General features: G+C 56.7%; 82 protein-coding genes. 39 read left to right on the top strand and 43 right to left on the bottom strand.

The features are described 5' to 3' along the window. A partial coding sequence (locus Pla52o_RS26920; RefSeq protein ID WP_197169237.1) for a hypothetical protein occupies window positions 1-203 on the top strand: 203 nt, incomplete at its 5' end. Window positions 204-374: 171 nt separating this feature from the next. On the opposite strand, the gene Pla52o_RS13960 is transcribed toward Pla52o_RS26920, so the two are convergent. From Pla52o_RS13960 to Pla52o_RS13970, 3 genes are all read right to left on the bottom strand, one after another. Further along, a complete protein-coding gene (locus Pla52o_RS13960; protein ID WP_146595257.1) occupies window positions 375-1,706 on the bottom strand; it encodes a DUF1015 domain-containing protein in 1,332 nt (443 codons plus the stop codon). Window positions 1,707-1,940: 234 nt separating this feature from the next. Then, a complete protein-coding gene (gene ahcY, locus Pla52o_RS13965) occupies window positions 1,941-3,281 on the bottom strand; it encodes an adenosylhomocysteinase (protein ID WP_146595258.1) in 1,341 nt (446 codons plus the stop codon). A gap of 215 nt (window positions 3,282-3,496) precedes the next feature. Then, a complete protein-coding gene (locus tag Pla52o_RS13970) occupies window positions 3,497-4,162 on the bottom strand; it encodes a phosphoribosylanthranilate isomerase (protein ID WP_231612328.1) in 666 nt (221 codons plus the stop codon). A 94-nt stretch (window positions 4,163-4,256) separates the two neighbouring features. Here Pla52o_RS13970 and Pla52o_RS13975 point away from each other — a divergent pair, with 94 nt between their 5' ends. Beyond that, on the top strand, window positions 4,257-4,925 hold the full coding sequence (locus Pla52o_RS13975; RefSeq protein WP_146595259.1) for a hypothetical protein: 669 nt from the start codon (window positions 4,257-4,259) through the stop codon (window positions 4,923-4,925). Window positions 4,926-5,228: 303 nt separating this feature from the next. On the opposite strand, the gene Pla52o_RS13980 is transcribed toward Pla52o_RS13975, so the two are convergent. Together Pla52o_RS13980 and Pla52o_RS13985 are read right to left on the bottom strand one after the other, a co-directional pair. Beyond that, window positions 5,229-6,566, bottom strand: a complete 1,338-nt coding sequence (locus Pla52o_RS13980; protein WP_146595260.1) for a DUF1552 domain-containing protein — start codon at window positions 6,564-6,566, stop codon at window positions 5,229-5,231. A gap of 11 nt (window positions 6,567-6,577) precedes the next feature. Continuing rightward, window positions 6,578-8,899, bottom strand: coding sequence for a DUF1588 domain-containing protein (locus tag Pla52o_RS13985; protein ID WP_146595261.1), 2,322 nt, complete (start codon window positions 8,897-8,899; stop codon window positions 6,578-6,580). Window positions 8,900-9,599: 700 nt separating this feature from the next. Here Pla52o_RS13985 and Pla52o_RS13990 point away from each other — a divergent pair. Further along, a complete protein-coding gene (locus Pla52o_RS13990; RefSeq protein WP_146595262.1) occupies window positions 9,600-9,965 on the top strand; it encodes an STAS domain-containing protein in 366 nt (121 codons plus the stop codon). 206 nt (window positions 9,966-10,171) lie between these two features. On the opposite strand, the gene Pla52o_RS13995 is transcribed toward Pla52o_RS13990, so the two are convergent. Beyond that, complete coding sequence (locus tag Pla52o_RS13995) at window positions 10,172-11,443, bottom strand: hypothetical protein (RefSeq protein ID WP_146595263.1); 1,272 nt, start codon at window positions 11,441-11,443, stop codon at window positions 10,172-10,174. Between the two features lie 26 nt (window positions 11,444-11,469). Between Pla52o_RS13995 and Pla52o_RS14000 the strand changes: the two genes are divergently transcribed. Continuing rightward, on the top strand, window positions 11,470-12,471 hold the full coding sequence (locus Pla52o_RS14000) for an extracellular solute-binding protein (RefSeq protein WP_231612329.1): 1,002 nt from the start codon (window positions 11,470-11,472) through the stop codon (window positions 12,469-12,471). An 82-nt stretch (window positions 12,472-12,553) separates the two neighbouring features. Here Pla52o_RS14000 and Pla52o_RS14005 read toward each other — a convergent pair whose 3' ends face one another. Further along, window positions 12,554-13,144: a glycosyltransferase family 2 protein gene (locus tag Pla52o_RS14005; protein WP_197169239.1), complete on the bottom strand. Its 591-nt coding sequence runs from the start codon at window positions 13,142-13,144 to the stop codon at window positions 12,554-12,556. Window positions 13,145-13,425: 281 nt separating this feature from the next. Between Pla52o_RS14005 and hisI the strand changes: the two genes are divergently transcribed. From hisI to miaA, 3 genes are all read left to right on the top strand, one after another. Continuing rightward, window positions 13,426-13,830 (top strand): phosphoribosyl-AMP cyclohydrolase, encoded by a 405-nt coding sequence (hisI, locus tag Pla52o_RS14010; protein ID WP_146595266.1) that lies wholly within the window; start codon window positions 13,426-13,428, stop codon window positions 13,828-13,830. A gap of 120 nt (window positions 13,831-13,950) precedes the next feature. Continuing rightward, on the top strand, window positions 13,951-14,415 hold the full coding sequence (locus tag Pla52o_RS14015) for a RidA family protein (RefSeq protein ID WP_146595267.1): 465 nt from the start codon (window positions 13,951-13,953) through the stop codon (window positions 14,413-14,415). 266 nt (window positions 14,416-14,681) lie between these two features. Further along, window positions 14,682-15,662, top strand: a complete 981-nt coding sequence (gene miaA, locus Pla52o_RS14020; RefSeq protein WP_146595268.1) for a tRNA (adenosine(37)-N6)-dimethylallyltransferase MiaA — start codon at window positions 14,682-14,684, stop codon at window positions 15,660-15,662. Between the two features lie 39 nt (window positions 15,663-15,701). On the opposite strand, the gene Pla52o_RS14025 is transcribed toward miaA, so the two are convergent. After that, complete coding sequence (locus tag Pla52o_RS14025; RefSeq protein ID WP_146595269.1) at window positions 15,702-17,672, bottom strand: RecQ family ATP-dependent DNA helicase; 1,971 nt, start codon at window positions 17,670-17,672, stop codon at window positions 15,702-15,704. Between the two features lie 547 nt (window positions 17,673-18,219). On the opposite strand from Pla52o_RS14025, the gene Pla52o_RS14030 reads away from it, so the two are divergent. Together Pla52o_RS14030 and Pla52o_RS14035 are read left to right on the top strand one after the other, a co-directional pair. After that, complete coding sequence (locus tag Pla52o_RS14030) at window positions 18,220-19,338, top strand: exonuclease domain-containing protein (RefSeq protein ID WP_146595270.1); 1,119 nt, start codon at window positions 18,220-18,222, stop codon at window positions 19,336-19,338. Between the two features lie 95 nt (window positions 19,339-19,433). Further along, window positions 19,434-20,009 carry a pyroglutamyl-peptidase I gene (locus tag Pla52o_RS14035; protein ID WP_146595271.1) on the top strand — a complete coding sequence of 192 codons (576 nt, stop codon included), beginning with the start codon at window positions 19,434-19,436 and terminating at the stop codon, window positions 20,007-20,009. A gap of 167 nt (window positions 20,010-20,176) precedes the next feature. Here the strand turns inward: Pla52o_RS14035 and Pla52o_RS14040 are convergent, their stop codons facing one another. Next, the gene (locus Pla52o_RS14040) at window positions 20,177-23,713 is read right to left on the bottom strand and encodes a type II secretion system protein GspD (RefSeq protein WP_231612330.1); all 3,537 of its coding nucleotides are present in this window, start codon (window positions 23,711-23,713) and stop codon (window positions 20,177-20,179) included. A gap of 544 nt (window positions 23,714-24,257) precedes the next feature. Next, on the bottom strand, window positions 24,258-26,486 hold the full coding sequence (locus tag Pla52o_RS14045) for a preprotein translocase subunit SecA (protein WP_231612331.1): 2,229 nt from the start codon (window positions 26,484-26,486) through the stop codon (window positions 24,258-24,260). Window positions 26,487-26,737: 251 nt separating this feature from the next. Here Pla52o_RS14045 and Pla52o_RS14050 point away from each other — a divergent pair, with 251 nt between their 5' ends. Continuing rightward, a complete protein-coding gene (locus Pla52o_RS14050; protein ID WP_146595272.1) occupies window positions 26,738-28,282 on the top strand; it encodes a BBP7 family outer membrane beta-barrel protein in 1,545 nt (514 codons plus the stop codon). 170 nt (window positions 28,283-28,452) lie between these two features. Continuing rightward, on the top strand, window positions 28,453-29,388 hold the full coding sequence (locus tag Pla52o_RS14055; protein ID WP_146595273.1) for an aldo/keto reductase: 936 nt from the start codon (window positions 28,453-28,455) through the stop codon (window positions 29,386-29,388). A 48-nt stretch (window positions 29,389-29,436) separates the two neighbouring features. On the opposite strand, the gene Pla52o_RS14060 is transcribed toward Pla52o_RS14055, so the two are convergent. The 3 genes from Pla52o_RS14060 to ahr all read right to left on the bottom strand — a co-directional run bounded on the left by Pla52o_RS14060 (window position 29,437) and on the right by ahr (window position 34,759). After that, window positions 29,437-32,181: a PSD1 and planctomycete cytochrome C domain-containing protein gene (locus tag Pla52o_RS14060; RefSeq protein WP_231612332.1), complete on the bottom strand. Its 2,745-nt coding sequence runs from the start codon at window positions 32,179-32,181 to the stop codon at window positions 29,437-29,439. 365 nt (window positions 32,182-32,546) lie between these two features. After that, a complete protein-coding gene (locus tag Pla52o_RS14065) occupies window positions 32,547-33,626 on the bottom strand; it encodes an NADH:flavin oxidoreductase/NADH oxidase (RefSeq protein ID WP_146595274.1) in 1,080 nt (359 codons plus the stop codon). 128 nt (window positions 33,627-33,754) lie between these two features. Beyond that, complete coding sequence (gene ahr / locus Pla52o_RS14070; protein WP_146595275.1) at window positions 33,755-34,759, bottom strand: NADPH-dependent aldehyde reductase Ahr; 1,005 nt, start codon at window positions 34,757-34,759, stop codon at window positions 33,755-33,757. A 773-nt stretch (window positions 34,760-35,532) separates the two neighbouring features. Here ahr and Pla52o_RS14075 point away from each other — a divergent pair. Both Pla52o_RS14075 and Pla52o_RS14080 read left to right on the top strand, forming a co-directional pair. After that, window positions 35,533-36,639: a hypothetical protein gene (locus tag Pla52o_RS14075; protein WP_146595276.1), complete on the top strand. Its 1,107-nt coding sequence runs from the start codon at window positions 35,533-35,535 to the stop codon at window positions 36,637-36,639. A gap of 105 nt (window positions 36,640-36,744) precedes the next feature. Continuing rightward, window positions 36,745-37,353: a hypothetical protein gene (locus Pla52o_RS14080; protein ID WP_146595277.1), complete on the top strand. Its 609-nt coding sequence runs from the start codon at window positions 36,745-36,747 to the stop codon at window positions 37,351-37,353. 15 nt (window positions 37,354-37,368) lie between these two features. Here the strand turns inward: Pla52o_RS14080 and Pla52o_RS14085 are convergent, their stop codons facing one another. Further along, window positions 37,369-37,872: a hypothetical protein gene (locus Pla52o_RS14085; RefSeq protein WP_146595278.1), complete on the bottom strand. Its 504-nt coding sequence runs from the start codon at window positions 37,870-37,872 to the stop codon at window positions 37,369-37,371. 493 nt (window positions 37,873-38,365) lie between these two features. Here Pla52o_RS14085 and Pla52o_RS14090 point away from each other — a divergent pair, with 493 nt between their 5' ends. Next, the gene (locus Pla52o_RS14090; RefSeq protein ID WP_146595279.1) at window positions 38,366-39,262 is read left to right on the top strand and encodes an HDOD domain-containing protein; all 897 of its coding nucleotides are present in this window, start codon (window positions 38,366-38,368) and stop codon (window positions 39,260-39,262) included. 97 nt (window positions 39,263-39,359) lie between these two features. Here the strand turns inward: Pla52o_RS14090 and Pla52o_RS14095 are convergent, their stop codons facing one another. After that, window positions 39,360-40,802 carry a DUF6666 family protein gene (locus tag Pla52o_RS14095; RefSeq protein ID WP_146595280.1) on the bottom strand — a complete coding sequence of 481 codons (1,443 nt, stop codon included), beginning with the start codon at window positions 40,800-40,802 and terminating at the stop codon, window positions 39,360-39,362. Between the two features lie 173 nt (window positions 40,803-40,975). Then, complete coding sequence (dgt, locus tag Pla52o_RS14100) at window positions 40,976-42,118, bottom strand: dGTP triphosphohydrolase (protein WP_146595708.1); 1,143 nt, start codon at window positions 42,116-42,118, stop codon at window positions 40,976-40,978. A gap of 585 nt (window positions 42,119-42,703) precedes the next feature. Between dgt and uvrA the strand changes: the two genes are divergently transcribed. Next, window positions 42,704-45,277, top strand: a complete 2,574-nt coding sequence (gene uvrA / locus Pla52o_RS14105; RefSeq protein ID WP_146595709.1) for an excinuclease ABC subunit UvrA — start codon at window positions 42,704-42,706, stop codon at window positions 45,275-45,277. A gap of 1,043 nt (window positions 45,278-46,320) precedes the next feature. On the opposite strand, the gene Pla52o_RS14110 is transcribed toward uvrA, so the two are convergent. After that, window positions 46,321-47,337 carry an NAD(P)H-dependent flavin oxidoreductase gene (locus Pla52o_RS14110; protein ID WP_146595281.1) on the bottom strand — a complete coding sequence of 339 codons (1,017 nt, stop codon included), beginning with the start codon at window positions 47,335-47,337 and terminating at the stop codon, window positions 46,321-46,323. Between the two features lie 159 nt (window positions 47,338-47,496). On the opposite strand from Pla52o_RS14110, the gene Pla52o_RS14115 reads away from it, so the two are divergent. Then, window positions 47,497-47,682: a DUF542 domain-containing protein gene (locus tag Pla52o_RS14115; RefSeq protein ID WP_231612334.1), complete on the top strand. Its 186-nt coding sequence runs from the start codon at window positions 47,497-47,499 to the stop codon at window positions 47,680-47,682. Between the two features lie 152 nt (window positions 47,683-47,834). Further along, complete coding sequence (locus tag Pla52o_RS14120; protein WP_146595283.1) at window positions 47,835-48,254, top strand: RrF2 family transcriptional regulator; 420 nt, start codon at window positions 47,835-47,837, stop codon at window positions 48,252-48,254. A 61-nt stretch (window positions 48,255-48,315) separates the two neighbouring features. Here the strand turns inward: Pla52o_RS14120 and Pla52o_RS14125 are convergent, their stop codons facing one another. From Pla52o_RS14125 to Pla52o_RS14145, 5 genes are all read right to left on the bottom strand, one after another. Next, the gene (locus Pla52o_RS14125; RefSeq protein WP_231612335.1) at window positions 48,316-49,008 is read right to left on the bottom strand and encodes an MOSC domain-containing protein; all 693 of its coding nucleotides are present in this window, start codon (window positions 49,006-49,008) and stop codon (window positions 48,316-48,318) included. A 260-nt stretch (window positions 49,009-49,268) separates the two neighbouring features. Continuing rightward, entirely contained in the window at window positions 49,269-49,880 is a 612-nt protein-coding gene (locus Pla52o_RS14130; protein WP_231612336.1) for a c-type heme family protein, read from the bottom strand. 156 nt (window positions 49,881-50,036) lie between these two features. Continuing rightward, the gene (locus Pla52o_RS14135) at window positions 50,037-50,591 is read right to left on the bottom strand and encodes a c-type heme family protein (RefSeq protein WP_197169242.1); all 555 of its coding nucleotides are present in this window, start codon (window positions 50,589-50,591) and stop codon (window positions 50,037-50,039) included. A 168-nt stretch (window positions 50,592-50,759) separates the two neighbouring features. Beyond that, on the bottom strand, window positions 50,760-51,857 hold the full coding sequence (locus tag Pla52o_RS14140) for a tellurite resistance/C4-dicarboxylate transporter family protein (RefSeq protein ID WP_197169243.1): 1,098 nt from the start codon (window positions 51,855-51,857) through the stop codon (window positions 50,760-50,762). Beyond that, window positions 51,854-52,276: an RrF2 family transcriptional regulator gene (locus tag Pla52o_RS14145; protein WP_146595285.1), complete on the bottom strand. Its 423-nt coding sequence runs from the start codon at window positions 52,274-52,276 to the stop codon at window positions 51,854-51,856. Before Pla52o_RS14145 ends, Pla52o_RS14140 begins: the two co-directional genes overlap by 4 nt. 287 nt (window positions 52,277-52,563) lie before the next feature. Between Pla52o_RS14145 and hmpA the strand changes: the two genes are divergently transcribed. Further along, a complete protein-coding gene (gene hmpA / locus Pla52o_RS14150; protein WP_146595286.1) occupies window positions 52,564-53,811 on the top strand; it encodes an NO-inducible flavohemoprotein in 1,248 nt (415 codons plus the stop codon). A gap of 72 nt (window positions 53,812-53,883) precedes the next feature. After that, window positions 53,884-54,216, top strand: coding sequence for a cupin domain-containing protein (locus tag Pla52o_RS14155; RefSeq protein WP_146595287.1), 333 nt, complete (start codon window positions 53,884-53,886; stop codon window positions 54,214-54,216). Window positions 54,217-54,401: 185 nt separating this feature from the next. On the opposite strand, the gene Pla52o_RS14160 is transcribed toward Pla52o_RS14155, so the two are convergent. Continuing rightward, window positions 54,402-54,770, bottom strand: a complete 369-nt coding sequence (locus tag Pla52o_RS14160) for a DUF488 domain-containing protein (protein ID WP_146595288.1) — start codon at window positions 54,768-54,770, stop codon at window positions 54,402-54,404. Further along, entirely contained in the window at window positions 54,745-55,689 is a 945-nt protein-coding gene (locus Pla52o_RS14165) for a DNA-3-methyladenine glycosylase family protein (protein WP_146595289.1), read from the bottom strand. Before Pla52o_RS14165 ends, Pla52o_RS14160 begins: the two co-directional genes overlap by 26 nt. Before the next feature lie 310 nt (window positions 55,690-55,999). Here Pla52o_RS14165 and Pla52o_RS14170 point away from each other — a divergent pair, with 310 nt between their 5' ends. Beyond that, window positions 56,000-56,365 (top strand): carboxymuconolactone decarboxylase family protein, encoded by a 366-nt coding sequence (locus Pla52o_RS14170; RefSeq protein WP_146595290.1) that lies wholly within the window; start codon window positions 56,000-56,002, stop codon window positions 56,363-56,365. Between the two features lie 121 nt (window positions 56,366-56,486). Beyond that, the gene (locus Pla52o_RS14175; RefSeq protein ID WP_146595291.1) at window positions 56,487-57,464 is read left to right on the top strand and encodes a threonine ammonia-lyase; all 978 of its coding nucleotides are present in this window, start codon (window positions 56,487-56,489) and stop codon (window positions 57,462-57,464) included. A gap of 85 nt (window positions 57,465-57,549) precedes the next feature. Here Pla52o_RS14175 and aceE read toward each other — a convergent pair whose 3' ends face one another. Further along, on the bottom strand, window positions 57,550-60,255 hold the full coding sequence (aceE, locus tag Pla52o_RS14180) for a pyruvate dehydrogenase (acetyl-transferring), homodimeric type (protein WP_146595292.1): 2,706 nt from the start codon (window positions 60,253-60,255) through the stop codon (window positions 57,550-57,552). Between the two features lie 351 nt (window positions 60,256-60,606). Here aceE and Pla52o_RS27915 point away from each other — a divergent pair, with 351 nt between their 5' ends. The 3 genes from Pla52o_RS27915 (at window position 60,607) to Pla52o_RS14195 (ending at window position 62,623) form a co-directional block, all read left to right on the top strand. After that, window positions 60,607-60,855: a hypothetical protein gene (locus tag Pla52o_RS27915; RefSeq protein ID WP_390620879.1), complete on the top strand. Its 249-nt coding sequence runs from the start codon at window positions 60,607-60,609 to the stop codon at window positions 60,853-60,855. 26 nt (window positions 60,856-60,881) lie between these two features. Then, entirely contained in the window at window positions 60,882-61,088 is a 207-nt protein-coding gene (locus Pla52o_RS14190) for a hypothetical protein (protein WP_146595294.1), read from the top strand. Window positions 61,089-61,579: 491 nt separating this feature from the next. Continuing rightward, a complete protein-coding gene (locus Pla52o_RS14195) occupies window positions 61,580-62,623 on the top strand; it encodes an Lpg1974 family pore-forming outer membrane protein (RefSeq protein ID WP_231612337.1) in 1,044 nt (347 codons plus the stop codon). A gap of 591 nt (window positions 62,624-63,214) precedes the next feature. On the opposite strand, the gene Pla52o_RS14200 is transcribed toward Pla52o_RS14195, so the two are convergent. The 10 genes from Pla52o_RS14200 to Pla52o_RS14245 all read right to left on the bottom strand — a co-directional run bounded on the left by Pla52o_RS14200 (window position 63,215) and on the right by Pla52o_RS14245 (window position 84,714). Further along, window positions 63,215-63,934 (bottom strand): CPBP family intramembrane glutamic endopeptidase, encoded by a 720-nt coding sequence (locus Pla52o_RS14200; RefSeq protein ID WP_231612338.1) that lies wholly within the window; start codon window positions 63,932-63,934, stop codon window positions 63,215-63,217. A 43-nt stretch (window positions 63,935-63,977) separates the two neighbouring features. Next, window positions 63,978-64,964: an ABC transporter ATP-binding protein gene (locus Pla52o_RS14205; protein WP_146595296.1), complete on the bottom strand. Its 987-nt coding sequence runs from the start codon at window positions 64,962-64,964 to the stop codon at window positions 63,978-63,980. Continuing rightward, a complete protein-coding gene (locus Pla52o_RS14210; RefSeq protein ID WP_146595297.1) occupies window positions 64,961-65,980 on the bottom strand; it encodes an ABC transporter ATP-binding protein in 1,020 nt (339 codons plus the stop codon). Before Pla52o_RS14210 ends, Pla52o_RS14205 begins: the two co-directional genes overlap by 4 nt. A gap of 112 nt (window positions 65,981-66,092) precedes the next feature. After that, window positions 66,093-67,334 carry an ABC transporter permease gene (locus Pla52o_RS14215; protein ID WP_146595298.1) on the bottom strand — a complete coding sequence of 414 codons (1,242 nt, stop codon included), beginning with the start codon at window positions 67,332-67,334 and terminating at the stop codon, window positions 66,093-66,095. Next, on the bottom strand, window positions 67,331-68,260 hold the full coding sequence (locus tag Pla52o_RS14220; RefSeq protein ID WP_146595299.1) for an ABC transporter permease: 930 nt from the start codon (window positions 68,258-68,260) through the stop codon (window positions 67,331-67,333). Before Pla52o_RS14220 ends, Pla52o_RS14215 begins: the two co-directional genes overlap by 4 nt. A 158-nt stretch (window positions 68,261-68,418) precedes the next feature. Further along, window positions 68,419-70,380: a peptide ABC transporter substrate-binding protein gene (locus tag Pla52o_RS14225; RefSeq protein ID WP_146595300.1), complete on the bottom strand. Its 1,962-nt coding sequence runs from the start codon at window positions 70,378-70,380 to the stop codon at window positions 68,419-68,421. A gap of 227 nt (window positions 70,381-70,607) precedes the next feature. After that, the gene (locus Pla52o_RS27705; protein WP_261343348.1) at window positions 70,608-73,730 is read right to left on the bottom strand and encodes an autotransporter family protein; all 3,123 of its coding nucleotides are present in this window, start codon (window positions 73,728-73,730) and stop codon (window positions 70,608-70,610) included. Window positions 73,731-74,087: 357 nt separating this feature from the next. Beyond that, window positions 74,088-77,159 (bottom strand): autotransporter family protein, encoded by a 3,072-nt coding sequence (locus Pla52o_RS27710; protein ID WP_261343349.1) that lies wholly within the window; start codon window positions 77,157-77,159, stop codon window positions 74,088-74,090. A gap of 294 nt (window positions 77,160-77,453) precedes the next feature. Continuing rightward, a complete protein-coding gene (locus tag Pla52o_RS14240; protein WP_146595301.1) occupies window positions 77,454-82,835 on the bottom strand; it encodes a PAS domain-containing protein in 5,382 nt (1,793 codons plus the stop codon). Window positions 82,836-83,523: 688 nt separating this feature from the next. Continuing rightward, a complete protein-coding gene (locus Pla52o_RS14245) occupies window positions 83,524-84,714 on the bottom strand; it encodes an amino acid aminotransferase (RefSeq protein WP_146595302.1) in 1,191 nt (396 codons plus the stop codon). A 140-nt stretch (window positions 84,715-84,854) separates the two neighbouring features. On the opposite strand from Pla52o_RS14245, the gene Pla52o_RS14250 reads away from it, so the two are divergent. The 3 genes from Pla52o_RS14250 to Pla52o_RS14260 all read left to right on the top strand — a co-directional run bounded on the left by Pla52o_RS14250 (window position 84,855) and on the right by Pla52o_RS14260 (window position 89,873). Further along, on the top strand, window positions 84,855-86,318 hold the full coding sequence (locus Pla52o_RS14250; protein WP_146595303.1) for a GMC family oxidoreductase: 1,464 nt from the start codon (window positions 84,855-84,857) through the stop codon (window positions 86,316-86,318). A gap of 194 nt (window positions 86,319-86,512) precedes the next feature. Then, window positions 86,513-87,997 (top strand): IMP dehydrogenase, encoded by a 1,485-nt coding sequence (gene guaB, locus Pla52o_RS14255; protein ID WP_146595304.1) that lies wholly within the window; start codon window positions 86,513-86,515, stop codon window positions 87,995-87,997. Then, complete coding sequence (locus Pla52o_RS14260; RefSeq protein WP_146595305.1) at window positions 87,972-89,873, top strand: hypothetical protein; 1,902 nt, start codon at window positions 87,972-87,974, stop codon at window positions 89,871-89,873. The genes guaB and Pla52o_RS14260 overlap by 26 nt, the downstream gene beginning before the upstream one ends. Window positions 89,874-90,323: 450 nt before the next feature. Here Pla52o_RS14260 and Pla52o_RS14265 read toward each other — a convergent pair whose 3' ends face one another. Beyond that, window positions 90,324-90,575: a hypothetical protein gene (locus Pla52o_RS14265; protein WP_146595306.1), complete on the bottom strand. Its 252-nt coding sequence runs from the start codon at window positions 90,573-90,575 to the stop codon at window positions 90,324-90,326. A 275-nt stretch (window positions 90,576-90,850) separates the two neighbouring features. Between Pla52o_RS14265 and aroH the strand changes: the two genes are divergently transcribed. The 4 genes from aroH to Pla52o_RS14285 all read left to right on the top strand — a co-directional run bounded on the left by aroH (window position 90,851) and on the right by Pla52o_RS14285 (window position 95,639). Continuing rightward, entirely contained in the window at window positions 90,851-91,279 is a 429-nt protein-coding gene (gene aroH, locus Pla52o_RS14270; protein WP_146595307.1) for a chorismate mutase, read from the top strand. Between the two features lie 129 nt (window positions 91,280-91,408). Continuing rightward, window positions 91,409-92,389, top strand: a complete 981-nt coding sequence (locus tag Pla52o_RS14275) for a hypothetical protein (protein WP_146595308.1) — start codon at window positions 91,409-91,411, stop codon at window positions 92,387-92,389. Window positions 92,390-92,665: 276 nt separating this feature from the next. Then, the gene (locus tag Pla52o_RS14280) at window positions 92,666-94,552 is read left to right on the top strand and encodes a sigma 54-interacting transcriptional regulator (RefSeq protein WP_146595309.1); all 1,887 of its coding nucleotides are present in this window, start codon (window positions 92,666-92,668) and stop codon (window positions 94,550-94,552) included. 133 nt (window positions 94,553-94,685) lie between these two features. Then, window positions 94,686-95,639 carry a hypothetical protein gene (locus tag Pla52o_RS14285; RefSeq protein WP_146595310.1) on the top strand — a complete coding sequence of 318 codons (954 nt, stop codon included), beginning with the start codon at window positions 94,686-94,688 and terminating at the stop codon, window positions 95,637-95,639. A gap of 230 nt (window positions 95,640-95,869) precedes the next feature. Here Pla52o_RS14285 and Pla52o_RS14290 read toward each other — a convergent pair whose 3' ends face one another. Next, a complete protein-coding gene (locus tag Pla52o_RS14290; RefSeq protein ID WP_197169245.1) occupies window positions 95,870-96,688 on the bottom strand; it encodes a biotin--[acetyl-CoA-carboxylase] ligase in 819 nt (272 codons plus the stop codon). Next, a complete protein-coding gene (locus Pla52o_RS14295; RefSeq protein WP_197169246.1) occupies window positions 96,685-96,951 on the bottom strand; it encodes a zinc ribbon domain-containing protein in 267 nt (88 codons plus the stop codon). Before Pla52o_RS14295 ends, Pla52o_RS14290 begins: the two co-directional genes overlap by 4 nt. A 188-nt stretch (window positions 96,952-97,139) precedes the next feature. On the opposite strand from Pla52o_RS14295, the gene moaA reads away from it, so the two are divergent. From moaA to Pla52o_RS14310, 3 genes are all read left to right on the top strand, one after another. Continuing rightward, the gene (gene moaA, locus Pla52o_RS14300; RefSeq protein ID WP_146595313.1) at window positions 97,140-98,186 is read left to right on the top strand and encodes a GTP 3',8-cyclase MoaA; all 1,047 of its coding nucleotides are present in this window, start codon (window positions 97,140-97,142) and stop codon (window positions 98,184-98,186) included. 264 nt (window positions 98,187-98,450) lie between these two features. Further along, entirely contained in the window at window positions 98,451-99,266 is an 816-nt protein-coding gene (locus Pla52o_RS14305) for an SDR family oxidoreductase (protein WP_146595314.1), read from the top strand. Between the two features lie 121 nt (window positions 99,267-99,387). Next, window positions 99,388-100,464, top strand: coding sequence for a sugar kinase (locus tag Pla52o_RS14310; RefSeq protein WP_146595315.1), 1,077 nt, complete (start codon window positions 99,388-99,390; stop codon window positions 100,462-100,464). 205 nt (window positions 100,465-100,669) lie between these two features. Here the strand turns inward: Pla52o_RS14310 and Pla52o_RS14315 are convergent, their stop codons facing one another. Further along, window positions 100,670-102,472, bottom strand: coding sequence for an AAA family ATPase (locus tag Pla52o_RS14315; protein ID WP_146595316.1), 1,803 nt, complete (start codon window positions 102,470-102,472; stop codon window positions 100,670-100,672). Between the two features lie 409 nt (window positions 102,473-102,881). Beyond that, entirely contained in the window at window positions 102,882-103,907 is a 1,026-nt protein-coding gene (locus tag Pla52o_RS14320) for a glutamine synthetase beta-grasp domain-containing protein (RefSeq protein ID WP_146595317.1), read from the bottom strand. Window positions 103,908-104,620: 713 nt separating this feature from the next. Between Pla52o_RS14320 and Pla52o_RS26925 the strand changes: the two genes are divergently transcribed. From Pla52o_RS26925 to Pla52o_RS14340, 4 genes are all read left to right on the top strand, one after another. Further along, entirely contained in the window at window positions 104,621-105,238 is a 618-nt protein-coding gene (locus Pla52o_RS26925; protein WP_197169247.1) for a hypothetical protein, read from the top strand. A gap of 117 nt (window positions 105,239-105,355) precedes the next feature. After that, window positions 105,356-105,787, top strand: coding sequence for a peptidylprolyl isomerase (locus Pla52o_RS14330; RefSeq protein WP_146595319.1), 432 nt, complete (start codon window positions 105,356-105,358; stop codon window positions 105,785-105,787). Window positions 105,788-105,800: 13 nt separating this feature from the next. Then, window positions 105,801-106,889: a hypothetical protein gene (locus Pla52o_RS14335; protein ID WP_146595320.1), complete on the top strand. Its 1,089-nt coding sequence runs from the start codon at window positions 105,801-105,803 to the stop codon at window positions 106,887-106,889. A gap of 17 nt (window positions 106,890-106,906) precedes the next feature. Continuing rightward, a complete protein-coding gene (locus Pla52o_RS14340; protein WP_146595321.1) occupies window positions 106,907-108,289 on the top strand; it encodes an MBOAT family O-acyltransferase in 1,383 nt (460 codons plus the stop codon). A gap of 90 nt (window positions 108,290-108,379) precedes the next feature. Here Pla52o_RS14340 and hrpB read toward each other — a convergent pair whose 3' ends face one another. The 3 genes from hrpB to Pla52o_RS14355 all read right to left on the bottom strand — a co-directional run bounded on the left by hrpB (window position 108,380) and on the right by Pla52o_RS14355 (window position 112,449). Beyond that, on the bottom strand, window positions 108,380-110,938 hold the full coding sequence (gene hrpB, locus Pla52o_RS14345) for an ATP-dependent helicase HrpB (RefSeq protein WP_146595322.1): 2,559 nt from the start codon (window positions 110,936-110,938) through the stop codon (window positions 108,380-108,382). 35 nt (window positions 110,939-110,973) lie between these two features. Then, window positions 110,974-111,516, bottom strand: a complete 543-nt coding sequence (locus Pla52o_RS14350) for a DinB family protein (protein ID WP_231612339.1) — start codon at window positions 111,514-111,516, stop codon at window positions 110,974-110,976. 102 nt (window positions 111,517-111,618) lie between these two features. After that, complete coding sequence (locus Pla52o_RS14355; protein WP_146595716.1) at window positions 111,619-112,449, bottom strand: sugar phosphate isomerase/epimerase family protein; 831 nt, start codon at window positions 112,447-112,449, stop codon at window positions 111,619-111,621. Between the two features lie 553 nt (window positions 112,450-113,002). Between Pla52o_RS14355 and Pla52o_RS14360 the strand changes: the two genes are divergently transcribed. Next, the gene (locus Pla52o_RS14360; protein ID WP_146595323.1) at window positions 113,003-114,970 is read left to right on the top strand and encodes a vWA domain-containing protein; all 1,968 of its coding nucleotides are present in this window, start codon (window positions 113,003-113,005) and stop codon (window positions 114,968-114,970) included. Window positions 114,971-115,343 lie beyond the last annotated feature (373 nt).

Consider the following 115,343-nt stretch of genomic DNA (forward strand, 5'->3'; position numbering starts at 1 on the left):
ATGATCGAGAGAATCGCGAATCCCAACAGATCAATCCCGAAGGCGGCAGCGAATTGCTGCAAATGCTGTTCGATCCAGACTTTGCGATGGTCGAAGTTTTTTCCCGAGTAAGGATCATCCCCCATCAAGAAGCATCGCCGGACAGTTCGATTGTGAACGTGAGCGATCGCGATTTCGCCAGGATCGAAGACTTCGCAGCGTGACAAACGCCCCATCTTGCACCTCGCCAGAGTTGAAGGAACCGTCCAATCTCCGCTAAGAGAATGGTTCCCCTGGCCCCGCCCAAAGTCAACCCCCGAAATGATGCTCTGTCCCTCAGGCTGCTACGAGGAGCATGGGAGCGAGCGTTTTCGGTTTGTGGAGAGCCCTCACAGTCAAGCTAGAGGATTGAAGGTGAGCCCGCTGAGCAACTTAGGATAGAAGTAAGTACTTTTCGCAGGCATCCGCTCCTTGTGCAAACTGATCGCTTCGACGCGCTCTAGCTTCGCGGGCATCACAAGCGCAGCGAGCGTATAAGGCTCGTCGCTGTCGCTCTCCGCTTGACTGCCTTCACCCCGCATCCCTCTCAGCACTTCGTTAACATCGTGGACATAGGTGGGCTTCGGGTGCCCTTCGCACTGGAGCAGTTCGTCGATCACCAATCGATGCAGTAGGCTGACTCCCAGACACTGCCAATCCTTACTCTGGCCCGGCGCCAGCGATTGCATCTTCTCGGCCGCACCATCATTGGCTTTACAAAGAACCCACGTATCATCTTTACAGGCGTACAAACCGATCAAGCCTTGATCGTCTGCGGATTGCATGCTGGACCAGACCGCATTGGCGCCATCGAGCCCTCCAGCGACGATTTCACAATCAAAGCAACCGGCGAGCCGAGCGGTGATTTCGGCAGAGGAAAAGCGTTCGGTGCCACGAAGCAATCGGTGGGTTGGCAAGACGATCATCCCCGGGTCGCTCATTCCGACCAGCACCGTCATTACGAAGTTCGCGGGATGGTCGCTTGGCAGAGCACCATCCTCCGCAATGATTTGATCGCGATAGTTGGCGGCCGTTTCGTAGCGATGGTGGCCATCGGCGACAAACATTGGCTTGTCTTGCATCAGCTGACTGACTCGCTGGATCACGCCGGCATCGGTCACCGGCCACAACTCATGTTTGACATCTAGATGGTCAATCGCCTCGACCGGCTCGACGCCAACGGTTGCAGCATCAAGCAGCGAAATGATCTCGTTTTGAGGATCAGGGTAGAGGCCAAAGATCTGGCTGTTGTTCTGCTTGGTGGCTTGGGTCAACTTCAAGCGATCGACCTTGGCCTTGGGGTGAGTTTCTTCGTGAGGATAAATATCACCTTCACCAAACGGTTGGATGCGAACGCGAGCCACAAAGCCACGACGAATGAACGTTTGCCCCTCGATCGCGAAGGTTTGGTGATAGACGTAGTACGCACACGTTTCGTCTTGCCTTAGCACCCCTTCGCTCTTCCACTGGGTTACAAACTTTGCCGCTCGCACGTACTTTTCGTCCTCGGCGTCGCCGGGCTCAGAGCGGTTCAAGATGATACGAACAACGTTGGCGGGATGCTTTCGGTAGAGCTGATCTTGCAACTGAGGATCGATAACGTCATAGGGCGGTGCGATCACATCCGACAGGGAACCAATATGATTCAAGTTGTAACGAACGGCTGCAAAGGGAGCGATTTGTGGCATCGTTTGATTTGCTTTAGAGGAGACAAGCCCCATTCACGCTTGACGATGATGTTAACATCCGCAGCGTAATCGTGGGCACGCAATGCGGGCAGACAAAGCCATTATCACATGAGACCCCATGTGACTGGGTCTCCATGCGATCGGACCTGAATGCGCGAAAAAAAACTCGGCCGGTGAGGGCCGAGTTCGTGATTATCCGTGACGCTTTACTGCGTAAGCGAAACGCATCAAGACCTAGTATCGGTAGTGATCCGGCTTGTAGGGCCCTTCGACTGGAACGCCCATGTATTCAGCTTGATCGGCGGTCAGGGTGGTCAGCTTGACGCCAAGTTTACCCAGGTGCAATCGCGCGACTTCTTCGTCGAGTGCTTTGGGCAACATGTAAACCTTGTTTTCGTACTCGCCATGCTTAGTCCACAATTCGATTTGGGCCAAGACTTGGTTCGTAAACGAGGTGCTCATCACGAAGCTAGGGTGACCTGTGGCGCAACCCAAGTTAACCAAACGCCCCTTGGCCAAGATCAGGATGCTGCGTCCACTGTCCTTGAACGTGTAGCGATCCACCGCGCCGATATCCGATGGCTTGATCTCATCCTTGGTAGCACGTCCGGCGGCGACTTCCGCTTCCAACCATGCGACGTCGATTTCGGTATCGAAGTGACCGATGTTACAAAGGATGGCATCTTCGGGCATCTCGACCATGTGTTGGCCGAGGATAATGTCCTTGTTGCCAGTCGTGGTGACGTAGAGGTGGCCTTCTTTGCAAGCGTCTTCCATCGTGGTGACTTCGAAACCTTCCATCGCTGCTTGCAATGCATTGATCGGATCGATTTCAGTCACGATCACGCGGCAACCATAACGTTGCAGCGAGTGGGCACAGCCCTTGCCAACGTCACCGTAGCCACAAACCACGGCAACCTTACCGGCCAACATCACGTCGGTAGCTCGCTTGACACCGTCGGCAAGCGATTCGCGGCAACCGTACAAGTTGTCAAACTTACTCTTGGTGGCCGAGTCGTTGACATTGAACGCAGGCACTTGCAGCTTGCCTGAGCGATTGAGGACTTCTAAACGGTGCACGCCAGCGGTGGTTTCTTCGCTGATGCCACGAATTTCAGTGAGCAACTCTGGGAACTTGTCGTGAACCATTGCGGTCAAGTCGCCCCCATCGTCCAAGATCATGTTGATTGGCTTGCCCGAGGGGAAATGCAAGGTTTGTTCGATGCACCAATCGAACTCTTCGTCGTTCATGCCTTTCCAGGCGTAGACAGGGACGCCGGCCGCTGCGATCGCGGCGGCGGCGTGATCTTGGGTGCTGAAAATGTTACAGCTGCTCCAGGTGACTTCGGCCCCCAGTTCGACCAACGTTTCGATCAAAACCGCGGTTTGGATGGTCATGTGCAGGCAGCCCGCGATGCGAGCTCCGGCAAGAGGCTTGGCTTGGCCATACTTTTCACGAAGCGCCATCAAACCGGGCATTTCGTTTTCAGCGAGCTGGATCTCCTTGCGGCCGAATTCCGCAAGCGTGATGTCTTTGACCTTGTAAGGAAGTCGGTTGGTTTCGACTTGTGACACTGCATACTCCAATGTTGAAAAAGGGTTGGAACGAGCGCGTCAGAGGGGTTGCGAACCGAACACAGGGACTCCCGCTGGTTCGCAATCCCCCGAACGCACTTGAGCTCTCAGGGTGTGCTGGTGCTCGATCGCACCGCAACGACGTGCGGCATGATAAACGGAAACAGACTTTTTCGCACGGGGCAAACTGGATGATTCAAATGCCCGCGCCGAAATTAGCCCCAGGCACTCCGCGTTTGAACGCAGAATTGATGAATCAAATCACTCGATTTCTGGCCTCGCGGCGCTTCGACGCCACTCGCCACATCAACGCTTTTCGCCCCCGATGCTTGGATCGCCGCGGCCACGTTTTGTGAGTGCAATCCACCCGCTAACGCCCAGCGGACGTTGGCGTGTTGCGCCGACCATCGCTCTAGGCTGTCCCAATCGAGCGATTGACCGCTGCCGCCGTGTTGCGGGCCCGCGTCGACATCGAGCAAGATTTGACAGTCCCGATCAATCCAGGGACGGGCCAATCGCTCAATTTCCTCGGGAGCCAAGGTGCCGGCGGGAAGCTTGACCGCGTGAATGAGCGGTAGCCCCAAGTTTTGATAGTCCGCGAGATCGGAAACCCGCTCGTCCCCATGCAACTGGATCGCGTCGAGGCCGACTTTCGCGACAACGTCGCCAATCCGCCCCGCCGATTCATTGACAAACACGCCGACACGGTAAAGCCCCCCCGCGTGAGCGAACGCGGACAACTCGGCCGTTGCATCCGCGGCGGGATCAAGGTAACGCACGCTGGGTGGGAAGAAGTTGAGCCCCACTGCGTCGGCCCCCGCCGAACGCACTGCATCAATGTCCGACTTGAAGCGAACTCCACAAATTTTGATTCGAAACACGACAAGCCTACCTAGAACCGGACAAATGACTGGGCCAGCCCATACCGGCTGCCCGATAGATACTACTAGGAAACTCACTTGCGTTGGAGGATGGATGTTCACAAGGAAGTATCAGCGTGTCGATGCCCGCGACCTGCTACTGGTCGCGGTTTCTTCGTTCGTCTTGGCCATTCAGTGGACGCCAGTCGCCGAGGATGCAGCTAAAACGAACACCGTTTTAAGCGATTCAGGGGCGGGGGCTCCGTTCACGAACCCGCCGCAGGCGACTCCCATCTCGGCCCAAGATTCACTCGCCCGTTGGCAGATGGAGGTTGCCGAGATTTACGCCGCGACGGATCGAGCCAAGGCAGCGAAGGAAGCAGGGCATGCAAGCAACTCCGCCGAGATTGCCCAAACCGAGATTGCCCAAATGTCGTTTGAAGCAGCGGTCCCGGCGAAGGCCTCCACTCCGCCCGCTCCGGCGCTGCAGAGAAACCCGCCCTCACCGCATCGCAATTCCATTCCTTTTCTTTCAGCGTTTTTGATCGCGGGGGCTGCTAGCATAATCTTCGCAGCATGGTGCATCTCATTTCCCGCCTCGCCAATGCCGCCAGTGGTGTCGGCCAAGTTCAGGAGTGAATCACAAGACCCCCATTCGGGCCAGACGCTCTCGATCGACGCCCCAGCGGGCTGGTTTACCGTCCGCCAGCCCATCGCGGTTCGGCTTCGCCAAGGTTGTTTTGCCAGCCTTGTCGTGATCGCAATCGCAGCGAGCGTGCTTTAACCCGGGTATTTCATAGTTCGCATTGCAGAGAGTGCCAAGCTGCGGCCGCCAATCGATCCGCCGCTGGGGCCTCAGTCCCGTTAGCATTTGGGAACGGTAGCAATTGGAAACGGGGATTAAGGGCTTATCCTAGGCTGCTAAACGTTGGCTGCTAAACGTTTGACGTTGTCAGGGAGAAACGTGGGCACACGATTTGTTCCACGTTTCGCTTCAAAGGGGCAGCCCGATAACCGCCCCAGGCAACGCCTGGGGTTATCCATGGACGAAATCAAACAACAAGCCCAATCGTCAATCGGGCCTTGATTAGACCAAGCCAGTCAACGCACCTTCACCACAATAGTCAGGGTTACCGAAGCTCTCTGCGGGGTGCCCCATCGCTTCGGCGATGCTAAGCAGCAAGCGGTTGTGTGCGACATTTTTGAACTTCATCGCCCGACCGGTATCGAACCCGAGGCCACCACCGACCAACACAAAGGGGATGTTGTTGCGGGTGTGAGAGTTGCCTTTGCCGAGCTCGTTGGTCCACACGATCGTGGTGTTATCCAAGAGCGAGCCGCTGCCATCGGGCTCGGGTGTTTCAGCGAGTCGCTTGGCCAACAACGCCACTTGCTCGCCGTACCAAGTATTGATCTTGATCAATTTTTCGTACGCCGCCTCGTTCTTGTCGGGCTCGTGCGACAACCCGTGGTGACCTTCGTCGATTCCGAGCCAACGCATCTTCGCGTTCCCGACGCTATTGGTGATTTGATAGGTGGCGACACGGGCATAGTCCGCTGCGAAGCTATTGACCAACAACTCGATTTGCATCTTAGCAATCTGCGGCATGTTGTCGTTTTCGGTGTCAACGTTGGGTGGCATATTGGGAATAGCATGCCCTACGTCGGCCTTCTTTTTCGATTGCTCCAGTTCGGTTTGCAGTTCCTTTTCGACCGAACGGACCATTGCGACATGCTCCTCGAGGATCCGTCGATCTTCGCTGCTGATCATCTTTTCGACGCGGCGAAAATCTTCGCTCAAATCATCCAACACACTCGCTAGCAGTTCACGATTTTTGCTTTGCCCGTAGAGTTTATCAAACATTTGATAAGGATCGCTGATTGGTGCAACCGGTTGATTGGGACCGGCGTAAGACATCCGGGTCCAGGTATCGGCGCGTTCGGGGACCATGACACCAAATTCAAGCGATCCAAAGCGAGTTTGCTTTGTCGGGTCCGCTTGCATTTGTTGTTTTAGATATTGGTCAATCGAAATGCCTTGGGACCAGCCGGCCGGTGTATCCGAACCACCCTGGATATCACCGGGGAACAATTCGACGCCGGTCAACAAGCAACCGATCCCACGCATGTGGCCGTCGCCATCGCCTTGGATTTTGTTGCACACGCCATGCAGCGTCATCATTTGATCCTTGAAACCAGCCAACGGCTCGAGGATCCGTTTGATGTCGTAATCGCGTCCTTCCTTGTCAGGCCAAAAGTGGTCTGGAATCACCCCGTTGGGGCTGAACAGAAAGACGATCCGTTGCTTTCGTGCGGAGGTCGCGGCCGCCCAACCTAGACTCGGCAGACTGAACAAGAAATTCGCGGCAGCGGCGCTGACGCCCAACTTGGTCAGGAACTCGCGGCGAGAAGGTGAAGCATTCATCGTAATACTGCCTAGGTTTCTGGGGTAGGATTCACAGGTTCGGTTGCCGCGGTGACGGCGATCGAAACAATCAAATCTCGGATTTTGAATCCGCTGTTTCGAAATTGCTCGGTCAATTCGGTAAGCGTGTCGGGGCCGTAAGCTCCGATCGGCTGTTTGACAAAATATTCAAAAGCGGCTTCGACGAACGCGCGGTGTGCATCCTCGCTTTGGACGAGGTAGTCTGCCAAATCGCGGGCGTTCTTGAATTGGACCGTGTTGCCTTGGCGGTCTTCATAACCGCCGCTGGCATCGATCGGTCGGTCGTTCTCCTGTTCTCTTAATCGGCCAACCGCGTCGAAGCCTTCCAGTGCAAATCCGAGCGGATTGATTTTGTCGTGGCAAACCAGGCAGTTCACCTCATTGGTTTGCAGCTCCACCCGCTCTCGAGTCGTCAATTGAGGATGCAGATCGGCGTTCAAGGGGGAAAACGCTGCATTCGGAGGCCGCAACGTTCGCCCGAACATATAGCGATACAGGAACACACCGCGGTGAATCGGGGACGTCGTTTGGAAGTAGGACAATTTGCTCATCAAGAGCGGATGATTCAACAGCCCCATTCGTGATGCGGGGTCTGCGACGCTGCGGACGAGTTGACCGGCTTGGTTCGCCGTCTCGCTCTGCGCTTGGTTTGCCGTCTCGCTCTGCTCTTGGTTTGCCGTCTCGCTCTGCTCGAGGGGCTTCCACGCATCCCCATAGAACTCCGCCAGACGCGGGGTGGTGTAAGCCCAGTCGGCTTGGAAAAGCTGGCGATAGTCGCTTGCTTCGCTCCACACGATTTCGTCGATCATGGCCGCAAACGAATTGCGTAAGTCGCTCACAAGCGCCTTGTCAAAACCGGGATAGATCTCGTTGTCCTTGCTGATTTCGTCGGTCTCAGCGACCTCGAACCAATTCAACAGAAACTCGCGTGTTTTCGCCTTGGTGCGATAATCGTTCACCATAGAGCCAGCGGTTTGTCTGATTTGAGCCTCGTGCGCGAGTTCGTTTTTGCCGACCTTCGCAACAAGCCCATCGCCGGTTGGAAGTGAATCAAACATCACTAACGCAAGCCGATTCGCTGCGCGTTGGGAGCGAGACGAATGGGAGTCAAGCAGCGGGTACAAAAAGCGTGGCGATTTCAGCGTCAGCAACATTACGCGGCGAATCGCTTCGCCGTCATCATCTGTGGCATCGAGTTGTTTATCGATATAGATTTGGCGAGTCTCGTCCGGCAGCGCGCCGCGAAACGCCGTGCTCACAATTTCTTCGAGGAAACGACGCAGCAGTGCACGATTCTCGTTCGGCTGCTTTTTGTTTTTTTGTTGGTACTGAGGCCACAGCTCCTCCGCGACCAACTTGGAAAACTCGACCGCGGATTGAGTCGTCGAATCATCCCAAATACGACTGATTTCGGTACCACGTTCATAGCCGTAGCTGCGGTCATCCGGCGGCAATTTCGCTTGCAACGAAAACGCAGCGGGGAAACTGACCGACAACCATTGCCGCTCGGGAATGATCGATTCGACGCCGCCTGGGGGAATCCAGGAGAGCGATAGCGAGGCCGGGGGTTGCTCCGTTTTGCGTTTCCGTTGAGTGAACTCCAATTTGACCGGGTAACCGCGACCGGCAGTCAATTGGATGCGTTTGCGGAACTCGGTGCGACCTGCGGATTGCACATGGTTGTCAATAAAAATCCGTTGCGGCCCGCCGAGCGACATTTTGCACGAACAGGTGCTGCGCAGCACGATTTCGTATTCGCCCGTACGATCCGGCATCAGCGTGCCGCTCCAATGGATATAGTACTCTTCGGGCTTGATCCCTTCGCCCGGTCCGTCGTGACCGAAATCAAAATCGAGCACCGGATCGGTGCGTTCGATCATCTTGGCTTCGTTCTTCCATCGCGGAGTATCGAAGTAGATGCCACGAACACCGTGTTCATCGTGGTTCCAACCGCTGCCCGACAATTTTGCAAACAGGTCCGCCAAGCTCTGACGCAATTGGTCGCCAGTCAAACGCGATAAACTAATTTTCGGAGGACGATTGCGAACGCGAGCTGCTTCGCTGTAGAAGGATTTGTAAATGTAATTTGCGACCGCGACCGCATCCTCGCCTTGACAAGACTCTGGATCATCTTCGGGCATCGTCTCCGAAATGATCTTTGCCAGCTGCCCCAGCGACGCGTCGCCCGCCAGTGCGTTTGCGTACTCAGACTCAACGCCTTGGCCTTCGCCGCCGTGGCACGATGCACATTGACTTACATAAATCGACCTCCCTCGTTCCACCTCTTCCGATTTCGCATGCAATCTTGGCATAACGAAGCCGACGATAGTGACGATCGCGATGCGGCAGTAAAGGTGAAAGTGGAACACGATGCTCAGTAATGCGTGGTTCGTGGTAGGCTCGAAATGCAATCGGGGAATTCACATCACGGTGGCATGGCAATGGCGAACTCTGTGCCCGCCAATCGATGTGCCCGCCAATCGAGCGGAGCCCCCGTCGAGCGGAGAGGCATGCGATGCGTAGGCACGTGCGGCGGGAAGGGAGGGGAGGCTCCCATTATACCAACCCGAAAAGGCCAAAACACGGTATCAACACCGTTTTTAACATGGCCAGTTTCAACAAGGCCAGCGATTTAATCCCCAGGCACAAGCGAGGGAGGGGCAGCGGGGAGGTGGGCGGATACAACGCACGGGAGAGGCGGGGGAGACAACGCCCGCCCCGCCAGCGGGAGTCCGTTTGGATTGTCCAAGAGGCCGACCCCCAAAACATCGAAAGGCGAAGGCGCTCTAAAATGCGCAAGAATCAGGCTGTCTGCTGTTTTTTCAGGCAAATCATCCCTGTCAGTGGAACGATCCGAATCGCGACTCACCAATATCCACACCGTTAGGCGGCTGCAGCGGACCATTAACCCCCATTGCATGCGTCATTCTCAGGATGCCATTTATGGTATGTAACGTGCGGTAAAGAAAGGAGTTCACGCTTCATTCACACTCCACTGGGGAACGGCAAACAATGACTGTTAGCCAGGATTATCGCCACGATTCGCCCGCTCCGGTTTCATCGGCCCAGGGAGCGCCATCACCCCCCGGTGAAGCGGAACGCAATCGCCATTGGTTAGTCGTCGCAAAACAAGAAGCGGCCCTGACGGAGGGGGAAGTGGTTGTGATCGACCTTTCCAATGTGGAAAGGATTGACAGCAATGAGTTGTCGGAATTGATTCGCTTGCAGCTCTCAGCGAGAAGCCGCGGGGGAAGTCTGATGCTCAAAAATGCCCACAAGAACTTGCAAAAAGTCTTTGCAATGACCCGCTTGGATCGGCTGATCGAGATGCGATTGCCGATGTTGACGGAGCCTGTTCCGGCACCGCCTCGGGAATAGATTCCGCTTGCTTAGAGAAACTCGGCTTGGTCAGCCCTCGCATCGTCGTTTTCAAGTCGCGTCATTGCCGTTTTTCCCAGGCAATACGAACCCGACGCGTTATCGAGGGACCGAGTCAAGTGTGAGATTCCCTCGCTGACGCGGCGGGTTATGAAAAACACGCAACCTCAAAACATTACCGAAGGTTTGCTCACCTAGCCGAGGTGTTATTTCGCGGAGACATTCACTGCATAGACGCCTGAATTCTCACTACGGCTGTCAACTCGGTCGTTAATCTGCAGCACCAACCAACTTTCGGCCTCCACGGTGATCTCGGCTTCCGAGGCGACTGAAATCGTTTTGAGCGGTTCACACGTCGGTTGATTCGTATGCGTTACCGAGACCAAGCAGACAACCAACTGGCCCAGCGGTCGACCGTTGACATACTCGATCGTGACTCCCGCTGGTTCGCTTACCCAGTCCTTCGCTCGCTTGGCAATCACACAGCGGCCAACCGCAGCGAGGTTCAAGCGACTGCCTGCGGGGATGCGGACACCGAGAGATTGCCATCCTTGGTCGGCGGCGACGTTGATCGCGAGCGGCTGTCCCTGCCAACTGGGGTCATCGACCGACAACGTCACCCTTTCGCGCGACCAATCAAAGCCGTAATCGAGTTGATGGCACATCAACCGCCAACGGGCAATCACGGCCGGCCACTCGGGCAACAATCGTTGATAGATTTGGCGTGTAAAGTTCGGCCCCGAGTCGCGTCCACTTCGAGCGGACGCGCGAAACACATCGCGGTACTCATCGTACTGTGATAACAACATCGCCGCTGCCCAGCACCAACCATAGCTTTCGACGTCCGCATTGAGATTGGCGGGGTATCGCATGACCGTCTCGAGCGTGGGGACCGCCCCGTCGTCTCGCCGTTGGCTCATCAATTTCAATCGCCCCCAATAGGGAACCGAAGATCGGTCGGCGGGAAAGCGATTGATGATTGTGGTCGCTCCAGCCCCTTGGTGAGTCGCCAATAATTCCGCGGTTCCCTCCATAAACCAGGAGGGCCCCGCGCCGCCGAATTGATCAAACGCGAGCGCGTGGACCCCTTCGTGAAGCAGCAAGTGGCGGGTGTAATAGGGGCTCGGTTGAGACATAATCCAAATGGAGTTTCCCAGCGCGTACCCCTCCTTGAAATCGGGAACTCGAGGATCGATCAATCCAGCACTCTGGAAAGACGGCTTGTTTTGCATCACAAACGCCTTCACACTCCAAGCGTCGAGCGAACGCTCGGGCAATCCCCAGAATTCTCGCCATTGCTCGACGGCGTGATCGAACGACGCGACCAATTCGTTCGCCTCGGCCTCCGATTCGATGTCCGAGGTGAGCACGATATGTTGGCCGGTCACGTTGTGAAATTCATCCGCGAGAGTCGCCGTTGCCATCCCCGAGACGATCCACCATGCCGCTAACCAGGTTTGAATTTGTGTTCCATTCATACGCACAGCTTACCGCTTTTCTCGTTTTGTGTTCAGCACTTCTCGTCGCCAGCGGATGTGTCCAGCGCGCCGAGACCGATGTCGTGGTCTATTCCGCGTTGGACGAAGAATTCGCAACGCCAATCCTCGATGCCTTCGAGCGGTCGACGGAGAGTGAAACCCGTGTGATTGGAAAATTCGATATCGAATCGACCAAGACGGTCGGGTTGGTCAATCGCATTATCGCTGAGAAAGAGGCACCGATTTGCGATTTGTTCTGGAACAACGAAATCATGCACACCCTGCGGTTACAGAAACTGGGGCTACTCGAACCGCGATCCTGGAATGTCGAAGCGGGCTGGCCAGCGGAGATGATCGCCAGCGACGGAACATGGTGTGGGTTCGCCGCTCGAGCGCGCGTGTTGATCGTCAATACCGAAATGATTCCCAACCCGAGCGATTACCCTCGCTCAGTAGCCGACCTTGCCGACAAAAAATGGAAGGGACAATGTGCGATGGCGCGGCCTTTGTTCGGTACCACCGCCACGCACTTTGCGGTGCTGCGTGAAATCCAAGGGCGCCAAGCGACGCTCGACCAACTGCAACAGATACGCGATAACGCCGTGATCTTGTCCGGCAATAAGCAGGTCGCTCAGGCCGTGTCCGCTGGAACGGTCGCTTGGGGCTTAACGGACACCGATGATGCCATCATTGAAAAAGACTTAGGCCGCTCGGTCGCAATCATTTACCCGGATCAAGCCTCCGATCAACCAGGCACGCTACGCATTCCCAATACAATTGCCGTCCTGAAGAACGCACCGCATCCGGTTGCCGCCGGCTTGCTTGCCGATTACTTGCTTCGTCCCGAAACCGAAGATCGCTTGGCGATGGGGGACAGCAGTCAAATGCCATTGTCGCGATCGAGCAAGTTCTCGCCTCGTGTTTTGCCCGAGACTCCGGTGCGTTGGATGCAGGTCAATTTTGAAACCGCAGCCGACGATTGGGAGAACTGGGCCACGCAGCTGCAAGCGTTAGGGCTGGGCCAATAACGATGGGGCCGGTAACGATAGGCACCGCATGGCGGTGCGTTGCGGTTTTCGCGGAGACAGCGGACTGAAACGCAACGCGGCCTCACATCGTCTCGAGCGACGTCGATCGCAAAACCTCGCCTTGTAAACGAAGCTGTTCCCCGGCCGGGCCGGCCAATCGCTGTAAATGGGGCCGCCGTACCATTTGCAAGCACGCGGAGGTGCCCTCTACGGGCGGGGCATCAAACTGCAGATCTGCGGACGTTCCCCAAGCTCGTAAGCGACGAAGCAGTGCCGGCGCGATCGGTTGCGGCTTGCTTTCGGCGCGAGCGGCGACGACGGAGTGATCTTCGCTCACCTTGAGCAACCGCCGCAGATCTTCGATGCGGACCATCGTATCGGATTCTTGGATGAAGACGAGTTCTCCCGTCGCACGCTCCAATCCGGTTTGACCGGCAGCTTCCATGCCCCGCGGACGTGAATGGCGAACCACACGTAGTTGAGGGTAATGGGACTGCAGTTCGGCGAGCACTTCGGAGGTCGCGTCTCGGCTGCCGTCATCGACGACCACCACTTCGCTAGGATCGTGAGTCAATTCGGCAAGGGCGGCGAGCACGAATTCGACGCGTTCTCGAATCCGGCTTTCACCGTCACGAACGGGCAGCACTACCGACATTTTTGCTGGAGTGGACATGACGCATAAAACTCCGATCCGGCGGCGATGATCAGGATGGTCGCCGCCGGAGTTTTTCCGCGAGTGAGGGACCGACATCAACGAGGCGTTGTGCAAATGTTTTCGGTCGCCGAGGGGGTAGTCGTGCAAGTGGACTTGGCATTGTCTGAATTTGCCAGTCGTTCCTGCGATGCCGGATCGACCTATAATGTGAGTCGACACGCCACGGATTTTCGACCGAGGGTCCTGTGGAACGTGTTTTTGTACCCTTTGTTCTCTCGCAAAAGCGACCATTTCCTGCCATGTCCACCGACGACTCCCCCCTTCCTAACTTCGCCCGCGGTACCGACGGCTTACTTCCTGCCATTGCTCAAGATGCCACCAACGATCGCGTGTTGATGATGGCTTGGATGAACGAAGAGGCGTGGAAGGAAACCCTGCAATCGGGTTACGCAGTCTATTACAGTCGCAGTCGTAGCCAGCTTTGGCGCAAAGGGGAAACCAGTGGCCATCGGCAACAGATCGAAGAAATACGAGTCGACTGCGACGCCGATACGATCCTGCTGAAAGTGCACCAGAAAGGGGCGGCGTGTCACGAAGGCTTCGAAAGTTGCTTCTTTCGCAAGGTCAATGCGGAGGGAACGGTCGCCATCGCCGATGAAAGGCTTGTCGACCCCGCCCAGGTCTATGGAAAGAAGTCTAGCTGAGCATCTGGCCGGGGGGCGAGTTGGAAAGCGTCTCCGAACCGGGTACGATCTTGCCTCTCACGACGCAGAATTCTCCGCAATCAATATCTCGTTATCGATCCCCACCTGGAGTTTGAACCAATGAATGCAGAAGCGAAGTTGAAAGAGTTAGGATTTGAACTACCCCCCGCTCCAAAACCCATCGGTGTTTATAAGCCGATGTTGATTGTCGGAAACTTGGCCTATTTGTCGGGGCACGGGCCAATGAAACCGAACAAAACGTTGATCACGGGCCGCTTGGGCTTGGATATGGACGTTGAGGCCGGCTACGAGGCCGCACGATTGACGGGGCTCGGAATGTTGGCCACGCTCCAATCCCAACTCGGTAGCCTCGACAAGGTCAAACGCCTCGTCAAATTGCTCGGATTGGTTCGTTGTTCAGATGGTTTCGACAAGCAACCCGCCGTGATCAACGGTTGCAGCGAACTGTTTCGCGACGTTTTCGGCGAAGAAGCCGGTGTGGCGGCACGCAGTGCGTTGGGAACCAATTCGTTGCCCGGCGGAATCGCGGTCGAGATCGAAGCGATTTTTGAAGTCGAAGTCTAACGACGAAGGTGAACCGCAGATCTCCGGGGGGTCGCGAAAGTCAGCGAGACTTTCGCCGCTTCTCCGGGGCACCTCCCGTCGCCCCCCTCTGCAGGAAAACCAACTCCGGTGGGACTTCCATTTTTGCGTGCCACGGGTTCCGTTACTCCGCATGATTCGTTGCCGCATGGACGCTTCGCCTACAATGCGAAGTGAAACACTCCGCAGGTCTTCGGACGCGCTCCGATTTCCGACGCACCCAGAAGAGGGCACCCGCCACACGCACCATGACTGAGCGGATCAATGTAAAGCCGGAAACGTTCCCTCCGCTCGTCGATCGCGCGATCATTATCACCGGTCCCACCGCGTCGGGCAAAAGTGCCGTGGCGATCGAACTGGCTCGATTGATCGGTGGCGAAATTCTTTCCCTCGATTCCATCGCGGTTTACCGAGGGATGGATATTGGCAGCGCAAAGCCGACCCGCGAAGATTGCGCCCAAATCCCCCATCATTTGATTGACCTTGTCGACCCGAACGATGAATTTAGCGTGGTCTGCTATTTGAAAGCGGCGCATGCCATCGTCGATCGACTCGAAGCCGAACGCAAACCGGCCATCTTTGTGGGCGGGACACCGATGTTTCTAAAAGGGGTGTTACGGGGCTTCGATCCGGGCCCCCCCGCCGACGAAGCGTTTCGTCACGCGGTCCAACAGGATGTCGAGCGTTTCGGAGTCGACGCGCTGCGAAAACGGCTTCGACAAGTCGATCCGCTGGCCGCTCACCGCATCGATCCGGGGGACGTGCGGCGGATGATCCGGGCGCTCGAAGTCGCTTACCAAACAGGCCAACCCCTCAGCCACCGACAACTTCAGTTCGACGAGGTGCGTGATGCATCCTCGTGTAACGTGTTTCGGCTGGGATGGGATCGCAAGGTGTTGCATGAGCGAATCAATCGCCGCGTCGAACAAATGTTCGCGCGGGGGTTTGTCGATGAGGTTCGCTCGTTGACCAAGCAATATGGCGTGTTTTCAAAGACAGCGGCACAAGCGGTTGGCTATCGAGAATTGCTGGAGTGCTTGAGCCAACATGGCGATCTCGAAACAACGAAGCAAGAGATTGCAGCTCACACGCGGCAAATGGCAAGACGGCAAGAGACGTGGTTTCGATCTTTCCGCGAGCTTCGCTCATTGCAGCTCAACGAACCGATCGACGCCTGCGCCATCGCGGCGAGCATCCAGACGCAACTGGTTGCCGCATCCCGTTCCTAGCCGGGGCCTAACTGGGCCTAACTGGGGCCTAACTGGGGCCTAATCGGGTTCTCCGCCGACTTCATTCAAGACATCCTGGAAGGGCATTTCCCGACAAACGCCGAAGTGCGGTTCACGTGTCATTCGCGATCGAAACATGGCTGGCGTCGACAAACCGCACAAAAACCTCGCTCGTTGGCGTGCCGTGACCATGCGCTGGGGATACTTGTGGACCATCTCTTGAATGATTCCGGTGGCCGAATCGCCGAGTGACCGCGGAGGAGGAACGGGGATCTCAAACGGTCCCTCGCCACGACAAAAACTACAATGGCCACAGACACTCGGCAATGTCTCTCCGAAGTGCGCAGACAATGTCTCGGCTTGGCACGAGCGTGCTTCAGCTAACCGCAGGACAGCGTCGAGACGTTGCACTTCGGCGGCTTCACGGCGGAGCATCCGGTCGGTCAATTTGCCCGCTAACCTACGCAGGTTTTTGACCTCTTTGATCCATCGATAACCGTGCGTTAGGTCACTGACATCGACATCTAACCAACCTTGTTCGGCCATGAACTCGACCGCTTTAACAATCGTTTTCCGTTCGCAATTTAAGCGATTCGCAGCCAACGTCACGTTCAATAGGAACCGCGTCCGCCCCTTGGTCAAGTGCGATAGAACTGCGGCAATAAACTCACGCTGCTCGCCATCAACCCGTTTCAAAATCGATTGCAAACTAACAAGCGGTTGAATCTTGTACTTCTCATAGCGAGCCGAAGTGGCAAGCAAATAGCCATCCAATTCCAGGTAGGTTAGCAAGGTACGAACAACCGGCATACGAACGTCCGACTCCGACGACAAGCGGTAATGCGAGACATGGAACTCCCCGCGATTGCCGCGCAATAGCTCGATCAATTGAAGCACCCCTTGGCGTGTAGGGGTGTCGCCGTAAGTGAAATTGTCGAGCACCACCCGGTCCTCCGGTACCATGATGAGTTCACAAACCGATTCCTTTCGATCTCTTCCGGCACGGCCAATTTCTTGAGCGTACGCCTCCAGCGATTTTGGGGGATTGAAATGATAGACATAGCGGATGTTTGCTTTGTCGATTCCCATCCCGAAGGCGATGGTGGCAACGACCACTCCTCGGCGGGACTTGAGAAAAGCCTGCTGGACTTCCATACGCTGGTCCATTTCAAGACCCGCGTGATAGGCGTTTGCGGCAATGCCATCGTCGCTCAATCTCGCTGCGATCTCTTCAGCGGCGCGTTGTGTGGTGACGTAAATAAGCGTCGAACCTTGGGGGCGAGACGTCAACTGAGATAGCAGGTGCGGGTATTGTTCCTCGGCGCTTAGAACGATGCTGCGGAGGTGCAGATTGGGTCGGTAAAAGGGAGTGCGAATCGCATCCTTTTTCGCGATCCCAAATGCCTTTCGTATATCGGCAAGTACCGCGGGAGTGGCGGTCGCCGTTAAAGTGAGCACTCGTTGGGCGGAAAAACGCTGAGCGATCTCGGCAAGCTTTAAATAGTCGGGACGAAAATTGTGCCCCCACTGGCTAATGCAATGAGCCTCGTCAATGGCCAGCAAGGCAATTTCGAGCGACGCCAGCGACGAGACAAAACGTTCATTAAAGAAACGTTCCGGAGCAACATAGATCAACTTGCATCGCCCCTCGCGGATGCTTCGCATCGCATCGCGGAACTCCCCAGGCGACATGCTCGAATCGAGTCGCACCGCGGCAATCCCACGGGCCCGCAGCGAGTCGCATTGGTCTTTCATCAACGCAATCAGCGGCGAGACCACCACGGTAATGCCGGAAAAAAGCAAGCTCGGCAATTGGTAGCAAAGACTCTTGCCTCCCCCGGTTGGAAAGACCGCAGCAACATTCCGGCCTTGAAGCAATCGCTCAATCACGGCCCGTTGGCCGCGTCGAAAGGAACGCAGCTTAAATTCGCTGCGCAGCAGTTCGCGTAGATCAACCGCAGCGAAGTCGGTCGACTTCGGCTGTTCGGATCCGGCTGCTTTTGATTCCATCACACTTTCCAAGTTCGATCGCTTCCGTCGCGACCATCGTACCCGAAACAATGCGTGTTGATCAGCTTGGATCTCCTAGAGAAATCTCAGCACCGCTGTGATTCAAACAACGACGTCCCTCACATCCGATCAACATTTCACCCGTTTTTGCCGCTTCGGAAACAGGGAACGAGGCCGTCAAATGGAGCGGAACATCGTTCCGTTCAATGGCAACTCGGTGTCCGAGAACGAGCATGGCCACCGGTGTGCGATACCAGGAAGTGAATCCGGCCGGAGACTCACATTGGGGAAGTGGCTTTTTGAAGGCACATTTCCGCTCCGCCGCAGGAGGCTCAGGGGGAATTTCCCCCACCGGTGCAACCGCCTAGAATGAAGAGACTCCTCCCTAGGAACAATCAAAAAACATGTCCAATCGGTAAAGAACCACCCATCGGAGAATGCCGCTTGGAAGCAAAACCAAGGGTGGCGGTGGTGGACTGATTCGACCGATTTTGACATGGGGAAGATGTTGAATCGCTCTCCTTGAAGCTATGGAAACGGGGTTCGAATGAACTTTGCCGCAAATTTCACCGCCATTGATTTTGAAACGGCGACCCACCGTTCCGATAGCGCATGTCAACTTGCCGGGGTAGTGGTTCGCGATGGCGTCGTGGTTGATTCGAAGGTTTGGTTGATTCGTCCCAAGCCGTTTTTGTTCAGTCCCGCCAATATTCAGATCCATGGCATTTCCCCCGAACAAGTCCGTGATCAACCGGACTTTGGCGAACGGTGGCCCGAGGTAGCCAAATTCCTCCGAATTCATTCTAGCGATCGCCCTGGAGCCGAGCCGGAATGCCTCGTCGCGCACAACGCGAGCTTCGACATGGGGGTTTTGATGGGTTGTTTGCATACGCATCAGATTCCCATCCCTGATATCCAGTACACATGCACCCGAGCGATTGCTCGGCAAGTTTGGCCCGAGCGGCCTCGCTTCGGACTCAAACCGCTCGCCGATTGGCTGGGCCTTCGTTTTCACCATCACGATGCGTTGGAAGATTCTCGGGTCTGCGCTCAGATCCTCTTGGCGGCGGGGATCCAAGCGGGGGTTGCCACGCTCGAAGAGCTTGAGCAATCGGTCAAACTTTCACGCGGGGTGGCTGGCGGATGGGGCAAGCGAGGTCCAGCGAAATCTCATTTCCGAAAACCGAACCCGCATCGGGCCGCCGCTTCGTCGCACGGGGGGCCCGCTCGGCTGCCCACCCTATCGCGACAAGGAAATGCCCAGCGGCGTCCTGATTCGGTGGCCATTGATTCCGCGCTGGGCACGCCAGGACGCGATCCGAACGGCGCGAGCCAAGCTCCGTCGATGGACCTGCAGCGTTTGTTCGTCCGCGCCGAATTCATCCGCCCCTTGGCAGGAAAAACCGTCGTTTTCACTGGGAAATTTGAACATCTTAGTCGCGAAGATGCCGAGTCGCTGGCCAAGCGCCTAGGCGGAACTTGCCAGTCCACCGTGACCGCAAAAACCAATCTACTCGTCGTCGGCAAAACCGATCGGAAGACCACGCACGTGGAGCGTTCGATCAGCGTGAAGGAAGAGGTGGCGCGCGATCTCCAAGCCGGCGGAGGAGCTATCCGCATCATCGGCGAACACGACTTTTTGGGCTTCGTGGTCGCGCCGTCGTAAACACCGCAAGATTTTTGCCTACTCTCTTTAGAGGTGACCTATGCTTAGGGGCGACTGCGTTTCCAATCAAAGCGATATCACCTTGGAATGAACTTGTGACCCGTGTACTGCTGACGGCATTCGAGCCCTACGAACGTTGGACCGAAAATTCGAGTTGGTTAGCGCTGATCGAACTGACTCAGTGGTACGATGGTCATGCCGATTTGACCACGCGACGCTATCCCGTCGATTTAGCGCTGATGAGCGGCCAATTGAAAAAGGATTTGCAAGACGACTACGACTTGGCAATCCATCTTGGCCAAGCTCCGGGCATTCCCCTGATCAAGCTCGAGTCGATCGGATTGAATGTTCGCGGTGATGGGACGCCGCTACTGAAAGATGCTCCCGCGGCTTACCAATCCTCGCTGCCGCTCGAACGCTGCCGCGACCGGTTGATTGAGTCGGGGATCCCCTGCGAAGTTTCGCATCATGCGGGAACTTATTTGTGCAACGCCGCCCTGTATTTAAGCCAACATTTTTCGCATTCGTTTGCCATGAAGACGCGAAGTGTCTTCATTCACTTGCCGCTCTCGCCGGCCCAGGCGGCGCGTGATTCGGATCGTTTACCGAGCATGAGCACGCCGATGGTCAGCGCCGCGTTGGCCATGATTGTCGAGACATTAAGCGAGTAGAGGCTTGTGGTGATGGCGAGTTCGATTCGACTCGCTTCGCGGATCGGACTCCCCCGTATCAAACTTGCCGCCCCACTTCGTCACGCTGCGTGAAAACAAAAAAAACGCCACCGCGATCAAGCGGTGGCGTTTCAATGAGCGAGGTTCGCTAAGGATTTGTGACCGAACTATCGGTTCGGGTCGAATCCGGTTTGGGCGATCTCTTCTTCCTCTTGGATGATGATCCGTGGGGTCACCATCAACATCAAGCTTCGTGCATCCCGACCCGTCGAAACGTTGCGGAACAGTCGGCTGACGTAAGGAATCTTGCTGAGGAATGGCACGCCACGTTCGCTTCGGCCTTCGGCCAATCGTTTGATCCCACCGAGCAGGATCGTACCACCATCGGGAACGCTCACCGTCGTGCTGACCTGAGTGAACGCGAACGTTGGCAACTGAACCGTCGTACCTTCGACGACGTCTGACGAATCATCCTCATCGGTCTCGTCATCGGAGTCAATCTTACCGTCGCCGTTGGTATCCTTGGTCGTCTTGCTGCTGCTGCTGGTTGAGCGTCGGCCTTCGAAGGTGAAGGTATCGACGTTGCCGATTTGGCTAAAGAACGGTACCAGCGTCAGACGTACAAATCGTTTGTCATCGCTGACGATCCCTTGCACGTTCAACTGAGTCCCTTCGTTAAGCACGACGATGACCGGTTGCTGTGCGACCGCAAAGTCACCGACCACCGGTGTGATACTGGTCACGAACGGTCGTTGTGAGACGTCGCTGATCGTCGCGATTTGGCCGTCGAAGAGGGTGACCTTCGGAGCTTGCATCACATTGTTACGAGTATCGCCCTGTGCGGCTTGCAAGAAGAAGAACGCCTCGATGTCGCTCAGGATCGCAAAGCCAATCGTCGAGATCGCACCCGGGTCAGGAGCACTGAATGGTGGGGCAATCCCAAAGCTGTTGTTGTCAAAGCGGATGTCCAAGTCAGGGGTCGGAGCTCCAGTGATCCCATCGAAACCGATCGTGACCGCAGGCCCCGAATTGCCCTGAGGAATCTCGCTGACGCTATTTTTGAACTGGACATCAAAGTCGACACCAATCTGCTCAAAGAACGTATCGGAGAGCGTGATGAAGCGAACTTCAATCGTGATTTGCAGGTTTTGGAGACGGCGAAGGGTCGTCAACAGATCCGAGATTTGGTCATGCACATCGCTGGTCGTGCTGATAACCAAGCTCAAGTTTTGGCGGTACTCCGCCATCGTGCTCGGTCCCCCCAGGGCTTCCCAGGTATCAGGCACCACGGTGGTTTCAATCAAACGCATCAGCGAATCGAAGTCAGCAAACGAGCTGCCCCCACGAGCACCGCTTGGGGCGGATGAATTGCCGGGGCCGAAGCCACCTTGGGAACCTCCCGGTGCAAATTGCCCCAGCATGTTCGGTGCCATTTGCGATGGCGACATCGTGGCAGCCATTCCGCGTCCCAAATCGGTTGGCGAAACGGGCATGATTTGCACATCACTTTGCGGGCTCGACATTTGGTAAGCGGCACGCAATGCCCCGGCCAAGCCATCTTCGTAGCTGCTCGTAAAGTTCGGGATCGGAGTGACCAAGTCGGTCACGCGGTAGGTCCTTGGGAAAACCTTGCTTCGTTTGGCTTCGATGCTAGTGATATTGAGTACGTCGTTCTCGATGACATACGTCAATTCCAAGTTAGCCAGAATCAAGCTCAACGCACTCTTGAGCGGAATGCTCTTTTGCAGACTCAAGTTCACGGGAGTATCAGGCGTCACACGCACGGCCGACAACGAACGGCTGTCCATGACAATCGGCACGCCGGTGACGGCGGCGAGGTCTTCGAGCACCTCGTGTAGCGGACGGTTACGATACTTGACGTTCACATCGGTTGACAACGAACGTTTGATTTCTTGTTCACGAGCACTCAATCGCTCGTCAGCCCCTTTCCCCGCCAAGCGGCGTCGCGACAGATCTTCCCAGATCCGTGCTTCGGGGAGAGCAAAGTTGCGTTCGGGGTCGATGCCAATGGACGCTCGCTCGACATCAAGCATGTTGGTGACAAAGGCGTCTTCCTTGGCGTCGCGAATCTCTTGGTTCATCAAACCGCGAACTTGCATGCGAGCGTTATGGAACATCGTGATCGCGATCGGCGAACCGGGCTTCAATTCCGAAACCTGTTTGGCAACCACTTCAGCCTCGTTGAAGCGTCGCGATTCAATCAGTTGATTGAACTCTTGCACAAGGTTAGCGATTTCGTCATCGACAGCCGCTTCACGCTGCGACTCGGTCGCCATCGTGGTACGAATGGTTTCGTTTTGAATTTCCATCTCGATCTTGGCGCGATTGGCGTCAACGTATTGCCGTTGATCCTGAAGAGCACGATCGACCATCAAGGTCAACGATCGTTTTCCAGATTCATCCAAGTCGGACGTTTCGACGCGACGCTTCAAGCGGTCAAGTTGATCCAAGGCATCCATCGGTGCGGTCGTCTTGGATTCATTTGCTTTGGCCAACTCGGAGGTCACTTCACGGTATAAGCGACGTGTTTTTTCTTGGTTTTCAAGTTGTGCTCGTTCGATTGGAGTCAACGGAGCACCGGCCTCTTTCGCCGCCGTCATTCCGCCAATTCGATTGGATTGCAGTAGCGTCAACTTGTCTTTGAGTTGGCGACGTGTTTCCAGATCAAGCGTCGATTCGTGCTTCCAAGCTTCCAAGAACTTTTCTCGAGCGCCCGCTTGGTCGCCGCTGATGAGTAAGTCCAAGCCTTCTTGATAGACTTTGTTGGCATCGTTCGCATCGCCTGGCAAGGCTTCCAAGTTCTGCACTTGGGCAATGCCGCCCGCGGGGTTGTCCCCCACGAATGAGTTGCCTGCGTTAGGAGCGCCGTCGCCGTTAAACAACATTTGAGCTACCGCCCCGGAGTCGATATCACCCGCGGAGCCATCGGCTTGCTTCACTCCCGACGCGTTGTCGATGGGTGAGGTCCCGCTGGTCAAGGCAATGCCGCTCTTGCGTGCCGAGGATTCGGCATCCAATAGCAGTTGCCACACACGGGGTTCTCCCGCGCTGAATTCACGTTCGGGCACATTGAGCGCTTGAGCCTGGCGGGCCAGCGTCAGTGCGGTCGATGTTTCGCCGCGATCGAGTGATGCACGTCCAATGGCGATCAGCCGTAGGGCCTCTTGCTTGCGTGCCGCAATGTCTGCAGGGCCGCCAATCGGCTCCGCTTTTGCGACGCTCGGCAAACGTTGGATGGGTGGGGTAGCACCTGGTCCAAGTGGGCTCGTTGAATCCGCCGCGGGGGCCAGAGTCAGACTTGGAAGGGGGCCGGTGGGTGGCATCGACAACAAGTCACGATCAAAACCGGCTGAAACCAGTTCCGCACGGAGTTGTTCGACTTGAGGAGCCATTTGAGGTGAACGCACGACCGAAGCAGCCGAGTGCCGGAACAACTCCACCGCGTTGCGGTAGTCCTTGCGGTTCATCGCCGCTCGAACGTGTTTAATCAATTGGTCGGTCGCGACACTCTGAGCCTCAGACGTGGCGACGTTGCTGGCTGCTGGTACTTTTGCACCAGGCGGCAGTGGCAGTTGCGCCGACAGGTCGGTCGACGATGCCAAGGAATAGAGGATGCCAAGACCGACCGCATAGGTGAATAAACCTATCGGGGGTCGTTGTCCCACGAGAGGACGGCGTGCCATTACGAGGCCATTTGCGTTTAAGAGGCGGTTCAACGCGACTCTCCTTCTTCGCGGTGAGACTTCAATAATACCGGTTGCGTTAAGATTGCCTGCACAACAAAACATCTCACATGAATAAACACATGGTTTTGTTGCCGGTGGTCCCAGCACGACCGCCTGTGAATCAACTTCACAGGTCTTCTAAGCATTCCGAGATCCTCTAAACGGGCCGCCAAAACAACGTGATGTTGATTTGATTGCAAATCACCTCCTGTGATTGCCGCCAAGAGTCTCCTGGTTTGCGTTGGGAATAGTCCTTGCAGAAGTACGCTGTCAACACCGATAGGCAGAGATTTCGAAAAATTGACGCTGCAGGGGGTTTAGCGACGTGATCGAGGCGGAGCGAGCGTGAACCGAACGCGCACCGAGCTCTGCCGCGGGCACACCGAGTTCTGTCGCGGGCACACCGCAATCTGCCGTAGACGCATCCACGCTGCCGCGGGCGCAACCAAGCCGGCGAGGGAACCGTGACGTCGGTCCGCACCCTAAACGGGTCGATCCAAGCCTAATCCGGCGTATCCAAATAAGGATCCTGGCCGATTTCACGCTGCATTTTCTTGCGTTCCTTCTCGTGATGCATCAGCACCATCCGATCTCGGAAATGCTTGCGTTCGACTTTTCGCTGGGCTTTTCCGAACAGTTTTGCGTAGCTATCCATCGCACCGGGGTTCGCAGCCCCTTTTGCCTTTAACTTCTCAGCGCGGCTGGGGCCCAGTCCGCCTTTGAGGATGTCATCGTCAAGCGAAAGGTATTGGCGATACGAGCCCTCATCCCCTTGTCGCCCACAACGGCCGATCAATTGGCGGTCGATTCGGGCTGCGTCATGAAGTTCGGTACAGATGACGTGCATTCCGCCCATCGCTTCGATCGCGTCGGCCAATTTGATATCCGTACCACGTCCCGCCATGTTCGTAGCGACAGTGACTTTGCCCCGCTCACCCGCTGCGGAAACGATCTCGGCTTCCATTTCAACATTGTTCGCATTGAGCACTTTGTGCTCGATGCCTAATTCGTTCAACAGTCGGGAAACGATCAAGCTTTTGTCGATCGATCGCGTGCCGATCAAGACGGGGCGTCCCTCGGCATGCACCTCTTGGACCTCTTGGACGACCGCTTCAAACTTTGCCAACATGGTGCCAAACACGCGATCGGCAAGGCGTTTACGTTTGGGCGGCCGGTTGGTGGGCACCGGAATGACTGGGGTACGATAGATTCGCCGCAATTCGCGGGCGCTCGTCGCCGCCGTCCCGGTCATTCCAGCCAAATGCGGGTAACGCAAAAACAGGTCTTGAACGGTGATGCGAGCGGCTTGTCCAGTCGGCACGCTGATTTCGATCTTTTCTTTGGCTTCAATCGCTTGATGAATCCCGTCGCGCCACTTGCGTCCCTCGGCGAGTCGCCCGGTGAACTCGTCGACAATCACGATTTCATCGACCCCTTTTTCGTTGGGTTTGACCACGTATTGGCGTTCCAAAAGGAACTCGCGATGGACCTTCACCGCGCGCTCGATGTATTCGTAAAGGTCGACCAGTCCCATCGTGCGGACCAGATCGCTTTTCGGCAGCGCGCGGACCCGTTGTCGACCACGGGCGGTCAATTCGTACTGTTTGGTGTCATCATCGATCTCGTAATGTTCATCCAATTCAAACTCGGGAGCGTGCTCGGCGGCCCATCCATACGTTTCGATAATTTGGTCTCGAACGGTGTCTTCGAGACTGCCGATAATCAGCGGGGTACGGGCTTCATCGATCAGAATGCTATCGGCTTCATCGACCAAACAGAAATGCATGCCGCGCATGACAATCTGGTCGCCGCCGCCAGAAAAACCGCCGCCGCCGTCGCCAAGCATCTCGGTTTGTAAGCGGTTCTGGGCGCGCAAAAGCAACCGGTCACGCAGAAAGTCGAAGCCAAACTCCTTGGCCGTCCCGTAGGTCACCGAGCAACCGTACGATTCGCGGCGTGATTTTTGGTCATCTTGAGTTTGAATGATGCCGACGGTCACCCCGAGTCGTTCAAACAGCGGCCGCATCCACTCGGCATCCCGTTTTGCCAAGTAATCGTTGACCGTGGCCAAGTGGGCTCCTTTGCCGGTCAAGGAGTGCAGGTAGAGCGGCAGCGAGGCGGTCAGCGTTTTGCCTTCCCCGGTTTGCATTTCGGCAACACAGCCCTCGAATAACGAGATGCCACCGATGATTTGCACGTCATAGTGACGCATCGACAGGGCACGGCGTCCCGCTTCACGGACCAACGCATAGCCTTCAGGCAGCAGCGTGGAGAGTTTCTCTCCGGCCATCGCGCGGTAACGCAGCGCCAAGGAACGTTTACGTAGCGAAAGGTCGTCCTCGGCCTTCAACATCGGTTCGAGTGCATTGATTTGGGCTAACTTACGTCGCCACCGAATCATCCGCGGGCTGACCCCTTGCCTTGAATACGGTGACAACGCCTTGTGGGTCCCACCGATGTGACGCTGACTAGTCGCAGGAGACGGATCAGGCGGCGGCCCAGGAACGCTATCAAGCAATTCCCCAGCCAATGCGTCCTCCGCAAGTTTTTCCTCCGCAACTTCGTTCTCCATCGCCTCACCTCCTTGTTTGCCTTCCATTTCCTCTCCTTGAACACCCTGACCTAAACCCAACTCGTCACCCCGCTCACCGGTTGGCTGAGGGAGGTCTTGCCCCGGCGAAGTCGTTGTATCCGGATTGGGACGCTCCGAGCGGGTATTTTGAGCAGACATTGGAAATTCTTTGCGAGTTTTTTTGATGTCAGGAGTAACGTAACGGCCGCTTCACAGCGTCATCTCGCGTGAAACATTCATTCTAACGGGTAATCCAGAGACGCTAGGTAAAGTTTGCATGCTTTACGCAGCAAGCTAGGCAAGCTGGAGCAAGTTTGCTTGGTGTTCCTATCGATCTGCATATAGCGGTGGAACGAGTCGATTGTCTTATACCAGTCAACCAGTGTTCCCGGACTGTTACGAGATTTCCTATGAAAACGAATTTGAGAGGCTTGGCCCTCACAGCCTTGTTGCTGTCAGCCTCAAATGTGAGCTTTGCTCAACAGGGTGCTTCGAGTGTTGGTGATCTTCCAGGCTACGATGAAGACGCCTATTTTGCCGACGAAATCACTTACCAACAACAGGTCAGTGGAGTCGATACGGTATCGCATGCCGACTCCGACGCGTCCTCGCAATCTTACCCAAGCGACGAGTCGCAATATGACGAAGCACAATACGAAGAAGCGGCCCCCGGCTACTCGGCGGTCGGATTCGACGAGCTACAACCGGTGGCGTTCCTCGACGGTCATCGTTTGCGTAATTTGCAAAATCGCCGCCATCAACCTGGATGCGATAGCAATTGTGGCGGCAGCTGTGGTGGTCCGCTGCAAGCCCGCCGCGGGGTGAAAAGCAACGGCGGTTGTGAAGCCGGTTGCGGCGGCAGCTGTGGTGGCAAATGTGGACGCCTTGGCGCCCTTCGCCGACTCGGACTTTCGTCCATGTTCGGTTGCAATAGCAACACGTGGGCTCAAACCGAAGCGTTGTTGTGGTTCGCCCCCGATCGCGATATGCCCGCGTTGATCTCCACCGCAGCACCAGGCGACGCCCCCTTTGGGCCCGACTCGACGACCGTCTTTGGCGATGATATCCAAGGCGAATTGTCGGGCGGTATCCGCAGCGACTTCGGTAAGTACTTCACCAAAAACTTTGGTCTCGGTGGACGTTTCTGGATTCTTGCCGAAAACCAAGATTCCTTCTTCGCCGAAAGCGACGGCAGCGACCGTAGCATTGGACGCCCGTTCTTTAATACCGGCACCGGCAGCAACGATGCAATCTTCATCGCGGCTGACAACGTCGGGGGTGCGGACTTCTCCGGAGCGATCGCAGCGGAAAGCTCTTTGGACCTGTGGGGTGCCGAAGGTTACGCTCGCATTAACCTAGGCGGTAACCGCAACAGCAAGATTGAGTTGATCGGTGGATACACTCACTTTGACATCGAAGACACCTTGCGAATGAGCAGCATCAGCTTGAACCGCAACACCGGTGACGTGACCAGCTTCAATGACTCGTTCGCCATGGAAAACCGTTTCAACGGAGGCCAAGTGGGCTTCGAAATGAGTGCGACTCGTGGCCGTTGGACCGCCCGTTCGTTGACCAAGGTGCACTTGGGTAACATGCACCAAACCGCGAACATCGCTGGCTCGTCACAATTCGGACCTGTCGGAAGCAACCCACCGGTATTGTCGGGTGGTGCTTTGGCTCTGGATAACCAAGGCTCCTACGAGCGTGACGTGTTCTCCTTCATTCCCGAAGCGAACTTCAAGCTTGGCTACCGCTTCCGTCCGAATGTTTCGCTGAGCGTTGGCTACTCGTTCCTGTACTTTGACAATGTGGCTCTGGCCGGTGACGCCGTCGATCCCTTGTTCGATGGATCGACCAACGCTACCGCTGGCCCGTTTGGTGGTCGTGCATTCAAATTTGATGACTCGAGCCTGTGGGTTCAAGGCATCGACCTAGGCGTGGTGATCAACCTGTAAGTGAAGAAATGAAGGTTGGCCCAGCGGCTCCGGTTCATCGTTTTTAGTCCGGAACACCGCGTCGGAGTCCGCTAGCAGTGTCAAACGAGGGCGTGAGGGAGAAATCCTTCACGCCCTTTTTTCGTAGACCAAGCCTTCTCGTCACCTGCCTTTCCCGCCACAATGGCCATATGAGTGAGCAAAAAACGAGCGAGCAACAACCGATTGTATTGGGGCTTTGGCCGATCGCCGGCGTGACCACGCTCGGCGTCACGCAAGCGGAAGCCCAAGCGACCATCGCGACGGCAATTGATTTGGGAATCACGGCGTTTGATACCGCGTTTAGCTACGGTTATGACGGCGAGAGTGACAAAATTCTCAAACCCTTTCTCGCCCACGATCGCGACCGTTTTGTGGTGATCGGCAAAGTCGGCCAGCGGTGGACGCCGAAACGAGAACGAGTCGTCGATGGCTCTGCCAAGACTCTCACCGCCGATGCCGAGCTTTCGCTGCGCCGGCTCGGAATCGATTCGTTCGATGTCTTGATGCTGCACTCGCCCGATCCGCAAATCGCAATCGAAACGTCCGCCGAAGCGATCGTGGCGTTACAGCGACGAGGGCTCTGTCAACGAACCGGCGTCAGCAACGTCACGCCATCGCAGTTCGCTCAATTTGCGTCGGTGGCTCGTGGTGCGGCGATCGAGTGTCCGCTGAATCTATTGCAGCAAGATTCGCTCGCTGAATTAATCCCCGAATCTCATTCCGAGGGAGGCGATGTCTACGTATTTTGGACATTGATGAAAGGCTTGCTGGCGGGCAAAATCACTCGGGAGCACACGTTTGCTCCCGGCGACAGTCGCGCGAACTACCCCGTCTTTCAAGGCGCCGCGCGCCAGCGGGCACACGCGATCGTGGATCGCTTAGAAACGCTCGGTAAACAAGTCAAGCGCACGGTTGCCCAATTGGCGATCGGTTGGGCAGTTTCGCAGCCCGGGGTCACCGCCGCACTCGTCGGAGCACGGCGTCCCGAGCAGATTCGCGAAACCTGTGCGGCCACGCGATTGCCAGCGGAAATCGCGGCTCAAATCAACGAGATCGTGGCGACCGCGGACAGCCAAAAGGGCTGACTCCCTCGGCGTTTTCGCTAGTTTCCCGAGTGCATCCTGGCAAAGCATTTAGTCCACAAACGCGAACTCGTTGCTCATCAATAGCACCTGAGCGAGTTGTTCCAGTTGATCGAGCGGCCTCACAGTCTCGCGGTTTTGAGGACCTTGAAAATCCTTGGACGAATCGGTTTCAATCCGCTGGCCATCGTCCGTAACGATGCGGATGTTCGCTCGCCAAACGAAGCTGTCAAAGGCATCCGAAGCTCTACCATTGACCACAAAATCGATCGTTTGTCCCTTTTCGATCCTGCTCGTGAGCGGGCCGAAGTCACGTTTTTCGTTGTGTCCCACCTCGCTAAAAATTTGCTTGGGACCACACCACACATCGGCTTGAACTCCGTCGCCTCGGGCTTCGGAATGCGACAACCTGCCCGTGATCGTGACGTTACCCGAGACGGGAGAGGTCCATCGGCGAACCAATCCACCATCGCTCTGACGCATCGAGTGCCCGCGATCCTTCAACAGCGATGCATAGCCCAGTGGACCGGCAAGGGGGATCGTATCGGCGGCTTGCCAGCGATTGTCTTTGAACACGGTGAACGGGACGAACTCGCCCACACGCCGCTTCGAATCCAGCGTCGTGGTGCCGTAGCTCCACTGCTCGGCGGGGTTGATGGGCGGCTCATACGCCGTGATTTCACGCTGTAAAAAGGTGACAAACGCCTCTCGCTCGGCCGCGGTGGGTTGGCGCGAAAATACCCGCTGAACCAATTCCGTCGCCAACGCCGAGTGGCGTTCCGCGTCGTTCGTTTGGCCCACCGCGTCGCGAACTTCGCGCGCGACCCGTCTGGCCAATTCAAGGGTTTGCGATCCATTGAGCAGGTACAGCGATTGTTGCGGGACCGTCGTAAAGTAGCGGTGGGGTGAATGAGCATCGGGGCTGGCGAAATCGAAGGTGCGAAAAACCGCAGGCAGATTTTGACGATCAATCATCGCGTAGATCGTCCGCCGTGCGGTCGGTTCCGACGCCGTGATCTCAACCGGTTCGCCGCCAATCGTTCGCTCTAACGATCCCGAGACGAGCAACAACGAATCACGTAGCGATTCAAAATCACGACGTCGGCGATTGGCTCGCGCTAACAGTTCGTTATCGGGATCGAGCTCGATGCTTTGCTCGCTAGCTTGAGCCGATTGGCGATAGATTCGCGACAGCACGATGCGGCGAACTGTTTTCTTGATGCTTTGATGCTTAGCGAAATCGACGGCCAACTCATCGAGGACTTCAACCACCGCGGGCGAGGGTGTCCGCACTCCGAAATCGCTCGTCGAATCGACCAACGGTTTGCCAATCAAATGCCCCCAAAGTCGGTTAACGAGCACGCGTGAGGTGAGCGGATTCTCAGGCGAGGCAATCTTGTTTGCCAATTCCAAGCGACCACTACCATCTCTAAACGGTGAATCGTCCGGTCCTCTCAAGGCCGTGAAATATTGACGCGTTGCAATCGGGCCTCGATTTCCCTGTTGGCCGCGAACCAAGATGTGGTGATCGTGTGGCTTTTCAATGTCCGCCATCATCAACGGACTAGCGCCCTCTTCACGATGCGCACTGCTGGTCAAAATCCCAAACATCGAATAGTAATCGGAGGTGGGAATCGGGTCGAACTTGTGGTCGTGACATCGGGCACACGAGACCGTCAATCCGACGAGTCCACGCGTGATCACATCGATGCGATCGTCGAGCGTATCGAGACGATTTAGATAGCGACGTCCCACCGTCAAGAAACCCATCGCGTCGAGATTACCCGCTTGATTGTCAGGATCCGTGCGATCTCCCGCCAATTGGTGCAAGATCATCTCGTGGTACGGCATGTCCGTAGCAAAGGCCCGGATCGTCCAATCGCGATAACGGTCGCTACCTTTTAAACGACGCTCCTTGCCTCCGAGCGCATAGCCCACGGTGTCGGCATAGCGTGCCACGTCCAACCAATGTCTCGCAAATCGCTCAGCGTATTCTGGTGACGCTAGCAACGAATCGACGATACGCACGTAGGCATCGGGCCGCGAAGACGTGACAAACCGTTCGATCTGAGACTCGCTCGGCGGCAATCCGGTTAGATCGAAATAAAGTCGGCGGATCAAGGTGTCTCGGCCGGAGGGTTCCGACAAACGGACGCCTCGCTCACTCGCCTTGGAAGCGGCAAAGTCATCGATCACATCGTGCGAGCGAGGGTCAAGCTGCTGTGGCCCAGGTGGCGATTGCGGAGCGACAAACGCCCAATGCGATTTTGGATCGATATCCATCGGAGACACCTTCGCCGCCCCAGCGGTGAGTGCGTCAGGATCGATCACGCGAGGATCGGGGGCTCCCATCTCAATCCATTGCCGCAGGGTTGCGATCGCCGCGTCATCCAACTTGCCCTCCGGCGGCATTTGCATATCGGAATCCGAATATTCCACCGCCTGCAGCAGCACACTCTTGGAAAGATCCGTTGGCGTGATCGCCGCACCCCGGGTCCCTCCGATCCTTAAGCCCTCACGCGAATCGAGGTACAGTTCTCCTTCCTTCGCATCGGCCTCGTGGGAATGACACTCGTAGCAATGCTGGATCAGTAAAGGGCGGACCTTGGATTCGAAAAAGGTCACCGCTTCGCTACTGAGTTTCGCTTCGCTCGACTTGTCAACTTGTTTCGCTGTGGCGTCCTCTGCAGCGTTTACCGGCGACATCGAACCGAGCAGGACGAGCGTGATGGCAACAAGCGACCGACGACGGAGAGGATGGCGCAACGAGCTAAAACCGAATCGGAAGAGCAACATTGAACCTTCGTACCGGTGCGGGGATGGCATGAGTGAGCTGACGTGTGGGTGGGGGAGGGCAGTAGCGATGCGAGCGTGGGGAGACGCTTGGGTGGCGGGAATCGCCATTATAACCCCTTCTGCCGCTTCGGAGATCCATTTTCGACACCCCGCAGCGTGATTGTGAAGTTGCAATATTGACGTTTTAACGAGGAAATCATAACCCCACGCGTAAGCGAGGGACCGAATCAATATCGATATTCCATCGCTTGCGCGTCGGGTGGTGAAATACAAGCAACTTCAAAACTCGCTCCCCCCCCCCCCCGAGGGCGAGCCCGTCGGTTGCGAGTGGATCCACTGCCTGCCTCATCGTGATGACGACGATTTTAGTTCACCGCACGCGCGTATTGCACCGGCAGGATCTCGGTTGCGACCTCCGCGCCGAGTGCCTCAGCGGCGCGATAAGGCCAGTACGGATCCCGCAGGAACTCGCGGCCCAGCATGACCATGTCGACCTGGTTCGTTTGCAAGGCCTGTTCGGCTTGCTGTGGCTCGGTAATCGACCAACTCGTCGTGGTCGGAAGATCGGCTTCGTTGCGGATTCGCCCCGCGATGGGAATCATGAACCCTGGGCCCCAGGGAACACTGTCGATGTCGGGAGTCACAAATCCATGACTGACGTCGAGCAGGTCCAGGCCGGCGGCTTTCAATTTCCGAATCAATTCGATCGACTCTTCAATCGTGACGCCCCCATCGAGCCAATCGGTTACCGAAAGTCGAACTGTCAACGGCAGACGTTCTGGCCACACTTCTCGCACCGCGGTAAATGTTTCCAACATAAATCGGATGCGGTTCTCAAAACTGCCGCCATAGGAATCATTCCGCTTATTGGACAATGGCGAGTAAAATTCGTGTGCCAAGTATCCATGCGCGAAATGGACTTCAAGATAGTTAAACTCAGCTGCCAGGGCCCGTTCGGCGGCGCGAACGAAATCGGTCTGGACCCTACGAATGTCGTCCAAATCCATCGCCTGCGGCAACTTGGTAAGCTTCGCACCAAACGCGATCGGCGACGGCGCGATCGTGTCCCAGCCTCCCTCGTCATTCGCTAGGTGTCTGTCCCCTTCCCAGGGTTTGCTTGCGCTCGCTTTGCGACCGGCATGAGCCAATTGAATTCCAGCCACCGCGCCGTGTGCTTTTAAAAAGCGAGCGATTTTGGCAAACGGTTCGACGTGACCGTCGGTGTAAATGCCGCTGTCGGCCGGGCTAATCCGTCCTTCGGGCGACACCGCAGTGGCCTCGACCATCACCAAGCCGGCGCCTCCGATGGCGCGAGATCCGAGGTGCACGAGATGCCAATCACTGGGAAAGCCGTCCTCGGATGAATATTGGCACATCGGTGAAACAGCCGTCCGATTGCGCAGCGTGACCTCTTTCAGATGCAAGGGTTCAAATAGTTTCGTCATCGAGTGTTTCGCTTTTCGTGTCGATTGGAAAATGGATGAGATCGAGAGTATCAACCGGATCCACACGATGGGGATCGATCCCTACTCTACGTGATCGACGCTCCGTGCGTCGAGAGACCGCAGCGATGTCAACGCGTCAACACCAATCGATAGCGAGGCGAGCCATTGCGGAGTTTTTCAAAGGCGTCGTTGATCTGACTCATCGGAAAGGTTTCGGTCATCGGCGCGATCTGATGGCGGGCCGCAAATTCGAGCATCTTGTGCGTCGTGACGATGCTGCCGGTGGGCGACGCTGAGAACGATTTCTGAGCCGCCAACATGGGGAAGACGGTCGCTTCGATTTTGGGAGCAGCCCCGACGGTGTGCAGCGTTCCTCGTGGCGCGAGGGCAGCGAGGTAGGCGTCCCAGGGCAGTTCAGCATCGGTGGTATTGAGAATGAAGTCGAACTTAGCGGCCTGTTTCGCCAAGGCGTCACTCTCGCTGGTCGCGACAAAATGATGGGCCCCGAGCTCGCGTGCCTCAGATTCTTTGGCGCGTGTGCGAGAAATCGCGGTGACTTCGCATCCCCATGCTTTTAAAAACATCAACGCCAAATGCCCCAACCCCCCGATACCGACAACGCCGACTCGGGCGGTAGGAGCGACATCAAATTGCACCAACGGATTGAAAACCGTTAATCCGCCACAGAACAATGGACCGGCCGAAGCGACTTCGATTCCGTCGGGAAGCTTGGTCGCCCAGCCCCAGTGACAGCGCACTTTGTCCGCGAATCCACCGTGTTGATGCGTGATCGTCCCTTGCGCCGACAGGCATAGATTATGGTCCCCCGCGAGACAATGGTCACAGTGCATGCAACTGCGACACGTCCATCCCAAGCCGACTCGATCACCGACTTGATGGCCCTGCGCATGATCGCCAATCGCGGACACGCGACCGACCACCTCATGCCCTCCGACGAACGGGTACTCGGTAAGCTTCCAGTCGTTGTCCCACATGGAAAGGTCGCTGTGGCAAATCCCACAGGATTCAACCGCAATTTCGAGGTCATCGGCGCCGAGCGGACCGGCCTCATATTCAAAGGGCTCAAACGGCCCACCCGCACGGCGAGCAGCATAGGCTTGGATGGTGGTCATGTCGGTTTGATTCCTTGATCAGAGAAGGGTCGCGTGGGAGCGTAACCCCCGGGCGAGCGCGTCACTCGGCCCCCAGGCGACCAAGTCACTCGGAGGTTGAGGTTAGGACGATTTGATCCAAACGGGCTCACAGTGGGGCATTTTGGTCACAACGGGGCATATCGTGTGCCAGTTCATCGTGTGCCGGTTGATCGACGCGTAAACCGCACCGTCGATTATCGCTGTCGAGCGCACGACGCGGTAGATCACGCGGCTTCTCCCCGTCCGCTGCGGCACGACCCAGCGCGCCCCAGCGAAACTCAGCGAGGCTCGGCGCAGTTCGGTCCATATCGCCAACACGCACCGTGCGAGCGGCCGCTTGCTCGCCCTTTCAACTCGGCGTCGCAAGGTGAGATGAGGTGACTTGGATTGCCCTCGCAGTGGTGAACCGAACATGGCGGTCACAGGACGCCCACTTGGGGTGGTACGTTGTTATCGATTGCGGAAACTTCGTCAGCCCGAAGGCTTCCGAACGCGTTATATTCCGAACGAAGCATCCCGACGGAGAGTTCGTGACACTTTTTCCACAGCGCATTGCCTTTGCAATCGCAACGACTAACGTGTGTTTTGCGGGGGTATCACCGAAATTCACTCAAGTGGCTTCATTGCGGCTGCATGGTTGGTTAGCGTAGGTGTGCCGTGGCAAGACGAGTTTTGCCGCCCTCTTTTTGGCGTTCATGCCCCCGTTTGGGCCTGAAGCCTCGATGCACTGATCACCCTCCTTCACGCGACGGATGCCGATGACCCCCGAAGATACTTACAACGTTCCCTTTCAAACGGATAACGAAGCGGTGGAAGTTTCTGGAAGCGATTCCCCAGAACCCGAATCCCATGGGACCGAATCTCAGGGAAGCGAAGTTTACGAATCGGAAAATAGCTACCAAACCGAAAACGAAAACTACGAAGACGTCGATGCCAATGAGGAGCCGGTCCCCTCGTCCGAGCCTGAAGCGGTCTACGAGGATGACAATGCGATCGAGAGTGAAGCCGATGTTGACAACCAAGATATCGTCGAAGCAAAACAGGCTTGGGAAGACGACGATCCACGATTGGCCGAATTAGCACAACCGTTTGTGGGTCAATGGAACACCCTGATCAGCACGACGAATTGGGAGAAAGGTGAAATCATTCACCAATGGCGTCTGGCGCTGATCGATTCGGGAGCTCCCTCGACGGAGTACTCCGACGAAGCCTGGGCACGTCGCGTCGGTGGCGTGACGGCGCCCCATGTGGGCCGTTTAAGACGCGTCTTTGATCGATTCGGATCGACGTACGCCACATTCCACCAGCTTTACTGGAGCCACTTTCTAGCGGCACTCGACTGGGACGATGCACCGCTATGGCTTGAAGGGGCTGTACAGGAATCGTGGAGCGTTTCGCAAATGCGTGAAAAGCGTTGGGAAGCGACCGGTGCGGTCGAGTCCCAACGTCCCACCAGCAGCCAGATTGTCGAAGTCGACACCGACGAAGACGTCGTGCTGCCGGCCCAAGGGGGCGGTCGCACCAAAGACTTTGATGAAAACGGCAGCGATGATGTCGCGACAGGCCCGCGTCACGAAGGCCCGGACTTCGGCGACGAAGAAGAATTTTCGGCCCTCGACGCCTCCAAATCCAATCCACCTGCGGCCGAAGCCAGTGTGGAAGCCAACGCCGATTCGGAGGTGCCACAATCGATTAGCCAACCGTTTGCCGGGCTACCCGAATTGCCGGACGATTTGGCCGATGCGATTGAGGCACTCAAGCTCTCGGTACTACGCCACAAGTCAGCCAAGTGGGAACAAACCGATGCGGAGACGATCGAACGCTACCTCGCGGCGATCGGTATTCTGTTGAAGTCGTAGCGTCCATCTCAATGGGCTCGGGTCAGTCGGTCTGGCCTGAGCCATTTTTTTGCAATGTCAGCGGCGAACGCGCTCTGGGTCCCTCCTGCTTTGGATTTCCATTTGATGCAAACAACGAACCTTAGTCGCGAACTGACTCTGCACACGGCCACGCCCGAAAACGAGCCCGTGTTCATCGACCTCGCTAACGACATTGCCGAGCGCAGCATGGCGGCGAGGTGTCCATTGCGGGCTCGTCGTTCGGCGGTCATCCTTTGCTTGCTGACGACATTGGTTGGTTTTATCCTCGGTGGCTGTAGCGACGATTCGGCCGCCCAAGAGATTCGAACACGGCGCGCCTGTCTCGTCGAACTCGCGTCCCAGTACCGCCTCTTCCAAGAGCAAAACGGGGCGGCTCCCGAGAACGTGGGGCAGTTCGCCGAATTCATCAACGCGAAACAGCCCCCCGTGACCGATTCGAGTGCAAAATCGGAAGCGAATATCGTTAGCGAATCGCTCATTCGTTTGGCCGATGGCGACATGATGCTGTTGTACAACGGAGTCCCCGCCTCCGACCCGGCTTTCGATCCCGAAGCGATTTTGGGGTTTGAAGCGACCGTGCCGAGTTCCGGTGGTTACGTTGTCACGGCCAACGGCGATGCCAAGCACGTCAGCGCCAAGGTCTTTGCCGAAAGCAAGAAAGTGGCGACGATCAACAAGGCGCCCTCCCTCTAAACGCGAACCCGTGCTCTAAACGCGAACGCGGGATTGGGCCATCGTCAAGATCAACGCAATGATGGTGATCTGAAGCACCGCAATCATCAATGGCGGAATGCGGCTGACCCGGCCAAGCAGTGACTGTAGCCACTTTGGCTCACGCGACTCTTGAATCGCAATCAACTCGCTGATCGAATTCTGCTGACTCAGCGAGCTGGACGAAGGCCAAGTCGCGGTATGCTCCCAACCCCGATTGGTTCTCCGCCAACCGGTCGGCGGAATCGGATTTGGACGCCTACCCTCGATCGCCGATGCCGGCGGTGAAGCGGCCAAGACCATTCTCTCGGAACGGGACTGCCCCTCCCCCTGCGTCGGCCTTGCGGCGAACGTCACCGATTCAAGCGAGTGTGCAGGAACGTCAGGCGAGTAACGCATCACCGCGATGAATGCCATCAACATCGCAACACACTTCACATTGACCCACAGCCAATGCTTCAGCAGGCGAACATCGTTTGTATTTAGTCCAAGTTTGCTCATAGGTGGATGAGCTATTTCGCACAAGTTGAACCAAGCCGTGATCGCACGCGAGTGTTTTGACTGCAAGTTGTTTCATACCAACCATTTACCGCGTTAGACCCAGCGTGGTTTGGCGGCGCGGGTTGATGCGTTTAAACCGCCCAACGTTGCCAAAAAACAACCTCGGTTGCTTGGGCACTCCATCATTCCGAATGGAGACTGCGGAGGCATTCCGAATGGAGACTGCGGAGGGAACGTCGCGGCGAGCGAGCCGATGAAGCCAATCCCTGTGCCAATCCATGTGCCAACGCCGGTGCGAACGCATGCAATGGGTTTAACGGTTGTAGGGCCAAGGGGCGATTGCCAATGGCGAGGCAACCAAAATCGTTAGCTCCCCCCCGCATTTCCTGACATAGGTTTTAGAGGCGAATCAAGCTGTCCGCCACAACCTGGCCCCCCAGGCGAGAAACCTTACGCCCCAGCCAACTGAAAAAATCCAGCCCCCCTAAGAATTATGTCGACTGTCATCAACACAACCGCTCTCGAAGATGTTTTCCACTCTGAGGTGCTGCCTGCACTTCCTCACAGTGCGATTGCCCTATTGCAGCTTTCGCAACGGAGTGATGTTGGGCCAGCGGAATTCACCAAGCCGATCGAAGCGGACCCCGGACTCATGGGCCAAGTTCTGAAGTTTGTCAACTCATCGTACTTTGGCTTCAGTCGCGAGATCATGAGCGTGCAGCAAGCGCTGACACTCGTGGGAAGCCGTGCGATCACAAACTTTGCTCTTTGGAATGCGGTATTCAGCGTCATTCCCAATCCCAAGTTTGGTCCTTTTGACCTCAAATCGCTTTGGCAAGATTCGCTTCGCCGCGCAATTTTGGCACGAAGATTGGGGCGGTCATTGAAGGTCGAAAATGCGGAAGACCTATTCGCCGGGGCACTGCTACAAGACATGGCCATTCCATTGCTATTGAAGGAATTGCCTCAACAATACCAAGCGTTGGTGGAACGACGTGCCGCCGAAGGGCGAAGATTGAGCGGACTCGAACAAGAGATGTTCGGCTGGGATCATGCCGACGCCGCGGCGTTGCTAGCCAAACGCTGGAGTTTACCCGAAGACTTTGTAACCTTGATCGCCGAGCATACCCAACTCGAACATCTACTCGGCCAAGGGAACGCCGCACGCGGTGGAGCCTGTGTCGCGTTGGCGTCGCTGCTGCCATCCTGTAGCGACGATCACTGGTGCGAAAAAGATGAATTCATTAGCGGCTATGAGCGTTTGACCGATAGCGATCAAGCCACTCTCGCAGAACTTTTCGCTGACGTTGACGAGAACACCGCGACGTTTGCCCCGCTCCTAAAACTGCCCGTGCCCAAGAAGACGTTGGCCGGGTATTTGACCGAGTAAAACGGGATCCGCAGAGACGACGTCCGGTCCACATGCATCACCCCAACCAGCTTGAACCGCACCGCCGGTTCAAGCCGCTGTGTGTGGGGATCGATCGCTATTTGCGATCGACCATAAAGGTACCGTTGTCTGCGACATCAAACATCGGACGACTGTAGCGGCCGGCTCCCAAGGATCCGCCAGGACGGTAAACCAAGCCGAGGCCGATGTTCCACGATTCTTCCTGATAGCCGATGCTGTTTGTGCCTTCGTTAGGAATCAGGTAAGTGGCTCCGGCGGAGAGTGCCAACTTTTGACGCAGCGGCAACGTCATGCTGGCACCGAGCAGCCCGTCATCGCGATCGGTCCAGCCTGCGAACGCTTCCCACGATCCTGAATTGTGAAGCAGACGGCGATAGAACAATCGGTATTGATCGGTCGATTCCATCGAGATGCTCGATGAAAAGGTCGCCCCCGTGGCATCGCGAACCGAGGTCGTGGAGGTGTCATCGCTTTGGCTGGTCATGAATTGAAAACCGTAGACGTGACAGCCATGTTCTTTCCAGCTCAGTTCGCCGCGTAGCTGCGTTAAGTCCGCTTGATAAAACCAATCGTCACGAAGGTAATCGAACACGAGTCCGTACTGCAGACCGTAATCGACGCGGCGGAACAATCCGGCGGTAATGAAGACCTGATCACGTTGCTCGTCGCTGAAACCAGCACCCGAAAGATTGCTTTGGGTCGCTCGCACGCCCAACTGCGCCGACATGTCCCAGCCAAAGAGTGGTTTGAGTGAACGGCCTTCGTTAAAGCCTTCGTAGAAGCCGAAACTTCCCGATCCGGCTCGGGCGGGCCCATTGCCGCCATCGACATTGGCAAAATTCATGGGGCCATTGAATCCTTGGACGCCGGCAAAAAAGTCAAAGCGACACCAATTGACTCGCAATAGCGGCAAGAACAACGGGTACGTTTGCACGCCACAGCAAGAATCGCAACCACCGCCACCACAGCTATCACAATAGGCCCCGCCGATCGATTCCATCCCGCAACTGGCGTCTTGATAACCCATCGCTTCCATCCCGCAGACCGGTTCGCCATGGCAACTCGAACACGCTTCCACCCCGCAACCGGGCTCGCCATACTCGGCACCACAGCCCACTTCGTAACCGTATCCCGGCTCGACTCCGCAACTCACCTCGCCACAGTCACAAACCGGCCCACAACTGCTGCAACCACCGTTGTAAAACCCAGTCTGGCGAACTTGGCTGTCCACCAGTGGTTGGGACGGCATCTCGTCGATCACATTGCCTTGAGCTGCTTGGGCCACCAACGATCGGCGCTTCGGCATCGGGTCGGCCGCTTGCTTGGATTGCCACATCACTCGCGACTGTTCCACCGAAGGGGATGACTGCCGCGATCGAAGCTGGTTCTCAGCACCGATGGCCTGCGAATTGATAGCAAGTCCATTTGCAAGCAACGCAGTCAGTGCAACTGCGATCGTCGCTGAAGACAGCAATTTCGAGGTTGATCGCAAAATTTGCGAGTTAAGTGGCGTTTTCATGACAGCTACTTTGGGAAAAGACGTGCGTAGATGGCGCGATTTGGCCGATGCAAGCATGTCGCGTGAAGCGATTGCAGAGCGCTCAGCCGATACTCCAGTTTTGTTCATCGGCACGGTAGGACCGATACGATGAGAAAACCCTGCTCAATCCGCACTATTTCCCTAACCCGTTGCTACCAATCGGCTAGCGGACCTCGAGAGGTCGCCATTGCGTATTGATGCTGTTGATCACAAAACGCGTCCGTCATCCCAGCGAGATACTCGCCAACCACCTTCTCGAGCGGATGATCGTGCAGTCGCTGGCGAAACCGCAGCGGCAATCGATCTGGGTCTCGGGTGAGGACATCAAACAGTTCGCTCAGCCGTTGAGCGGCGGAATCCCGGACCGGAATCAGGCGCGGATGTCGATAGACCGCGTCAAACAAGAACGCTTCGAGTTCACGGCGTTCGCGGCGGAGCGTTTCGCCGTGATCAACCCGCACGCCTAAGTCACAAACATCGTTGTGATTGCGGCCTTCTTGACGACGCAGCATCTCAACCGAAACGTTGACCAGTTCACTGACTTGCAAATCGATCAACTCGTGGACCAATGATTGGCGGAGTTGATGAATGGGCATCATGCCTCGTTTGCCGCGAACCAAATCAAGGGCGCGTCGCACGATGGCGAGTTCGGACAACTCGTCAATCGAAAGCAGTCCCATCTGCAAGGCGTCGTCCACGTCGTGGGCGTCATAAGCGATCGAATCGGCCGCATCGACGAGCTGGACTTCCAACAATGCCGCCCGTCCCACCGCCGCCTCGGCCTTGTGGGCCCGCACGTCTTGTCCGGCTAACGTTTCTCGCGACAGATTTAATCCGGAAAACTCAGCGTAGCGTTGTTCCAATTCGGTGACGATCACCAAGGCAAATTCGTTGTGCGAAAATCCACCGACCGCCGACATCCGCTCACACAGCACGTCTTCGCCACAATGACCAAAGGGAGGATGGCCAATGTCATGCATCAACGCTAACGCTTCGGTCAAATCCTCGTTCAATCGCAGCGCCCGGGCGATCGTGCGTGCCACCGACGCAACCTCGAAGGTGTGCGTCAACCGCGTGCGATGATAGATCCCCATCTCTCCCGTAAAAACCTGCATCTTTCCGCTTAGCCGGCGAAACGCACTGCTGTGCAAAATTCGATCGCGATCGCGAGCGAACGGACCTCGATAGGCATGAGGCGGTTCGGGATGCAGTCGCCCCTCGGTATCGGCGCTATGCATCGCGTAGCTGGCCAGCAAGAGATGCTCGCTCTGGTCGTACAACCTAAGCCCCGTCATGGCCGGGCTCCGTTGCGAATCGGATGCGACAGGAGGCGTCTGCGCTGGTTCGCAGACCGATTTCTCGTGGGCCCATTGCCAATCGGTGGGGGGCAATTGCAGACTTGCGGGGGCCGTTTGCAGACTTGCGGGGGATTGTACCATGGGGCAGAGCGATTCCAATAATGTCAAACAAGTTCTTCAATGTGTACGGCGTCCCTTGTGTTTCGTGCGTGCGTTATTCCAATCGCTCCGAATCTCAAACGCTCCGGATCTCCCCACCTCTCCCCACGTTTAAAATTCCCCGGCGAGAGGGAATTCCCGAATGACGGGAAAAGTGACAGGAAAGTAGGGGGTATGCCGAACCGCGGTGTGCCGAATTTTAGTCGTCGGGGGCATAATCGCCTACACGACAAACATCTATAGGTTCCCCGCTGGCGTTTGCCAAGCATTTATGGTCTCAAATTTTCACATCCCTGATTCCCTCTTCTTCACACGTAGATCAAAACATTTTCAACGTGCCACCCCATCGATCGAACGTCTGACGTGAAAGCCAAGTCCCCCCAATCCTCAAAACGCAAACGCACTCGCCGCCAAACCAAGCCGGTGGCAAACCGAGCGACGCCATTCGATTCGATTCGCGTTCGCGGTGCGCGCGAGCATAATCTGCAAAACATCGACGTCGACATTCCCCACCACTGCTTGACCGTGATCACAGGGGTGTCGGGCAGCGGGAAAAGCTCGCTCGCCTTCGATACGCTGTTCGCCGAAGGACAACGGCAATACATCAACAGTTTGTCCGCCTACGCGCGTCAATTTCTCGATCAAATCCCACGACCGGATGTCGATTCGATTGACGGCTTGGCACCGACGCTTGCGATTGACCAAAAGCCGGGATCGACCAGTGGACGCAGTACCGTTGCGACGATCAGCGAGATCTATGATTACTTGCGATTGTTGTACGCGCGAGTGGGAGTGCCGCACTGCGCCCATTGCAACTCGGCGATCGCGAAGCAATCACCCGACGCGATCGTCGATTCGCTCGCGGCGCTTCCCGAGGGCAGCAAGCTCGTTTTGATGGCCCCCATGGTTCGGGGCCGCCGCGGCGCTCATCGCGAGGTGTTTGAATCGATCCAGCAAGCCGGTCTGGTACGGGTGCGAGTCGACGGGGAAACGTACTTGCTCGAAGACGTTCCCACGCTGGCGCCTCGAAAAAATCATACGATCGAAGCGGTGATTGATCGGCTGGTGATTCGCGGCGAAGCCGATTCGCGATTGCGAGACAGCGTGATGTTGGCGCTGCGTCTGGGCGGCGGATTAGCGTCCTCTCTGATTCAAGGCGGTCATGCGATCCAAGGCGAGGGTGGGAACCAAGGCCAAGATGCCCCATGGACCGAGGCAATCTACAGCACCGCGATGGCCTGTGTCGAGTGTGGTGCCAGTTTCGAAGAGATTGAACCACGCACGTTTAGCTTCAACAGCCCCTACGGAGCCTGTCGCACGTGCGATGGTCTGGGGCGAATCAGCGTCGAGGATCACACCACAGAGTGTCCCGATTGTGGCGGTGCTCGACTCCGCAATGAAGCGCTTAGCGTCACCATCAATGGTCTTGGGATTCATCAACTGACCGCGCTACCGCTGGGAGACGTCTCGGCTTGGCTGAGCCAAACTCAAGCGTCGCTCTCGAAGGTGCATGCGGCAATCGCAGCCCCAATCACTTCCGAAGTGATCAAGCGATTGTCGTTTTTGCAACGCGTCGGAGTGCCTTACTTGACGCTGGATCGATCCGCGGATTCGCTCAGCGGTGGCGAGTTGCAGCGGGTCCGCTTGGCGACCAGTATCGGTAGCGGATTGGTCGGCGTGTGCTACGTGTTGGATGAACCGTCCATTGGGTTGCATCCAGCCGACCACGACCAATTGATTCGCTGCATCACCGATCTTCGCGATCAAGGCAACACCTTGGTCGTCGTCGAACATGATGAAGCGACGATGCGGTCGGCCGACGTTCTGATCGACATGGGCGAAGGGGCAGGCGAGCAAGGGGGCAAGATTATCAGCCAAGGGACGCCGGCGCAGGTCCAAGCGGATCCCAAAAGTTTGACCGGTCAATACTTGTCCGGCAGCAAACGTGTTCCCGTTCCTGCCCAGCGCCGCAAACCGGTCCCAGGGCAATGGCTCACTTTGAGCGACGTCCAGACTCACAACTTGAAAAAGGTTACCGCCACCTTCCCGCTCGGATTGTTCGTGGGAATTAGCGGGGTTTCCGGCAGCGGAAAGAGTTCGCTGATCAACGACACCCTCGCGCCGGCGGTGGCTTTGCATCTGGGCCTCAAAGCCGAAACGCCCGGACCGCATGCGGGGATCCACGGCGCCGAGCATCTCGACAAGATGATCGCGATTGATCAGTCGCCGATCGGTCGCAGCCCACGCAGTTGTCCGGCGACCTATTCCGGTGTCCTCGATGAAATCCGCAAGGTCTTTGCCACCACACGCGAGGCCAAAACGCGTGGTTTCACGGCCAGTCGATTCAGTTTCAACTCAGCGGCGGGGCGTTGCGAACGATGCAAGGGCCACGGCGTGGAACGCATCGAAATGAATTTCCTGAGTGATTTGTTTGTCACCTGCACGCGGTGTGGCGGAAAGCGTTTCAATCGACAAACCTTGCAAGTGCGTTTCAAAGGGGCGTCGGTCGCCGATGTGTTAGCGATGAGCATTGATGAGGCAACTGCGTTCTTCGAAAACGTGCCTCGAATCCATCGCCAACTGGCATCGCTGCAAGCTGTCGGACTGGGCTATCTCGGGCTGGGACAATCGAGCACCACGCTCAGCGGCGGTGAGGCACAACGCATCAAACTCGGCACTGAACTTGCCCGTGCCGCGACGGGACGCACGTTGTATTTGTTAGACGAACCCACCACCGGATTGCATTTTCAAGACATCGAGCGGTTGGTTCACGTATTGCAACAACTCGTCGATGCGGGCAATACGGTATTGGTCATTGAACATCAATTCGACCTCTTGGCGGCCTGCGATTGGATCATCGACGTGGGGCCAACCGGTGGCGTCGGAGGGGGCGAAATTGTCGCCGCCGGGACTCCCGAAACGATTGCCGATTCAAAAACGGGGGCCACCGCAAAGTACCTCGCGGCGCTGTTGGCACGCGAGGGAAAAAACAACTAGGAATGCCCAGGATTCACCTCACAGGGCATTGTGGGGACAGCGCCCATTGCTCGTGCCCTACACCTTTGTGAATTTTGTGCCCTGTTGTGGCTCGAAAACAAGCGACGATGCCATCCACCGAGTACGGCACCCGACGTCAATTTTGGTGGGCGTCAATTTTGGTGGGCGACACCCGCTCTCGATATTTTTCACCTCTCATTTTCTAACCTTCTTGTCTGGAGCCCCGTATCTGCGCTGTGCCAACGACTTGCCTTTCTGCCACAGACGCCGTCAGTCCAATCGAGGTCGTGAGCCTTTTGACAAAGCTTAGCGAGGATGGAGGGTAGGTTAAAAAATGGGAGGTTAGAAAATAGGAACGCAAGCCAAATAAATCGATCCCGCACACAAGCCAAGTAGAGTCGGTTCTGCCAGCGGTGCATTGGCGGCCGACCGGTAGGGAGCAGCCCTGCGCCGCTGGACACTCAAAGCGGCGGCCACCCCGACGTCTGCACTGTCCCCGACGTCCGTATCTTGTGCCGCCGACACGGAATCGATTGGGACGAACGATACGCATGCGATTAGGACCGCCCCGTTGGGGCTTGGCTGGATAGGGGGCTCCGTCAATCCCAGGGCGTTGCCCTGGGCTGACCCAGCGCCGGCCCGTTGGGCCTAACCGATCGTCACATCGCCGCCCCAACGGGGCAGCCCTCTGTCAGCCCAGGCCAACGGCCTGGGTTATCAACGACAATCGCCTGATAAGCCCCAACGGGGCGGCCCTAACGCTTGGTCGTCATGCGGCCAGCCAGCGTCTGACCAGCTAGGCCCGGACGTCGATGGGCCGCGTGATCAGCGGATGCGCCTGGCCGGAGAACTCAGCCCCCAGCGACTCGCCCATCGTGTTGACTCGCTGCTCGCGCGCGTCCGCACAAGATGCTCTGTCCCCAATGACTCAAGATGCTCTGTCCCCAATGACTTGTCTCGATGAGGCTAGCATCGCCAGACGGTGGACCGCGTTCTTGCGAACGCAGCTACGGCTTGAATCCCACGTCATTTTTGAAAATGCGCTAACGCGGAATACGGTTGGCCAGCTCATTCAACGCCACCAACGCCTCGTCCACGATCCGCTGCACCACCTTCGCTGCGGGTTCGGTCGAATGGATCAGCCCGCTGACTTGGCCGGCAAAGAGGGCCAGCTTCTCGAGGTCGCCCGTCATCGATTTGAGCGGCGAATCGGTGCTCAGTAGATACACCGGTCGGCCTTCTTCTTCGGCAATCGGTTCCCGTTCAAAATCCTCCGGCAAATAACCGAAGGGGCGCTCGACGAACCGCTCGGTGACTTCATTCTTGATCACGCGGACGGGAGAATGCGGTGGCCAATTAATCGCGAACGCATCGGTATGCAGCGTGTCAGTCGCGGCGGCCTCGATCACTCGCTGTTTGTGAATGTCGTGAGCAAACGACTCATCGGTCGCCAGAAAACGCGTGCCACATTGGATGCCCTGGGCCCCCAGCGACATTGCGGCAACGAGGCTGCGTCCACTGGCAAAACCGCCCGAACCCAATACGGGAATCGACACGGCATCGACGATTTGCGGCAACAACACCAACGACGATACGCTGCCATGCACATGCCCGCCCGCTTCGACTCCTTGAGCAATGATCGCATCCGCACCGGCAGCTTCGGCTTGGACGGCCGCGTCGACGTGTCCCACTTGATGGACGACGCGACAACCGTGGTCCTTGGCTCGCTTAATGGCATCGGGAACGATATCCCAAAAGTAAACCAAGGTCTCCACGCCCGCAGATAAACAAGCGTCGAGTTCGGCGTTGAACAACTCCGGATCCGTCGCTGCGGGAATCAAGTTAACTCCGAAAGGCTTGTCCGTCCTCGCGCGCACCTCGTCAATTTGTTCCAGGATTTTGGCGGGGGTTTCACGGACCATCCCCAAACATCCAAACGCGCCCGCCTCGGATACGGCAGCCGCCAGCTCCGAACGCGCAACTCCCCCCATGCCCGACTGGAGGATGGGGTAGCGACAACCGAGCAGGTCACAAATGGACGTATGAAGTGTGTGGGGCATAACGATTCTTCGCTTGGATTCAAAAAAGCCTAGTTATGGCTCAGCAGGATATCCGAACTATTTTTTGGCTAACCGGCCGAGTGGGGATAGGATGCGATCGGGATTGGACGATGATAAAACGTTCGCTCGTGTTACAATCGACACATGGACTGCGATTTGATGACAAGTATTCCCGAATGGATCATTGAGTATCCCGAGACCACCCGCGTGTTTAACGAACTGGGTCTCGATACAAGCTGCGCGGGGAAATCGTTGCAGTATGTTTGTCATCATCAGGGGTTGAGCCCTCCCATGGTTCTCGCGCGTCTGCGTCAATTGATTACGAGCGAAGACAACGACGTATAACGATTGCTGCGGAGGAAACATGATCCAAATTTATGGCGTGATCGAACATTGACCGAGCCGCCGGTTGCTCTTAGGGGTGCCGGTTGCTTCCAGTTGTTCGTAAAGTCGTCGACAGCTGCCTTCCTTTTCTTTTCTCAGTCCTTGATGCCACAATGAAGCTCACCACGCAGACCGACTATGCCTTAAGGACGTTGATGTTCTTGGCAACGCGAACGTCGCGAACGAAGGTCGCTGAGGTTGCATCGCTGTTTGGTATTTCGGTCAATCATGTCGCCAAGGTGGTCAATTTGTTGGTGCGTTTCGGTTACATCCGCAGCACCCGCGGGATCGGCGGAGGGATCGAGTTGGCGCTGCAGCCCGAGGAAATTCCGCTCGGCAAGTTGATCGAGCAAGTCGAAGGCAACATGAACCTGCTGGGGTGTGTTGGTAGCGATGATTCGTGTGCGATTCATTCTTTTTGTAAACTCCGGGGCGTGTTAGCCGAAGCAGAGCGTGTCCAGCTGGAGTATTTGAATAGCGTTACCCTCGCTGACGTCGTGCCGACATCCCGTGATTTTAGCAGCATACAATAACCGGAACCGGCCGCGCGGGCGCCGATCGGAATCAGCTCGGCCGGAATCAGCTCGGCCGGAATCAGCTCGATCGTGACTCTCCCTCCAACCGCATGTCGGCATCGGGTTCGACATGCTTCTCGACTCGGTTGGTCAGCGTCGTTTTCCAACTCGGCGACAACGTGGGGAGCGCAGCCAGACGGGCGGCTGCATCGCGATCGTGCTTGTCGTGATGCATGATCCGATTCGCCTCGGCAATCGTCCATTCGGGATGCGAGCGTTCGACAAGCGTCAACGGCATTGCTCGCTGCACAAGCCCTTCCACCAAAACTCGGAAATACCATCCCGTTCGGCCGCTCTGTTGAACCTGTAACGCGAGGTCTTTGATCTGCCATCGCCGCGCCAATTTCCAGCACGGTTGGCGTGGCTGCGAGACCTGCACCGTCGCGCTACCAACGTTCCATGTATCACCAATGCAAACCTCGGTCTCGATCAGATTTTCGACAGTGAAATTCTCACCAAAATCCCCCCAAATCAAATCGGGCTTCTGTAGCGTTCGCCGCCACTCGGGGTAATGCGCGGCCGCATAGACACAAACCGCTTTGTGCGGGCCGCCGTGATGAACTCGGTCCGCTTGACCGTCGCCCTCGAGGTTCGTGGTCCCCAGCCACAGCGGTTCGGTAACCGATTCTTTCAGAAAACCAGAGGTCCATGGCTTGGCGTCGCCAAGGGTTCGCGGCAATCCGACATTGATGGAGAGCAGGTTTGCATTCACTTTTAACCCGTCCGTTCGAATGACAAGCTCGATCCCCTCGGGATGGTAACTACCCCCGGATATCGCATCACCCGAAGCGTAAGTTTTGAAGTTGTATGTTTTTCATAACCCGACGCGTCAGCGAGGGACCGAGTCAATATCGATATTCCCTCGCTGACGCGTCGGGTTATGATTTTGATGGCGCACATCACTCAAAATTCGTCACACCTTTCGGAGAAAACGGTGACGACATTCTTGGTCGTTTGGATGCTAGATCCGGTCTAAGGGGTGATGGAAATGGGTAGCGAGATCAGTAGACCTGCGGTTCGATCTTCGGTCGAGGTCCGATGCTTCACATGGCACTTTAAACATTGAGACGCCAAGCGTATCGGACCTGCAAATCGATAACGCCCGTTTTCGACCGCTTCATAGCGTTGCTGCTTCGCCTTGAGCGCTTTGACAGCTGCCTTCTCGAAATCGTCGGTGGGTTGATGATCCACGTTGATGATATCGGTGTCGATGATCAACCATTTCAGCTCGATATTATAGCGAGTCGAGAGCTCATGAAACACGTCTTCAAGCGATGCGGAGGGAATCGCGTGAGCCTCGTCTTCGTCAAAAAAATCCCGGTGCACAATTTGTAATGTGCCGTGGATGGTTTCGTGTAAAAGGGTGGCACGAGCGCGAGCTTCCGAAAGCGATGTGGGAGGCAAGATCGCGTTTGCCTCCTGAGTGGCCGCATTCTGAGTGGTCGCCTCGGCGCTTGCCGAAGAGGCTGCGTTTGCGTTGGACGCACTTGCTTGGGACACGCTCGGTGCGTCCTCCGCATGCAACGAAAGAAGTGAGATCGCACCGACGATTAGCAACATCAAGCACGGAATGCGGTAATTCATTTCGGTTTCTTTCGGTGGGAGGCAAGACGCACGCTTACCACGTGCGTTGCAGAGGGAGGGAGGGGATTGGAGCGGTCGTGGTCCTCCGCAAGATTTTGGAGGAGAGGATCATGCGTGCAGAACACGCCGCAGAGGTTCCCTGCAGCAGGATGGCAATCAATCGATCGGAACGGTGTAGCTGATCGCCCCAATCGGTTCCCCTGGCTTGGCGTCTTCATAGTGAGCATGACACATCACACATTTCTGCATCACGACGGGCACGGGGGTCAACGCGCGCAGGTAATGTTTTCCATCCACGGTAATCACTTCATCGACGGACTTAGCGCCCGCTTTGAGCTTCTCGATGCCTTTCTTCTCAAATTCATTTTTAGCCACATTGGCTGATTCGTATGGATCGCCGGTAGCGTCGATCAACCGAATGGTCTTGTCGCTCTCATCCGAAATCTTTTGGAACAACAACACCGCCGCACTACCGGCAGCAAAGTCGTCATCGTCGTTGACATACTTGTCAGTCACCATCACGATCGTTTGCTTGAAAATGTTGTCCAACATTTGCACCGTTCGCCGTGATCGCTCGACCGACGCCTTGGTTGGCTCCGCGATCTCGGTGGCTTCCTGCGCCGACGCGCGAGGCTGATTCGAAGCATTCCAACCGCTCGCCAAAACGAGCGTCAATGTGGCAAGGCTGATGAATAGGAGGCGACGCTTCATGTTGAATTCTCCGATACCTTCTTGGCTGGCTTGGCTTACGAGAAGCTGGGCTTGGCTTACGAGAAACACCCTGACCTTAAACATGCATCAAGGGTGCATCTTTTGTAAATGCGGCTTGCGGCAGTGTCAAGTCCGACCCTCACGTCCTACGACTCGGATCCCGACACCTCACCGAGTCCTTGATTGAGTGCGGATCCACCCCATGCTTGCCGCGGCCCATGCGGCACAGGCCAGATAAGCAAACGCCATCGCCAACGGCCTCAAAAAAGGGAGTTCGAGCGTTTCTAACATCTGGTGTGTCCCCACCGAATACATCCCCAGGGGAAAGACGATGCTCCAGTAGCGCAAGTCGTACTCGAGGCGAACTCGCTTGTAAGCGTGGCGCCAAAAACCGAGCACCACCAACAACGGAATCCACCACGTCGCGGTGGCCCAGCACAATAGCGTCACCCCTTTGATGAATGGCAACAACGAAGCCAAAAACGTGGATTCGCCGGACGCGGCCAACAACGCCACGCCGGCCAACGTTGAAATCGCCATCGCGCCCATGTTGATCCAGTAGGGCGGAGACATCGAGTCAACGTCGATCGGCTCAAAACAATAGCGATAAAAAATCAACGAGATGATCCAGCCATAAAGCATGCCACCGCCCAACCATAGAACAAGCGAAAAAAACAGCCTCCAATCACCTTCGCCCGGGAACCTCATCGCCAACAACGCGCCGAGCAGCGAAACCGATTGCGTTGCCACCACCGCCAACAACCAACCTCCGTGAAGCCCCACTGCGAGTTTCGGTTTGGATGACTTGACGGTCACGCAGGCAAAGATGGTGTAGGTCAACAAGAACCATAAAAAAATGGCAAAGCACCACAATGCCATGGCGATGCCGCGCTGCTCGGCGATGAGTAAAAATTGGCTGCCCAAAACGCAGCTGGCTGCAACGGTAGAGAAAAAACCAAAGCCCCGGGTGGGTTCCGCAGCATCGATCGCAAGCTGACGCCAATAGAGCACCACGCGCAATGTGGTTAACATCACGAGGATTGCAAACGCGGCAACGTTGATGCCAAGCAAACCCACCGCCGTCCAGCCAAACAGGGAGGCATGCGAACGATACTGCCAACAGGCGAGTGAAACGATCCCCGTCGCCATCACCATCGAAAAACAGGCCGGATCAAGATCGGCGGTATGACGCTGCCAAGCAGAGCTCTTTTCAATCGGTTGCTCGGCAATCCGCTGCTCGGCATTCGGTTGCTCGGTATCCGTCACGACACCTCGCGTAACGGAATGATGGGGTTAGCCGAGTCAAGGAGTTGTTGGATGGTCACTCCCGCAAACGCGGCTTCGGTTGCTTCGTACGCGCGATCAAGTTCCGCATGGAGCGGGCACAACGAGGTGTGCGACTTCAGCCCGAGCGGGCACGATTGGATCCGCTCCAACGGCGCAACGGCATTAACGACATCGAGGATCGAGATCGTCGCAGGCTCCTGGGCGAGTTCGTAACCGCCTCCGGGACCGCTGCGCGAACGAACCAACCCCGCCGCAGCCAAGTCTTGCAAGACGCGATTGAGGTAGCGGCGAGGCACCTTGGTGGCTTCGGCCAAGACATCGGCCGAAGAGGGTTGCCCGATTCGACTGGCCAAGCAAGTGATCGCTCGCAGGGCGTACTCGGCTGTCTTGGAAAGCATGGTTGAATCTCGATTTTTCGTAAAACATAACGCGACGTGCGCCAGCGGAAGCTGGCTAGCACCCAAGTGTAAACGAGTCGGCCAAATGGTCCACAGGTTCACGCAATCGCACTGCGGCGGAGCCCCGCTGCGCAGCTCTGAATGCAATCCACTCAGCAAAATTTCAGACGGACCTAAAAGTACACCTTGACGTACACGTTTAATCCTGTACCTTTTCATGTACATATTGAGTCTAGCCTATCCGCTGGTAACCAGCAACCTTCCTTCCAAGCCAGGAATTCGCCCCCATGTTGAGCGACCAGACCATTCGCATCGTTAAAGAAATCACCCCCTTGGTGGCCGCCAACGCGGAAACGATCACGCGGCGTTTCTACACGTTGATGTTTGAGGGCGATCCCCAGGTCAAGGCTTTCTTTAACCAAGCCCATCAGCATTCCGGTGGCCAACAAAATGCTTTGGCCGGAGCGATCTGTGCCTACTTCACCCACATCGACAACCCCGCCGTGCTGATGCCAGCGGTAGAATTGATCGCTCAAAAGCACTGTTCCTTGGGCATCAAGCCAGAGCATTACCCGATTGTCGGCAAGCACTTGTTGGCCGCGATCAAGGATGTGATGGGCGAGGGAGCCACGGACGAGATCATCGATGCGGTCGCCGAAGCCTACCAATTCTTGGCGGACATCTTCATCGCCCGTGAAGGTGCGATTTACGACGAACAGCAATCCGCGCCGGGCGGTTGGAATGGTTACCGCACCTTTATCGTCGACCGCAAGGTTCCCGAGAGCGATGTCGTCACGTCGTTCTACTTGCGTCCCGAGGACCAGGGGCCGTTACCACCCTTTCTGCCTGGGCAATACATCACGGTTCACATCGACCACCCCACCACGCCGACCTCTCCTCGAAATTACAGTTTGTCGGAGCGTCCCGGAGTGGAGCATTTCCGCATCAGTGTCAAACGCGAAGAGCGACTTTCACCGGACGCCCCGGATGGCTTGATTTCGAGCCACTTGCACGATGCAATCCAACCCGGGCATCGCGTCAAAGTCGGCCCGCCGTGTGGCGAGTTTACGATTGATCCCGCAACGACCCAAAGCGGTCGACCGATCGTCTTGTTAGCTGGCGGCATCGGCGTCACGCCGCTGTTGTCGATGGCAAAGTCGATCGTCCATGCGAATCCCGATGCATCGATCTACTTTTTACAAGCGGTGCGTAACAGTCGCGTGCATGCATTTGCCGACGAAATCGAAAATCTCGCTTCGCTCAGCCCGAACATGCACACACGCGTTTTGTACGATGCACCGTTAGAGGACGACGTGGAGAACAAAAAATGCGATGACGTTGGTTTTATCACCACCAAATTATTGCGTGAGTGGACACCCTACGACGACGCGGATTTCTACTTCTGTGGTCCCAAGCCGTTCATGCAAAACGTGCATGCCTGTTTGCAAGAACTCGGCGTCGACGAAACCCGCGTTCGCTACGAGTTCTTTGGTCCCAAAGAAGAACTGCAATGCCCGATGAAGAATGTAGGATAGGCTTCCCGACGGTCATCGCTCAATTCAGCGACGTCACACTTCCAAATTTTTACGGATCGAGAGAAATAAAAAATGGCAATCCAACACGCGAAACCGGGCGAAGTGCTTGAGGTAGGACCGTTGGGTGATGCGATCGCCGCGACTAAAACTCGGGCCCTATTGAAAACCGAGAGCGTTGAAGTATTGCGATTGAATTTGCCAGCTGGCAAAACGATCGCCGAACACAAAGCTCCGGGGGAAATCACGGTCCAGTGTATCGAAGGACGCGTGACCTTCACGGCGATGGGCCAATCGCATGAGTTGACCGCCGGCAAATTGTTGTATCTGTCGGCAGCCGAACCGCATGCGGTTCAAGCACAGGAAGATTCTTCATTGTTGGTCACGATCATCTTTGGCAAACAATAGGTCGCAAACGCTGGCGCCGCTGCGCCGTGTCGCGCGACAGTCCGGTTGCCTGGATATCCCGGCAACCCGAGCCGTTGCACAGGGTCGCCGTGGGTCAGCCATGAGGTAACCGTGGCGTAACCGTGGCGCGGCGGTTTGAGACAACAAGCGGCTCACGATGGCCCCTCCGTCGACGTGAGGCGAAGCTACCGTAAACGTTGCTCGAGAAATTCTTTCAAAACCACTGCGTTGTTGTGCGCTTCGTCTTTGGCCGCGTAGAGCAATACAATCGGTTGCTGCGCGGCGGTCTCCAATAGTGATGCGATCGCTTCGGAGCTGGAGTCGAGTTCTTTTCGATATCGCTCTCGAAATTCGTCCCACTTCTCCACATCGTGATCAAACCATTTGCGCAGTGTGTCGCTGGGCGCGAGTTCTTTTAACCAATCGTCGAGTTTCAAATCTTCTTTCTTGACCCCGCGCGGCCACAAACGATCCACCAGCACCCGGCAACCGTCCTCGGTCTCAGGCGGATCATAGGCTCGTGCGATCTTAATCTTCGGCTTGTGTTTGGACATGAAATTCTCCTGGATTGTTCAACGCAAGTTTATCTAACAACAGGTGAAAGTAGATGAGCCCCGCGAACGGTTTCCATTGCTGCAACGTCCGGGCGACCGCTTCGTAGTCAAGCTTGGTCGATAGTTCCAACCAGTGGTACAAGTTGTTTCGTGCCCCCACGTCATCGCCGGGAAAAACGTGCAATCGCCCTAAACCACGTAGCAACGCGTACTCCGCCGACCAACGCCCGATGCCGCGAAGTTCACACAGCGTGGTGATGCAATCATCATCCGTTACATCTTGGAAACGGGCATAGTCCCAATGGCCGTTTCGTGTCACCGCAGCGAGGTTCAATATCGCCGTCGCTTTCTGGCGACTGAAACCAATTTGACGCAGGTCTTCGATATTCGTATCCGCGAGATCAGTCGGCCGAGGGAACGCGAACCGACGGTACGGCAACGCATCAAAGGGTTGGCCAAAACGTTGGGCAAACCGGTTCAGTAGTTGAATGCCCGAGGCCAAGGAAACCTGTTGACAAGCGATCGCGTTGCTGAGGCATTCAAAGAGGCTTGGATACCGGGGCGGCTTCATGCCTTGAAATCGCTCGGCCAACGGACCGAGCTTAGGATCGTCGGCCACAAAAAGGTAGAACGGTTTCATGTCCACGCGGATACCGAGTAAACGTTCGATCGCGGAAGTCACGCGGTTTTGCAGTTCCGGCGACCACGCGTCGCAGTGTACCGCAACGGACAAACGCGGCCTGGTTCCCGCCGCCAACTGGCTTACCTCGACAAGCAGCGGTGAATCGGAATCCGCAAAAACGCGTCGATAAACACGACCGTCCCAGTCATCGATCGCATTCTCGGGACGTCGTCGCAACGTCCAAACGGTCAAATCGAGCCGGAAGGGAGGCTGCGGTTTTAGGACAAAGGTTTTCACTTGATCATCCCGCTATGCGTCGTGTTGCACAATCCATCAAAGATGGGTCATGAAGCATAACATGAAACGCAGCTCCACCCTGAGTAAGTGGAACAACGCTCGCCGCCGGATGCGAGGCATTGTCAACGTTGGGTGACAACGTGGTTTGTGACTGGTGATTTGATATTCATGAACGATGACAAATCGATGCAATGGGAAGACGATAGGGCAATGGGGTTCGATCGATGGCGAAGGCATGTGTTTTGCATGTGCGTGTTTTAAGGTGCATCTCTCGAAGATATTTCACGACCTTCGACCCAAAGGGCGTCCCATGTCAGAAGAAGAACAGGTTTACCCACCAGCCAGCAAGCGGCATGCCAGCGAACGAAAACGCCTCGCTCGGGAACCTGCTGAGGCGTTCAAAGCGTTTAGCCGAAGCGTGTTCGCCGAGGGGGCATTGCCGGCCAAAACCAAGCAATTGATCGCGGTCGCAGTGGCACATGTGACGCAGTGCCCCTACTGCATCAAGGCGCACACCGATGGCGCAATGCAACACAATGCGACTGCCGAAGAGATCATGGAAGCGATCTGGGTGGCCGCAGAGATGCGCGCCGGTGCCGCCTATGCTCATTCGATACTGGCGCTCGAGACGATTTCGAAATCGCAGGATGCCGCCAACAAGAACCAAGGTGTATGATTGGGCCTAGAAAACGATCGTGTCGTGCCGCAAAACCCAATGTCGCTGGCGCGAATGCCGCACAAGAAACGACTTTCCGCAGCGGATGCGAGTAACGCTCCTTCACTTAAACAGAGGCCCCATGCGTCTTCCCCTACGCTACGAAGATGTGCTCGAGGCGGCCGAGCGAATCAAACCGTTCTTGCCCGAAACTCCGCTGCGAAACTACCCTGCGCTGGACCAGGCATTGGGGTGCACGGTACTGATCAAGCACGAGAATCATCAACCGACCGGCGCCTTCAAAATTCGCAATGCGCTCTCTGCGATGACTCGCTTGGACGTGGATCAGCGACGGGCTGGGGTGGTTGCCGCGACGCGTGGCAACCACGGGCTCGGCTTGGCGTACGCGGGACACCTGCTGCGGATTCCCGTGACGATTTGTGTACCGTTGAACAACAGCCCGACCAAGAATGAAGCCATTCAGAGCTGGGGCGCAGAAATCATCCGAGTCGGCGATGATTTTAGCGAGGCGATCGATTTCTCGATCGAATATGCCGACCAACATCGCTGTACCTTAATCCACTCAACCAACAACGTGGATGTACTGGCCGGAGCTGCGACGATCACCTTGGAAGCCCTGGCCCAATCACAGCGACTAAATCAGCCGATCGGATCGATCTATTTAGCGGTCGGAGGAGGTTCGCAAGCGGTCGGCGCCTTAACGGTCTTGAAAGCCCATCAATTGCCGATTCCCGTTTACGGCGTCCAAGCCGCTCAGGCCCCGACGCTCTACGATTCCTTTCACGCTGGAAAACCGCTGAAGTCGGGTCTGTCCGAAACGATTGCTGATGGCATCGCGACCAATTGCACGTTCGATTGGACGTTCGACACGCTCAACGAGGGGTTGGAAGACATGTACAAAGTCAGCGAAGCGGAAATTGCCGATGCCGTTCGGTTGCTCGTCTCCAAAACACATAACTTGGTCGAAGGCGCCGCGGCGGTAGGATTGGCGGGATTGCGGCAAACGCCCGCCGGTTGTCGCCCCAACGCGGTGATGATCGTGTTGACCGGAGGCAATATCGATTGGCAGGTGCTGCGAAAGATCGTGAACATCGACTAACGGATCTTGCGTTCGGTCCCGCAATGCTCACGGTGCTGGATTCCCATGGTCACGTTGATTGCAATCGGGCCGACGAGCAACCTCTCTACGCCCGCGCCGGATCCATGCTTTCGGCATCAATGCCGAGCGATTTGATCGCGCCCGGCAACGTAGACGAAGCGTATTGTGATGATTGCGATAATGCGTCGAGGGTCGCATACACAAGGTGTTCGGCGTCGACTTCAAAATGTCGCCGCAGCGCCTTGCGCGTATCGCTACGTCCGAATCCATCGGTGCCAAGGGTGACGTACCGGCCCGGCACCCATTCTCGAATCTGGTCGGGCACTAGTTTGACATAATCAGTCATGGCGACAAACGGTCCCTTCAAGTCGTCCAAAGCGAGTTCGAGATGACTGCGACGTGCTTCATCACCGGGATGCAATTTGTTCCACCGATTGGCTTGCTGTGCATCGCGTCTCAATCGACAGTAACTGGTCACGCTCCAAACGTCGCTGCCAACACCGAATTGTTCGGCCAGCATGCCCTGAGCGCGAAGCACCTCGGGCAACAACGAACCACTGCCGAACAATTGCGGACGTGCATCGCAACCAGGCGAATCGGCGGTTACACTTCGCAACGGATACATCCCTTTGCGAATCCCCTCTTCGGCCCCCTCCGGAATGGACGGCATCGAATAGGGTTCGTTGTAGGCGGTGAGGTAATAGAAGACCGACTCATTGTCGGTATACATCCGTCGCAGCCCATCTTGGATGATCACCGCTAATTCGTAACCGTAGCCGGGGTCGTACGATTCAAGTGACGCAACGGTCGTGGCCACCAACGGGCTGTGCCCGTCACCGTGTTGCAACCCTTCGCCTAGCAGCGTCGTGCGGCCCGCCGTCGCACCAATGAGAAACCCTTTGGTGCGGGCGTCGGCGGCGGCCCAGATGAAGTCGCCGATGCGTTGGAAACCAAACATCGAATAGAACACGTAGAAGGGGATCATCGGTGTTTGCAGATGGGCACTGCTGGTACCCGCAGCGATGAAACTTGCGATCGCACCGGCCTCGTTGATCCCTTCCTCCAAGATTTGTCCGTTGCGAGCCTCGCGGTAGTACATCAGCTGTCCCGCGTCGACGGGTTCATAGAGCTGTCCACGACTCGAGTAAATTCCGTATTTGGCGAACAACGAGTTCAATCCAAAGGTCCGCGCCTCGTCCGGAATGATCGGCACGATCAATTTGCCAATCGTTTCGTCCTGTAGTAGCATCGCTAGAATACGTTCGAGGATCATCGTTGTCGCGGCCTCGCGTTGCCCACTGGCGTGCATGAATTTGCCAAAAGCATCCAGCGTCGGGATCGTCAACCGTGGGCAATCAGTGTTCCGTGCAGGCAAAAAGCCGCCTAATTCGTTGCGACGATCTTTCAAGTATTTGATCTCGGCACTGGAGTTCGCTGGTTTATAAAATGCAGCTTGCTGTAACGCTGCATCATCCAGTGGGATATCGAATCGCGCGCGAAAGTCACGCAGTTGCGTTTCGTTCATTGCGTGTTGTTGGTGCGCAACATTGCTGGCCTCACCGGCCGTCCCTAACCCATAGCCCTTGACCGTTTTGGCGAGAATTACTGAAGGCCCTTCGTCGTATTGCACTGCGGCGTTATACGCGGCATAGACCTTTTCCGGGTCGTGCCCGCCGCGACCGAGGTGCCCAAGTTGATCGTCGGACAAATGGTCGACCATCGCTCGAAGTTGCGGCGATGTGCCAAAGAAATGCTCACGCATGTAAGCTCCCGACTCCACGGCATACTTTTGATACTCGCCATCGAGCACCTCATTCATCCGCTGCGTGAGCAATCCGTGGTCATCGGCCGCGAGTAGCGCATCCCACGCGCTGCTCCAAATCACCTTGATCACATTCCAATTCGCACCGCGAAAAACCCCTTCGAGTTCCTGGATGATTTTGCCGTTGCCGCGCACCGGGCCGTCGAGACGTTGTAGATTACAAATCACGATAAAGGTCAAATTGCTGAGCCGCTCGCGTGCGGCCATCGAGATCGCTCCCAATGTTTCCGGTTCGTCGCTTTCGCCATCGCCAATGAAACACCACACGCGCGACTTCGACGTGTCGAGAATCCCTCGATCCGACAAGTAACGCAGGAAGCGAGCCTGGTATATGGCCATCATTGGCCCCAAACCCATCGACACGGTCGGGAACTGCCAAAACGCGGGCATTAACCACGGGTGTGGGTACGACGAAAGTCCCCGCTCGCGAGGCGTTTCACGACGAAAATGTTCCAGGTCGGATTCGCTCAACCGGCCTTCCAGGAAGGCACGCGCGTAAACGCCTGGGGAAGAATGCCCTTGAAAATAGACGCTGTCGCCAGGGTGCTCACGCGTCGGAGCATGAAAGAAATGATTGAACCCCACTTCGAATAGCGTGGCCGCCGAAGCATACGACGACAAATGACCGCCAATCCCTGGATAATCGCGATTCGCTCGCAATACCATCGCCAATGCATTCCAACGGAGGAAGTGCTCAATTCGCTGTTCAAGTCGTGCATCGCCCGGATATTCCGACTGCTGCTCAACAGGAATCGTATTGACGTAGGGAGTCGTCAAGCCAAACGAACTTTGGATGCCGTGCCGTTGAGCTCGCACCTGCAACGCTTCCATCAATTTCGTGACACACGCCGAAGGGTATCGCGTCGCCACACTCTCTAACGATTCAATCCAATCGTTCAACTCCTCGGGGTTCATCGTTTCCAATACAGTTGCTGCGGAGACGGTTTGCTCGTTGGCTTCGGTTCTCATAGATCCACTACTCCATTGGCGATGGTCCTCTTGGCAGAGCAATTGCAATGCCAAAATGGCCCATAACGCTGTCTTGCGATCTTTGCCCTGCCGCTAATCACGGCACGTGAAATTCGGAATTTTGCCCACCTTCGTTGTCTCCATCTCACGCCGTTGGATTGCGAGTCCGAAGACTGAGGATGCCGCGCTACAGCCATCAGGCCAATCACGTCGCTCGCCATGCATCGGGACGGATGCAACGCATACTCCAAGGCATCGCCGAAGCGGGCGGTGACGGCGGAGGGCGATCACGTTGCACCGGTGGCCTACGACGCGAATTGTTTAGAGCAGGTGTACGGTTCTTGCACGAGGATGATTAACGGTCGTGTTCGTCAAGCATGCTCGGGGTTAGTCGATTCGCTACTGGCCCAACAACCCAAAGCGATCGAACGGCGTCCAATCAGCAAATCCCCGGTCGTGCGAAATTTGTTCGTCGCCCCCCCCCGCGAATCTTTTACACCCTGGATAAACTGCGTTGCTGAATGCCCGTGGATGGCTACGACGACATGGGCCCAGTCCCGTTGCAATCGCCCCAACAGCAAGAGCAACCGTATCCGCTGACCTAGTGCATGAGTTACGGTTGTTGATTGGAGGCATTTCCCCAGGACACCAAGATCTCGCTATCACGAACCGAGCGAGAAAGCGAAGCGGTGTTCACACCGCGGCGTGACCAGAACCTCGATCGCCACTTCATTGGTGCTGCGGCAATGAGCCAAGCGGCATGTCCCAAAGAGTTCTGCCGGACGAAATATTGGAGCCGCGTTAACCCCGCCGCGACGCTGTATGGAATCTAGGAATTCTCGGAAGGCTAAGGAGCGTGCGATTCATCAGGGCGGTTCGTCCGCCCCCGGATCGACCTTCTGCTGTGCACAATCGCACGCATTGTCAAACCAAGGTGTGCATTGGCTGTAAAACTAGGTCAATCAACCAAGCTTCGCCTGCTCAGCAAAGGAATCTGGTGTGCGCTCGTGAGGGAATCCGAAGAAGAGGCTAGAGCCATTTTCGCAAAGGATTGCTAAGAATGAACAAGCAAGGTTGCCGTCGAGATATCGTATTACCGAGCATCGCATTCTCGACCAGACGGATCGTCCCATTTGTCGTATTGGCGATCTTGGGAGGGATTGGTGGAGACGCGATGGCACAAGGGTTCCACAGCTATCCTGCCGGCGTAGCTCCTTCCTGCGATCACTCCGCTTGCGCGAGGTCCTCGGATGTTTTTTGGCCATCGTCACGCGGTGGCACTGGGGGTTGGGGCGGACAACCGGTTGGTAATCGATGGGGCTCGTTGAATCATACAGAAGCAGCGATCGGAAGCGATACGTTGCCTTCGAACTGGTTTCACGCTCCGTATTCGACATTCGATTCCGCCATCGAAAGTAGTGTTCTCCCTTCGGCGGCGTGCCATCCCCAAGCTGATTGTCAGCTTCCTGAGGTGGCCACCGACTCGGCTTGCGATTCGGCGCCGCGGAGTGGCAAATTATTAGGTGGAATGGAATTCATGTGGATGCGCGCCCACTTTGACCAGAATGTGGCGATGATTATCGACCCGCCCGTGGGCAACACACTGGTCCCCTTCGACTACAACTACGAGCTTTCACCGCGAGTTTGGTTAGGTTGGCAATCGCTTCGTGGCGGCGGGTTCCGGGCAACCTATTTTCGCTTTGATGAGCAAGCCGATTCGGAAGCGGTGACTGCGGTAACGGGATCGACTCCGGTGTTCGTGTATGTGTATGGCGCTGGCGGTAACTTATCGCGAAATGCGCAGGCACAGGTTGGTGAAACACTCACGTCGAACCATCGCTTGAAATTGCAAGCACTCGATTTGGAAGCGACTCAGCGGTTTGGATGGAATTCGCTGCAAGGCACCCTCGCGGGCGGCGTGCGAATCGCCAGTATCCAGCAATATATGCGTGGCGACGTTCGCGATGCGGGCGGGGTGCTGCAAGAAGCGGTCTCGAACGATTTGAATGTCGAAGGCGCTGGCCCTACCATCTCACTGCAACTGCGCCGCGGGCTCGGCACCAGCCGACTGGGTGTGTACGGGGGACTTCGCGGTTCGCTGCTGATGAGCGAGACCACGCAAAAGATCTACGAGATGAAGAACGTTTTCACGACCGAGCTCGAAGATGCCGCTGTGCACCGCGAAGTCATTACCGCGCTAGAAATGTCGATGGGGTTGCAGTGGAACCAAGCACGCGGCGATCATTCGCACTGGTTCGCTCGCGGAGGTTACGAAGGACAAGCATGGTTTGACGCCGGAGGCCCGGTTGATTCCTCGAGCACCATCTCGTTGGACGCCATCACGTTCGCGCTCGGGATGCAATTCTAAAACAGGAACCAACATCGCAGATGTGTCCAATCCGGATACATGCGACACAGAGCAGTCTGGTCACGGCCGCAAAGGAAAATTTGAATCGTGGGATGTTATTGTGACAGTACCTTTTGCCCGCGAATCACTGTCGGTTTGTTCTCTCGGCATGAGCAAATCGCTGCCATTCGAGTTTGGGATGGCTCCCAAAGTTCACCAGTAGCCCCAGTTCGTTAGACGGCATCACGTTCACGCTGGTCACGGCCGCATAGGAAAACTTGAATCGCAGGATGTCACGGCCAAAATACATTTGGCCCGCGAATGGCGCGAATAGACGCGAAAGAAGAAGTGAGCTCTGACGAATTCCTATTCGCGTTCATTCGCGTGATTCGCGGGCAATCTTTTATCATGGTAACCAACCGTGGCGTGGCAACTCCGTGCGGACTCGATGAGCCCATGCCATGCCATGCCATGCCGTTGCCCCTTTAGGAGTGCTTGGCGGAGGGCATCCAATAGCTCCGATGCGCCGACTCGCTTAGGGGCTGCGATCAATCTGGTCGCTATCACGCGAATGCATTCATCGCGTCCAGATAAAGAGCCGCGTTTAGAGCACTAGGCTTCGCTAGCGTCGTCCGGATCACTGCGTTTGAAGCCGGGGCTTAGCAATTGGACCGCGTCGTAGGCCGCATGGGCAGCGATGGGAACGAGTAGATTGTCGGTCCAAAGTAGCAATGCGCCAAAGTACAACCCCATCGCGGCGGCGAGCACGACGTACAGCCGCGTGATCGGATGGACCATCCCAAAGGCGATCGATGATCCGATCAGCGCGGCGCCCCATTCCACCGAACTCGGCGCCACGTCAGCGCCGCCGACATGCGCAAGCCAAGGTAGCAGCCAACCGCGAAACAACAGCTCCTCGCCCACTCCGGCGCAAAGACTGATTACGATCAGCTCGGCACGCCCGAGGCTTAACAAGGAGCGAATCACCCCCTCGTCACTGAGCCGCTCGAGCTCGCGTACTGGTTCCCAGGGGAGCCGACGGATGATCGCAATCATGATCAGCATCGGCACGGCCGCAGCACAGCCATAGGCCAGCGCCGAAGCGATGCTGCGCAAATTGTCGATTCCCGCTTCAGGAATCATCGCACGGGGGTCGGGGCCAAGGGTCCAGCCCAAGAAAAGTGCCAACAACCCAAGCGCGGATTCAAACACGACGGCTGTCAAAAACAGGTCATTGGGCGACTGGTCAAGCGTTTCTTCGTGTTCATCCATAAAGAAAGGGTACGCGGCGGGTGCGTTTTTCGGCACCCCCGTAAGCGGGAATTCCGTCAAGAATACGGTTCAATGCGGTGGTTTGGACGTCGCTTGCGTTTGGCTATGACGTCTCAGGGCAGCGAACGTGGCAAGCGGCCGAGTGGGGATGATCGCCTAGGACCGGACGTATTTCACGACACTGCGGTTCGGCAATCCAGCATCGATCGACAAACACACAGCCCGGATACTCTCGGTCCGGTGAGGGGACTTCGCCTTCGAGCACGATCCGGTCGCGTTTCGCAGCGACCACCGGATCGGGTACCGGAACCGCCGACAACAGCGCTTCGGTATAAGGATGAATCGGGGCTCGATACAGGTCGGCCGCCTCGGCAACTTCGACCATGCGTCCCAAATACATCACTCCAACGCGAGTGGCGATATGCCGCACCACGCTCAAATCGTGTGCAATGAACAAGTACGACAGCCCCAGCCGCTGTTGCAATTCCATCAACAAATTGATGATTTGAGCCTGGATCGAAACGTCCAAAGCCGAGACCGGTTCGTCACACAGGATCAGTTTAGGTTGCACCGCCAAGGCTCGAGCGATTCCGATCCGTTGCCGTTGTCCGCCACTGAATTCGTGAGGATAGCGATTGAGAAAACGCGGGTTCAGCCCGACCAATTCCATCAAGCGAATGACCTCAAGTTTTCGATCGCGTCCTTGGGCCAAATTGTGCACCACCAGCGGCTCGCCAATGATCCCGCCCACGGTCATGCGAGGGTTGAGCGACGCAAACGGGTCTTGGAAAACCATTTGTACTTGGCGGCGATAGGGCAACATCTCGCGGTCGTTCAACCCGCTGATGTTCGATCCGTTCAAGCGGATGGTTCCCGAGGTGGGCGGCACCAGCCCCACGATCGCGCGCGCGGTCGTCGATTTCCCACACCCCGACTCGCCAACCAAGCCAAGCGTTTCGCCTTCTTTGATCTGAAACGAAATGTCATCGACCGCGCGGATCACGCCCCGTTCCGGACGAAACAACGATCCCCGGCTGAACGGAAAATGAACCTTCAAATTTTGCACATCAAGCAGTGGAGTTTCGCTCACTTGGATACCTCATAATCCCGAGGGGTCGTCGTTTCCACATCGACCAAACAGGCCGCCAGTCGCCCGTCACCCGACGGCGCCAAAGGGGGATCGATCGTTTGGCACGTTTCAATGGAATAGGGGCATCGTTCGCGGAACGAACACCCCTCCGGAATGCGAGCCAAATCAGGCGGTTGCCCGGGGATCGCTTGCAGTAACTTGCTTTGCTCTTGATCAAATCGCGGCAGCGAATTCAACAATCCCAACGTGTAAGGATGCTTAGGCGAGGCGAACAAATCGTGCACCGGAGCCTTCTCCACCACGCGACCGGCGTACATCACCAACACCCGGTGGCAAACCCCAGCAACGACACCCAGGTCATGGGTGATCAACAAAATGCTGGTGCCCCGTCGCTTCTGTAGATCCGCCAACAGATCCAAAATCTGGGCCTGGATCGTCACGTCCAACGCCGTCGTCGGTTCGTCCGCGATCAACACATCGGGTTCACACGACAACGCCATGGCGATCATGACACGTTGCCGCATCCCACCACTGAATTGATGTGGATAATCTCGCAAACGTTTCGCCGGCGAGCTGATCCCGACAAGCTCGAGCATTTCGACGGCGCGGGCGCGAGCTTGTTTCTGGGTCAACCCCAGGTGCAACCGTGTGGTCTCACACAATTGTTGCTCGATCGTCATCAACGGGTTCAGCGCCGTCATCGGATCTTGAAAGATCATCGCGATCTTTCGCCCCCGGATGGTTCGCAATTGCGACTCATTCATTTTTAGCAGGTCGCGTCCTTCGTACATCGCCCTGCCGCCATCAATTCGTCCAGGCGGCTTGGGTACCAAGCCCATCAAGGCCAAGTTGGTGACGCTTTTCCCGCTACCGCTCTCGCCGACAATGCCAACCGTTTCGCCCGCCCGAATATCAAACGACACTCCCCGCACCGCGCGCACGATGCCATCATCGGTGCGAAAGCTGACTTGCAAATTGTCCACCTCGAGGATCGGCGCATCGTTAGGTTTGGGCATCAGGATCTAAGCTCGGTTGGAAAAGGGGGGGCTGACCCTCTCCGTGGAAACGGGAATATCATAAAAATGGATTGTTTTCTAAAGGGCTAGCCCGCCCCTTTTTGGACCCTACCTAGTCTCGGTTCTTCATCCGAGGATCGAGGGCGTCACGCAGTCCGTCACCGAGAAAGTTCAAGGCAAACAAGGTGGACGCCAGGGCCAGGCCGGGGAAGACCACGACCCACCAGAATAACTTCACACTCGAAAGCGCCTCGACGCCATCGTTGAGCAGCAATCCCCAGGAAACATCCGGTGGCGCAACGCCCAGGCCGAGAAAGGACAGAAAGGCTTCGAACAACATCACCGAGGGAATCGTGAGCGTCAGATACACGATCACGATGCCCAGCACGTTGGGCACCAGATGTCGAAAGATAATCCGTGGCGGCGACGCGCCCACGGTTCTTGCCGATTCAACAAATTGTTCGTGCCGAAGCGACAACACTTGACCGCGCACGACGCGCGACATCGTCAACCAATAAATCGCTCCGATAATGATATAGAAGATCGTGATCTGGTCGATGCCGATCCCGTCTAATTGCTTCTTGACACTGTCTTCGCCTAAAAAGGTGACCAGGAAAATGACGACAAAAATGAACGGGATCGAATACATCATGTCGACGATCCGCATCATCACCGCGTCGACCCAGCCGCCAAAGTAGCCGGCGATCGCGCCGTAACTGACCCCGATCAACAGACTCACTAGCGTCGCCACAATCCCCACGATCAACGACACCCGAGCGCCCCAAAAGACGCGAGCCAATAAATCGCGGCCGAGGATATCGGTGCCGAACAAACTGGGAATCGCATAATCGCCGAACACGGCCACTCGCACGCGAGTCAATTGCCAAGAAACGGGCCCCAACTCGTTCCAAAGCTGGTTGAAGGGATGCTCGACTTTGTAGCGTTCGGCGATCGCGTCCGTGAGTTTCGCGCGTTCAGCAAGATCGGTCGTTTCATCACGCTCTAATTGCAATCCGGAAATTTCGGCATTAAACGCCGCCAACTCGCTCGTCAATTTCCGCTCGGCAAACTTCAACCCTTCGCGGCTGCCCATCACGACGGCGCCAGTGTTGGGCGACAAGAACCGGCGATCATTCAGGTCCTTGTCGATCGGACTTTGCAGCGGCAACAACGGTGTCAGCAATGCCAGAATCGCTAACACAATTAAAAATGCCATCGATGCCATCGCGGTGCGATTACGGCGCAGCCGGTTCCAGGCGTCTTGCCATAGCGAAACGCCTCGGATCTCTTTGGATTCGTCGAGCAGTTTTTCCAACAACTCGCGATCTAGCTCTTTTTTGTTTGCGCTACTCATTGCAACTTCACCCGTGGATCAATGATGGAGTAGGAAATGTCCACTAGCGAATTCATGACGAACAAGATGACGGTGTAAGTGAGAACCATCCCCATCGCGAGCGTGTAGTCACGCTGGGTCGCGGCGTAAATGAAGTGGCTGCCCATGCCGGGTAAGGCAAAGATTTTTTCCAGTACCAACGAACCCGTAAGCACGCTGGCGGTGGCAGGACCGAGATAGGACACCACCGGCAACATCGCGCCGGGCAAGACATGGCGTGTGATCACGGTGTGGCGTGGCAAGCCTTTGGCAAACGCGGTTCGCACGTGATCCCGCGTCAAAACTTCTAACATCCCGGCACGCGTCAAACGTGCGATGTAGGCGGCAACCGGTGCCCCCAAACACAACGCGGGCAAGGCGACTTGTCGTAACGTTCCCCAGCCGCCCGCCGGAAAGATTTGGATCCCGAACACGAACAACAAAATCGCCAGACTAGCGAGCACGAAGTTCGGAATCGCGATCCCCAGCACCGCCGCCGCCATCATGCCCAAATCCGCAAACGAACCGCGATAGACCGCCGAAACCACCCCCGCAGACACGCCCAGAATGATCGCGAATACCAAGGCAAAAATCGCCAACGATGCGGAAACGGGAAACCCCTCCGCTAGAACTTGATTGACACTGTAGTCTTCCAAGCGGATACACCAACCCAGGTCAAAACGGGTCACAATCCCGACCAAGTAGTCAACATATTGCTCCAACGGTGGCGCATCCAAGTTGTAACGCGCCTTGAGTTGACGCTCGATCGCCGGCGGCACATTGCGTTCACTGCTGAACGGGTTGCCCGGCACGCTCCGCATCAACACAAACGAAACGCTGTAGACAATCCACAACGTGACCAGCATCCAGCAAAATCGCTTGATGATGTAACTAAGTAAATCTCGCATGCAAATCCTTTGTGGACGCTAACCTGTTCGTTTGAGCTTGGCGGGACCACGCCCGAGGGAGAGCCGCCGAGTTCGCTCCTGCGGCGACATCCGCCTGAAATGAAAAAGTAATGAAGTAAAAAAGTGACGCAGGGCTGGTTTACCAACCCCACCCAACATCACTGTCGGTACTCCAATAGCTTCAACGGATGCAAATCTTGGGCACTGGGGAAGAACCCTTTTACATTGGGTTTGACCATGTTGATCGACGTGTAAAAGTAGATCGGGATCACCGGCATCTCGTCGACCCAAATCTGTTCGGCTTGACGCAGCAAATCCATGCGTTTTGCGGGTTCGCTTTCGCGTGCGGCATCGGCAATCAATTGGTCGAATTGCTTGTTGCTCCAATTCGTGTTGTTCTGGGGCCCGTCGGTAACCCACATGTCCAAGAACGTATTGGGATCGGGATAATCGGCGATCCAACCGGCCCGCGCGATGTCGTAATCCTTCTGCTGAGTCTTGTCGAGAAAGCTACCCCATTCCATATTTTGCAGTTCGACTTTGACATTCAAATTATTCAAGAGCTGTTGCTGGATCACCTCGGCGATCGCGCGATGCCCTTCACTGGTGTTGTACAGCAATGTCATTTTGGGAATGCCACGTCCTCCCGGGAAACCCGCATCGGTCAGGAGTTGTTTCGCTTCTTCGATGTTCGCTTTGATGCCATCAGCACTCTCATACAGAGCGAGCCCAGGCGGCACGATCGTGTAGGCGGGGATTTGGCCCGACTTGGTGACTTGTTCGACAATCTGTTCGCGGTTGATCGCCTTGGCCAACGCACGGCGAATCCGCACATCATCCAACGGTTTACGAGCGACGTTCAAACGATAGAAATAGACCGACAATTGCGGCGCGGTAATGTAATCTTCGCGGCTTTGTAACTCTTCGAGCAACGCCGTCGGCGGGCTGGTGACCCACTGGACTTGCCCCGTTTCATACATGTTCAGCGCCGTGTTTTGGCCTTCCATCGAGAGGAAATCGACGGTCTTGAACCCCTTCGAGTTGACCGTGTGGTAGTCCTCGTTTTGGATCAATCGCAAGCGATCCCGTAATCGGCGAAACCCCAGTTTGTAAGGCCCATTGGTGACGATATTCTCGGCCTTCGTCCACATCGGCGAACCGTAGGTTTCGACACACTTTCGGTTTACGGGAAACAAGGTGTAATGCCCAGCCAAATTAGGAAAATACGGAACCGCGTCCTTCAAATGGACGATGAAGGTGCGGTCATCGGGCGTTTCCAAACCGCCCAGCTTTCCGAACGCCACCATCACCGCGTGACAACGTACCGTCTCGGCGCTCGCCACCGACGAATTCGGGTCGACCGCAAAGGTTTGTGATTGCACGTCGGCGTCCCAGTGCACCTCGCCGTTGGCGTCCTCTTTCGCCACATCGACCTTGTAGACCCATTGTTGTTGCCAATCCAGCATCGCTTCCTCGCGATCACTCTCGCTCACCGTCTCCGCGAAGGTAGGCTCGGGAGGTTTGACAATTTCACGCAAGGTCCCGTACCGCATCGTGCCGCGAGGGAAATTTTGTTGGCTCGATTCGCTGGGCGTGTCGAGCGGGCGATCCCAAAGCTCGACTTCGACACGGTCGCCAACCTCGACCACGCCGCTGGCGTATTGCTCGGCGTAGGGGACCGCAAACAATTGGAAACTGTACTCGCTAGCGGTCTCCGGATGCAGCACCCGGTGCCAGCTCCAAGCGAAATCGTGACTGGTGACCGGCGTGCCATCGGTCCAGAATGAATCATCGCGAAGATGAAAGGTATAGGTCCGGCCATCGTCCGAAACGTCATACGATTCGGCCACTCCAGGATGAGGGGTCATCGCCTGTAATCCCGTCACCGGATCAGGGTCGCCCTCGGGCATCATCGCCAAAAGTCCCTCGAATAGCTCGAAAATGATTCGGCCCTCGATGTTGCCGGTCGCCCGCGCAGGATCGATCGTTTTGGGATCGCTCCCGTTTTGCAGGCTAAAATCAGCGGGAGCGGTGGCATCAAATCGCGACGCCCAGGCGACCGCAACGATCACCACCAGACCAGCAACTACGAGAAATGCACGTCGGACTTCGGGAGGCACGCGGGGAATCTCCAGTTAAATGGGAACCATCAATGGCCCGATTCTAACCCAGAACCCCGTTTCAATGGGACAGCGGTTTTTTAAAGGATTTTTTGAAGGTGTTTCCCCAGGGGCATGCCGGCTGGGGTGGAAGATAGGGCCGGTTCCTACCGGCCGTCCCCCCCAATGCTTCACCGATCACGTCGTACACCCAACGCCTGCGGCCGGTGGGAACCGGTCCCTTGCCTCTACCAAATGTAGCTGAGTGTTCCCGAGCCGACGTGGAAGACTTGGCGGTCGTTGAACTGCGTGTTGTAATCGGCTCGCAATTCCCAGCGGTCACTCGGACGCGCTGCGAAACCGCCACCAACGATCGCCCAGTCGCGGCCTAGGTCCAGACCGTTGGCTGTGAAGCCCGCACCGCCGACGCCGGCGAATTGGGCGTTGACGACCGACGTGGTGTCCAAGAACTCGTGCATCCAACTGCCACGAATCTCCGGTGTGATCGCCCAGCCACGAGCCGATGTCCATGGCTGCCACTGCAAACGGCTGCCCAAGTTGCTGCGCAGCGAATGCGTGTCAATTCCCGCCATCGCCAAATTCATCGACCCCGCGCCGGTTTCAGTGAACCCGTTCTGACGAGCGTAAACGTATTGCAGCCCTGCGAACGGTTGCCATTGGTGTGAACGAGTCAATTGCAGATTCAAGCCGCGTTCGCCGTATGCGAATCCTTGCCAGCCGTCCGAGTCGCCGTTTGCGGCACGAGTCAATCCGCCGACTTGGATCGTGCGGTCGCTATCAAAATTGTCGAACTGAAAACCGCCCATTGCGATTCCGTAATGACGACCCGAGGTGTGAGTCAGATAGCTGCCAAAGTTGCCGCCGTCGGTGCGGACGGTTTGGTTGATATTATCGGCGCTGACCGATGAACCGACGTAACCGCCGAAGAAGCCAAGGCGGACATGGTCGCCGAGATCACGCTCGATTCCGAACGTGGTGCCGCCCAAACCGTAATCAATTCCTGCGGCGTTGCCATCGGATTCGGCCGATCCGCCCAGACCGTAACCGGTCATCCAGCCTCGCCAGTGGTAAGCAGCACGGCAGGTCGGCGCGATCAGCACGTCACAAGGCGTTTGCGAAGCCTCGACATAACTGACCAAGGCGACACCGGAACCCGAGCTTGTGGCCGCCGCGCGACTTGGGGACGGCATGGCACTAGCGAAACCTCTGCTGTTGGATCCACCACCGGTGAACAACCCCGAACGCAATTGGCCGCCGATCGTGCCGATCAACTGGCTTGTGCCTTGGATCGTCACTTGAGACTGGCTACCGTAGAGATCACCGCTCAGTTGGCTCAGTCCACTTTGCACTTGAGCTGTGCTGAGCATGCTAAACGCATCGAGCACGCTGCCGAAATCGCCGCTCGCACCGCGGGAGTTTTGGTCGATGTAGGCTCCCACGGATTGACGATTCCCCGAGCCGCCCACCGAGGCAAAATTGGTGCTGTTGTCGACCAGTGTAAAGAACGCCGAGTACGAATCGTAACCTAGTTCGGCATCAAAGAAGGCGAGGTCATCGGTGATCGAATCGAACACGCCACTCACGCCACTGTGGGTTTGCAGGAACGTGTACTTGGCTCCTTCGGTGTAGGTGCCTGCGGCCCCTTGCACCGAGACATCGCCGCCGTGGATGGTGGCGGTGTCGGCGATGATCAAGTCGTTGTCGACTCCGGCGACGGGGCTGGCCGCCGGTTTGATTTCGACTACGGTACTGCTGCCGGAATTGAAGGTGGCGTTGCCCCCGACGGTCAGCGTTCCGATCGAGTTGCCGGCGGCGAAGGTGCCATTGTTGACGACATTGCCGGTGATGGTTCCGCTGCCGCCCAGTTCAGCATTTGCGCCGACAATGGTGTGGCCCGCGATTGAGCCGTTGACGACTAGTCGTCCGGCGTTGATCGAAGTGGTACCGGTGTAAGTATTGGTAGCCGAGAGAATGAGTTCGCCGCTTCCGGTCTTCTGCAGCGATCCTGTGCCGCCGATCTCGTCGGCCAGAGTCTTTGATCCGGTGCTGACTTCGATCCCTGCAGTGACGCCGGTGTGCAGGTACATCCCCGCACCGATGGTTTGGCCGTTGGCGCCATTGCCAAGGGAACCTGTCCCACCGGTTCCGGCGGTCAAGCTACTGCCTGAGAGCGAGCTGTCGACGATCGAGAGGCTTCCCCCCTCGCGCACGAAGATGGCACCGCCCATCGCATCGCCGGCGTCACCGCCACTGAAGATTCCCCCACCATCGCCTCCGCCAAACCCGCCACTGCCCGGAGTGTTTCCTCCGCCGCCTCCGCCGAAGTCACCGCCGTCGCCGGCGTTGTCTGCATCAACACCAGCACCGCCACCGCCAGCAAATTCACCGCCATTTCCTCCTGACGATTCGGTGCCTCCACCTCCGCCGCCACCGTAGCTGCCGCCGCTGCCGGCGGGAGCCCCGCCGAATACACCGGATCCGCCGCCACCGCCATAAACGCCCCCATTTCCTCCAGCCGCAAAGCCCCCACCCCCCCCACCGCCGGGATTGCCTGCCGCCCCCTTGTTGTTTACGGTGCCGCCTGCGGCGCCACCATCGCCATCGCCACCGGTGTTGTCAGCAGTGGATGCGCCGTCTCCAATTCCACCGCCACCGCCACCCCCCCCAGCGCTAGCGCTTGCATCGCCTCCATTGCCTGTGACACCACCGCCGCCACCACCGCCTTGGTCGGCTGCACTACCTCCATTTCCATCAAATCCTCCTCCACCGCCACCACCTTGATCGCTTGAAACCCCACCGTTTCCCGCGTATCCACCACCCCCGCCGCCGCCACCTGCAGCATTTGTGTTTGAATTTCCTCCGTCACCGCCTTTGGCGGCATTGCTGTCAAGCGTGACACCACGAATCACGACGTTGGCACCGGAGTTGACGAACAACGCGCCACCGGCCCCGGCGCCACCACCACCACCGCCCATTCCAACGCCGCCGTCACCGCCGTCGGCGAGCCCTTGTTTCAGCGTGACATTTTCGATCGTGACGTCGCCATCGGCAACAAAGAACAAGCGTGCGGTGCTCTGCCCCGAGATCGTGTTTCCGGCGCCATGAATCGTGATCGTTTGATCGGTCCCCACGATCATCGGCAGGTTCGACGCCAGCGCGATAGGATCCAAGCCATTTGCAAAGGTGATCGAGTGCGTGCCAGCACCGGCGGCATTCAAGCTTTCGATCGCCGCTCGCAGCGATCCGGCACCGGTATCGTTGTGATTGATGACGCTAAAATCAGCGGCCATGGCGACAGGGCCACCCAAAATGGCCAAGAAGAGAGCAAGACGGGCAGTTCGTTTTTTCATCGCGCGAAAGTCGGTCGATCAAGGAGATACGAGGGACCGTTTACTCCCCCCTTCGCCGCATCCGTGCGACGATTCCCAGGGTGGTCTATCACGTATTCGTCCTGCGTCGCGTCGGAAATCGCTGATGACTGTGAATCTCAAGCACGCGACCGAGTGCCCTCATAGCGAGATTAATCGTCGCAAGGTAAGGCACTCCGTAGAATCAATTTGACAACCATCACAAATTACCGAGTCCAATGCGATGAATCCCTGAGTGGAAGGAGGGCCGGTTCCTACCGGCCCTCCCCCCCCCAACGCTTCACCGATTACGTCGTGCAACCAACCCCCGCGGCCGGTGGGAACCGGCCACGCTTGGCTTTACCAAGCGTAGCTGAGCGTTCCCGAGCCGACGTGGAAGACTTGCCGGTCGTTGAACTGGGTGTTGTAATCGGCTCGCAATTCCCAGCGGTCACTCGGACGTGCCGCGAAACCGCCACCGACGATCGCCCAGTCACGGCCCAGGTCCAATCCGTTAGCACTAAAGCCCGCACCGCCGACACCGGCGAATTGGGCGTTGACGACCGACGTGGTGTCCAAGAACTCGTGCATCCAACTGCCACGAATCTCCGGTGTGATCGCCCAGCCACGAGCCGATGTCCATGGCTGCCACTGCAAACGGCTGCCCAAGTTGCTGCGCAGCGAATGTGTATCGATGCCCGCCATCGCCAAGTTCATCGATCCGGCGCCCGTTTCAGTAAACCCGTTTTGACGAGCGTAGACGTATTGCAGCCCAGCGAACGGTTGCCACTGGTGCGAACGAGTCAATTGCAAATTCAAGCCGCGTTCGCCATAGGCAAAGCCTTGCCATCCGTCCGCGTCGCCGCTTGCGGTACGAGTCAATCCGCCGACCTGGATCGTACGATCGCTGTCAAAATCGTCGAACTGCAAACCGCCCAGTGCGATCCCGTAATGACGACCCGAGGTGTGAGTGAGATAGCTGCCAAAGTTGCCGCCGTTGGCGCGCACGGTTTGGTTCATGTTGTCGGCGCTGACCGACGAACCGACGTAACCGCCGAAGAAGCCAAGGCGAGCGTTGTCGCCGAGATCGCGCTGGATTCCAAACGTGGTTCCGCCCAATCCGTAACCGATCCCCGCAGCGTTGCCATCGGACTCGGCCGAGCCGCCCAGTCCGTAACCGGTTACCCAGCCGCGCCAGTGATAGGCGGCACGGCAGGTCGGCGAGATCAGCACATCACAAGGCGTTTGCGAAGCCTCGACATAACTGACCAAGGCAACGCCGGAGTCCGAAGCGGATGCGGCGGGACTTGTTGACGGCGTGGCACTGGCGAAGCCGCCTCCGCTGGCTCCACCACCGCTGAATAGACCCGCACGCAATTGGCCGCCGATCGTACCGATCAACTGGCTTGTGCCTTGGATCATCACCTGCGATCCGCTGCCGTAAACATCGCCGCTCAGTTGGCCCAGTCCACTTTGCACTTGGGCCGTCGTCAGCATGCTAAACGCATCGAGCACGCTGGCGAAGTCACCGCTGGCGCCAGTGGAGTTTTGGTCGATGTAGGCTCCCACGGATTGACGATTCCCCGAGCCGCCCACCGACGCATAGTCGGTGCTGTTAGCGACCAGGGTAAAGAACGCCGAGTACGAATCGTAGCCCAGTTCGGCATCAAAGAAGGCGAGGTCATCGTTGATCGAATCGAACACACCGGCGAGGCCACTGTGGGTTTGCAGGAACGTGTACTTAGCTCCGCCGGTGTAGGTCCCCGCAGCTCCTTGCACTGAGACATCGCCTCCATTGATGGTAGCCGTGTCGGCGGTGATCAAGTCGTTATCGGTGCCGGCGACCGGCGTGGCCGCCGCTTGGATCTCGACCACGGTGCTGCTGCCGGAATTGAAGGTGGCATCGCCCCCAATGGTCATCGTTCCGATCGAGTTGCCGGCGGCGAAGATGCCGTTGTTGACGACGTTACCGTGGATGGTTCCACTGCCGCCCAATTCGCCCCCGCTGTTCACGATGGCATTGCCGGCGAGCGATCCGTTGACGGCCAGCCGACCGGCATCGATGGTGGTCTCTCCGGTGTGGGTGCTTGCGCCGCTGAGCGTCAGTATGCCGGAGCCCGTTTTCGTCAGACTCCCTGTTCCTGAGATGACACCGGAGTAAGTGCCATCGCTGACTTGATTGAATTGGACGCTGGCGTTATTGGTCACGTCGCCGGGCAAGGAGGCCGAGTTGACTTGCAAGTTGCCGCCCGAAACCGTCGTGCCCCCGGTGTAAGTATTAGCTGCGGAGAGAACGAGTTCGCCAGCGCCGGTTTTCTCGAGCGACCCGCTGCCGCCGATCTCGTCATTCATGCTCGTCGATCCGGTGCTGATTTCGTAGCCCGCGGTCACCCCGGTGTGCAGGTACATGCCCGCTCCGATCGTTTCCCCGTCGGCTCCACGTCTACTCGCATTGCTTCCTGCGCCACCGCTTCCGGCGGTCAGCGTATTGTCGGAAAAACTGCTATCGACGATCGAGAGCGAACCGCCGCTGCGGACGAAGATCGCGCCGCCCATGGCATCGCCCGCATCGCCGCCGTAATAGGTTGCCCCTCCATCGCCGCCACCGAAGCCGCCGCTTCCGGGGGCACTGTCGCCGCCCGTGCCACTGCCTTTACCGGCGCCGCCGCCAAAATCGCCGCCGTTGCCACTGACCGCCATGATGTTCGCGCCGTTTCCGCCGCCGCCCCCAAACTCACCGCCATTGGCCCCAGCGGCACCGCTATCGCCACCCGCTCCTCCGCCATCGACACCAGCGGCGCCGCCGGTGGTGGTGCTGCTGCTGCCGCCCTCGGCTTCGAATCCACCTCCGCCACCGCCGCCATAGTCGGTCGTGCTGCCACCATCGCCGTGGAATCCACCCCCACCACCGCCACCTCGAGGAGAGAGGCTTCCTACTCCGCCATCGCCTCCCTTGGCGGCATTGCTATCGAGCGTGACGCCGCGAACAACGACGTTGGCACCGGAGTTGACGAACAAGGCCCCGCCGGCCCCCGCGCCGCCGCCGCCGCCAGCCATTCCATCACCCCCCTTGCCGCCCGCGGCGAGGCCATCTTTGAGCGTGATATTTTCGATCGTAACATCCCCAGCGGCGACAAAGAACAACCGCGAGGTTTCGTTCCCCGAGACCGTATTGCCAGCGCCATTGATCGTGATCGTTTGCCCGCTCCCCTCAATCCTCGGCAGATTCGATGCCAACTCAATCGGATCCAACCCGCCTGAAAAGGTGATCGAGTGGTTGCCGGCACCGGCGGCGTTCACTTGTTCGATCGCCCAACGCAGCGAATTGGTACCGGAGTCATTGGGATTGTTGACACTAAAGTCGGCGGCCATGGCAGCAGGCGCGCCCAAAATGGCCATTAGGAGAGCAAGACGAGCAGTTCGTTTTTTCATCACACGCACTTCGAGTAATCAAGTGAGCCCGAGGGGCGTGCAGTTCCCCTCGCCGCATCCGTGCGACAAGCCTCAGGTGATCTGCAACGCTCCAACGATTTCGTGTTGGAGATCACCGCAACCGGGATTACCAACACGTGACCGATGGCCTCGTAAAGAGAGTTGATCGTCAGACCATTCGTCGCGCGACAGAATCAAACGGACAGCCTGTATAAACCGAATCCCTCTCCCCCTTCGTGGCTATAACGACTTGCCCAGCCGCAAACGTTGCCGACGGTTGACGCGTCAATGGAGCTACGGGGCGACCTCTCCCGAGGGAGCGCCGAGCAGCTCCCTGACGATGGCTTGCAACTGCGCGATTTGCACCGGTTTGCTGATGTAGTCATCCATCCCGGCCTGGAGACAACGATCGCGATCGCCTGCGAGCGAGTTCGCGGTCAAGGCCACAATCGGAATCCTGCGGGACAGCGGTACGGCTTGTTCGCGTTTGCGGATTTCACGCGTCGCGGAAAAACCATCCATCTTGGGCATTTGACAATCCATCAAAATCAGATCGTAGTGATGTTCGCCGATCGCCTCGATGGCCTCCTCACCATTGGTGACGACTTCACAGGTGCAACCAAAATGTTTCAGCAATTCGCTGATGTAAAATTGGTTGGTGAGATTGTCTTCGGCCACCAAGATATGGGCCGAGAACGCAGGCGAGTGAAGCGGCGCCCCCTGCGCCGTGCGCGGTGACCCTGCGGGGGAAGTGAGGTGGATATTTTCTTGTAGGATCTCGACGGGAATTTCGAACCAGAACGTGGACCCTTGGCCGTGCCGGCTGCGGACGCCCATTTCGCCCTCCATCAACTGAACCAACTGCATACAGATCGACAGCCCCAGTCCCGTCCCGCCGAATTGCCGGGTGGTTGAACTGTCGACTTGTGAAAAGGCTTTGAACAGACGGTTCATGCGGTCCTCGGGAATCCCGAGCCCGGTGTCGGTAACCGAAACTCGAATTCGAGCCGTTGTCCCCGTCCGTGAAACCTGTTCGCCCCGCAAGGTGATTCCGCCCCGGGTGGTGAACTTCAATGCGTTGCTCAGCAAATTCGCCAAGATTTGACACAAGCGGTGATCGTCACACCTAACGATGGCGTCGAGCTCGGGTGAGAGCAGGCAATCCAACCCCAACCCTTTGCCCGCGATCAGCGGAGCGTTGGCAGCGACGACGTCTTCCACAATTTTAGCCAACTTACATTCACGCGGCTCCAATTCCAGTTTGCCCGCTTCGATTTTAGAGAGGTCGAGAATGTCGTCGATCAGCGCCAATAATCGCTGTCCGCTCTTGTAGCCCGCTTCGACGAATTGTTGTTGTCGCCCCGTCAACGTCGTTGTACGCAACAATTCGTTCATGCCCAAAATGCCGTTCAATGGCGTGCGCAACTCGTGACTCATCGTTGCCAAGAAATCGCTTTTAGCACGACTTGCCTCCTCCGCGTGCACGACGGCGCTTCGCAGCGCGGCTTCGGATTGCTTGACGCTGGTCACGTTCTCATGGGCCATCAGGATATGTACTTCGCCCTTGACGTAAATCCGTCTCATGCGGAGCTGGAACCAACGTTGCTCTCGAGAGGAATGACAGGTGTATTGGAAACTCCATGAATCCCGTTTTCCTGCTTCGATCTCGCGCACCGCCGCCAGGACTTTTCTCGCATCTTCATTCCCCTGGTCGATCGCAGCAGCGCAAATCTCGAAGTAGTTTTTGCCTTCGCTAACCCCTTGAACTTCCGTGCAACTTGTCTTCGCAAATCGCTTCCAAGCTTGATTCGTCGCGACGATTTCTCCGCGTGAGTCGAGCACCGCGATGTGGGCGGACAACGCGTCGAGTGTGACCCGGTTGAAGGCTTCACTATCGATCAGCGATTGTTTCGCAAAGGTATGCTCGATCGCAAGACGCGATAGTTCCGTGGCCCATTCCAAGCATTCGCGTTCACGCACACTCGGTTTCCGCGGCTGGTCGGTGTAAACGCTTAAGGTCCCCAGCAACTCGTCATTGACGCTGAGGATCGGCATGGACCAACACGAGCGAATGCAGGCTTGTCGAGCCTGATCTGCCCAAGCGTGACACGGCGATTCGCTTTGCATGTCGTGGACGATCACTTGTCGCTTCGTGAACGCCGCCCGGCAAAATGGCGATCCGTGTGCTTGCACCTCTGAATCGTCGATGGCTTGTAAGTAGTCCTGGGACAAATGCAGCGCAGCACGATTTGACAGGGAGGTTTTGGAGCGGTCGGTCAGCATCAGGTTGCACATCAGTGCCGTGTCTTCGGCGACCACACTCGAGACGATTTTTTTGAGACAAGCGTCGAGGGACTCGTCCGCCGCCAACATCCTCAACAGCTGGCTCTGATGGTTTTCACGCAACTCGCGAAGCTTACGATCGGTGATATCCGAGACCAAGCCTTCGATTGCCTCGACTCGCCCCTGTTCATCATAAATGCCTCGCGCTTGCTCCCAAACCCACTTCATTTGGCCGTCGGGAGTTCGGATGCGATACTCGTGTTGGATCGGTTGGCGTGCTTGCAACTTGGAGGCAAATACGGCGGCGACCTGCGCTAAATCGTCGGGATGGACTAAGCTTGGATATAGAAAATGCCCCTGCGTCAATTCCTCGGGCGAGATGCCAAACAGATCACGACATCCTTCGCTGACAAATTCCATCGTCCAATCGGCATCGTCGCGGCAGCGATAGGCCATGCCTTGAAGATTGGCTAACAGCGTTTGATGGCGTCGACTGCTTTCCAACAGTTCGGCCGTTCTTTTTTCCACGCGTGATTCGAGTTCTTCATTGAGTCGGTGCAGTTTTTCTTCGGCTCGCTTGGCTTCCGAAATGTCACGACATGTTCCAATCGCATAGACGGGTTGCCCTTGGTCATCATTCGATGCCCGCCAAAACTCTTCCACCCATTTCTCGGTTCCATTTTCGAGTAAAATCCGATGTTCGATCTTACACGACGCTCCCGAGTCAAGCGATTGGACCAGCGCATCATTGACACGTTTGCGATCCTCGGGATGAACGAGTTTGAGAAAGTTCGCATGCGTCGGTGCAAATGATTCCGGCTGCTTGCCAAAAATCGCGTACGTTTCGTCCGACCAAAAGACCGTCATCGTCCTCAAGTCGGTCTCCCAGCTGCCGATTTTCGCGACCGCTTGCGCCTCCGAAAGTCTTGCTTGTTTGACCTCGAGTTGTTCAATCAACTGACGCTGTTTCCCGCGAATATCTCGCAGGTCTTGCTCCACTTTTTTCTGGACATGAATGTCAAGCGTCGAGCCCGCCATTCGATACGGCTTTCCGGTCTCGTCACGCAGCGCATCGCCCCGAGCGTTAAACCAACGATAGTGACCGGACTTGGTGCGCAAGCGGAACTCGGTGTCATACGGTTTGTTCCCGTTAAAGTGCGCTTCGATCGCGGACTTGAATTGATCCTTATCGTCGGGATGTAGGGCGCTGGCAAAGGAAGAAAAAACGTGAGGAAATTCATCGTCGGAATAACCAAGCAACTGTTTGAAGCGTGGCGAGTAATAAAGCTCGCCAGTTTGAATATCCCAATCCCAGATGCCTGCGCTGGAACCATCGACCGCCAACTTGAAACGCTCCTCGCTATTTCGCAAGGCAACGATATTCTGCTCTTGTTCGGTAATGTCTTGGATCACCCCCAGTCGGCGAATGGCGTTGCCGGTTTCGTCAAGGACCATCTCTCCACGCTCACGCACGAGGCGAATTTCGCCGTTTGGACGCTGAATTCGAAACTCATGTTCGGCGTACGGTTGGTCCGAATCGGTCCGTGATAACGATGCCAACACTCTCTCACGGTCCTGGACATGAACGCGTCCCATCAAACATTCCAGCGAACCGCTGCATTGCTCCGACGCGATGCCAAAGAGCTCGAAGGTTTGAGCAGACCCCTGGAACGTTCCTAGGCGAAGATCAATATCCCAGCAGCCCATGTTGGCGATACGTTCGGCATTGGACAACAAAACCTCGCGTTCCCGCAGCTCGTCCGTGGCGTTCATCCATTGCGTCAGGTCTCGCGAGATGCCTGACAATCCAGTGATCTTCCCTTGCGGGTCGCGCAGCGCTCGCACATTCGTGCTGAGCGTCACCACGCTGCCATCCTTGCGGAACACCCCACATTTATAATTGAGTTGCTCTGTTCCCGTTTCGACCAACGTGATGAACGTTGTCAATGTTTCATCGAAGCTTTCGGGAGTCACAAATTCCAAAAACGACTTGCCGATTAATTCATACGAATCCCAGCCGTAAATCGCCTTGGCGGCCTGATTGATAAACGTGATCCGGCTTTCCGCATCAATGGTCCAAATCAGATCGTGAGAGGATTCCACCAGATCTCGGTAACGACGTTCCCCCGACTCGACCGCCGCTTCGGATTCTTTACGTGCGGTGATATCACGCGAGATACTCAGCACCCCTACAACGTCTCCCTCCTGATCGACCAAGCGAGTCACATTGGCGTCGATCCAGACCCGCGTTCCGTCTTTGCGCCAATCGCGAAATTCACCCTTCCAATCCTGGCCGGACAATCGTTCTTGGATTTGTTGAGTGATCCAGTCGCGTTTCGGCTCCGGATACCGATGGGCTAACGGTTGCCCCAGCATTTCCTCGGCGGTCCAGCCGAACAAACGCGTCGCTCCGATGTTCCAGTACGTAACGCGCCCCGCCACGTCGGTCACAATCGCTGCGTCTTGGACCTGGGAGAGCAAGAGAGAATCACGATCGAGAACTTGCTTTGCTTCTCGCCGTTCCAGAGAGTTGCGTAGCATTCCCGAAAGCGTCTTGAGCCATTCGCGTTCTTCGGCCAAGAAAAACGTCTCAGCCGCGTCCACAACCTCTGCCGCGTCCACAACCTCTGCCGCATCCCTAGCTGTCACGACCGTGGGAGGCTCTAAATAGACGATATCGACGCAGACGTGTCGGCCACCCCCAGTATTAAAACGGGCTGTTTGGCGGTAACGCGTCAGCATAAATCCAGCGCTGACATATTCCCGGTCATCGAGCGTTACGCGCGCTGCGGCGATTTCAGGGAATTGCCACGCTGCAGGAAGTGAATCCACCAATCGTTGCATCAACGTTGGCAGAGGCTGGTCGTCTTGTTGCAACAAGCTGGAAGCGTGATGCAGGGTGGCTAGCTCGTTGACGCGTTCCCTGAGAGCTTGCTTCTGCTTGTGTTGTTGTTGCTCCAGCGCTGGACGCTGCGCTCGCAATCGATGGCTGCTAAGCGCCTCTCGCACGGCATTGCCGAGGCGTTGAAGGTCGGCTTGGACGAGGAAGTCATCAGCGCCGCTTTTCATCGCGGCGACGGCTTTCTCCTCACCGCCGGTGGTGGAGACAAAAATAAAGGGGACCCAGTGCTCACGCGACTGCATCAAATCGAGCGTCTCGAGCTCGCGGAATTGCGACGAAGCGAAATCAGCGAGAATGAGATCGGGCGATGAACTCAACGCCGCCTGATAATCGGACTTTGTCACCACATGAGTGCATTGCACCCTCAACTCCGTCCGCGTCAGTGCTTGAATCAGCAACTCAGCATCTTGATGCGACTCTTTGACAATGAGCACCTTCAGGCGGTGGTCGCCCTGAGATGCTGTCGGTAATTTTGCCGTTCGATCCGTCATTGCATTCTTAAAGCGTCACCAGCCCCGGAGGCCCTTTCGACTCTTGCAGAGGAAAGGACTCTAAAGACGACAAACGTCATGTCGCCGCTAAGCAATCTCGACACGTTAGGAATATCGACCCCGTGGTCTTGAAAAGCCAGCAAGCGGCAAATCGGACTGGGATCATCAACGATGGCTGATGCAAATGGGATCGAAGCCTAAGCGGCTCAGTCTAGTTGGGAAAGGGACTCCGCTGCAGAGCCCACCGGGGAGGGGTGCAAGGCATTTGCCAAGCGAAGGACCTTCAGCTTGATAGGCCCCATCCACTCGAGGGTGCCTGCCACTCGAGGGTGCCTGCTACTCGAGGGTGCCTGCTACTCGAGGGTAACTGGAAAGCCATCGGCAATCCGAGGCGGGTACGATGAACGCGGGTACGACGAACGCGGGTACGACGAACCGCCAGTGCGTGCTCCATCGTCTGGCGACGGTGGAGCGACATCCATGATAAAAATGCGTTAACCGGGATGACTCGCACGAGAGCGAGGCGCCCGGTAACGCACCGTGGTGAAGCATTTTCGGGTAGCGAGCTTCGCCAGCAGGGGGTGCATCGCATTGGACGCCAACCCTCCACGCTCTGGTGAGCGTAGCTACGAAACGCAAATACCGTAATTTGCTGCCTCTAAATGCTTCACCGCGTTGCCGGTAACGGCTACAGCACCGACGCAACCGATTGGCATAGCGAGTCCATTTTGGCTTCACTCATGCCCGCGACATTGATGCGGCCGCTGCCGACGATGTAGATGCCGTGCTTGTTCTTCAGCTCGTCGACTTGCATGGGGGTTAAACCGCTAAAGGAGAACATCCCCTTTTGCTTGAGCAAGAACGAGAAATCGTGACCTGCACCGGTCGTCTTCATCGTCTCGACGAATTGCTGGCGCAGAGCATCGATCCGCTGGCGCATCTCGTCGACTTCCTGCTTCCAAAGCGTCGTCAGCTCAGCGTCTTGCAAGACCGTGGCGACGATCGCCCCGCCGTGACGCGGTGGGTTGCTGTAGTTGGTACGCACAATCGTCTTCAACTGACTTTGTGCCGCTTTCATCGTTTCCGAGTCCGCAGCGACCAAGCAAACCGAGCCGACGCGTTCGCTGTACAGTCCAAAGTTCTTGCTGAACGAATTGCACACAATGGCTTCGTCGACCGCTTCCAAAATGGTTTGCAGTCCCGCTTTGTCTTGCTCGATGCCATCACCAAAGCCTTGGTAGGCAAAATCGATCAGAGGAATCAGTTGACGCTCGGCAACCGTCTTCGCGATCGCTTTCCAGTCTTCGGGGGTGGGGTCGACGCCCGTCGGGTTGTGGCAGCACGCATGCAGCAACACCGCGTCACCCGGCTTTGTTTTCTGATTCAAGTCTTCGAGCATCCCAGCAAGGTCGAATGAGGTGCGATCGCTTCCCAGGTAGCGATAGGTTTCGCTTGCCAGTCCCGCAGCGGCAAAGATAGCCGGGTGGTTTGCCCACGTCGGTGATGGCATCCAGATTCGCGCTGGCGAAAGTTGAGCGACGATGAAATCGGCTGCGACACGCAGCGCACCGGTGCCGCCGGGGGTCTGCAGAATGGCAATGCGGCCCGCGTCAATCGAGTCGCCAAACACCAACGAGCGGACTTGTTCGCGATAGTCCGGCAAGCCATCGATCGACAGGTAACCCTTGGTCGCCTCGGTCTCGATCAAACGTCGTTCAGCTTCCTTGACGCACTTCAAAATCGGCGTCTGGCCCGATGCGTCCTTGTAAACCCCGACGCTGAGGTTCATCTTGCTAGGATTCTTGTCCGCCAAAAAAGCTTCGGTCAGCCCCAGAATGGAGTCTGGCGGAGCGGTCGGAATTCCAATGAATCGGTGCACGGCGTTAGATTTTGCGGACGCATTCATAGCAGCATTGGGATTGAATAGGGGCGGTATAAGGAATCGATCTCGCAAATCGTAATCAACAAACGAATCATCGCCTATTGCCAACTGGCTCAAATTTGGATGCTCCTGTTTCTATGCTTCCCAGTGACATCATTATTATCGGTGCCGGATCGGCGGGCTGTACTCTCGCCCACCTGTTGAGCGATCAGCACGGATTTTCGGTCACGCTGATTGAGCCGGCGACGATTGAGACGCCCCAAACCTTCCTAGCGCCCGAAATCGATCGGACTCGGCCCGCTCGCTGGTTGAAATTGCTGGCCGGCCCCAATGATTGGGACTACGCCACGGTGGCATCCAAGTCGCTCGCCGGCCGAGCGCTGAATTGCCCCCGGGGCCGAGGCATGGGCGGCAGCAGCCGGATCAATGCGATGATCTGGTTTCCGCCGACGCACGACGATTTCAAGCGATTTTCGGCGGCCGCCGCCGACGCTCGCTGGTCGACCGAATCGCTGCGTTCCGCTTACCAATCCGCCGAGCGTTTGGTGCAACCTGAACCCGCACGCTGGATTAGCGAACCGGCACAGCGGTTTCTACGGGCGGCCAGCCCGTTGGGCCATGCGATGGCCTACCCCAGGATGAATCGCGATGGACGCCGCTGGACCCCCGCCGCACTGCTACTGAATTCACCCGGCGTGCAAACGATCCGAGCCACCGTCGATCGGATTCGGTTTCGCGATAACCGAGCGATCGGGGTCGAGCTCGCCGATGGAACGCAAATTTCCGCAAGCAAACAAGTCATCTTGTCGGCTGGCAGTATCGCGAGTCCCACGATTTTGATGCGAAGCGGAATTGGGCCTCGCGATGGCTTGCGAGATGCCGGAGTCAAAGCGTGGCTGGACGCCCCCGACGTCGGCCAGCATCTGCAAGATCATCTCGTGATGCCCGTCATCTTTTCGATCGATGCCGGGACTCGCTTTGATTTGAATGTTTCGCCCCGAGACCTCGCGCGATTTGAAGTTCTCGGCCAAGGTCCGCTGACGTCCAATATCGCCGAAGCGGGTGGCTTGTTTGCCAACGATGCCATTCAAATTCATGTCACTCCGACGCACTACCTCCGCTTTCCGCAGCCCAATGCCGCATCGGCCATGACGATCGCGGTCAATGCAACCCAACCAACATCCCGTGGTCACGTCGCGATCCGATCGCGGAATGCGAGCGACCCGCCGCAAATCGATCCCAATTACCTGGCCGATCGTGAAGACGTCGAAACGACCATCGCCGGGGTGAAATTGGCGCGAGCGATTGCCATGCAGCTCCCCCTACAAAACTGGATCGGGCCAGAACTGCTTCCTGGATCCAAACGGACGAGCGACGAGGGAATCGTCAAATCGATCTCGCGATACGCTCAAACGCTTTATCACCCCGTCGGGACTTGTGGACTCGGACGCGTCGTCGACGCGAACCTGTCGGTGATCGGTACCGAGCGGCTCTCGGTGGTCGATGCTTCGGTGTTCCCCGAGGTGACGGTGGGCAACCCCAATGCGATGGTAATGACGCTTGCGACGTTGTTCGCAAACCAAATTGCGACATCACCGTAGCCGTCGAGGCGGATCGGCAGCGGAAAACAGCGGACTTTGGCTGGTGAATCGCAACCATTGCGCAGCGGTTCGGGAGGTTTCAGACACCCTATCTAGCAGGCCCTACACCAAATCCGCTTGGTGCGGCATAATCAGGGGTTTTCCCCAACAGGTCGCATGCCCTGCCTGAACGCTCTAGGTAATCGGTAAAACAGATGACGGAAGACAAAATTGGCAAACTCGGCGTCACCTTCGACGACGTCCTCTTGCTGCCACGCTACAGCGAGGTTGTCCCCAGCGAAGTGGATGTGACAAGTCGGCTGACCAACCGAATCTCGCTTCAGATCCCTCTCCTTTCCTCGCCCATGGATACGGTCACCGAAGCCGAAATGGCGATCGCGCTCGCAAAAGAAGGCGGGATGGGGATCATCCACAAGAATCTGTCTCCGCGTGCCCAAACCCAGCAAGTGCTGAAAGTAAAGCGTTCGGCCAATGGTATCATTGTTGACCCCGTGACCCTCCCCCCCGAAGAGAAGGTCAGTCGGGCGGCGGAATTGATGGACCAGGCCAATGTCTCGGGAATCCCCATCGTTTACGCCGATCGCAAGCTTGCGGGCATCTTGACGCGACGCGACCTCCGTTTCCTAGAGAACCCAAACCTCCCCGTTTCGGAAGTTATGACGCATGAGAACTTAGTGACGGCTGTAGGGAATGTAACGCTTGAGGAAGCTGAGCGAATTTTAACGGCAAAAAGAGTCGAGAAACTTCTCCTGGTTGACGAAGATAGAAGACTGACGGGGTTAATAACGATTCGTGACATCGACATGATGAAGCGATATCCGCGTGCTTGCAAAGATCCGCTCGGCAGATTGCGGGTCGGAGCGGCGATCGGAGTCGGTGATTTTGATCGAGCCGAGAGTTTGATTCGACAAGGCGTTGATTTGCTAGTAGTCGATTCGGCTCACGGGCACAGTCAGAACGTGATGGAAACCGTCCGAGAAATTAAGAACCAACGTGATTGGGACATCGAGATCGTGGCCGGGAATGTGGCCACCCCCGAAGCGACTCGCGATTTGATCGAAGCGGGTGCCGATGCGGTGAAAGTCGGCATCGGCCCAGGTTCGATCTGCACAACGCGGGTCATCAGCGGAGTCGGAGTCCCTCAGATCACAGCGATTTTGGACGCAGTCAAGATCGCCGAAGAGAGAAACATACCTGTCATCGCGGACGGCGGCATTCGCTTCAGCGGTGACATTACGAAGGCCATCGCGGCTGGTGCGAGCACGGTAATGATCGGAAGTCTGTTCGCAGGCCTGACCGAGAGTCCGGGCAAGATGATCCTGTACCAAGGACGGACGTTTAAGTCCTACCGAGGGATGGGATCGATGGGTGCGATGGTCAAAGGAAGCAGTGATCGGTATCGGCAAAAAGGCGCCGAGGCGGGCAAACTTGTCCCCGAAGGCGTCGAAGGCCGCGTGCCGTTCAAGGGTCCTCTTAGCGATTACGTCTACCAATTGGTCGGCGGATTGCGAGCGGGGATGGGATACGTCGGAACACGGACGATTGATGAGTTGCGGCACGATGCGAGATTCATTCGCGTCTCCGCAGCAACGGTTAGGGAGAACCACCCGCATGACATTGCGATCACCCAGGAAGCGCCAAATTACAGCCCTGATGTTTCATCAGGCGAAACGAACTAGCCTGGCAATCTTAATTGCCAGTGCCGGGACGCTCGCCGCTTGGAACGCTCCAGCGGCACACAGCCAGTCGCCCGCAGGCTACGGCAACCTTCGTCCGGTTCCCAAAATGGGAACCGTCCCGCCGGCCACTCCGGCGCCCGCCCACAACCCAACTCACGATGGTTGGAATCTGAAGTGGGGCCGCAATCCCAAGTCGGCGCCACAACCGCGAAATGCAGCGGCCCGCGACGCAGTGGATCGCCATTTCGCAGGCCAAGATCCGTTCGCGGACGATGTGCCGGTGGTCAAACAAGCACCTCAAGTGACTCCGATGCCACCAGCGCCCCAAGCAACGGTGGTCGCCCGCGGCAGCGTCACAGCCCAACGCACCCACGGGGTCGCGGAGCAGCGCGGGGTGGATCGCAGCATGACCACGCACCGTGCCGCCGCGATGACGCCCCCCACGACTCAAGGGCGACTCGAAAACGAGCCATTACAGGTCGCCACCGCCGTAGAGCTTCGTCCAATTCGCAGCGTCAATCCTGTGGCTGCGGGAGCTCCTGCGGCTGCGAATGCGTCGATCGCACAAACGACGATGCTTGTCCATCCGCAGCAAAACGGCGGTTTTGCATTGCCACCGTCCCAGGACAGCGCGTCCCCTACGCCGGCACCCAAAACCGACTTCTTTGAAGACCCCTTCGGTGCTGGGAAACCTCAGCAAGGTCAGACGAAACCGCGTCATCCGAGCTTGGCGCCTCCCTCGGCGGCAACCCCAGAACGTTCGAGCGAACCGCGAATGAATCAATTGCGTGGCGATGCCGGCGATGCGTCGCCCTCGCTGCCGAACGCTCCGTCGAATCCTCCCTCGGTGCTGGAGCCGTTGCCCGATCCCAATGCGATGACGCCCAAACCGCGTCAAGCCAATCCCCGAACCGCCCCTGCGGACGATGGACGATCTCTGCGAGAGTTCTTGAAGGACAAACCGTCGACGCAGCCCGAAGGCAACGTTCAACCGCTACCCACCCCACAACGCGATACCCCCGATTCTCCCTCGGATCGAAAGGGGAAATTTGAAAATCCGTTCGGTGAACGAGCGGCCGATGATCGCTCGAAGCAAGGCGAACTCGAACGCGAAACGAAATCTCGCCTCGGCGGACGCGAGGAAGATGGAGTAGGGAAATTCGACGACGCGGATGACACTTTGAAGCAAACGTCTGCTTTATCGTGCGAAGATTTCCGCGAGCGTATCGCATCGCAAACGATCGACAAATTGTCGTTAGACATCAGCCCCCCGTTCCGGCCTGATGTGATTAGCGAATCCGAATACGAAAAACTGAAAACCAAGTTCGACGAGAACCAAAGCGAACGACAATGGCGTTCGATCGAGGGACGGCCACTCGCCTCGGGTCGCTTGGTTGACTTGGCCTACGAGAAGGTTGTGGTGCAGACCGGTTACGGCACCACCGAAGAGATTTCGATCAACAAACTCAGCGAAGCCGACTTGGCGTACATCTCTGACAACTGGGGACTTCCCAAGGAATGTCTGATCGAACAAGTCGCTTACACTGAACGATCGTGGCAGAACACCACGATGACCTGGAAAGCATCTAACTTGTGTCACAAGCCGTTGTACTTCGAGGACGTCAACCTTGAGCGTTACGGGCACACTCGTGGACCGCTGTGGGAACCCGTGGTTTCGTCTGCCCACTTCTTTGTCAACATCGCGGTGTTGCCTTACAAGATGGGGGTTCACGCTCCGAACGAATGCCAATACGCACTCGGCTACTATCGCCCCGGCAACTGTGCTCCGTGGATCAAGCCACCGGTACCGATCAGTTTGCGAGGCGGTTTGAATCAAGCCGCCGTGATGACCGGAGCATTCTGGTTGATCCCGTAAGGGACTCCATCGTCCCGAAGAATTTCCGATCCTTTGTCCTGGCGGTCAAGGATCGTTCAGGACGGCAAGGGTCGTTCGCCAGTCCGCCCCTTCCCTTACGGTTAGCCGTTTGGGCCAACGCGGTGACACATTTTTTCGTAGCTACCTTCGCCAGAAGGTGGTGATTCGCATTTGCGCGGCAACCATCCACGCTCTGGCGAGCGTAGCTACAAAACGCAATACGTCGCCTCAAAATGCTTCACCGCGTTAGCCCAAACAGCTAACTCAATCAGCAGCTCCCTCGATTCACGAAGTCAGCACCGCTTGTCATTCGTGAACGAGGAAGGAGCAGAGCCTGAGCGAAGAATTTCGAGCACGGGTATTTCGAGCGCGTGTATTTCGAGCATGGGTGCAGCGATGGCGGGCTAACAAGATCCGCGACGCCAGAGGATCGGAGCGGTGATAAAATTGCTAGACGTATTTTTCGAGCAGTTTGGCGAGCTGCTCGGGATTGTCGTCTTCCTGCAATTGAGCGATCTGTTCCTCTTTCAAGCCAATTTTGGCCAAATGGCTGGTCAACCGCTTCCACACCTGAGCTCGCTTCTTGCCTTCGCTAAGGTACAGTTCGGTAACCGCCTCCATGGCCTTTTGAAGCCCGATGGAATCACGGTTTTCGTAGTAATTCTTGATAATTTTTTCTTGATGCCGAGTGCGTTCGGTCATTGTCACTCCGTGGTGGTAGGGTGGACAAACAATCTTGCCATGAAGAGGATGGAGGGAGGAGCAAACCGCCCTCGCTATTCACAATAGGGTTTGCGAATCCCGATTCTGAACTCTCCCCAGTTATCGGTCGTGGTGCAGTTAATCTATAGTAGCGATGGTCGGAGCCTGGGCTAGCGTCGCGATTGGCTTCCGATTCTCTGCGGTTCCGGATGATCGGAGCGGCAAGATCGCGATTCCAGCTAAAATTTTGTTTTAATTAAAGAGATCAGCCAGCGATGACAGTTTGCCGTGGAGTGCGAGGCGCGACCAGCGTCGAGAAAGATGATCGTGATCAAATTCTCACCGCGACTCGTCAATTACTTGCCTTGATGATTCGTCAAAACCAGATTGACTCAGCGGACGTTGCCAGCGCCACCTTTACCGTGACCAGCGATTTGACGGCTGAGTTTCCGGCGTTTGCCGCCCGACAACTCGGCTGGCTCGAGGTGCCGCTATTGTGCGGTTACGAGGTTTCGGTCGTGGGCTCACTGCCGCGTTGCATTCGTGTCATGCTGCACTGGAACACCGACAAAACGCAATCGGAAATCCAGCACGTCTACTTGCACGAAGCCAAGCGATTGCGTCCCGATCTTTCGAAATATCCACCGGTTGATTTTGAAGAACTGGAACTCTGGATCCAGGATCACTTGCGTACCGAAGGCTAGCGTTACGGGCGTGAATCTTGCTGACCTGTGAATCGGCCAAGGGCGTTTCCAATCCACCCGCCGCTTCCGCGCTCCCACGTCAACGCGTCGTGGGATGATATCGACCCCCTAGCCCCCGAGGCATCTACGTTGGCTCCATCACCACGGATTCGCTGGAAACCTGATACCGCTCTATCCACGATTCATGCCGCCTATGCGGTGGCGGTGGGTGCCACATGCACGGACGAAAAACTCGAACTTGCTTTGGTTCCCTACGCGACTCAGATCAACGAGCGATTGCTTTCGTCTTCCCTCGATATGCATCGATTTTGGAACAACTTGGTCGCCGAGTCGATTCACCGAGACGCCGTCAGCAAGGCCTGTGAGGCGGCGTTAATTGCCGCAGGATGCAGTGAATTGCAAGTCGATCAAACCAGTCGTGGGATCGTCCGCCAATTGGACGAGTGCCGAATCGTGGTCCGCGATCGTTTCCCGCGGTTGAGCGATCAACTCGAACTCCGCTCACGTCCGCTCAAAGAGCGATGGGATACCGTCGGACGCGGTTTGCTAAACCAAATTGCGAAACAGATTTGGGGCGATAGCCCGCCCAAAAACTGGTGGCCCCCAAGCGTCGATGGGCTGTGGGTCCAACCGGTGCGCGGCGGTGACGGTGGCTTTGCTGCGGACAGCGAGGACGCCAAAGTCCCCGCGATTTGGATCGAGGCGATGTTGACCGACGTCGAACCGAGTGTGCCCGAAGTGGTGCGTGTGGCGTGGTTGATGACACGCGTTGCGATTGAGCAACATATCGCTGAGAAATCACTGACGTCCAAACCAGGCGACAGCACCTTTGGCAGACCCTTGTCGCTTTTGTCGGCATGGGCATTCGCTTCGGTACCGTTGGTGCTGCGCGCGGCAGCGGAGTTGGACTTGACTCGACCGGATGCGCTACCGATTGCAAACGCGACGAGGTTATGGCGATTGAGCGATGCGGGGATTGCTGGTGACGTGGTGACGCAGTGGTGGGACAAACTCCAGACTCAGCCCGTACCGCTTCCGGTTGCGCTGAAGTCGTTGTCCCAAGCGATCGAAGAAAACCAATTGATCCCACCGCCCGCCGATCCGATCTAGATCACCATGGGTGGACGAGGGTCCCCGCAGGTGCGGTTGACAGTAAGGCCAGCGTTTTCGTAGAGCGAGTTGGAGAGTGGGAAGCCAGCCTTGGCGACCGATATACTCCACCACCCGGAGCGGGCGAAGCTCGATCGTTCTACAGATTCTTTTGCGATCCTGTACCCCACCAGCACCAGGATGTCTTAAAATGAGACAACCCTTGGCTGGGATCTTTGTGACTGAAAAACAGCCTGCTCGATGCGTTTCGAGTATTCACGATGCGAAAAGCGACTGATGACAGCATATTTGACGGTGCGCAGCGGACCCGAGAAGGGCCGACAATTCCCCCTCGACCGAGAGCGGCCGATGCATATCGGACGCGGGAAGAGCTGTGAAATCATGTTGACCGATCCCGTCAGCTCACGCTTCCATGCCGTGATTTACTTCGAAGACGGCAATTGGCACTTGCGGGATACGAGCAGCCGCAATGGGACGTTGGTGAACGACCAAAAAACGGACCACGCCCGGATGCTCAGCCTTCATACCATCACGATCGGCAGCACCGAGCTTCAGCTGATTGAACCTGCTGGGGAAACTTCCGACGACACTTCGCTCACACAAACCGTTTCGTTCGAGTTGGTCAAAACCGAACATTGGGCTGGCGAAGATCAAGATCCGATCGCCCAAGTCGCCTCCACAGGCCATCTGATTGATCTGTACACGTTAAGTCTAAGCTTGCTGCGCTGCGAGAATCCCGACGAAGTCATTAGCACCTTGATTGAGCTGCTTCGCGATCGAACTCAAGCCGACGTGGTGGGCATTTCGTTCGACGCCGGTGACGGCCGTTTGAAACCGCGGCGAGTCGAGCCACCGGATGCCGCGAATTTGATCACGATCGAAAAAGCACTGGTGCGGCGAATCGTCAAAGAAGGCGAAGCGGTTTGGATCAACGACCCGGCCAAGACGAATGGCAGCGCCCTGAGCAGCGCTGATCAGCTGAGCGGCACTGACAAGCGGAGCGGCGCTAGCAAACGGAGCGGCATTGGCAAGAACGACCCTTGGTCGGACATTATCGTGGCACCGATCCACTGTGACGATACGAACATGGGTGTGTTACAACTGTATCGACGCGACCCGAACTTTAGCCAATCGCAATTTGAATTGACCATCGCTGCGGCACGACTGTTGTCCATTGGACTCAGCCGAGCTTTCGAACGCGATTCACTCAAGGCCGATCGTCGCCGGATCGCCGACCGCAACGCCGACTCGGACGAGCTTGTCGGGTCGAGTGCGGTGATGCAAAAATTGAAAGAACGAATCGAACGGGTTGGCAAGGCCAGCGGCAGCGTATTGATCCGCGGCGAAAGCGGCGTGGGAAAGGAATTGGTCGCCCGTGCGGTGCATCGGGCAAGTTTGCGTTCTAAACGGCCGATGTTGACGGTCAATTGTGCCGCGATTCCCCACGAGTTGATCGAGAGTCAATTGTTCGGCCACCGCAAAGGATCCTTTACGGGTGCGGACAACGACCACATTGGATGGTTTCAACAAGCGCATACAGGGACGTTGTTTCTTGACGAGGTCGGAGAGTTGACGCTCGAAGGTCAAGCGAAGCTATTACGAATCCTCGAAGGACATCCCTTTTTGCCGGTCGGTGCGACCGAAGAGGTGCTCGTCGATGTGCGCGTCATTGCGGCAACGAACCGAGACTTAGCCGAGTTTGTGCGAGAGAAACGCTTTCGTGAAGATTTGTTTTATCGGCTCAGCGTGTTCGAGCTGCTCGTGCCGCCGCTACGGGATCGCGGCGATGACATCGAGTTGTTGGTCGGACATTTTTTAGATCACTTCCGCCGCCAACACGGCCGTCCCCTGTTAGCGATCAGCGACGAAGCACGGATACGGTTGTTGGAGTACGCTTGGCCCGGCAACGTCCGTCAATTGCGAAATGTGATCGACAGCGCGGTCGTGATGGCCGACGACCCGGCGATCGAAGCCGATGATCTCGGACTGCGCGATGCGGGACTGAGCCGACTAGACACCCTGCGGCTCGATGAGTGGGAACGCCGGTTGATCCGCAAAGCGCTCGAGCGCACCGGCGGCAACGTTCCCGAAGCCGCTGGGCTGCTGGGGATCAGTCGGGCAACGGCCTATCGCAAAATCACGGAATATGAGATTGATCGGTAAAGCACCGTGGATGGACTGCACGCTAACGGCACCAATCATGCCTCGCTCGCGACGGATGACTTTGTCGATTTTGCTGGATGTACAGGCATAAAAGTGCCGATGAGCGACAATAGAAGGTGGAGGAAATACGTACATGGGCAGCAACCCCCCGCAACAACTTCGACGCTACGTCGACATGTGGGCGTTGCCGGGGATGCACCCCAGCAACGTCGAATTGTTGCAAAAGCTAAAAACGGCCGATACCAATCACTTCACCACCCACATGGACGTGGTGGGGACGGTGTCCGAGCAGGATCCTGAATCGGGCGACTGGGAAAAGTCGCACATGCTAGGGCTGCGCACCGATGTCTGGAAAGCCGACAAGGCGGAGATGGAAGATGCGCTCGATGTGCTACAAAACCAACGACGCACCGAGTTGAAACAGCAGATCAAAAAGTCAGGCCGACTAAGCGGGAAGCAGCAAAAGCAACTCGACGAAAAACTCGCCGAGGATTGCGTGATGCAAATGGATGCCGGTGCAATCGAAAAACGCCGACTGGTCTTAAAGCTGTTCAAAACATCGAACGAACGAACCAGTTGGTGTGGCACGATTGAACAGATCACCACGACCGAAGTGCACAACTCGATCGGTACCGGCAAAAGTCTCTTGACGATGGCGGTGCTGTTGCCTCGCACCGAATGCGTCACGTACATCCAGCAAAACCACCGCACCTTTCGCATCCCATCGCTATTCACATTTGCTTTTTACCACAAAGGGCAAATGCAACACCTCACACTCAAACGCCATTGGATTTCAATCGGAGCCGACTTCGAAATCGAGTTAGCAGGCAAGTCGATCGGCGAGATTGATGGCCGCTTGTTCTCTTTTGGATCGGATAGCTACTTGGACCTCGATCCATGCGAACTGAGTGAGAACCGGAAATTTGTCGATCTGATGACGTTGTTCACCGCCAGCGTTGGCTATCACAAAGCGATGCGAAAAAGTGTCGATCGACGAGTCCAAGCGACGCTTGAGGGCGACTCGCATTGCCACGTGATCGAGGACGAAGAGATTCGTTTGCTGCACAACGGCCGCTCCGCCGCGTAGCCTGGGACGCTATCGCGAGTCCTTGCAACCTTTTCTTCGTGGTCTCCCACTTTCTAACCTGCTCGTCCGACGACCAACAAAGAAGGGCCGGTTCCCAGCGGCCTTGGATAACTAGATGTTCGATGCCGTTGGATACCGATGCAGTGTGCCCGATGGAGGATCGATTACGTCGACCACGCATCGGGAACAGTCGGTAGGAACCGGCCCTACTTGACTCGCCGATCGACTGGCTATCGCTGGACTCTCACCAGACGTACCGCGCCGCTGTCACAGCGTTTAAGCCCTGCGTTTGTCTGCACCAGGAGTGCACCGTCCTCGGCAATCCCTTGCACCGTGCCCTGGTAGTCGATGCCGCCATCGCGAAAGGCAATCGACTTGTTCGTCAGGAAACAACGAGTGCGGAACTCCGCCAACACCGAATCGGGCGACTCGCCAATCATCGCGACAATCTCCATGAACTCAGTCACGATCGGTTCGAGCAACTCAAACCGAGACGTCGTCCGGCCGGTGGCCGAAAACAATGATTGAACTGGAGCGGCATCGGCGTTTTCCACGATCGGTTGCTCGTTGATATTGACGCCGATCCCGACCACGACGCGATCCGCCATCGCTTGATTGGTTTCGATCAAGACTCCCGCAACTTTCCCATTGGCGAGATAGACATCGTTGGGCCACTTCAGAAATGCGCTGACGGGGGCGAACAGGAATTCGATCGCACGAGCGGTGGCTAACCCCGCAGCCAAGGAGAGCAGCCCCCGGCGATCAACCGCCAATAAATCAAAGGCAATCGTGAGCGAGAAGGTTAACGAATCTTCACTGCTAAGCCACGTATTGCCTTGCCGACCGCGACCGGCGGTTTGCCGATCGGCGATATACAAACGGGGCAGTTGTTCGAGGGATACGTTGGCTCGTTGTAAATCACCCAGCGCATCGGAATTGGTCGAGGCCGTGCTGTGGCGATACACCGCGGAGCCACAAACACGATCATCCAACAGCGATTGGACCACGCGCAGCCCGTTGCGGTCTACATCTTCGTCAGCCTCAATCATCCCAATACCCACAAACTCATGGAAGCCAGGATCAGCAAGATCACGATCACTTGCCATGTCTTCAACTTGGAAGTGACCACAGAGTTATCGGAGAACTCTTCGCGAACAAATTCCTCGTAGTCGAAATCATCTTCGCCATCGACCTCGTCCGATTCCGTTTTCCAACCGTCGTCGTCACTGCTGCCGCAATGCCGACAGAATGTCGCACCGCCGCGTAGTTCGGCGCCACAATGGGGGCACGAAAAAGTCGAATCTTCTTTCACTTCGATGCCGTTGGCCTTTGAGGAATCCGCCCCCTTTCCTGATGCCGGGGGTCGAAGAATAGAGAACTGGTGTAGATTAGTGATTGCTGGTGGTTCCGATAACCCCGCGTGGATCACGCCCCGCCAGGCTCAAGTACAGCTTGATCTACCGATTTTGGGAAAGGACGACGCGGTCTTCACGCAATTCGATGACACAAAATTCGACTTCAACCGAAACGTCGTGCAACGAAGGCCCTTTGGTCGATTCGCTGGGGCGAGTGCATACCAGCCTTCGCGTGAGCGTAACGGACCGCTGCAATTTACGTTGCTCCTACTGCATGCCAGAACTCGATGCGACGTTCATGCCTCGCGATCACCTGCTGTCGTTCGAAGAATTGCACCGCATCGTTGAACTTTTGGTTACGCGATGTCACGTTGACGATGTCCGATTGACCGGCGGGGAACCCCTCGTGCGACGCGACCTCGACCGTTTCGTGGCGATGTTGTCAAGCATCCCCAGACTCACCGACCTTTCCTTGACGACCAACGGAATCTTGCTCCGAGAGCAGGCCGAGAAACTCAAAGCGGCGGGATTAAAGCGATTGAACATCAGTATCGATACGCTCGATCGCGAAGTGTTCAAGAAGCTCGCACGGCGCGACTCGCTCGACCAAACGCTCGAGGGAATCAATCGTGCGATTCGCTGTGGCTTCGAGTCGATCAAGTTGAACGCGATCGCAATCCAGGGGATCACGGAGCATGAGTTCATTTCCTTGATTGAGTTTGCGGCTTCCAAGGGAGTGGTGATTCGTTTTATCGAATTCATGCCCCTCGACTTTGATCGCGCCTGGCACAAGGATCGCGTTCTCACAGGAGATCGTTTGCTGGAGTTGATCCAGCAGCACTTCGGCACGCTCATCGAACAACCGCGGGCAACGCCCTCTCAACCTGCCGAGCGGTTTACGTTGCCCGAGGGAGGCTATTTCTCAGGGGCGGAGATCGGGATCATTCGCTCGGTATCGCAGCCGTTTTGCCAAGCCTGTAACCGGTTGCGAATCACTGCGGACGGTTCGATCCGAAATTGTCTGTTCGCTCGTGAGGAAACGCCCCTTCGTGACCTAATGCGCCAAGGGGCTAGCAACGATGATTTGCTGAGCGTGATTCGAGCTTGTGTTGCTCAGAAGAAGCCGGGGCATGGGATCGATGCCGAGCAGTTTTCGCCCCCCGACCGAGCCATGTACTCGATTGGTGGTTAAAGGGGCGGTGACTAAAGGGCGTTGGTGCTCCAAACAAGCGATCAAGGGCCGCGGCGGGTGGGCCTGCTTCGCGTTTCCCGGCTCACCCAATGCCCGATTTTTTGCCTGAACCTCCCCGCCGGAACATTCCCCTTAAGCCGGTCGACGGAGCGTTCGAGAGCGTCCGCGAATTCAACGCATTGGCGCTCTTCAAATAACGACACAAAAAGGTAAGAATCTCTCTCTCCTGTTCTATTTCCGGCCGACCCACTAGAGTATCTCCCCATGAACAAAGACATTTTTAAACTCGACGAAGATGTAGCGACCGTAATCGGCGGCACGGGCGAACTGGGCGGCATGATGGCCGAGGCTCTAGGGGCTTACGGGGCTAAGGTCGCCGTAGTGGGTCGGAATCCCGAGCGTGGAAATGCTCGAGCTCAGAACATCATCGACGCTGGCGGCGAAGCCAAGTTTTTTACCGCGGACAGCCTGAACGCCGACTCGCTCGCCGAAACGCGTGACGCGATCAAAGCCTGGGCGGGAAGCCCAACTTCGGTGTTGATCAATGCCGCGGGCGGCAACCGTCCTGACGCCACGATCCCACCGGGCGGTGATTTCTGCAAATTACCACCGGAAGCTTGGCGCGATGTGTTCGATTTGAACCTCGTCGGCGGATCGCTACTGCCGAGCCAAGTGTTTGCTCCGGACATGATCGAAGCGAAAGTTGGCAGCATCATCAACATCGCCTCGATGTCGGGCATGATCCCCCTTTCCCGAGTCGTTGCCTATTCCGCAGCCAAAGCAGCGGTCATCAACTTGACTCTTTGGTTGGCTCGCGAATGGGCAACCACCGGCGTTCGCGTCAACGCGATCAGCCCCGGGTTCTTTCCAGCCGAACAGAACCGCAAACTGCTGTTCAACGAAGACGGCAGCTACACCGAACGCGGCGGTCAAATCATTGGCCACACCCCCATGAGCCGTTTTGGAAATGCCGAAGAATTGGCGGGTGCGGTCGTTTGGCTTGCCAGCCGCAAGGCATCGTCGTTCGTCACCGGACAAAACATTGCCATTGATGGTGGATTTGCCTCCGTCACCATTTAGCAAACCCGTCAGCACTGAGCGAACTGTTCGCGCATTCCAGCACACCTAGCAGCCGCGTTCCAAAGGAGCGTGGTCGGCATTCATGCCGGTTCCCTTTCCAACCTTTCAACGAGCCGCCAAAATGATTGAACTTCGAAACGACGCCAAGTACTCTCTCGTCATCCCCACCAGCATGGGAGTTCGGCTGACGCCGGCTGACCACCAGCCGTTTCACTGCAGCGACACCTTCAAGATGCAGGGGACCAGCGCGGAGTCGAATGTCGGTAGCATCGCATCGTTCCTTGGAATGCCAGTCAAAATCTTGACGGCATTCGTCAAAGACAGTCCCATCGCGCGGTTCATCAAAGACGACTTGGCTCGTCGCCACATGGATTACGAAGGCCCCGAGTTCTCGCAAGACACCCCGTGGGGCGTCCGGCACCAAATCAACATGGCCGATAGCGGATGGGGCTCGCGTGGACCACGAGTTCAGAATGACCGAGCCGGCGAAGTCGGACGTAAGCTGAACGTGAAAGATTTCGACTTACAGCGAATCTTCGGTGACGAGGGTGCCAAGATCGTTCACATGTCAGGGCTGATCGCGGCGTTGTCCGAAGAGACCAGCGAGTTCTGTCTAGAGATCGCTCGCGTTGCCAAAAAGAATGGCGCTCGCATCTCCTTCGACCTCAATCACCGGGCGTCGTTTTGGAAAGGCCGCGAAGAACTTCTCTCGGCACAGTTCAAAGAAATCGCCAGCCTGTCGGACATCCTGATCGGCAACGAAGAAGACTTCCAATTGTGCTTGGGCGTTGAGGGTCCCGAGGCCGGTGGCAAGGGAATCGCCGCCAAGATCGAAGGCTTCAAAGGCATGATCAACCGCGTCAAGCAGGAATACCCCAACACGTCCTTGTTCGCCACGACGCTTCGTGAAGTGGAGAGTGCCAACTCGCACATGTGGGGCGCAATCGTTTCGCACGGCAAAGAGTTTAGCGTCATCGAGCCCCGCCAAATCGGTGTATTCGACCGCATCGGTGGCGGCGATGGATTCGTCGGTGGGTTGCTTTATGGCGTGCTAAAAGGCTGGGATGCAGAGAAGAGTTCCCAGTTCGCTTGGGCTACTGGCGCACTCACCGCAACGCTGAACACCGACTACGGACAACCAGCCGATGAAGACCAAGTCTGGAGCATCTGGAAAGGAAATGCTCGCGTCCAACGATAAACGCAAAGCATCAACCTGAAAATTCAAAGGCGAGGTTCGCCAGCAATCCAAGCTGGTAACCTCGCCTTTTTTCGTGCATTTTTTCGATTTGCCGTCGTGCCGGTTCCCACCGGCCGGCTTGTGATTGGCCGGCTTGTGATTGGCCGGTGGGAACCGGCACGATATCTCTTCGCGACCAATAGACCGGGCGACTCACGCCGCACCGCTACTTAACGATCACGTCTTTGGCGCCTTCACCTTCGCTCGATGGGTCGCCAGCGGGCTTGGGCAACTCCAAGACGGGTTCGCCCCAATCGGCTTCGTACATCTCCTTACACGCTTCGCACTTGATCTCCGTTGCAAGCTGTTTGTCGTTAATGACGACCGCTTGGTCACAGTGCTTGCAATGCACTCGCACATTGCCTGGCTCGGCAACCAACGCGGCAAGATGCGTTTGCGTGACATCGGCAACCTCGATGTCTTCGGGCTCGAGCGTCGTCAGCAACTTGCGATCCACCTCGCTCATCGTCGCCAAACGGTTTGCCAAGCGCCGAACGCTTCGCTCGAAACTGTTGCGAGACGTGCGCCCATTTCCGAAGTGACGATCGCGATCAATGTACAGATACGTGAACCCGCGTAATAATCGCCGGCGTGATTCCGTGGGCAACGTGTACTTGGATTTCTTGGCGATCAATTCAAAGATCCGGCACAGCGCTTCGGGTGGATAATCATCGAAGTGCATCGTTGTTCCGACGCGTGAACTTAAGCCGGGATTGCTGCGAATCATCTTTCGCATCTCGACAGGATAACCCGCCAAGATGACGACCAAACGATCACGTTGATCCTCCATCCGCTTCAGCAACGTCTGCACCGCCTCGCGGCCATATTGGTCTTGCCCATCCTCGTCGATCAACGTGTAGGCTTCGTCGATGAACAGCACGCCATCTAGCGCCTCATCAATTTTCGCATTCGTCTTCGGCCCGGTTTGCCCCGCGTACTCCGCGACCAATCCGCTTCGATCGGTTTCGACGAGGTGTCCCTTTTCCAATATCCCCAGCGACCCGTAGATATCGGCGATGATCCGCGCCACCGTTGTTTTGCCGGTTCCTGGATTGCCAACGAAGGCCATGTGCAAACTGGGCCGCGTCATTGGCAGCCCTTCTTTTTCTCGCTGGGCCTCCATCTTTAGAAAATTCGTCAGCGTTTGAATCTGGTCCTTGATCGCATCGAGCCCGATCAGCTGATCGAGCTTGGCTCGCGCCTCGGCCAACCGCTGTTCCGGAGTTCGCTCGTCCTCCGGTTCCGCCGGCTTTGGGACGGACGTCGCTTCCGACTTCGGCTTGGGGGGCGGACCGCCGGGGCCCACAGTAGGCGTAGGCTGCTCCGCTGCGGTCACACTCGCACCGTCTCGCAATCTTGCTGCTTCTTCACGAAGCCATTTCAGAGCATCGCGAGCGTTGTCGGTGTCCACTTGACGGTTCCGCTCCTCGGGCTCGGTTTCACCGACAACCTCTTTCATCTGTGCCCGCATTGCGGCCAAGTTTGCGTTGTCCGACTCGCTCGTTTCTCCGTCCACCGAAACGAGCAAGTTTGCCATTCGCATCACCAGCGTCTCAAGCTCACCCCAGCGATCACGCAGCGGTGCCAATTCGGCGAAGGGGCGAACGAGATCGCGCCATTGGAAGTCCGCCGAAGCGGAAATCAGCCAATCAACCGCTTCATGCAATTGGTGGCCCATCACCGATTTGCCCCACAGATGCTCAAGCAGAACGCGGCCGAGTTGACGCTGCTCGATCGTGCGACTGCTGGCCGTGGGCACCACGGCGGCAAAGACTTTCATCAGCAACCCTTGATGCAAGTCATCCATCTGCTGGGCGATCGCCGCCGCGTCCGCATCTTCGCCATCGAGCCACGCATAGGAACCGCGAACCCGTTGGCCGCTTTCGACATACAAAGCCTTCGTTTCCTTGATCGCTTCGCGATAGAGACGAATGGATTCGATAACCTGGTCATCTGAAAGTCGTGACATAGATCTAGTCGCAGCAAAAGAGAGTGTCGTCCGAATGCTCGTCATCTTAGCGGAATCGATGCAGCGATGCAGACAGGTAAACTGCGCCGAAAACAGAGCAGCAAACGACAATTACCTTTTAGCGGAGCAGCGCTAGATAAAAGCGGGGTCCGGTTGGAAAAATGCAGTTCCTGCGAAAGGCGTGATTGCATTGCCAGTGATACGCAGGCCCACTCATTCTAAACAGCGACCTCCGGCTATTGTCTAAAACCGCTTCGCGGTGACCACATGACTTGACCCGAAGGAGCTGCTCGACGGCGACCGGTTGTAGGCGGAGCGGCTCGAGCAAAAGGCCACTTTGCACACGAAAAAAGCCCGCCTGCAAATCATTGCGGGCGGGCTTTCGATTTTTTATATCAACTCAGGCGAGTTACGCGCCGACGGGCAACTTGGCGCTCTTGACCGTCGTGATGATCGCACTGGCGACCATGTAAGGGTCAGCGTTGGAAGCGGGGCGACGATCTTCGAGGTAGCCCTTCCAGCCGTTTTGGACGGTGACGATTGGAATCCGAATCGAAGCGCCACGATCCGAAACGCCGTAGCTGAACTTGTCGATCGATTGGGTTTCGTGAAGCCCGGTCAACCGTTGGTCGTTGTCAGCACCGTAGACGTCGATGTGGTTTTTGATCCGTGGCTCAAACGCTTGGCAAATGGCGTCATAAACTTCCTTGCTGCCGCAAGTGCGCAATAGCGTGTTGCTGAAGTTGGCGTGCATGCCGCTGCCGTTCCAGTCGCCTTGAACGGGTTTGCAGTGCCAATTGATGCTCATGTCGAACTTCTCAGCAGTCCGCTCGAGCAAGTAGCGAGCCATCCAAATCTGGTCGCCCGCGAGTGCGGCGCCTTTTGCAAAGATTTGGAACTCCCACTGGCCCATCATCACTTCGGCGTTAATGCCTTCGACATTCAAACCGGCCGCCAAGCACAACTCGAGGTGCTCTTCGACGATTTCACGTCCGACTGCTTTGCCGTGACCAACGCTACAGTAGTAAGGACCTTGAGGACCGGGGAAACCTTCGACGGGGAAACCAACGGGCTTCTGCGTATCGGGATTCCAGATCGTGTATTCCTGCTCGAACCCGAACCAGAAATCGTCGTCATTGTCGTTGATCGTGGCGCGACCGTTGGTGCGGTGCGGGTTGCCTTCGTGATCAAGCACTTCGCACATGACCAAGAATCCAGTGCCAAGACGATCTGGATCGGGACAGACGTAAACGGGCTTCAGCAAACAATCGCTGCTGCCACCGGGCGCCTGTTCGGTGGACGAGCCATCGAACGACCACTGTTCAGCGTCTTCGACCTTGCCACTGAAGTCCTTCACGATTTTCGTCTTGCTACGCAGACTCTGGGTGGGTTGGTAGCCATCGAGCCAGATGTACTCTAACTTGCATTTGGTCATAAAATCGATTCCCTTATGAATCATCCGTACGAGTGAGTTTAGAGCCTCCGAATGGGCACGGTCGCCCTTCGCGGCTCAATAAAGTCCAAGCGGTTCTACCTACCACACCCCAGCTTCCGAATCACGAGTCGATCCTGCTCGCAATCAGAACTGCGTCCCAACATCCATTGCTGTCGACCACTCGCTGTCGATGACTTCGAGTGTCGAACTCAATGCTGGTCCAGACAGGACTTAGGATATCTGAAATTTTACATAACGAAAGCGTAGATACGGTAGGGGATTCTTGCTCATTGCCAATGGGAATCTGAAATCCGCTGGAGGGCCATTTTGTGGAGTTACAGCCCACACGAGGGATTGGCTCCGCAACGATTCCACGGTTTTTATTGCCCATGGACCTGCTTGATTGCCTCTGCCAACCCACTTCACCGTGGGGGGGAGGTGGTTGAAGGATGACGTTATTTTCAGACGCGAAGGTGAGATGGCTGCGATACCACGCCTCCTTTTTTTTTCCAACTGCGGTCCTCTCCGACGGACAATTGGGGATCGACCGGGGACCAAGTTAGGATCGTTGTCGACTATGCCGCAGGGCCGATTCCCGTTCTAATGTAACGCGAACCAAGACGTCATCGACGCTGGTTTATCGCAAGGGTTGGCTACGTTTGGATGCCCATGCGATTGCTACCAAGTCGTCCCTTGTTATTGAAGTTCACGTCATGTCGATGCCCCCCAATAATCCATTTGAACCCAATCCCAACAGTCGATTTGCGACGCAAGGATCCCCGCCACCGAAAAGCAATGTTTGGAAGTGGGTACTTGGAATCCTGGGCATCATTGGGCTGTTGGGCGCGGTCGTTTGCTGTGGCGGCGGATATGCGATGTACCGCATGGGCAAGGGGATGATCGCCGATCAGGTCAAGCAAGAATTGGGGGCGAATGAGGTCATCCAAGAGCATCTCGGCGAGATCCAATCAGCAGACCTGAACTTCACCGCGACAACCGAAGTCGGGCAAGAAAAACCTGGCTCGTTGGTCTTCGATATCGTCGGCACCAAGGGAACCGGAGTGCTCGAAATCCAGCAAGATTCCAAGAATCCCGGTGAGGGACTTTCGATTCGATCAGCCGAGCTTGTGATGCCGGACGGCACGCGACACGAAGTCATTGCCGATCTGGATTCATTCGAAGACCAGATCGATACTGGAATGGAGATCGACCTGAGCGCCCCCGATGCAACCGCACCCGATGCAACCGCACCCGATGCAACCGCACCCGATGCAGCGGCACCCGATGCAGCGGCACCCGATGCAGCGGAGCCGGAAACACGGCTTGAGTAAACCTTGCCTACCGGCACCGCCTGGGGCAAAATTCCACTCGAAGTAGCCATCGGCCTTCATCTCGCATTTACGTTTCCCTTCCCCAAACCATTTTCCTTCTCAAACCAAGATTGATTCATGAAAGTTGCAACATTCGACACCAGCAAAGGCAAGATTCGCATCGAGCTTTTCGACGACAAAACCCCCAAGACCGTCGAGAACTTTGAAACGCTTTGCGAAAAGAAGTTTTACGATGGGCTCTCCTTCCATCGAGTGATTCCCGATTTCATGATTCAAGGTGGCTGTCCCCAAGGCACGGGAACCGGCGGACCGGGATATCAATTCGAAGACGAGTTCCATCCTGAATTGAAGCATGATGGACCAGGCGTCCTTTCGATGGCCAACGCAGGCCCGAACACCAACGGTTCGCAGTTCTTCATCACGCACCTTGCAACGCCTCATCTCGACGGCCGGCACAGCGTGTTTGGCAAAGTGATCGAAGGCCAAGACGTCGTAGATTCGATCAAGCAAGGCGACGAAATGACGACCGTGCGAGTCACTGAAGAGTAGTCCGCACGCAGGCATGAACTCCTTCAACGCAAACCGCATCGTTGCCAAATGGTTGCTTGGAGCACTGTTTGGCACGCTCGTGATCGCGTTGACCTCTCCGCTGTTTGTTCGCAGCTATCTGCCTAGCCACGTCGATCCCCTGCGCGGTGTCGTCGTTCCTCTTGCCGGGGATTTCTACCGATGGCGCAGTGAAGGCTATGCCACCACCGCCATCGGACCGCATGGCATGCCGGGGCGGGTCGATCTTCCCGAGGCCAAAGCAAACGGCGAATTTCGCATCGCCCTGTGGGGCGATTCACAGGCCGAAGGAGTCTGTGTTCCCGATGAACACAAACTGCACCGCCAAATCGAGCGGATCGCGGACGCCTCGCAGCGTGAGATCGTCGTACTGCCATTTGCCCGCAGCGGTGACGATGCCGCGGAATGGCTGCCCCAGATACCTCGCGTCGAAGGTGCGTTGGCAATTGACCTGCATCTAATTTTGGTTGCCGAGATAGGGGACCTCGAAATGGCGCAGCGCACCGCCACCGATCCGGTGGTCGATCCGCATTGGCAGGCAAACCACAATTTCATCTCCACCAACCTCCCGGCGTTTATACTCCATGCCGGTCGCCGGTTGTTACGTTTTCCGGATGATACGCCGCGAACGCTACGGTTTTCGATCGGCCCCATCGTCACGGATCACGCCGCGGTCCAAGGCAACGATCATAAAGCGATCCACGACACTCCTCTATCGCTCGCTGCAGAACCACCGCAAACCGATTGGTCATCGGTAATGCAAACGATTCGATCATCGACCGACCTTCCGATTTTGATTGTCTATGCACCTCGAGTCCAACGGACTCGCATTGCCCCCGTCGCCGTGGAAGGCACGGAACCGAATCCAGAGACGATTGCCGAAACCACGCAAGCGGCTCAATCCGCTGGAATTTCGATGCTAGACATTCGCCAGGCATTTTTAAAATCAGCATCCTTAAACCAATGGCCGCATGGATTTCACAACGGAATCATCATGCAAGGACATCTCAACGAAACGGGATATCAAATCATTGCTTCGGAGATTGCTAACCAACTCGATTCCTTTTCGTTCTCCCACCCTTAAGTTGCCGACAGATCGAGATGCTTTTCACGCAGCCTGAGTTCCTGATTTTCTTTCTAGGCGTGCTGGCTGCCGTTTGGATGACGGGACATCTCCCGCTGCGAAATGCAATATTGCTCTCTGCGAGTTATTACTTCTACGCCTATTGGGATGTTCGCTTCTGTTTGTTGCTTGTGTTTTCAACGCTGATTGATTTTTGCATTTCGCATGCGATGGATTCGAGTGTCAATGCAACATTTCGTCGCCGTTTACTGATACTAAGCATTATCGTGAACCTCGGCGTGCTGGGGTTCTTCAAGTACTTCAACTTCTTCATCGATTCGGCTGCTCCGATCATCGAGTCGCTGGGCGCTAGCGCGAGCACGCTGAACATCATCCTGCCGGTGGGCGTTTCGTTTTATACGTTTCAAACGCTTAGCTATACGATTGATGTTTATCGACGGGTGCTACGGCCTAGCAAAAGCCTGCTGGAGTTCGCGTTGTTCGTAGCCTTCTTCCCTCAACTGGTCGCCGGCCCCATCGTTCGCGCCCGAGAACTCTTGCCACAACTTGCCACCACTCCCACATGGTCGAATCGCCGGTTTTACGGTGGGTTTCAGCAACTGTTGCGAGGTGCCGTCAAGAAGGTGCTGATGGCCGATCGACTAGGTGAAATGGCGGATGTTGTGTTCGCCAATCCCGACTTCTACAGCAGCTCGACGACGTGGTTGGCTGTGTTTGCCTATGCGGGGCAAATCTATCTCGACTTCTCCGGCTACACCGACATGGCAATCGGTGCGGCGAAAATGCTCGGCTATCGTTTCCCCAAGAATTTCCGGCATCCGTACCTAGCCACCTCGATGGCTGATTTTTGGCATCGCTGGCACATGACGCTGTCACGCTGGCTTCGCGATTACCTCTACATTCCGCTCGGAGGAAGTCGCAAATCCTCTGCGGTGACCTACCGCAATTTGATGCTCACAATGACGCTCGGAGGACTTTGGCACGGCGCGGCATGGACCTTCGTATTGTGGGGCGTTTTGCACGGGACCGCACTGTGCGTGGAACGGAGTACCCGCGGTTTAATCCCTCTGCAACTGCCCAAGATCGTTCGCTGGACCGGCGTCATGATCGTGGTCCAAGTCGGCTGGGTCTTGTTCCGCTCTCCCGATTTGCAGGCCGCGGGAATCATGCTGCAAAAAATGATCGTCCCGTCGCTGGGGATCCATTGGTACCCACCGCTCGTGATCGGCGTACTGGGTTGTTTGGCTGCGGAGCATCTCGCATGGATGACCTCATTGCGGCGAGCCATGCGGCTACCTTGGGACGCATGGTATTCGCCCATCGCAACGACCGTAATCCTGTGGGCTCTACTACTCTATGCCCCCGCAGGCTTCCAACCCTTTGTCTACTTTCAATTTTAATCCGCAGCGTGGATAAGCGCCCACGACGCAAACCGAAACTCATGACAACGGCAACGGGCTCGGCACTTTCCCTGCAATCAAACGCAGGGTTCAATCTCGCGGCTTGAGCCCATTGTGCGTGGCCTTGGCGCTCAGCGGATCTTCGGGCCAATAGTGCTTGGGGTAGCGCTGACGCAACTCTTTGCGCACCACGGAATAAGTCGTTTTCCAAAAGCTGTTTAAGTCATCGGTGATTTGCTGCGGCCGACGATTCGGCCCCAGAAGATGCAGTTGCAAGGGAACCTTTCCACCCGCGATGCGAGGCGTGTCGGTCCAGCCAAATAATTCTTGCAACTTCACGTGCATCGCAGGCGGTTTACCCTCGACGTACTCGATCTTGATCGAATTACCGCTGGGGACCGTGATGCGTTGGGGAGCTTGGCGGTCGATTTGTTGCTGCTGGGGATAGTCGAACAAGCCCCTGAAGTGATCCAGCCAGGGGGAACGCTGCAGTTGCGCAAGCGAAGTGCATGATTGGCAAAGTTGGTGCAGCACGTTTTGAACCGCTGCGTCGTCCAGCTTGGGGATTTCCAGCTCAGGTACCCACGTATGTAAAAAGCGAACTCGTCTGAGCAGCGCGAGCGCGGATTCACCATGATCCCTCAAGAGCGTTTCCACGTCACCGCCCACCGCTTCGGCTAGCACCGCAGCCACCTCCGGACTCGGTTGGCACTCAATCGGAGATTCTTTGAGAAGCAAATCGCGAAAGTATTGGCGTCGTCGTGCGATGACGGCGCGTCGCGCGGTGTCATAGAACGGTTCATCGACCGTGCGGATCATCGACGCGTCCAACCATTCGAACTCAATCGGCGCCGCAACCCTCACGCTGGCCTCGCTACCGCGATCATCCACATCGACGCAAACAAAGAATTCGCACGGCGAAGCGGAATCGCTCGCGCGGGCGGCTCCAGCGAGTTGCACGCCTCGACCGCCTACCATCACCCCGCGATCGCTGTCGGCGGCACGCCGTCGTGCGACCCGGTCGGGATAGGCTGCGAGCAAACATTGCCGCACCGCCGTGCTGTCGATGTGGTTGCCTAACGCTGCCTTGGATTGCCCCATGATCCTTTGAATTTGGCTGGCGACCCGCTGGATCTGTTTCACAGCCCCCCGGTCGACATCGACTCTCGAATCACCCATCAGGTAACCATTCAATTTCTCGACTTGATCCAATAGACTCAGCGATGGACCTGACGAGCGAAATGGATTGCGTTCGCTCAGCAGCGCGGCAACCAGTGCGGCTTCGGGGACAATGTTCAAGTCATCCGCGGCAACCAAAAATCGAGCGATGCGAGGATGCAGCGGAAGTTTTAACATCCGGTCGCCCACCGGGGACAAGGCTCCACGCTGATCGATGGCACCTAGCGAGACCAAGAGTTGCTTGGCCTGATCCACGGTTTCCTCACTCGGAGGCGTGATCCAGGGAAAGTCCAATGCATCGCGTTCGCCCCATCCAGCCAACATCAATGCGGCCGTGCTAAAATCGGCCCTCTCGATCTCCGGCGAATCATGGAGTCGTCGAGATCGATGAGCGGCGAGTGGCCAAAGTCGAAAACAGACTCCCGCTTCGGTTCGCCCCGCGCGTCCCGCGCGCTGTTCCGCCGCTGCCTGGGAAATCGGCTCTAACCGCAGCACGGGAAGCCCCACCGCAGGATTGAAACGCATCACGCGTGCCAATCCGCTATCGATCACCGCCGTCACGCCCGGGATGGTGACGGAGGTTTCGGCAACATTGGTCGAGAGGATGATCTTGCGCTTGGACGACGGTGCCAACACCGCGTCTTGGGCCGCCGCAGCCATGTCGCCATACAGTTCATGAAGGACGTAGTCCGAGCCAATCGCGATCCCTTCGCTTTGAGCGGACTCGATCATCCGACGGGTGCGGCGGATTTCACCCACGCCCGGCAAAAAGATCAACACATGCCCGCGGGTTTGCCGCAGGGCTTCGGGCAGCGTCTCGATCACCTGGACATCGACGTGCTGTTTTGACAAATGAGGCGAATGGATGACCTCGACGGGATAAGCTCGACCTTCGCTTTGAATCGAAACGGCATCGCCGAGAAACTGGACGATCGGTTCGGTCGCCAAGGTGGCCGACATCACGATTAGTTTTAATTCAGGACGCAGCGTCGTGCGAATGCGATGCAACATCCCCAGCGCCGAATCGATTTCGAGACTGCGTTCATGGAACTCATCCAAAATCACGCAGCCCACGTTTTCAAGCAGCGGATCATCATTGAGTCGTCGCAACAACATGCCGGTCGTCATTGCGATCAGCTTGGATTGCGGTGAAGTGCAGCGATCAAAGCGAACGTGATAGCCGATCCGGCTGCCCAGCTTCGAGTGGTCCAGATGAGCCAGTCGGGCCGCAGCACTTCGCGCGGCCAACCGGCGAGGCTGAATCAAAAGAATCTCGCCGTCATTGACGATATTCCGCTGCAGCAGAGCAAGTGGAACCAGCGTCGTCTTGCCAGCGCCCGGAGGCGCCTTTAAGACCACAGGAATCGACTCGGCCGCAGCAGCAAGGATCGAATCCAAACATTCCGCGACCGGCAAGTCGAGGGCGCCCGCATCTCTTGAAACCGAGTCGCCGGAAACTGAATCGCTCACGTAGAGAAGCTCACCTGGATTGCGTCAGAGACGTGTTACGCCGGCCCTAAGCCCGCTGCTCTTCGCCATGCACTGATTTGGCCGACGTGGAGCGTAATGTGACCCCCGACGTAGAAGTTTAGCAACGAACCGACCGTGGGAAGTCGATCTCGCATCGCCTCATTCGCATTCGGCTCTAACAAGACAGCGTCGTCCGCAGTTTCCAGCGCTGCCAGCGCGGCTTCGTAGCCGGTATTAAACGCGTTCAAGACTTCGTCCATTGCGGGATAGATGTTGCCCTCGGGATCGTCAACACACTTCGCTGACTTGGAGAACGCTTTGACAAATTCATCGCTGGGCAGGTAGGCCGATGCATCGCCCCCCAACGCCTTGATCACTTCGGACGAATACAGACTCAAGTGCCCGAAGACAAACGCGGGATGGTTTGATTCAATCACCGTGTCGCCACACTTGGCAAATCGAGCGAATTGCTGAGGAGTGACGTCTTTGAGCATTCGTTGGGCGTTGGCAAGTCCAATCCGGCTGGACGCTGCGATCATGGGACCGATATTTGGCACGACGATAAATCCTTGTGTCATTCGAGTTTAAAATCCGTCAGATGGCATATCGTAGGTAGCGACGCGGAGGACCGTCTAGACACCTATGGGCATTTGACGTTCGCCGTCGCTAATGAAAATCAATTAGCCTTGGGCGATCGCATCCGCCACCACTCGCTTCGACTTCTCTAAACCTTCCCGAGCGACGTCCAACGCATCGCGTTTCCAGTATTCGGGATTGAACAATTCGAGCGAGAAGGTCCCTCGGAAACCGTGGTCGATCAATTGCCGAATCGTAGGTACGAGCGGACAGACCCCATCGCCGGGAAAGACGCGATCTTTGTCGCTAATCTCATCGCGTGATGGCTCCGCAGGATAATCGTTGATGTGAAAACAATGCATGCGAGACGCTTCGATCATGGCCAGCCCCGCAAAATCATTGCCCCCTTTATAGATGTGATAAAAGTCGGGCAACACGCATGCTTGGGGATGCTCGGCGGCGGTCGCGACATACGCCAACTCGGCGAGCTTATGGATCGCCGGAGAAAATCCCCACAATTCTAACTGGGGCGTGACCCCGGTTTCGTCGCCGACTTCGAGCAACGCTCGGTATCGCTCCGCGATCACATCCAACGGAGGTGGCGTGGTCCCTTTTTGGTGAGCGCCGACCGGGGGGGCGGCGATCCGAGTGCCGCCAATCGATTTGACCCAGCCCATGTCACGTCGGGCGACTTCGAGAGCTTGTTGGCGAGCGTCGGCATCGTCGTGGATCCATTGAGCGAAGCCGATCGCACTTTCGACCGTCAATCCTGCATCGGCGATCTGGTTTCGCAGCGCGGTCGTGTTGCCGCCTCGGTTGATAAATTTCTCAAGATCACCAATCCAGGGTTCGATCCCGTCGTAGCCTGCTTTCGCAGCGACATCGACCTGTTCTTCGATCGTCAGGTTTTGACCACGTAGGGTGCTCATGTTCAGGGTAAAACGCATCGGGAACTCCTGGCGGGTAGGAACCGGCTTGGCTGCGGTCGCGGTGCCGCTGGAAATTGCAGTGCCGCTAGAAATCGCAAGGCCGACGGCGGAAGTACTCAGAAGTCCAAAAAACTGGCGACGGTCTGTCATGAAAGCAAAGCTCGTGTGAAGGAGGGAATTCTTTTGACGGGGGGGGGGACCTCTTCGTTGCAGCGGCTCCGCTGCACACTCTCTCTCCCCCCTCAGCTGCATATTGCTATCGCAGTCAGAGTATGTTGAAAATCCATTTCTTCAACAACTCACCGGCTCGGGAACAACGGTCTTAACGTGCAGGCTAGCGGATCAAGGATAATCCACAATCACAGAAAGAGCGTCCAAAATGAGTTGCAGCTTCCTGAAAACTCTCGCACAATGAGAGTACGACTTTGCAGAACGGGTGTAACTCGTCTTGAGCCCACGTCAATCGACTCAGACACCCTCCGCGAGGATCCGCCGGGCACTCCGGTTCAACGCATGTGATACTTATCTTTTCGATCGCTGCATTTTCAACAACGGAAACATGGCTTCCGATTCATCCAAATCGAATTTGGATCCGCATCCTTGGGATGCCAGCCGTGCTGAGCGTTCGCCATTGAATCCAGGTTCCGATTCAAAACCCGCAATGGAAAATGGCCGGCAGGAACGGATTGATTCCGAGCGGGAATCGCTTGAGCTCGAGCTTTTCCGGGTACGCCGACAAGCCGACGCGGCTCGCTTGGATGCCAAGGCAGCCGAGATCGAATTGCAACTTCGCAACATGGACTGCCGAACCCAGGAATCGATTCCAAGCGTGACGCCAATCCATAACCGCACAGCGTCGCCGAGCCTTGCCTTGCCCAAGGTCGCGTCCAATCCCTTGCCACACGATCCTGGGCGAACGAATCCAGCGACACCGAATCCAGAACTGCGGGAAGCAAACCCCAACTCGCCTCGCAGCACCGAGAGGGATGCGACCGATCCCGAAGTGATTTGGTATTCGGGGCCTGACGTAGCGGCCCCGACACCGCACGCGGAGCACGCGGAAACCCAATCGAGATCGTTCCGTAGCTGGGAGGATGTCCGCCAGGCTTTCGACACCAATAGCATCAGTGTTGAACGTGTCGAATCAAACTCGATCGCCACGGAGCCCGTGGGGGTTGCCGCAGCCGAAACGACATTGCCATCGGACGATGTATCGACACAATCCAACACCACACCGCACCCCGTCACCCCTGAGGTGACAGAAGAGGAAGCGGGGGCGCCCGAACAGAAAACACCGACGAGCTTGCCGCGAGCCGGTCACACTCAACTCTCGACCGCCGCGCCCGATCTCGTCTCCGCAAAGAATCTCGACACGCAGGCCCTCGCCCTCAATGACCAAGTTGACGAACTCGATGTTGCGACGGTGCCGGAATCCTTCCCGCCAATTTCAGAGCCGCCATCTTTAGATCTCTCGTCTTTCAATTCGCCGTCGAGCGGTTCCGATCTGTCATTCCCGGAGATTTGTGCCGCAAAGACCGACGAAGCGTCGTTTCCGCAAAGCAAAGTCCTGGAGTTCGACGCGGACATTGCTTCGGATCAAGAGATATCGCCCGAGCACTCACGTCGAAAGCCCGCAGCATGGTTGGTCAGCGCGATCGCTCACGCTGTGATTCTCATTCTGTTAGCCGTCGTGACGCTGAAAACCCACACCCCCTCGGACCAAGTTGCCTTGTCCGCATCGTCAGCGTCGCAATCGGAAACCGTGATGGAAACTTTCACCATTGAGAACAGTGAGCTCGAAACCGAACCCACCGAAACGATAAGCGAAGCGGAAGTCCAGTACGACTTGAGTCCAGTGGGGGAAATTGCCGTTTCCGATTTGGCACCGCCCCCACCTCCTGCGATGGCAAGTCTCGCTGCGTCGATGTTGGACTCATCGAACGACGCGACGGCGGAGATGCTGACCAAGCCGAGTGACTCGGAAGCCAAAATCCAGTTTTGCGGAGTCGATGGCGGTGGGAATCATTTTGTCTATCTCGTTGATAGCAGCAAGAGCATGGGCGACGCCTTTCAATCCGCCAGAATCGAGTTACTCAAATCGATCAACGCGCTGCGGCCCGACCAACGGTTCTACGTGATCTTTTTTGATTCTGCGCCGGACTTCATGCGATTGAGCAACCCGCAGCAGGATGAAACGCGCAGCGCCTATGCCACGCCGCAGAACAAGGCAGCGCTGCAGCGTTGGGCGATGGGCATTCGCGCCGACCGCGGCAAAAACCCCAACGATTTACTGGAGTTTGTGCTGGGCTTGCGCGCCGACGCGATCTTCCTGCTCTCGGACGGCGAGTTTCCGCAGTCGACCGAGTTACTCTTACGAGAGAAGAACCAGCAACGCAATCTGTTCGGCTCCGGTGGATTGATCAGCAAGGTGCATACGATTGCGTATTACAGTCGCGCAGGGGAAAGTCGGATGAAGCGAATTGCCGAGCAGAACCAGGGGCAATATCGCTATATCGCGAAGCCCTAGAGCCTACCGCCCCCGCCCTAAGCCGACCGCGCTGGCCTCTAAACAAGTGAGGACTTTGCCGAAAAAGGACTCTGCGCCGGTGATTCACGCCGCACTGACACAAGCCGCACTGACATGCCCCCCATTTCGTTCGCACGGCTTCGCCTCCTGTTGATTCCAAATCGTTATCTCAATCCGAATCTTCTTTGGGTGGCTCCGGTCGGGCGTGGTTACACAGAAGGGATTAAGCTTAGGAGTTGCTTGTTTCAGCCCTAGAGCAGGTAGGCAGGAGTCTTTCGGTAGATTAGCCGTTTTGGCGTTAGCCACGGTTCAAGCGGTTCAACTGGTTCAAGCGGGGCTAACGCCAAAGCGGCTAATGAGATTTCCCCCAATC

Origin of the sequence: Novipirellula galeiformis, assembly GCF_007860095.1 — a bacterium.
Lineage (GTDB): Bacteria > Planctomycetota > Planctomycetia > Pirellulales > Pirellulaceae > Novipirellula > Novipirellula galeiformis.

Bases quoted from the DNA above. Each gene is read 5' to 3' on its own strand.
- Pla52o_RS14040 (WP_231612330.1), bottom strand. From the start codon at position 23,713: ATGGCACGCCGTCCTCTCGTGGGACAACGACCCCCGATAGGTTTATTC.
- Pla52o_RS14065 (WP_146595274.1), bottom strand. From the start codon at position 33,626: ATGACGAAACTATTTGAACCCTTGCATCTGAAAGAGGTCACGCTGCGC.
- Pla52o_RS14075 (WP_146595276.1), top strand. From the start codon at position 35,533: ATGCCGATGACCCCCGAAGATACTTACAACGTTCCCTTTCAAACGGAT.
- Pla52o_RS13990 (WP_146595262.1), top strand. From the start codon at position 9,600: ATGACTGTTAGCCAGGATTATCGCCACGATTCGCCCGCTCCGGTTTCA.
- Pla52o_RS14025 (WP_146595269.1), bottom strand. From the start codon at position 17,672: ATGGAATCAAAAGCAGCCGGATCCGAACAGCCGAAGTCGACCGACTTC.
- Pla52o_RS13995 (WP_146595263.1), bottom strand. From the start codon at position 11,443: ATGAATGGAACACAAATTCAAACCTGGTTAGCGGCATGGTGGATCGTC.
- Pla52o_RS14305 (WP_146595314.1), top strand. From the start codon at position 98,451: ATGAACAAAGACATTTTTAAACTCGACGAAGATGTAGCGACCGTAATC.
- Pla52o_RS26925 (WP_197169247.1), top strand. From the start codon at position 104,621: ATGTCGATGCCCCCCAATAATCCATTTGAACCCAATCCCAACAGTCGA.
- Pla52o_RS14145 (WP_146595285.1), bottom strand. From the start codon at position 52,276: ATGCTTTCCAAGACAGCCGAGTACGCCCTGCGAGCGATCACTTGCTTG.
- ahr (WP_146595275.1), bottom strand. From the start codon at position 34,759: ATGACCACCATCCAAGCCTATGCTGCTCGCCGTGCGGGTGGGCCGTTT.
- Pla52o_RS14175 (WP_146595291.1), top strand. From the start codon at position 56,487: ATGCGTCTTCCCCTACGCTACGAAGATGTGCTCGAGGCGGCCGAGCGA.
- hmpA (WP_146595286.1), top strand. From the start codon at position 52,564: ATGTTGAGCGACCAGACCATTCGCATCGTTAAAGAAATCACCCCCTTG.
- Pla52o_RS14060 (WP_231612332.1), bottom strand. From the start codon at position 32,181: ATGTTGCTCTTCCGATTCGGTTTTAGCTCGTTGCGCCATCCTCTCCGT.
- Pla52o_RS14350 (WP_231612339.1), bottom strand. From the start codon at position 111,516: ATGACACAAGGATTTATCGTCGTGCCAAATATCGGTCCCATGATCGCA.
- Pla52o_RS14210 (WP_146595297.1), bottom strand. From the start codon at position 65,980: ATGCCCAAACCTAACGATGCGCCGATCCTCGAGGTGGACAATTTGCAA.
- aroH (WP_146595307.1), top strand. From the start codon at position 90,851: ATGACAGTTTGCCGTGGAGTGCGAGGCGCGACCAGCGTCGAGAAAGAT.
- miaA (WP_146595268.1), top strand. From the start codon at position 14,682: ATGACTGAGCGGATCAATGTAAAGCCGGAAACGTTCCCTCCGCTCGTC.
- Pla52o_RS14085 (WP_146595278.1), bottom strand. From the start codon at position 37,872: ATGAGCAAACTTGGACTAAATACAAACGATGTTCGCCTGCTGAAGCAT.
- Pla52o_RS14285 (WP_146595310.1), top strand. From the start codon at position 94,686: ATGGGCAGCAACCCCCCGCAACAACTTCGACGCTACGTCGACATGTGG.
- Pla52o_RS14090 (WP_146595279.1), top strand. From the start codon at position 38,366: ATGTCGACTGTCATCAACACAACCGCTCTCGAAGATGTTTTCCACTCT.
- Pla52o_RS14335 (WP_146595320.1), top strand. From the start codon at position 105,801: ATGAACTCCTTCAACGCAAACCGCATCGTTGCCAAATGGTTGCTTGGA.
- Pla52o_RS14250 (WP_146595303.1), top strand. From the start codon at position 84,855: ATGCTTCCCAGTGACATCATTATTATCGGTGCCGGATCGGCGGGCTGT.
- Pla52o_RS14015 (WP_146595267.1), top strand. From the start codon at position 13,951: ATGAATGCAGAAGCGAAGTTGAAAGAGTTAGGATTTGAACTACCCCCC.
- Pla52o_RS14120 (WP_146595283.1), top strand. From the start codon at position 47,835: ATGAAGCTCACCACGCAGACCGACTATGCCTTAAGGACGTTGATGTTC.
- moaA (WP_146595313.1), top strand. From the start codon at position 97,140: ATGACACAAAATTCGACTTCAACCGAAACGTCGTGCAACGAAGGCCCT.
- Pla52o_RS14050 (WP_146595272.1), top strand. From the start codon at position 26,738: ATGAAAACGAATTTGAGAGGCTTGGCCCTCACAGCCTTGTTGCTGTCA.
- Pla52o_RS14130 (WP_231612336.1), bottom strand. From the start codon at position 49,880: ATGAATTACCGCATTCCGTGCTTGATGTTGCTAATCGTCGGTGCGATC.
- Pla52o_RS14080 (WP_146595277.1), top strand. From the start codon at position 36,745: ATGCAAACAACGAACCTTAGTCGCGAACTGACTCTGCACACGGCCACG.
- Pla52o_RS14290 (WP_197169245.1), bottom strand. From the start codon at position 96,688: ATGATTGAGGCTGACGAAGATGTAGACCGCAACGGGCTGCGCGTGGTC.
- Pla52o_RS14110 (WP_146595281.1), bottom strand. From the start codon at position 47,337: ATGCCCCACACACTTCATACGTCCATTTGTGACCTGCTCGGTTGTCGC.
- guaB (WP_146595304.1), top strand. From the start codon at position 86,513: ATGACGGAAGACAAAATTGGCAAACTCGGCGTCACCTTCGACGACGTC.
- Pla52o_RS14135 (WP_197169242.1), bottom strand. From the start codon at position 50,591: ATGAAGCGTCGCCTCCTATTCATCAGCCTTGCCACATTGACGCTCGTT.
- hisI (WP_146595266.1), top strand. From the start codon at position 13,426: ATGTCCACCGACGACTCCCCCCTTCCTAACTTCGCCCGCGGTACCGAC.
- Pla52o_RS14095 (WP_146595280.1), bottom strand. From the start codon at position 40,802: ATGAAAACGCCACTTAACTCGCAAATTTTGCGATCAACCTCGAAATTG.
- Pla52o_RS14310 (WP_146595315.1), top strand. From the start codon at position 99,388: ATGATTGAACTTCGAAACGACGCCAAGTACTCTCTCGTCATCCCCACC.
- Pla52o_RS14005 (WP_197169239.1), bottom strand. From the start codon at position 13,144: ATGTCCACTCCAGCAAAAATGTCGGTAGTGCTGCCCGTTCGTGACGGT.
- Pla52o_RS14320 (WP_146595317.1), bottom strand. From the start codon at position 103,907: ATGACCAAATGCAAGTTAGAGTACATCTGGCTCGATGGCTACCAACCC.
- Pla52o_RS14315 (WP_146595316.1), bottom strand. From the start codon at position 102,472: ATGTCACGACTTTCAGATGACCAGGTTATCGAATCCATTCGTCTCTAT.
- Pla52o_RS14160 (WP_146595288.1), bottom strand. From the start codon at position 54,770: ATGTCCAAACACAAGCCGAAGATTAAGATCGCACGAGCCTATGATCCG.
- Pla52o_RS14280 (WP_146595309.1), top strand. From the start codon at position 92,666: ATGACAGCATATTTGACGGTGCGCAGCGGACCCGAGAAGGGCCGACAA.
- Pla52o_RS14115 (WP_231612334.1), top strand. From the start codon at position 47,497: ATGACAAGTATTCCCGAATGGATCATTGAGTATCCCGAGACCACCCGC.
- Pla52o_RS14170 (WP_146595290.1), top strand. From the start codon at position 56,000: ATGTCAGAAGAAGAACAGGTTTACCCACCAGCCAGCAAGCGGCATGCC.
- Pla52o_RS14055 (WP_146595273.1), top strand. From the start codon at position 28,453: ATGAGTGAGCAAAAAACGAGCGAGCAACAACCGATTGTATTGGGGCTT.
- Pla52o_RS14340 (WP_146595321.1), top strand. From the start codon at position 106,907: ATGCTTTTCACGCAGCCTGAGTTCCTGATTTTCTTTCTAGGCGTGCTG.
- dgt (WP_146595708.1), bottom strand. From the start codon at position 42,118: ATGACGGGGCTTAGGTTGTACGACCAGAGCGAGCATCTCTTGCTGGCC.
- Pla52o_RS27705 (WP_261343348.1), bottom strand. From the start codon at position 73,730: ATGAAAAAACGAACTGCCCGTCTTGCTCTCTTCTTGGCCATTTTGGGT.
- Pla52o_RS14155 (WP_146595287.1), top strand. From the start codon at position 53,884: ATGGCAATCCAACACGCGAAACCGGGCGAAGTGCTTGAGGTAGGACCG.
- Pla52o_RS27915 (WP_390620879.1), top strand. From the start codon at position 60,607: ATGATTAACGGTCGTGTTCGTCAAGCATGCTCGGGGTTAGTCGATTCG.
- Pla52o_RS14215 (WP_146595298.1), bottom strand. From the start codon at position 67,334: ATGAGTAGCGCAAACAAAAAAGAGCTAGATCGCGAGTTGTTGGAAAAA.
- Pla52o_RS14260 (WP_146595305.1), top strand. From the start codon at position 87,972: ATGTTTCATCAGGCGAAACGAACTAGCCTGGCAATCTTAATTGCCAGT.
- Pla52o_RS14045 (WP_231612331.1), bottom strand. From the start codon at position 26,486: ATGTCTGCTCAAAATACCCGCTCGGAGCGTCCCAATCCGGATACAACG.
- Pla52o_RS14360 (WP_146595323.1), top strand. From the start codon at position 113,003: ATGGCTTCCGATTCATCCAAATCGAATTTGGATCCGCATCCTTGGGAT.
- aceE (WP_146595292.1), bottom strand. From the start codon at position 60,255: ATGAGAACCGAAGCCAACGAGCAAACCGTCTCCGCAGCAACTGTATTG.
- Pla52o_RS27710 (WP_261343349.1), bottom strand. From the start codon at position 77,159: ATGAAAAAACGAACTGCTCGTCTTGCTCTCCTAATGGCCATTTTGGGC.
- Pla52o_RS14240 (WP_146595301.1), bottom strand. From the start codon at position 82,835: ATGACGGATCGAACGGCAAAATTACCGACAGCATCTCAGGGCGACCAC.
- Pla52o_RS13960 (WP_146595257.1), bottom strand. From the start codon at position 1,706: ATGCCACAAATCGCTCCCTTTGCAGCCGTTCGTTACAACTTGAATCAT.
- Pla52o_RS14265 (WP_146595306.1), bottom strand. From the start codon at position 90,575: ATGACCGAACGCACTCGGCATCAAGAAAAAATTATCAAGAATTACTAC.
- Pla52o_RS13975 (WP_146595259.1), top strand. From the start codon at position 4,257: ATGTTCACAAGGAAGTATCAGCGTGTCGATGCCCGCGACCTGCTACTG.
- Pla52o_RS14030 (WP_146595270.1), top strand. From the start codon at position 18,220: ATGAACTTTGCCGCAAATTTCACCGCCATTGATTTTGAAACGGCGACC.
- Pla52o_RS14330 (WP_146595319.1), top strand. From the start codon at position 105,356: ATGAAAGTTGCAACATTCGACACCAGCAAAGGCAAGATTCGCATCGAG.
- Pla52o_RS14220 (WP_146595299.1), bottom strand. From the start codon at position 68,260: ATGCGAGATTTACTTAGTTACATCATCAAGCGATTTTGCTGGATGCTG.
- Pla52o_RS13985 (WP_146595261.1), bottom strand. From the start codon at position 8,899: ATGCCAAGATTGCATGCGAAATCGGAAGAGGTGGAACGAGGGAGGTCG.
- Pla52o_RS13980 (WP_146595260.1), bottom strand. From the start codon at position 6,566: ATGAATGCTTCACCTTCTCGCCGCGAGTTCCTGACCAAGTTGGGCGTC.